General features: G+C 64.3%; 81 protein-coding genes (1 of these 81 only partly in view). 31 read left to right on the top strand and 50 right to left on the bottom strand.

Features of this window, described 5'->3' with window-relative positions:
• The 6 genes from AC6H0R_RS13850 to AC6H0R_RS13825 form a co-directional block, all read left to right on the top strand.
• Positions 1 to 156: integrase core domain-containing protein (locus tag AC6H0R_RS13850; protein WP_497581952.1), on the top strand; the 156-nt coding region annotated here is incomplete at its 5' end.
• Between the two features lie 284 nt (positions 157 to 440).
• Positions 441 to 1073, top strand: coding sequence for a uracil phosphoribosyltransferase (upp, locus tag AC6H0R_RS13845; RefSeq protein ID WP_497581948.1), 633 nt, complete (start codon positions 441 to 443; stop codon positions 1071 to 1073).
• Between the two features lie 49 nt (positions 1074 to 1122).
• Entirely contained in the window at positions 1123 to 2358 is a 1236-nt protein-coding gene (locus tag AC6H0R_RS13840; RefSeq protein WP_497581947.1) for a uracil-xanthine permease family protein, read from the top strand.
• Positions 2359 to 2429: 71 nt separating this feature from the next.
• On the top strand, positions 2430 to 3308 hold the full coding sequence (locus AC6H0R_RS13835; protein WP_497581946.1) for a DUF4394 domain-containing protein: 879 nt from the start codon (positions 2430 to 2432) through the stop codon (positions 3306 to 3308).
• Complete coding sequence (locus AC6H0R_RS13830) at positions 3308 to 3904, top strand: methylamine utilization protein (protein WP_497581945.1); 597 nt, start codon at positions 3308 to 3310, stop codon at positions 3902 to 3904. Before AC6H0R_RS13835 ends, AC6H0R_RS13830 begins: the two co-directional genes overlap by 1 nt.
• Complete coding sequence (locus tag AC6H0R_RS13825) at positions 3901 to 6225, top strand: putative bifunctional diguanylate cyclase/phosphodiesterase (protein WP_497581944.1); 2325 nt, start codon at positions 3901 to 3903, stop codon at positions 6223 to 6225. Before AC6H0R_RS13830 ends, AC6H0R_RS13825 begins: the two co-directional genes overlap by 4 nt.
• Positions 6226 to 6241: 16 nt before the next feature.
• On the opposite strand, the gene AC6H0R_RS13820 is transcribed toward AC6H0R_RS13825, so the two are convergent.
• Positions 6242 to 7537 (bottom strand): sensor domain-containing diguanylate cyclase, encoded by a 1296-nt coding sequence (locus AC6H0R_RS13820; protein ID WP_497581943.1) that lies wholly within the window; start codon positions 7535 to 7537, stop codon positions 6242 to 6244.
• Between the two features lie 102 nt (positions 7538 to 7639).
• Between AC6H0R_RS13820 and AC6H0R_RS13815 the strand changes: the two genes are divergently transcribed.
• On the top strand, positions 7640 to 8407 hold the full coding sequence (locus tag AC6H0R_RS13815; RefSeq protein WP_497581942.1) for a DUF6498-containing protein: 768 nt from the start codon (positions 7640 to 7642) through the stop codon (positions 8405 to 8407).
• A gap of 14 nt (positions 8408 to 8421) precedes the next feature.
• Here AC6H0R_RS13815 and AC6H0R_RS13810 read toward each other — a convergent pair whose 3' ends face one another.
• The 4 genes from AC6H0R_RS13810 to AC6H0R_RS13795 all read right to left on the bottom strand — a co-directional run bounded on the left by AC6H0R_RS13810 (position 8422) and on the right by AC6H0R_RS13795 (position 12277).
• Positions 8422 to 9417, bottom strand: a complete 996-nt coding sequence (locus AC6H0R_RS13810; RefSeq protein WP_497581941.1) for a lipid A deacylase LpxR family protein — start codon at positions 9415 to 9417, stop codon at positions 8422 to 8424.
• 333 nt (positions 9418 to 9750) lie between these two features.
• On the bottom strand, positions 9751 to 10548 hold the full coding sequence (locus AC6H0R_RS13805; protein WP_497581940.1) for a hypothetical protein: 798 nt from the start codon (positions 10546 to 10548) through the stop codon (positions 9751 to 9753).
• Between the two features lie 243 nt (positions 10549 to 10791).
• Entirely contained in the window at positions 10792 to 11496 is a 705-nt protein-coding gene (locus AC6H0R_RS13800; protein WP_497581939.1) for a phospholipase D family protein, read from the bottom strand.
• Positions 11497 to 11677: 181 nt separating this feature from the next.
• Positions 11678 to 12277, bottom strand: coding sequence for a hypothetical protein (locus AC6H0R_RS13795; protein ID WP_497581938.1), 600 nt, complete (start codon positions 12275 to 12277; stop codon positions 11678 to 11680).
• Between the two features lie 131 nt (positions 12278 to 12408).
• Between AC6H0R_RS13795 and AC6H0R_RS13790 the strand changes: the two genes are divergently transcribed.
• Together AC6H0R_RS13790 and AC6H0R_RS13785 are read left to right on the top strand one after the other, a co-directional pair.
• The gene (locus AC6H0R_RS13790; RefSeq protein WP_497581937.1) at positions 12409 to 13053 is read left to right on the top strand and encodes a DUF1294 domain-containing protein; all 645 of its coding nucleotides are present in this window, start codon (positions 12409 to 12411) and stop codon (positions 13051 to 13053) included.
• Between the two features lie 91 nt (positions 13054 to 13144).
• Positions 13145 to 14479, top strand: coding sequence for an MATE family efflux transporter (locus AC6H0R_RS13785; RefSeq protein ID WP_497581936.1), 1335 nt, complete (start codon positions 13145 to 13147; stop codon positions 14477 to 14479).
• On the opposite strand, the gene AC6H0R_RS13780 is transcribed toward AC6H0R_RS13785, so the two are convergent.
• Together AC6H0R_RS13780 and AC6H0R_RS13775 are read right to left on the bottom strand one after the other, a co-directional pair.
• Positions 14437 to 15030 carry an MOSC domain-containing protein gene (locus tag AC6H0R_RS13780; RefSeq protein WP_497581935.1) on the bottom strand — a complete coding sequence of 198 codons (594 nt, stop codon included), beginning with the start codon at positions 15028 to 15030 and terminating at the stop codon, positions 14437 to 14439. The two genes, AC6H0R_RS13785 and AC6H0R_RS13780, sit on opposite strands and share 43 nt — an antisense overlap.
• Positions 15027 to 15311 carry a hypothetical protein gene (locus tag AC6H0R_RS13775; protein ID WP_497581934.1) on the bottom strand — a complete coding sequence of 95 codons (285 nt, stop codon included), beginning with the start codon at positions 15309 to 15311 and terminating at the stop codon, positions 15027 to 15029. The genes AC6H0R_RS13780 and AC6H0R_RS13775 overlap by 4 nt, the downstream gene beginning before the upstream one ends.
• Before the next feature lie 130 nt (positions 15312 to 15441).
• On the opposite strand from AC6H0R_RS13775, the gene AC6H0R_RS13770 reads away from it, so the two are divergent.
• Positions 15442 to 16725, top strand: coding sequence for an META domain-containing protein (locus AC6H0R_RS13770; protein ID WP_497581933.1), 1284 nt, complete (start codon positions 15442 to 15444; stop codon positions 16723 to 16725).
• Here the strand turns inward: AC6H0R_RS13770 and AC6H0R_RS13765 are convergent.
• A complete protein-coding gene (locus AC6H0R_RS13765) occupies positions 16665 to 17102 on the bottom strand; it encodes a thiol-disulfide oxidoreductase DCC family protein (protein ID WP_497581932.1) in 438 nt (145 codons plus the stop codon). The genes AC6H0R_RS13770 and AC6H0R_RS13765 overlap by 61 nt on opposite strands.
• Entirely contained in the window at positions 17099 to 18634 is a 1536-nt protein-coding gene (locus AC6H0R_RS13760) for a cryptochrome/deoxyribodipyrimidine photo-lyase family protein (protein ID WP_497581951.1), read from the bottom strand. The genes AC6H0R_RS13765 and AC6H0R_RS13760 overlap by 4 nt, the downstream gene beginning before the upstream one ends.
• 88 nt (positions 18635 to 18722) lie before the next feature.
• Here AC6H0R_RS13760 and AC6H0R_RS13755 point away from each other — a divergent pair, with 88 nt between their 5' ends.
• The 3 genes from AC6H0R_RS13755 to AC6H0R_RS13745 are packed head-to-tail and all read left to right on the top strand — an operon-like array spanning position 18723 to position 21420.
• Positions 18723 to 19982, top strand: a complete 1260-nt coding sequence (locus AC6H0R_RS13755) for an FAD-binding domain-containing protein (protein WP_497581931.1) — start codon at positions 18723 to 18725, stop codon at positions 19980 to 19982.
• Complete coding sequence (locus tag AC6H0R_RS13750) at positions 19979 to 20428, top strand: DUF3429 domain-containing protein (RefSeq protein ID WP_497581930.1); 450 nt, start codon at positions 19979 to 19981, stop codon at positions 20426 to 20428. Before AC6H0R_RS13755 ends, AC6H0R_RS13750 begins: the two co-directional genes overlap by 4 nt.
• A complete protein-coding gene (locus tag AC6H0R_RS13745; RefSeq protein ID WP_497581929.1) occupies positions 20425 to 21420 on the top strand; it encodes an NAD(P)/FAD-dependent oxidoreductase in 996 nt (331 codons plus the stop codon). The genes AC6H0R_RS13750 and AC6H0R_RS13745 overlap by 4 nt, the downstream gene beginning before the upstream one ends.
• Here AC6H0R_RS13745 and AC6H0R_RS13740 read toward each other — a convergent pair.
• The 11 genes from AC6H0R_RS13740 to AC6H0R_RS13690 form a co-directional block, all read right to left on the bottom strand.
• A complete protein-coding gene (locus tag AC6H0R_RS13740) occupies positions 21396 to 22463 on the bottom strand; it encodes a type 2 periplasmic-binding domain-containing protein (protein ID WP_497581928.1) in 1068 nt (355 codons plus the stop codon). The two genes, AC6H0R_RS13745 and AC6H0R_RS13740, sit on opposite strands and share 25 nt — an antisense overlap.
• Before the next feature lie 240 nt (positions 22464 to 22703).
• Entirely contained in the window at positions 22704 to 24167 is a 1464-nt protein-coding gene (locus AC6H0R_RS13735; protein WP_497581927.1) for a glutamate synthase subunit beta, read from the bottom strand.
• 3 nt (positions 24168 to 24170) lie between these two features.
• Positions 24171 to 28844 carry a glutamate synthase large subunit gene (gltB, locus tag AC6H0R_RS13730; protein WP_497581926.1) on the bottom strand — a complete coding sequence of 1558 codons (4674 nt, stop codon included), beginning with the start codon at positions 28842 to 28844 and terminating at the stop codon, positions 24171 to 24173.
• Positions 28845 to 29105: 261 nt separating this feature from the next.
• The gene (locus AC6H0R_RS13725; protein WP_497581925.1) at positions 29106 to 30230 is read right to left on the bottom strand and encodes a deoxyguanosinetriphosphate triphosphohydrolase; all 1125 of its coding nucleotides are present in this window, start codon (positions 30228 to 30230) and stop codon (positions 29106 to 29108) included.
• Entirely contained in the window at positions 30227 to 31309 is a 1083-nt protein-coding gene (gene aroB / locus AC6H0R_RS13720; RefSeq protein ID WP_497581924.1) for a 3-dehydroquinate synthase, read from the bottom strand. Before aroB ends, AC6H0R_RS13725 begins: the two co-directional genes overlap by 4 nt.
• A complete protein-coding gene (locus AC6H0R_RS13715) occupies positions 31281 to 31838 on the bottom strand; it encodes a shikimate kinase (protein ID WP_497581923.1) in 558 nt (185 codons plus the stop codon). The genes aroB and AC6H0R_RS13715 overlap by 29 nt, the downstream gene beginning before the upstream one ends.
• Before the next feature lie 42 nt (positions 31839 to 31880).
• Entirely contained in the window at positions 31881 to 34004 is a 2124-nt protein-coding gene (locus AC6H0R_RS13710; RefSeq protein ID WP_497581922.1) for a type IV pilus secretin PilQ, read from the bottom strand.
• A 10-nt stretch (positions 34005 to 34014) separates the two neighbouring features.
• Positions 34015 to 34521 carry a pilus assembly protein PilP gene (locus AC6H0R_RS13705; protein WP_497581921.1) on the bottom strand — a complete coding sequence of 169 codons (507 nt, stop codon included), beginning with the start codon at positions 34519 to 34521 and terminating at the stop codon, positions 34015 to 34017.
• A gap of 2 nt (positions 34522 to 34523) precedes the next feature.
• Positions 34524 to 35174 (bottom strand): type IV pilus inner membrane component PilO, encoded by a 651-nt coding sequence (locus AC6H0R_RS13700; RefSeq protein ID WP_497581920.1) that lies wholly within the window; start codon positions 35172 to 35174, stop codon positions 34524 to 34526.
• Positions 35175 to 35176: 2 nt separating this feature from the next.
• On the bottom strand, positions 35177 to 35752 hold the full coding sequence (locus tag AC6H0R_RS13695; protein ID WP_497581919.1) for a PilN domain-containing protein: 576 nt from the start codon (positions 35750 to 35752) through the stop codon (positions 35177 to 35179).
• The gene (locus tag AC6H0R_RS13690) at positions 35749 to 36825 is read right to left on the bottom strand and encodes a pilus assembly protein PilM (RefSeq protein WP_497581918.1); all 1077 of its coding nucleotides are present in this window, start codon (positions 36823 to 36825) and stop codon (positions 35749 to 35751) included. Before AC6H0R_RS13690 ends, AC6H0R_RS13695 begins: the two co-directional genes overlap by 4 nt.
• Positions 36826 to 37010: 185 nt before the next feature.
• On the opposite strand from AC6H0R_RS13690, the gene AC6H0R_RS13685 reads away from it, so the two are divergent.
• Positions 37011 to 39449: a penicillin-binding protein 1A gene (locus AC6H0R_RS13685; RefSeq protein ID WP_497581917.1), complete on the top strand. Its 2439-nt coding sequence runs from the start codon at positions 37011 to 37013 to the stop codon at positions 39447 to 39449.
• Positions 39450 to 39456: 7 nt separating this feature from the next.
• Here AC6H0R_RS13685 and cyaY read toward each other — a convergent pair whose 3' ends face one another.
• Entirely contained in the window at positions 39457 to 39780 is a 324-nt protein-coding gene (cyaY, locus tag AC6H0R_RS13680; RefSeq protein ID WP_497581916.1) for an iron donor protein CyaY, read from the bottom strand.
• Between cyaY and lptM the strand changes: the two genes are divergently transcribed.
• The gene (gene lptM / locus AC6H0R_RS13675; protein ID WP_497581915.1) at positions 39765 to 39989 is read left to right on the top strand and encodes an LPS translocon maturation chaperone LptM; all 225 of its coding nucleotides are present in this window, start codon (positions 39765 to 39767) and stop codon (positions 39987 to 39989) included. The two genes, cyaY and lptM, sit on opposite strands and share 16 nt — an antisense overlap.
• Positions 39986 to 41251 (top strand): diaminopimelate decarboxylase, encoded by a 1266-nt coding sequence (gene lysA / locus AC6H0R_RS13670; RefSeq protein WP_497581914.1) that lies wholly within the window; start codon positions 39986 to 39988, stop codon positions 41249 to 41251. The genes lptM and lysA overlap by 4 nt, the downstream gene beginning before the upstream one ends.
• 30 nt (positions 41252 to 41281) lie before the next feature.
• Here lysA and rfbD read toward each other — a convergent pair whose 3' ends face one another.
• The 4 genes from rfbD to rfbB are packed head-to-tail and all read right to left on the bottom strand — an operon-like array spanning position 41282 to position 44671.
• Positions 41282 to 42169, bottom strand: a complete 888-nt coding sequence (rfbD, locus tag AC6H0R_RS13665; protein ID WP_497581913.1) for a dTDP-4-dehydrorhamnose reductase — start codon at positions 42167 to 42169, stop codon at positions 41282 to 41284.
• Positions 42166 to 42711, bottom strand: coding sequence for a dTDP-4-dehydrorhamnose 3,5-epimerase (rfbC, locus tag AC6H0R_RS13660; protein ID WP_497581912.1), 546 nt, complete (start codon positions 42709 to 42711; stop codon positions 42166 to 42168). The genes rfbD and rfbC overlap by 4 nt, the downstream gene beginning before the upstream one ends.
• Positions 42711 to 43595 (bottom strand): glucose-1-phosphate thymidylyltransferase RfbA, encoded by an 885-nt coding sequence (gene rfbA / locus AC6H0R_RS13655; protein WP_497581911.1) that lies wholly within the window; start codon positions 43593 to 43595, stop codon positions 42711 to 42713. The genes rfbC and rfbA overlap by 1 nt, the downstream gene beginning before the upstream one ends.
• A 2-nt stretch (positions 43596 to 43597) precedes the next feature.
• Positions 43598 to 44671, bottom strand: coding sequence for a dTDP-glucose 4,6-dehydratase (gene rfbB, locus AC6H0R_RS13650; protein ID WP_497581910.1), 1074 nt, complete (start codon positions 44669 to 44671; stop codon positions 43598 to 43600).
• A 112-nt stretch (positions 44672 to 44783) separates the two neighbouring features.
• Between rfbB and dacB the strand changes: the two genes are divergently transcribed.
• The gene (dacB, locus tag AC6H0R_RS13645) at positions 44784 to 46196 is read left to right on the top strand and encodes a D-alanyl-D-alanine carboxypeptidase/D-alanyl-D-alanine endopeptidase (protein WP_497581909.1); all 1413 of its coding nucleotides are present in this window, start codon (positions 44784 to 44786) and stop codon (positions 46194 to 46196) included.
• Between the two features lie 74 nt (positions 46197 to 46270).
• Here the strand turns inward: dacB and AC6H0R_RS13640 are convergent, their stop codons facing one another.
• A complete protein-coding gene (locus AC6H0R_RS13640; protein ID WP_497581908.1) occupies positions 46271 to 47032 on the bottom strand; it encodes a hypothetical protein in 762 nt (253 codons plus the stop codon).
• Between the two features lie 253 nt (positions 47033 to 47285).
• Here AC6H0R_RS13640 and AC6H0R_RS13635 point away from each other — a divergent pair, with 253 nt between their 5' ends.
• The gene (locus AC6H0R_RS13635; protein WP_497581907.1) at positions 47286 to 47495 is read left to right on the top strand and encodes a DUF3185 family protein; all 210 of its coding nucleotides are present in this window, start codon (positions 47286 to 47288) and stop codon (positions 47493 to 47495) included.
• A 51-nt stretch (positions 47496 to 47546) separates the two neighbouring features.
• On the opposite strand, the gene AC6H0R_RS13630 is transcribed toward AC6H0R_RS13635, so the two are convergent.
• The 10 genes from AC6H0R_RS13630 to AC6H0R_RS13585 form a co-directional block, all read right to left on the bottom strand.
• Positions 47547 to 47981 (bottom strand): DUF4870 family protein, encoded by a 435-nt coding sequence (locus AC6H0R_RS13630; RefSeq protein ID WP_497581906.1) that lies wholly within the window; start codon positions 47979 to 47981, stop codon positions 47547 to 47549.
• Between the two features lie 13 nt (positions 47982 to 47994).
• Positions 47995 to 49476: a 4-hydroxy-3-polyprenylbenzoate decarboxylase gene (gene ubiD / locus AC6H0R_RS13625; protein ID WP_497581905.1), complete on the bottom strand. Its 1482-nt coding sequence runs from the start codon at positions 49474 to 49476 to the stop codon at positions 47995 to 47997.
• Between the two features lie 7 nt (positions 49477 to 49483).
• Positions 49484 to 50296, bottom strand: a complete 813-nt coding sequence (gene pyrF / locus AC6H0R_RS13620) for an orotidine-5'-phosphate decarboxylase (RefSeq protein ID WP_497581904.1) — start codon at positions 50294 to 50296, stop codon at positions 49484 to 49486.
• A gap of 102 nt (positions 50297 to 50398) precedes the next feature.
• Positions 50399 to 50650: a PA2433 domain-containing protein gene (locus AC6H0R_RS13615; RefSeq protein ID WP_497574970.1), complete on the bottom strand. Its 252-nt coding sequence runs from the start codon at positions 50648 to 50650 to the stop codon at positions 50399 to 50401.
• Positions 50651 to 50715: 65 nt separating this feature from the next.
• A complete protein-coding gene (gene ubiA / locus AC6H0R_RS13610) occupies positions 50716 to 51597 on the bottom strand; it encodes a 4-hydroxybenzoate octaprenyltransferase (RefSeq protein ID WP_497581903.1) in 882 nt (293 codons plus the stop codon).
• Positions 51594 to 52151, bottom strand: coding sequence for a chorismate--pyruvate lyase family protein (locus AC6H0R_RS13605; protein WP_497581902.1), 558 nt, complete (start codon positions 52149 to 52151; stop codon positions 51594 to 51596). Before AC6H0R_RS13605 ends, ubiA begins: the two co-directional genes overlap by 4 nt.
• A 72-nt stretch (positions 52152 to 52223) precedes the next feature.
• Entirely contained in the window at positions 52224 to 55334 is a 3111-nt protein-coding gene (locus tag AC6H0R_RS13600) for an efflux RND transporter permease subunit (protein ID WP_497581901.1), read from the bottom strand.
• The gene (locus AC6H0R_RS13595) at positions 55331 to 56506 is read right to left on the bottom strand and encodes an efflux RND transporter periplasmic adaptor subunit (protein WP_497581900.1); all 1176 of its coding nucleotides are present in this window, start codon (positions 56504 to 56506) and stop codon (positions 55331 to 55333) included. Before AC6H0R_RS13595 ends, AC6H0R_RS13600 begins: the two co-directional genes overlap by 4 nt.
• Before the next feature lie 67 nt (positions 56507 to 56573).
• Positions 56574 to 58631 (bottom strand): ATP-dependent DNA helicase RecG, encoded by a 2058-nt coding sequence (recG, locus tag AC6H0R_RS13590; protein WP_497581899.1) that lies wholly within the window; start codon positions 58629 to 58631, stop codon positions 56574 to 56576.
• A gap of 18 nt (positions 58632 to 58649) precedes the next feature.
• Entirely contained in the window at positions 58650 to 59030 is a 381-nt protein-coding gene (locus AC6H0R_RS13585; protein ID WP_497581898.1) for a RidA family protein, read from the bottom strand.
• A gap of 53 nt (positions 59031 to 59083) precedes the next feature.
• On the opposite strand from AC6H0R_RS13585, the gene AC6H0R_RS13580 reads away from it, so the two are divergent.
• A complete protein-coding gene (locus AC6H0R_RS13580; protein WP_497581897.1) occupies positions 59084 to 59413 on the top strand; it encodes a hypothetical protein in 330 nt (109 codons plus the stop codon).
• A gap of 7 nt (positions 59414 to 59420) precedes the next feature.
• On the opposite strand, the gene fliW is transcribed toward AC6H0R_RS13580, so the two are convergent.
• The 3 genes from fliW to AC6H0R_RS13565 are packed head-to-tail and all read right to left on the bottom strand — an operon-like array spanning position 59421 to position 61109.
• Positions 59421 to 59861: a flagellar assembly protein FliW gene (gene fliW / locus AC6H0R_RS13575; protein WP_497581896.1), complete on the bottom strand. Its 441-nt coding sequence runs from the start codon at positions 59859 to 59861 to the stop codon at positions 59421 to 59423.
• Positions 59862 to 59896: 35 nt separating this feature from the next.
• Positions 59897 to 60694, bottom strand: coding sequence for an SPOR domain-containing protein (locus tag AC6H0R_RS13570; RefSeq protein ID WP_497581895.1), 798 nt, complete (start codon positions 60692 to 60694; stop codon positions 59897 to 59899).
• The gene (locus AC6H0R_RS13565) at positions 60678 to 61109 is read right to left on the bottom strand and encodes a DUF2802 domain-containing protein (protein WP_497581894.1); all 432 of its coding nucleotides are present in this window, start codon (positions 61107 to 61109) and stop codon (positions 60678 to 60680) included. The genes AC6H0R_RS13570 and AC6H0R_RS13565 overlap by 17 nt, the downstream gene beginning before the upstream one ends.
• 200 nt (positions 61110 to 61309) lie before the next feature.
• Here AC6H0R_RS13565 and cutA point away from each other — a divergent pair, with 200 nt between their 5' ends.
• On the top strand, positions 61310 to 61648 hold the full coding sequence (cutA, locus tag AC6H0R_RS13560) for a divalent-cation tolerance protein CutA (protein WP_497581893.1): 339 nt from the start codon (positions 61310 to 61312) through the stop codon (positions 61646 to 61648).
• Positions 61649 to 61683: 35 nt separating this feature from the next.
• The gene (dsbD, locus tag AC6H0R_RS13555) at positions 61684 to 63495 is read left to right on the top strand and encodes a protein-disulfide reductase DsbD (protein WP_497581892.1); all 1812 of its coding nucleotides are present in this window, start codon (positions 61684 to 61686) and stop codon (positions 63493 to 63495) included.
• A gap of 6 nt (positions 63496 to 63501) precedes the next feature.
• On the opposite strand, the gene AC6H0R_RS13550 is transcribed toward dsbD, so the two are convergent.
• Positions 63502 to 64128 carry a pentapeptide repeat-containing protein gene (locus tag AC6H0R_RS13550; protein ID WP_497581891.1) on the bottom strand — a complete coding sequence of 209 codons (627 nt, stop codon included), beginning with the start codon at positions 64126 to 64128 and terminating at the stop codon, positions 63502 to 63504.
• Positions 64129 to 64282: 154 nt separating this feature from the next.
• Between AC6H0R_RS13550 and AC6H0R_RS13545 the strand changes: the two genes are divergently transcribed.
• From AC6H0R_RS13545 to arsB, 3 genes are read left to right on the top strand one after another with little or no spacing between them, the layout of a single operon-like run.
• Entirely contained in the window at positions 64283 to 64615 is a 333-nt protein-coding gene (locus tag AC6H0R_RS13545; protein WP_497581890.1) for an ArsR/SmtB family transcription factor, read from the top strand.
• On the top strand, positions 64612 to 65109 hold the full coding sequence (locus tag AC6H0R_RS13540) for an arsenate reductase ArsC (protein WP_497581889.1): 498 nt from the start codon (positions 64612 to 64614) through the stop codon (positions 65107 to 65109). The genes AC6H0R_RS13545 and AC6H0R_RS13540 overlap by 4 nt, the downstream gene beginning before the upstream one ends.
• 3 nt (positions 65110 to 65112) lie before the next feature.
• A complete protein-coding gene (gene arsB / locus AC6H0R_RS13535) occupies positions 65113 to 66192 on the top strand; it encodes an ACR3 family arsenite efflux transporter (RefSeq protein WP_497581888.1) in 1080 nt (359 codons plus the stop codon).
• A gap of 7 nt (positions 66193 to 66199) precedes the next feature.
• Here arsB and AC6H0R_RS13530 read toward each other — a convergent pair whose 3' ends face one another.
• From AC6H0R_RS13530 to AC6H0R_RS13520, 3 genes are read right to left on the bottom strand one after another with little or no spacing between them, the layout of a single operon-like run.
• Positions 66200 to 66787, bottom strand: coding sequence for a histidine phosphatase family protein (locus AC6H0R_RS13530; RefSeq protein WP_497581887.1), 588 nt, complete (start codon positions 66785 to 66787; stop codon positions 66200 to 66202).
• Positions 66788 to 66843: 56 nt separating this feature from the next.
• Positions 66844 to 67812 carry a type II secretion system F family protein gene (locus AC6H0R_RS13525; protein WP_497581886.1) on the bottom strand — a complete coding sequence of 323 codons (969 nt, stop codon included), beginning with the start codon at positions 67810 to 67812 and terminating at the stop codon, positions 66844 to 66846.
• A 6-nt stretch (positions 67813 to 67818) separates the two neighbouring features.
• Positions 67819 to 68079 carry a KTSC domain-containing protein gene (locus AC6H0R_RS13520; protein ID WP_497581885.1) on the bottom strand — a complete coding sequence of 87 codons (261 nt, stop codon included), beginning with the start codon at positions 68077 to 68079 and terminating at the stop codon, positions 67819 to 67821.
• 158 nt (positions 68080 to 68237) lie between these two features.
• On the opposite strand from AC6H0R_RS13520, the gene AC6H0R_RS13515 reads away from it, so the two are divergent.
• From AC6H0R_RS13515 to AC6H0R_RS13505, 3 genes are read left to right on the top strand one after another with little or no spacing between them, the layout of a single operon-like run.
• Positions 68238 to 68573: a helix-turn-helix domain-containing protein gene (locus AC6H0R_RS13515; protein WP_497581884.1), complete on the top strand. Its 336-nt coding sequence runs from the start codon at positions 68238 to 68240 to the stop codon at positions 68571 to 68573.
• 8 nt (positions 68574 to 68581) lie between these two features.
• Positions 68582 to 69688, top strand: coding sequence for a carboxynorspermidine decarboxylase (locus tag AC6H0R_RS13510; protein ID WP_497581883.1), 1107 nt, complete (start codon positions 68582 to 68584; stop codon positions 69686 to 69688).
• 32 nt (positions 69689 to 69720) lie between these two features.
• A complete protein-coding gene (locus AC6H0R_RS13505) occupies positions 69721 to 71010 on the top strand; it encodes a saccharopine dehydrogenase family protein (RefSeq protein WP_497581882.1) in 1290 nt (429 codons plus the stop codon).
• Between the two features lie 160 nt (positions 71011 to 71170).
• Here AC6H0R_RS13505 and AC6H0R_RS13500 read toward each other — a convergent pair whose 3' ends face one another.
• Complete coding sequence (locus tag AC6H0R_RS13500; RefSeq protein WP_497581881.1) at positions 71171 to 71614, bottom strand: winged helix-turn-helix transcriptional regulator; 444 nt, start codon at positions 71612 to 71614, stop codon at positions 71171 to 71173.
• Positions 71615 to 71717: 103 nt separating this feature from the next.
• Between AC6H0R_RS13500 and AC6H0R_RS13495 the strand changes: the two genes are divergently transcribed.
• The 4 genes from AC6H0R_RS13495 (at position 71718) to AC6H0R_RS13480 (ending at position 75828) form a co-directional block, all read left to right on the top strand.
• A complete protein-coding gene (locus AC6H0R_RS13495) occupies positions 71718 to 72695 on the top strand; it encodes an alpha/beta fold hydrolase (protein WP_497581880.1) in 978 nt (325 codons plus the stop codon).
• Complete coding sequence (locus AC6H0R_RS13490; RefSeq protein ID WP_497581879.1) at positions 72692 to 73690, top strand: NADP-dependent oxidoreductase; 999 nt, start codon at positions 72692 to 72694, stop codon at positions 73688 to 73690. Before AC6H0R_RS13495 ends, AC6H0R_RS13490 begins: the two co-directional genes overlap by 4 nt.
• A 65-nt stretch (positions 73691 to 73755) precedes the next feature.
• On the top strand, positions 73756 to 74550 hold the full coding sequence (locus AC6H0R_RS13485; protein WP_497581878.1) for an SDR family NAD(P)-dependent oxidoreductase: 795 nt from the start codon (positions 73756 to 73758) through the stop codon (positions 74548 to 74550).
• 261 nt (positions 74551 to 74811) lie between these two features.
• Complete coding sequence (locus AC6H0R_RS13480) at positions 74812 to 75828, top strand: hypothetical protein (RefSeq protein ID WP_497581877.1); 1017 nt, start codon at positions 74812 to 74814, stop codon at positions 75826 to 75828.
• A 63-nt stretch (positions 75829 to 75891) separates the two neighbouring features.
• On the opposite strand, the gene AC6H0R_RS13475 is transcribed toward AC6H0R_RS13480, so the two are convergent.
• The 6 genes from AC6H0R_RS13475 to AC6H0R_RS13450 form a co-directional block, all read right to left on the bottom strand.
• The gene (locus AC6H0R_RS13475) at positions 75892 to 76332 is read right to left on the bottom strand and encodes a YtoQ family protein (RefSeq protein WP_497581876.1); all 441 of its coding nucleotides are present in this window, start codon (positions 76330 to 76332) and stop codon (positions 75892 to 75894) included.
• A gap of 84 nt (positions 76333 to 76416) precedes the next feature.
• The gene (locus AC6H0R_RS13470; RefSeq protein WP_497581875.1) at positions 76417 to 80952 is read right to left on the bottom strand and encodes a bifunctional diguanylate cyclase/phosphodiesterase; all 4536 of its coding nucleotides are present in this window, start codon (positions 80950 to 80952) and stop codon (positions 76417 to 76419) included.
• Between the two features lie 178 nt (positions 80953 to 81130).
• Positions 81131 to 81511 carry a YchJ family protein gene (locus tag AC6H0R_RS13465; protein ID WP_497581874.1) on the bottom strand — a complete coding sequence of 127 codons (381 nt, stop codon included), beginning with the start codon at positions 81509 to 81511 and terminating at the stop codon, positions 81131 to 81133.
• Positions 81508 to 83208, bottom strand: coding sequence for a diguanylate cyclase domain-containing protein (locus tag AC6H0R_RS13460; RefSeq protein ID WP_497581873.1), 1701 nt, complete (start codon positions 83206 to 83208; stop codon positions 81508 to 81510). The genes AC6H0R_RS13465 and AC6H0R_RS13460 overlap by 4 nt, the downstream gene beginning before the upstream one ends.
• Positions 83205 to 84230, bottom strand: coding sequence for an extracellular solute-binding protein (locus AC6H0R_RS13455; RefSeq protein ID WP_497581872.1), 1026 nt, complete (start codon positions 84228 to 84230; stop codon positions 83205 to 83207). The genes AC6H0R_RS13460 and AC6H0R_RS13455 overlap by 4 nt, the downstream gene beginning before the upstream one ends.
• Before the next feature lie 112 nt (positions 84231 to 84342).
• Positions 84343 to 84681 carry the 3' portion of a flagellar brake protein gene (locus AC6H0R_RS13450; RefSeq protein WP_497581871.1) on the bottom strand. 291 nt of this gene lie beyond the right edge of the window, so 339 of the gene's 630 nt are visible here — the last part of the coding sequence; the start codon falls outside the window, past its right edge; its stop codon occupies positions 84343 to 84345.

Here is an 84681-nt window from a genome sequence, read left to right as displayed (position 1 = left end):
ATCCGAATTGCCGCGTGGCGCAGGGACTACAACGAATGCCGACCACACAGTGCCATCGGCAATAACACCCCGGCGGAGTTTGCCGCCAACTGGCGCGCCGGGAAGCAGCAAGAAAAGGAAGAAACATTCATCTCAACCCCAGGGCCTACTAAGTAGGTAGCGGTACTAAAACTGGGGGCAGGTCAGCTGCATAACACCGTTACTGCCCCTTAACATCAAACATCGTTCTGGGGCGAAACACGATCACCCGGAAGACATGCTGCGTGAGTGCATACGCCAATTGAATTGCAGCTTAAGAACCACAAAGGCTTATGTCCACTGGATTGATGCCTTCACCCACCCCACGACACACGCCACCCGGCACATTAAGCATCACCGCAGCCAGCAACTCCGCCGCTCGGTATACACTTCGCGCGCCTCCCATTCGCCGGACCCGCGCCATGCCCATCCACGAAATCCGTCACCCGCTCGTCCGCCACAAGATCGGCCTGATGCGCGAGGTCGACATCTCCACCAAGAAATTCCGCGAACTCACGGCCGAGCTGGGTCGGTTGCTGGCCTATGAGGCGTGCAAGGACTTTGAGCTGGAAACGGTCACGCTGCAGGGTTGGGCGGGACCGGTGGAGGTCGACCAGATCAAGGGCAAGAAGGTGACGGTGGTGCCGATTCTGCGCGCCGGGCTGGGGATGCTGGACGGGGTGCTGGACATGATTCCGAGCGCCAAGGTGAGCGTGGTGGGCATTGCGCGCAACGAGGAGACGCTGCAGCCGGCGCCGTATTTCGAGCGCTTCGTCGGCCATCTGGGCGAGCGCATGGCGCTGATCATTGACCCGATGCTGGCCACCGGCGGCTCGCTGGCGGCCACCTGCGACATGCTCAAGCGCAAGGGCTGCGGGCAGATCCGGGCGCTGGTGCTGGTGGCTGCGCCCGAAGGCATTGCGCTGATGCAGGCGCAGCACCCGGACGTGGATATCTTCACCGCCAGCATCGACAGCCATCTGGACGCGCACGGCTACATCATTCCCGGCCTCGGTGACGCCGGGGACAAGATTTTCGGCACCAAGCTCGGCTGAGCACAGTCCCCACCCACCATCGCCCCGCGCGGGCCTGCGGAGAACAAGCATGAGTGAAACCCCGAAGGAACCCGTGTGGCGGCAGGCCGTTTCGGGCGGGCAGATCCTGTTCGTGGCGTTTGGCGCGCTGGTGCTGGTGCCGCTACTGACCGGGCTGGATCCGGCCATGGCGCTGCTTGGCGCGGGCGTGGGCACGCTGCTGTTCCAGTGGATCACGAAGCGTCAGGTGCCGATCTTTCTCGGTTCGAGCTTTGCCTTCATCGCGCCGATCATCTACAGCATGCAAACCTGGGGGCTGTCGGCCACCATGGGCGCGCTGGCCTGCGTGAGCCTGGCGTATTTCGCACTGGCTGGCGTGGTGTGGAAGCACGGCGCCGAGATCGTGCACCGCTTCATGCCGCCGGTGGTGATCGGGCCGATCATCATGATCATCGGCCTGTCGCTGGCATCGGTGGCGGTGAATATGGCGATGGGGCGCAGTGGCGACGGTTCGATCGAGCTGGTGAACTACGGCACGGCGCTGATCGTGGCGGCCATCTCGTTCGGCACCACGGTGGCGGTTGCGGTGTTTGCGCGCGGTCTGTTGCGGCTGCTGCCGATTCTGGCGGGCGTGGCGGCGGGCTATGTGGCCGCAGTCGTGGCGGGGCTGGTGGATTTCTCGGTGGTGGCGGCCGCGCCGTGGTTTGCGCTGCCGAACTTCACGACTCCCACCTTTGAACTGGCGGCCATCCTGTTCATGCTGCCGGTGGCGCTGGCGCCGGCCATTGAGCACGTGGGCGACGTCATTGCCATCGGCGGCGTGACCGGCAAGGACTACACCAAGAGCCCCGGCCTGCATCGCACATTGGCGGGCGACGGGCTGGGCGTGCTGTTTGCCGGTTCGGTGGGCGGGCCGCCGATCACGACCTACTCGGAGGTCACCGGTGCGGTGACGCTGACGCGCAACTTCAACCCGGCGATCATGACCTGGGCGGCGATCTTCGCCATCGCCATGGCTTTTGTCGGCAAGTTCAACGCGCTGCTAGCGACCATTCCGGTGCCGGTGATGGGCGGCATCATGATGCTGCTGTTCGGCTCGGTAGCCAGCGTGGGCCTGAAGACGCTGATCAACGCCAAGGTGAGCATGGACGAACCGCGCAATCTGGTGATCGTGTCGTCGATTCTGGTGTTTGGCGTGGGCGGACTGGCTCTGAACCTCGACGGGCTGACGCTGCAGGGTGTGGGCCTGTGCGGTGTGCTGGCAGTGATCTTCAATATCGTATTGCCGGGCACACGCAAGCACTGAGGAAAGCCCCGACACCTGCGGCGCGGGGTGGGTGCTAACATCGACGCACCCCCACCCGAGAGGAGCCACTCATGAGCTTCCGCAATATTGCCCTGGCCGGACTCGGCCTGCTGGCGTCCGCCGGTGTCGCACTGGCTGCCGGGCCGCAAGGCCTGTCCAAAGAGCCGACCAGCGTTTTCGCGGTCACCACCGACCATGAACTGATCCACTTCAATCCGGCCGACCCGGCCACGATTACGCGCCGCGTGGCCCTGTCCGGCATGTCAATGGGCGAGAAGCTGCTCGGCATCGACTACCGGGTGGCGCGCGGCGTGCTGTATGCGCTGGGCAGCAAGGGCCAGCTGTATACGGTGAACACCGCCAGCGGCGAACTGACTGCTGTGGGCGACGGCAAGCTGCCGGTAGCCCTGCCGGCCAAGCACTTTGGCTTCGACTTCAATCCCGCGGCCGACCGCATCCGCGTCGTTGCGGGCAGCCTCAACCTGCGCCTGCACCCGGACACCGGTGCCGCCGTGGACTTCGCACCCGACACGACCACGTTCCAGGCCGACGGCGTACTCGCCTACGGGGCGGGCGACCCGCACATGGCGGCCGTTCCGAAGATCGTCGCGGCCGGCTACACCTACAACAGCGAGAACGAGAAGCTGACCACCAACTACGCCATCGACGCCGCGCTCGGCACGCTGGCCATGCAGGGCTCGCGCGAAGGGGCGCAACCGGCGGTATCGCCCAACCTCGGCGTGCTGACCACGATTGGCGAACTCGGCACCGGGCCGCTGGCCGACGCGCACCTGGACATTTCCGACGTCAGCAACACGGCGCTCGCCGCGCTGACGCCCGACGACGGCAAGACCCAGCTCTACCGCATCAACCTCGAAACGGGCAACGCCACCGCCATCGGGCCGATCGGTGATGGCGGCGCATTGCTCGGGCTGGCCATCGAGCCGTAATGCGTTTTCTGCTGACCGCCCTGTTCGCCGCGCTGGCCCTGCCCTGCGCGGCGGCAGACCTGACGGTGACGATCACCGGCGCAGGCGGCACCCCGCTGCCCGGCGCGGTGGTGTTCCTGCAGTCCGACGCTGCCGCGCAGGCCGTCAAGCCGCTGAGCGGCGGGGAAATCGGCCAGCAGAACAAGAGTTTCGTCCCCGACCAGCTGGTGATCACGCGCGGCACGGCGGTTGATTTTCCGAACCGCGACACGGTGCGTCACCACGTCTATTCCTTCTCGCCGGCCAAGCGTTTCGAGCTGAAGCTGTACATCGGCACGCCAACCAAGCCGGTGGTGTTCGACACTGCCGGCGTCGCAGTACTTGGCTGCAACATCCACGACAACATGGTGGCCTGGGTGGTGATCGTCGATACGCCTTACTACGCCCAGGCCGATGCCGCAGGCCGTGCCACTTTGCGTAACCTACCGCCCGGTGAATACCAATTGCGCAGCTGGCACCGCGGCCTGCCGCCCGGCGCGGAAACCCCGGCACAGACGCTGCGAGTAGCGGCAGGGTCCGGCGCCGTGAGCGTCAATCTCGCCGGAGTGAGGCCATGAGTCCGCCGCGGCGCTGGCGCGACATGGGGCTGGCGACACGTATCGTCGGCATGTCGCTGGCGCTGCTGCTGCTCGTGCAAGTCGCCGGCTTCACGGTGGTGCGCGGCGGCATTGCGGAAAACGCGCGCAGCCAGATCGCCCACGAGCTGGAAGTGGGCGAGCGCGTGTGGCGCCGGGTGCTGGAACAGAACGCGGAGCGTCTGCGCCAGGGCGCCTCGGTGCTGGCCTCGGACTTCGGCTTTCGCTCGGCGGTAGCCTCGGACGACGACGCGACCATCCGCTCGGCGCTGGACAACCACGGCAGCCGCATCGGTGCGCGCATCACGGCCCTGCTCGACCCCGCGCTGGAGCTGCGCACGACCAGCGAAGAAACCGGCGGCATGGCGCTGCAGGACAGCCTGCGCGCGGTGACCGAACGCCTTGCCGCCAACGACGCGGCGAGTGAAATCGCACTCGTCGGCGGCACGCCCTATCAGTTCGTGATGGTGCCGATGCGCGCGCCGTTGCTGATCGGCTGGGTGCTGATGGCCTTCCCGCTGGATCAGGCATTGGCCGACGACATGTACCGCCTGCTGTCGCTGCATCTGGTGGTCACCAGCCGCAACGCCGGGGAGGTGAACGTGGTGGTCAGCACGCTGCCGGACGCGGCCTCGCGCCAGATCGCGGCCAGTCAGGCCGGTGTGCTGGAAGTCGATGGCGACGAACTGCTGGCCCGACGCATCGGCCTGCACCGCGGCGTGGGGGAAGTCGATACCGTGCTGCTGCGCTCGATCAGCGAGGTCACCGCCCCCTACCGCGAACTGCAGGTCACGCTGGCCATGATCACGGCCTTCGGCGTGCTGCTGTTTGCCTTCGGCAGCACCCTCACCGCGCGACGCGTGACACACCCCTTGCGACAGCTGATTGCCTTTACCGAACGCGTCACCCGCGGTGACTACAGCTCGCCGGCGCGGCTCGTCCGCGAAGCCGACGACGAGGTCGGACGGCTGGGCCGCTCCTTCGAACACATGCGTGAGAGCATCGCGCGCCAGCAGCACGAGATCCGCCGTCTGGCCTATTGGGACCGCCTCACCGGCCTGCCCAACCGCGAGCAGTTCCGCGAGGCGCTGACCACGTCGATTGCCGAGGGCGCACCGTTTGCCGTGCTGATGCTCAACCTCGACCGCTTCAAGCACGTCAATGATGTGCTCGGCTACGCCTTTGGCGACGCACTGCTGTGCGCCGTGGCAGAGCGCCTGTCCGAACACAGCGACGCCGAGCGCGACCGCGTGGCGCGCATCAGCGGCGACCAGTTCGCGCTGCTGCTGGCCGGTGCCGATGCGCCAACGGCGCAGGCCAAGGCCGCCGACATCGCGCATGGTTTTGCCGCGCCGCTGGCGCTGGCAGGGCAGACCGTCGACATCAGCGCGGGCATGGGCATTGCCTGCTGGCCGGACGACGGCGACGGACCCGACCTGCTGCTCAACCGTGCCGAGATCGCCATGCACGCCGCCAAGACGCGCGCGGCCGGAGCGCTGCGCTACGAGGCGGCGCTGGATTCATCGAGCAGCCAGACGCTGTCGCTGCTCACCGACCTGCGTCACGCGCTGGAACGCGGCGAGCTGCGCCTCTACCTGCAGCCCAAGATCGACGTCGCCAGCGGCACGGTGGTTGCAGCCGAGGCACTGGTGCGCTGGCAGCATCCGGAACGCGGGCTGGTACCGCCGATGGACTTCATCCCCTTTGCCGAGCAGACCGGCTTCATCCGCCACATCACGCTGTGGATGATCGAAGAGGCTGCACGGCAGTGGGGTGCGCTGCAGCCGAGCGACGGCCGGCTGCGCATTGCCGTGAACCTGTCCACGCGAGACCTGCTCGACCTCGAGTTCCCCGAGCGGATCGCCGCACTGTGTGCCCGCCACCAGGCACCGACCGACGGCTTCTGCCTGGAGATTACCGAGAGCGCGATCATGGATGACCCGCAGCGCGCCGAAGCCACGCTCAACCAGCTCTCCGAGCTCGGCTTCAAGCTGTCGATCGACGACTTCGGCACCGGTTACTCGTCGCTGGCCTACCTCAAACGCCTGCCGGTGGATGAACTGAAGATCGACCGCAGCTTCGTAATGGCCATGGAAGCCGACGAATCCGACGCCACCATCGTGCGGTCGACCATCGACCTGGCGCACAACCTGGGGCTCACCGTGGTGGCCGAAGGCGTCGAGAACGAGGCCGCGCTCGCCGCGCTGCGCGCGCTGCGCTGCGACGAAGCGCAGGGCTACCACATCAGCCGGCCGCTGCCGGTTGCCGACTTCGTGAGCTGGCGCGCGCAGCGCACCGGCTGAAATCCGGGCCGGAACTTCAGTCCGCACAGATCCGGTTCCGCCCGCCGCTCTTGGCGCGATACAGCGCCTCATCAGCGCGCTGCACGAGCTCATCCACCAATTCACCGGCCTGCCATTCGGCCACGCCGAGCGACAGCGTGACGCGGCCGGCGTCCTCGTCATGACACTCGGCAACAGTGGCACGCATGCGCTCTGCCAGTTCTGCCGCGCGACTCAGCCCGCAGCCCGCCGCAACAACCAGAAACTCCTCGCCGCCCCAACGCACCAGCACGTCCGAGGTTCGCACGCAGCCACGCAGCGCCTCGGCGACATTGATCAGCACTCGATCACCGACGGCATGGCCGTGAGTGTCGTTGACGGGCTTGAAATGGTCGATGTCGGCGATGATCACCGAGAAGGGTTCGCCGTCGGTGGTGGCCTCAGTCCAGGCGCGGGCCAGCACACTCTCGCCAGCGCGGCGGTTGTGCACACCGGTGAGCGCATCCCGCAGAGCCTGATCACGCAAGGCACGTTCGACCTTGACGCGGTCGGTCATGTCCTTGGAAACGCTGATGAAGTGCGTGATGGTGCTGGTGTTGTCCCGCACTGGCGCAATGCTCTGCTCGGCGTGAAACAGCGTGCCGTCCTTGCGGCGGTTCACGAAGGTCTCGCGGAAGGAGCGGCCGGCCCGCAGCTCGTTCCACAACCGGGCATAAAAATCAGCTGAATGCTGGCCCGAACGCAGGATGGCCGGCGTATGGCCGATGACCTCGTCGGCGCAATAACCGGTCAGCTCGGTGAAGCCGCGGTTGGCAAACACCACACGGCCATCCACGTCGGTGATCAGAATCGAGGCATTGGCTTCGTCGAGCGCCTGAACCAGCATGGCGCGGTCGCGGTCGTTGGCAACGCGGTCGGTGATGTCGTGCTGGACCGACACGAAATGCGTGACTGCGCCGGCTGCGCCGCACACCGGCGACACGCTCCATTCAACGATGTAGGGCGTGCCGTCCTTGCGGTAGTTGTAGGTCGCCCCCGTGAACGAACGCCCCTCACGGATACAGGTGCGCAGGATGGAGATCACATCGTGGTCGGTATCCGGCCCCTGCATCATGCGCGGCGAGCGCCCGACCAGTTCATCTAGCGTGTAGCCGCTCATGCGGCAGAAAGCCGGGTTGGCATACACGATGCGGGGCCCGTGCGGCGACGGCACGGCGTCGGTGATCAGCACCGAATTGTAGGATTGCTCGACCACCGCCTCGAACAGCCGGCCGCGCTCCTCGGCGGACGGCGTCGCAAGCGGAGGAAGGTCTTGCGAAGCAGCATCGCTCATTGGCGTTTCAGTATCGAATGGGGTGCGGAAGTCTAGCAAACGCCTGTGCGCGCCGGCGCTCCATGACGCACAATCGGGGCGCACACAGCCACCCGATTGCCCATGACCGAGACCCGCCCCGACATCGACCGCATCCCGCTCGCCGCACTCATTCTGGCCAACCTCGCGCCTGCGGTGGGGGTGCTTTTTTTCGGCTGGGATGCGCATTACCTGTTGCTGCTGTACTGGCTGGAAAACCTCGTCGTGGGTGCATGGACGCTGGTGCGCATGCTGCACGCGGGTGGTCTGCGCGTGCTCCCGCAATCGGCCTTCTTCACCTTCCATTACGCTTTCTTCTGCGCCGGCCACGGCATCTTCATCCTCACCCTCACCGATCTGCCCGGTGAAGCACCGCAGGATGACTTTGACGACGATGGCTTCGTGCTGCTGATGCCCTTCCGCATGCTCGTCAGCCAGTTCGGCTGGATCGCCAACGAGATGCCCGGCCTGTTCGGCCTGCCGCTGCTGGCCTTCGCCATCAGTCACGGCGTGTCGACGCTGTACCACCACTTCATCGACCATGAAGACGACGAGCGCGACGCCGACGACATCATGTTCGACCCCTACAAGCGCATCGTCGCGCTGCACATCGCCATCATCCTGGGCGCCATGGCCATCATCGAAACCGGCGCCACCACGGCCGCGCCGGCATTGTTGCTTCTGGTCGCGGCGAAGACCGGCATCGACGTGCACCAGCACCGCAGCGCACACCGCAAGCGCCGCGAAGGCCGCGCGCCGCGCGAAGGGCGCCGGTCACGCCGGCGTAGCCGCGATACGGAGGGGGGTGGTGGAGATTCAGGAGACGGCGGAGATGGCGGCGGCGGAGACTGAGCCGCGCCGCCGGCTTACAGCCTGAACGAAAAGGTCAGCGCGCCGAAGATATCGCTGTTCTGCTGGCCGTGGAATTCCTTGCTGCGCACCACGTGCGTGTAGCTCACGCGCACCTCGCGCCAGTCCAGCACCACGCCGAACTGCAGGTCGCCCACCAGCTTGCGGCGATCCACGCTGCGGCTGTCACGGAAGGTATTGCCGTCGAGGAAGATGTTGCGTGCCACGGCCCGCGCCTCCAGCCCGGCAAAGGCATACCAGCGGAAATCCACCGGCGGCGCAAAGTCCGCCGACCCCGGCAGCCCCGGCTGGATACGCGAGGGGCCATAGTCGTTCGGCAGGTTCGGCCCGTAACGCAGCATCAGCCCGCCGTTGGCATAGGTAAACACGTTGCCCAGCGCACCGCCCAGATGCGCGCCAAGGTCCAGCTCGCGCCCCAGCACGCGGGTTTTAGCGATGCCACGCCAGGTACGCTGCCAGGTCGCCACCACGCCCAGCTCGTTCTTGAGCTGCGTGTCCCACCCCTCAGGCCGCTTCGAACCAACCTGCTTGTGCACCCACTTCTGAGTCTGCCGCGCCAGTGCTGCCGGCCCCACCACGCCCACCGTCAGACCGAACTGATCCACCACCCGCCCGGTCTCGATGCCCAGACCGATCGAGCCATACAACCACCCCGCATACGGCCGCTCGCCGCGCGGCGGATCTTCGATGGTGATGTCGGTCGGCGTGAACATGCTCTGACCGAAGGCATAGCCGTAACGGATCGTCCCGTCATGCGGAAACCACGGCATGAGCTGCGCAAACTCGCGCGCCCACTCCGGAACCGGCCGCCGCTGATCAGGCACCCACGCAAAACGCACGCCATTGGTGTAGTGCCGGTCGGCGTCGTAGAACAGGTCGTTCTCGATGTTGATGCTGAAGGTGCCGGCAGGCAGCTCGTCATCCTGCGCAAAGGCCAGCGGCGAAGAAAGCGCGAGCAGCAGGGGAAGAAGTCGGCAGGATCGGGCAATCATGCGGGCTCGCGAGGAAGTGGGGACTGCGCGATTGTACCCGGTGGGCGAGCTGGGGATTGGTAACGGAAGGTTGGCCTTGACTAAGGTAACGTGAAAAATGCAGGAAGCAGACAGAAAAACACCGGCGACCGCCGGTGTTTTTCTGTCTGCTTGATCTGTATGAATTCAGCCCATGAACTTCATGCACACTCGGCAGAGGAAGAGCGTTTTCTGGAAGAAAAAATCAATTTTGCATCTCTAGCCACCGAACTTCTGAAAGTTCTTATCTCAAGCTGTCGCATGGAGTCTTTGGCTTGAGCATCAAGCTTGAACTTAATGTGAAGAGACTCCGATTTATTTGGTTTTTGAGACACTTGACTTCTCCTTTAAAACCAGCAGAGAGTGCTCTAAAGAAATCCTAGCAGAAAAATGTTCGATTATCCAACTGTAAATATCTTCATGACTTTCCTTCAGGCAATATTTCTTGTTACCTGCAACTGTAATTACATACTCAACATTACGGCTACTTGCATGAATTACAGGAAAGCATAGCTGAGCCCCTTGATTCCTCGGCTTGGTACTTCCTTTTGTATAACGACAACCATCACTCTTCTTAAGCTCTAACTGAATATCCTCTACTACTACGATGCCCTTCTCTCTTATACAGTTCATCACCGTGCTCTCATCTGCGCAAAGATCGGCGGGCGATGTCCTAGGAGGATTTGATGTAGGCTCGAAAGCGATCCACTCAACCGGATAATTATCCACCACCCTCAATAGACCGACTCTGTACACAGCATTGCTGCCGTCCATATAATCAAACACCGTCTTTAGGCCTGATACAAGCAAAGTAATCTGCTGATCCGGCCTAGTTATTTCCCCAAACGTTTCTTCAGCGTTTATCGAATCTCTGCTCAATGCCCTGCTAACACACGCCGCAAATCTCTTATTTTTATCAGCAACAACAACGTTAAGCGCCTGTATCAACGCGAGGAGATCTAATTCGGAAAGCTCCTTCGACGGCTTTGAAAACTTAACCACATACGCATATATAGACTTCACGAATGAAACATATATATACGCTCCGACTAATATCAAAACCGCGTAATCGTTTAAGACCTTCCCAAACCCAGAGCCAAAAACCTCGACCATGCTCCCGCTTAATCCATGCCTTGTCGCCAGAGCTGTTAAAAGCATAGGCGGGAGCAAGAAAAAAATGGGCCTAAGAAAGTTCTTAACGAACCAAAACTCACAAAAGCCAACAAACGCCCTTGCTCCACTTTTCCAAGAACTATCACCGGCGACAGGACGATGCATATCAGACGACCTTTGACTAGGGCTGCAGAGGAAAGGCGATGCTTATCAAATAATAATTGTGTTGCAGAAATCGAGTTTTTATATCGACATCGTCTCCGGCCAAACAAAATAGGCCCCAAACTTCGAGCTCATCTTGAACTCTCCACCCGCAGCCTTGCCCTTCTCCGTCAGGAAGTGCTTGTCGCCTTTCAACTCCAGATAGCCCAGTTCCACGCACCGCTCCAAAAACGGCGCGGTCTTCATGCCGAACTTCTGGGCCAACCGTGAGCTAGAGATCTTTCCGACCTTGTCGGAAGCGTCGTCGGCTTCGTCTTCCCCCGTCGCTTCCTGCGCAGCGACACGTTCCAGCGTGATGCGCACCTCGTCACTGATGCGGATGATGCGCTGGGCTTCTTCGTAAGCGTCCTTGTAAAGCTCGACGTCTTCGTCGCGGCGGATGAGCACGCCCATTTCGTTGTTGTTGATCTGACTGAACTCGTAGAGGTTGAGGCTGGTGATGATGGCCATTTCCTCGTTCATGTAGCACTTGGCGTGCAGGTTCTTGCAGAAGCTGGTGCGGATGTAGGTGAGCTCCTTCAGCCAGGTAATCTCTTCGGGCTGCAGTTCGCTCTTGCCATACACGATGCGCACGTCGATCTTGAGCCGGTTCTTGTCGGCCAACAGTTCGCGCATGCGGTCATTAAGCTTGAGGAAAGGGCTGATCAGGATGAGGCGGTCGCGCGCGTCCTTGATGAGTTCTTCGAGGAAGTAGTTGGTCGCGCTGGTGTTGAGGAACTTGGCCATTTTCTTTGCATGTCTCCGTGCTGGCGCAGACATTCCTTAGGCATGTCCGCAAACTGATTGCATGGTACACACCGAGCACAACACGCAAAAGGCAAACGTCATGCGTGGCGGCAACCGATTGCACGCCGCCATTAAAAAAACACCGGCACGCGGCCGGTGTCTGCTCGCCTGCTGCAGTGGGCTAGATGCCATCCTCAGCCACCAGCGAGCGCTTTGCGAGATCGGCCGCGCTCTTGCCCTGCCAGATGGGCCAGTACTCGGTGTATTTCATGTACACGCTGTTCTTGCTGGAGTCATACCAGGCAAGGGACTGCGGGGTGTTCTCGACCAGGCGGGTGTTCTTGAGCCAACCGGCGAAATCGCTCGAGGCCGTGGTGTACTCGGCGTTGGCGTCGGTCTTGATGGGCCACAGGGAAAAGCGGGCCTTCCAGGCGCCCATGCGCGGGGTGACAAGGCTGTGGTAGGTCTTGCCGGGGGCAAGCTCGGCTTCCATGAAGTCGGCGGCTTCGGACACGACCATGAAGACGTGCTTGCCGGGCGGAACGCGGTGCACGATCTTGGTGCCGTTGGCCATGATGCCGATGAACTCGATCTGGCCGCGGTCGACGCGATACAGCGATGCGTTGATGGCGCTGCCGAGCAGGCTGGAGCGCATGAACACGACCTGTGCCTCGTCGGCGGCGGGGGGCGGTAGCTCCTGCGTCTGGGCGACCATCATCGGGTTGGACGCGCAACCGCTCACTACGACAAGCGCAACTACAGCCAGCAATCGAGAAATCATCAGAAGTTCCTGTTCGACAGTTCATGCAATATGGAAGAATCCCGGGCAATGACGGCGGTCCGGGTAGCTCTGCAGCAGCTCGCGCCAAAGCCGGATTGCATAGTACATATAGAAGTGGGTATTCAGAAGAGATGCGGCTAACAGGTAAGATCTGCGACTGGCGGGACGACAAGGGTTTCGGCTTCATCGAGCCGGACGGCGGCGGTGTACGCGTGTTTGCGCATGCCAGGGCCTTTGCCAACCGACAGCGCCGACCGGAGAACGGCGCGCAGGTCACATACCTTGTCGGAACGGATGAGCGCGGACGCCCCTGCGCGGTGAAAATTGCATTCGATGGCGAACGCTACGCGGCCACTCCACGCCAGCGCACTTCGCGGCCTGCAGGTCGCAGCAACGGCCCGGTGCTGTTTGCGACCTTGTTTGTGGCCGCGCTGGCCGCGGCAACCGCCGCAGACAGGCTGCCGCTGGAGGTTGCCGGGCTGTACCTCGTGACAAGTGCCATTGCTTTTGTGGCCTACGCCCTGGACAAGTCCGCCGCCCGACAAGGCGCCTGGCGCACGCAGGAGAGCACCCTGCATGCGCTGGCGCTGGTTGGCGGCTGGCCGGGCGCGCTGGCAGCGCAGCGCTGCTTGCGTCACAAGTCGAGCAAGCAGTCATTCCAGGTGATGTTCTGGATCACCGTGGCGTTCAACTGCGGCGGGCTGGCATGGCTGCTTACCCCGGCGGGTGGTCAAAGCCTGAATCAACTGCTGGCTGCACTGCGCTCGATGATCTAGCGGGCACTGTACGAGCCAATGCTGGACCTGACTCGGCGACCATACCGCGCTGCATGTCAGAGCAACGACGAAAGCCGCCTATCATCCGGGCATGAACTCGCCGGACGCCCACCACCCCCGGATCACCCACCGCAGCGTGCTGGCGCTCGCCGTGCCGGTAATGCTGTCGAACGTGTCGACGCCGCTGATCGGCATCGTCGATACCGCCGTGGTCGGGCAGATACCCGATCCGGCGCTGATCGGCGCGGTCGCGGTGGCGGCGCTGGTGTTCACCTTCGTGTTCTGGGCTTTCGGCTTTCTGCGCATGGGCACCACCGGGCTGACGGCGCAGGCCCTGGGGGCGCGGGATGGCGACGAGTTGCTGGCCTGCCTCGGCCGCTCGCTGCTGATTGCCGGGGCCGTAGGGCTGGCGCTGATTGCGCTGCAATGGCCGATCCGCGAAGCCGCGTTTGCACTGCTCGACGGCGGGGAACGGGTGGAGGGGCTGGCTCGCAGCTATTTCGACATCCGCATCTGGGCCGCACCAGCCACGCTGGCCAATTACGCACTGCTGGGATGGTTCATCGGGCGTGGGCGGGCCGGCACCGCGCTGCTGCTGCAACTGACGCTCAATCTCTCCAACGTGGCACTGGACATCCTGTTCGTGCTGGGTCTTGGCATGGGCGTGGCCGGCGTGGCGCTGGGCACGCTGCTGGCCGAATGCATCGCGGCCGGCGTGGGGCTGACGCTGGCGTGGGTGCATGTACGCGGCGTGGACGGCCGCTGGTCGCGCGCGCGGCTGCTGGATGCGGCGCGGCTGGCACGTACGCTGGCGGTGAACCGCGACATCATGATCCGCTCGATGGCGCTGATCTGCGTGCTGCTGTGGTTCGTGGCGCACGGCGCAAAACAGGGCGAGGTGGTGCTGGCAGCCAACGCGGTGCTGATGCATTTCGTCGCCACGGCCTCGTACTTTCTGGACGGCCTGGCCTTCGCGGCCGAGGCACTGGTCGGACGCGCAGTGGGCGCGGCGAGGCGCGCGATGTTCGATGCGGCGGTGTTCGTCACCACGCTGTGGGCGGTGTTGCTGGCCGGTGCGCTGTCGTTGGCCTTCCTGCTCGCCGGCCCGATGGTGATCGACCTGCTGACGGTGGATGCCGCTACGCGCGAAGCGGCGCGCGATCATCTGGGCTGGGCGGCGCTGGCGCCGTTGGTGGGGGTGTGGGCCTTCCAGCTCGACGGCGTGTTCATCGGCGCCACACGCACGGCCGAGATGCGTCGTGCGATGCTGCTGTCACTGGCAATCTTTCTCGCCGCCTGGTGGCTGCTGCGCGGCTGGGGCAATCACGGCCTGTGGGCCGCGTATCACGTGAGTTACGTGGCGCGGGCGGTAACGCTGGGGCGTTACTTCCCGCGGCTGGCGAGGTCGGTCGGGACGATTTCCTGAGGCGCTTGAGGCGTGCAGCGCACCTCATCTCCTACCCGGATGCGCCCACCCTGCAGCACGCGGGCAGTCACCCCGCCATGGCCGCGCATGGCGTTGAAGCCGCCGGGGCCGAGCACCTCTTCCATGCGCGAACAGGGGTCGCACGCACCGGTGATCTCGAACACCGCCTCGCCCACCTGCAGCACCAGCGGGCGGTCCTTGAACAAGCTGCGGGTGGCAAGCAGGTTGAGACCGGAGATGACGAGGTTGCGACGCAGCTCGGCCGCCTCCACGCTGGCTCGGCCGGCAAAGGCCGCGATCACCGGCAGGTGCTCGGCCTGCAGCAGCGTCACCTGACGCTTGCCGCCGCCGGGACGGCTGGGCTGCGCGAAGGAGGAACGGTCGCCATCGAGCCCGCGTTCGGCCAGTGCTTCGATTTCGGTTACAGACTTTACGGGCTGCAGACGCGCCGGACGCAGGAAAATGGCTTCCACACGCCCTGCGCGCGGGTGGCGGGCGGTGATGTTGCGCATCGAAGGCTCGTCGAGGTCGATATCCTCACCGGTATTCATTCGGGGCCTTTCTCGTCAGCGGGCGGTTGGGCAGCTTCCTTGCGCTGAACCAGGTAGCGCCGGATGCCGATGCCGACAAAGGCCACCGTGAACACCGCGCCGAGGAAGCGCACCACGCCGGCCAGCGGCTGCAGCTCGGGGTCACCGGTGCCGATCAGGATGGTCGGGATCAGGAACACGCCGATGGCCAGCCCGCCGGCTGCGAGCTTGGCCGAGAAGGTCCAGTCCGAGCGCAGGGCGATCTGGTAGAGGCGCTCGTTGCGCTTGAAACGGTTTCGCATCAGCAATGGCCATGGGAAGAAAAGACGAAGGCGCATCTTACCGCCGGGATTTCGGGGTACAAAGGAAAGCAGCAGCCGGATGACCTTGATGGGCCAGCAACTGAACGAATGTCCACGAAGGAGATGGGCCATGCAGCACATTCATCGCATCGCAATCGCGGCGCTGACCGCGTTCTTCATGCATACGGCAGCGGCGCAGACCGACCCGACGGGGTCGTACGTGGGCATTCTGCCCTGCGCCGACTGCCCCGGCGTGGAGCTGCGGCTCGACGTGTTTGATGACGGTAGCTTCCACCAGCGCAGCGTGTATCGCGAACGGAACCGCAGCTTCGACCGGGTCGGTCGCTGGACGCGGCAGGACGACACGCTGGAGCTGCGCTACGGGCACGGTGAGCTGCGCCGCTTCAGCTACGGCCGGGGCTGGCTGACGATGCTCGACACTGATGGTCGCCCGATCGCATCGCAGCTCAACTACACGCTGAACCGCTCGTCGCTACTCAGCCCCATTGAGCCACGGGTGACGCTGGACGGCCAGTTCACCTACTTCGCCGACAGCGCGCAGCTTGAAGACTGCGCCACCGGACGACGCATGCCGGTAGCAATGGAAGGCGGTTACCGGCAACTGGAGCAGGCCTGGAGCCGCAGCGGCGCGAACCTGCAGCGCCCGCTGCCGGTGAGGGTGGAAGCGCGCATCGCGGAGCGCGTGAACATGGAAGGACCACGACGCCCGACCGTGATTGTCGAACGCGTGGTGCAGACTGGCACGCCGGTGAGCTGCACGCCTCCCGTCGTCACGGCCACCAACCCCCTCGCAGCGTTGGGCGAACGCGTGCGGCGGGTGTTCCGGCCCGGAGTGGAGACGGCGGAACCGGCTGTGACCACCCCGCCGGTCGAACCCATCGCACCAGTGCCGGCTCCGCCCGCAGAACCGCCGCAGCGCGCGGTGCAGACCTTCGAACTGGTTTCTCCGCCGCCTCCGCCGGTGGCTCCGCGTGCTGCCGCCGAACCGGCCCCGTCATCGCCAAGCCCGTCCCCAGCCCCCGCGGTTGCGGCGGCGGCAAACGGGCCGACGTTGCACGGCACGCAGTGGCGTCTGGTGCGCCTTGGCGAGCAGGACATCGTGATGGCGGACAGCGAACGCGTCCCCTACCTGATGTTCGCACCGAGCGAATCGCCGCGCGTCTCAGGCTCGACCGGCTGCAATCGCTTCAAGGGCGGCACGACCATGGCAGGCGGTTCGATCCTGTTTGGTAGCATCGTGACCACCAGGATGGCCTGCGCCAGTGGCCCGGACATCGAGTCGCAGTTCCTCGGCGCACTCGACAAGGCGCGCAGCTGGCGCATCAGTGGGAATCACTTTGAACTGTCGGGCAGCGACGGACGGCTGGTGGCCCGCTTTGTGGCGGTACGCTGAGGCGCCGGCAGCTCGCACACGGTGTCCGGCTTTCGCCACAGTCCGCGCAAGCGCAACACCAGCCGGTAGCCCAGCTCCAGCAGCTGCACGATGCCCGGAAGCGCAGCGATGCGCCCCGCCATGCGCAGACGCGGCAAGTGCTGCCACATGAGGGCAAAGGCCAGCGCACCGGAGGCCAGCCGGCCGTCCGGTCGCCGTACGTGAAAGCGCGCCATGGCGGCATCGAAGTCGAGGTCGTCACCCAGCGATGCCGGATCACTGGCGACGAGATTCACCCAGTCAATGCCCTCGGCGCCGGGCTGGCGCTGATAGAAGCCGATCTCTCGGCTGCACAGCGGACAGCCGCCGTCGTAATACACGATGAGTCGTTCGCTCATGCGTTCTCCAGTGTCGTATCGAACAGGTCCGGCTGCGCGACTGCGCCGGCCTTGCGAGGCGTTTTGCGGCGAACCGGCCCTTTTCGGCTGCCGTGCTGCAGGAACACACGTTGCGCCTCTTCCTTCAGTCCGGGCCGCTTGCGCCATTCAGAGAGGCGCGCGCGCGCGGCCCGCAAACCGGCTTCCGGCTCCACCACCGGCGCCGGATAATCCCGCCCGATAAGCACACCGCAGGCAGCCTGCACGTTGTCGGGCATCTTCCACGGCTCGAACAGCCAGGCGTCGGGCACCTGGCGCAGCACCGGCAACCAGCGACGCACGAAGTGACCCTGCGGGTCATGGTCACGCGCCTGTTTGACCGGGTTGTAGACGCGCAACGCATTGATGCCGGTGACGCCGGATTGCATCTGCACCTGCGGCCAATGGATGCCGGGTTCGTAATCGGTAAACAACCGTGCCAGATGCAGGCCCGGCTCGCGCCAGTGCAGCCACAGTTGGTAGGCGGCAAAGCTCATCAGCATCGCGCGCATGCGGAAGTTGAGCCAGCCGGTCTGCGTCAGCATGGCCATGCAGGCGTCCACCAGCGGAACGCCGGTCTCACCGCGCGCCCAGGCCTGAAACCGACCAGAGTCGAAATCGGATTCGCGCAGACCGTCATAGCCACGGTGCATGTTGCGCACTTCGATCGAGGGCTCCGATTCGAGCTTCTGGATGAAGTGGCAATGCCAGTGAAGGCGCGACTCGAATGCCCTCAAGGACGCCAACAGTCGCGCCGGTCGCTGCTCGGCCGGCAGATCGGTCAGCTCCGCAGCACGGGCACGTGTGGCGCGCACCACCTCGCGCATCGAGACATTGCCCCAGGCCAGATAGGGCGACAGGCGGGAGCACGCCGTGGGCGCTTTGAGCGGGCTGGAGATGCCGCCGCGGTAGGCTGCAGCGCGTCCGTCGAGGAAGTCGCGCAGCACCGCCACGCCGGCCCGCCGGCCGCCGCGCTGGAAAGCACCGCTGTCGGCAGATTCGGGCGGTGTGGTGCACAGGCCCACGACGGCAGACGGCAGATCTGCCACCGGCCCAGGCAGCGAAGCCACCTCTGCCGCCATGAAGGCTTCCCACTCGACGTTCCAGTGGTCGCGGTCACGCAGACGACGCACCACGCCCATTTGGGGTAATTCGGTCCATTGCACGCGATGTGTGCGGCACCAGCCCGCCACCTCGCGGTCGCGTGCATAGCTCGCCAGGTTGCCGGTTTCTTCATGGCTCCACAGCGCCGCCAACGGGTGCGCTGCACGCAGCGCGGCCAAGGCCTCGACGACTTCACCATGCCACAGCAGCAGGCGGATGTTGGCGCGCGCCAGATCGTGCGCAAGCTCACTCAGCGAAGCCTCGACGAAACGATGATGTCGTGCCGCCGCATCCGGTTGCGTAAGCTGCGTGGGCTCGAAGCAATACAGCGCAAGCACCGGCCCGTTGCGGCTGGCGTGCAGCAACGGCCAGTGATCACGCATGCGCAGATCACGCTTGAACCAGACGATGTGCAGGGGCGTGGACAGAAGCAGGACTCCATGCGAACTTTGGCCGAAATGTTTGTCCTAGACAAACCTGCTCACACAGACCATGCCCATGCCCGCAAGTTCGCCGACGGTGCTGCTGCCTCAGTCGGATCACCCCCCCGAATTCCCGGCACGACCCACCATGGACTTCGCAGCGTGCCGTTTCGCCGCCCTGCGGCGCGCACTGTCGGTCGATGCGACGGCTTATGCGGCACGGCGCAATCACCTCGATGGCGGCGTGAGCACCCTCTCGCCCTATGTGACGCACGGCGTATTGCCGGATCGGGAGCTGTTCGCACTGTGGCGCCAGCGCTTCGGCCTGACGCTAGACGACGCGCTGCTGCGCCAGCTCGCATGGCGCGGCTTCTTCCAACATGTGCGGCGCCGACAGGGAGAAGCCATCCTGGGCGACCTGCATCCGGCCGCTCATGCCCAGCACATCCAGTACCGCAACGCGCTACCGGCCGACCTGCTCACGGCACGCACCGGCCTGCGTGTGATCGACGAGTCGGTGAAGCAGCTCTACGCCACTGGCTGGCTTCACAACCACCAGCGGCTGTGGCTGGCGAGCTACTGCGTGCACCTGCGCAAAGTGCATTGGCGTGTTGGCGCGGACTGGCTGCTCGGTCATCTGCTGGACGGCGATGTGGCCAGCAATCATCTGTCGTGGCAGTGGGTGGCCGGCACGTTCAGCAGCAAACCCTATCTGTTCAACGCCGCCAACGTGGCGCGTTTTGCGCCGCATCTGGCCAGTCCCGGTACGCTGCTGGATACCGATTACGAGACGCTGGCGCGTATTGCCGCGAGTGACGTCGATGTTGGCCCCGCGCCGCGCCGTAGCGAGGCCTGCGAAATCCCGCCGCTGCGCGCCCGTCCTCCGCCGCGCTTGCCGGCAGTCGATTTCGCGCGACTCACACGCGACCGGCGCGTAGCCCTGCTGCACCCCTGGGATCTGGCCCGGCGACCGGAAGCCGAGTGCGTGCTGGGCGTGATCCTGCTGCCCTTCCATGCACGCTTCCCGTGGTCGGAACGACGCTGGGATTTCGTCATCACACGCATGCGCAGGCTGTGCGACGCGATCTGGGTCGGCCGACCGGCGCAACTCGCGCAGGTGCTGGACGGCTGTTTGCAAGCGCAAATCAGCACACCGCCGGAACCAGACTATGCTCCGGCGCTGTCGGCACTGCCGCTGCGTATCGACGCGCCGCCCCCCTGGCTGCCCGAACCCGACGCAGCCATGCCATCCTTCTCGGCATGGACACGCTGGATGCGCCGCGAACACCCCGAATACTTTGCAACGGCCGAACCGGCCACCCGGAGACTTAAATGACTACTGCTGGCACTTCCATGCCGATGTCGGCGCGCTGGCTCGGCTTCGGCGGACTGATCCCCTTCGTAGGGCTGGCTGCGCTGGTATTGGCCGATGGCGCCAACGCGGTGCGCTGGTCTTTTGTGCTGCTGAACTACGCTGCGGTGATCGTGAGCTTCGTCGGCGCGTTGCACTGGGGGTTCGCGATACTGTGGCCGCAGCCCGCCGAGGCACTGCGCACCCGCCTGATGGTCTGGTCGGTAGTGCCGGCACTGGGCGCCTGGGTGGCCCTGCTGCTGCCAACGGCAATCGGCCTCGCCACTCTGGCAGGCCTGCTGGTGGTGCATTTCCTCTTCGACCTCGGGCTGCGGCATCACCGGGTACTGCCCGCCTGGTATGCGCGGCTGCGCACCGTGCTGACCCTGGGTGCGGCGCTCAGCTTGATCACAGCCGCCGTGGCGTTGTGAGCGCAGCGGTCGCAGTCATCGGGGCGGGCATCGCCGGTCTCTCGTGCGCGCAACGCCTGCAGGCTGCCGGCCTGCAAGTGGAGGTGTTCGAAAAGAGCCGCGGTCCAGGAGGACGCAGTGCAACCCGGCGCGGCGATGGCTGGCAGGCGGACCATGGCGCGCAATACTTCACCGCACGTGACAACGGGTTTCGCGCTGCCGTTGCGGACTGGCAGGCCGCCGGCATCGTCGCGCCCTGGTCAGGCCGTATCGTGAGCTTTGATGCCGACGGAAGTTGCCGACCGGTTTCCGCGAGCGAGCCACGCTTCGTCGGCACGCCGTGCATGTCGGCCATCGGGCGCCATCTGAGCACGGGACTGACCGTGCGCTACGACACGCAGGTGACCGCGCTGCAGCGCGTTGCAGACGGCTGGCAACTCACCACGTCACAGGGCAAAGTCGTTTCACCAAGATTTTCGGCTGTGGTCGCGTGTGTGCCCGCAGCCCAGGCGGCCGCACTTCTCGAAGGCATTGCGCCGCAACTGGCTGCCAGTGCAGCGGCCTGCACGATGCGTGGCTGCCACGCGCTGATCGCACGCTACGCCCGCACTCCCGGCCTGCCATTTGACGCGGCGTTCATCAACCACGGTGGCTTGTCATGGGCCGCTTGTGATTCAAGCAAGCCGGGGCGTCCAGCGGGCCATACCTGGGTCTTGCATGCGCCGGTCGACACCAGGACGGAGCTGGAAGCACCCGCAGAAACCATCAGTGAGATGATGATCGAGGCCTTCATGCAACTCGGCGCGCCACGCCCGGACGACTTCACGCTGCACCGCTGGCGCTTTGCCCAGAATGCGTCAGCCTGCGATGTCGGTATGTTGTGGGCGGCTGAGGCAGCCCTCGGGCTGGCCGGAGACTGGCTGCACGGGGGTCGGGTAGAAGGCGCCTGGCTGAGCGCTCAGCGCCTGGCAGAAGCCATGCTTGTAGCTCAGCGTTCGAACTCGACGCCGTAGCGACGCTTGAGGAACTGACGAAGATAATCGAGCACCTCCGGACGCGTGTTCGAAATCGCCCGGCGAATGCGCTCCAGCTCATACCCGTACAGCACCGGGTACCCCCCCAGACGCTCATTGGCGTCGCTGTGGAAGGCAGCGTCGCGCACCATGGCCTCTATGGCCTTACTGAGTACGAGCGCTTTCTCCTGCGGGAGGTCGCCGCGCATCCACAGGCTCGCACGGGCTTGCTGCACCAGTGGCACGACCAACTTGAAAGCCTCCCACTCCTGGCCAGCTGGCGGGCGACCGAAAACCCGCTGGTAGAGCTGGGGCGCCGTGACAAGTTCGGGTACGGCAGGATCGGGGATGGAATTACCCGCGTCGTCCAAAAATCCGATGGCGTACAGCGGCATCACCTTGCGCAGACGCACGAGGGGTTCGAGCCGCGCCAGGTACACGGGTGTGGCCTGGGTGTTGATGCTCAATTCGCCTCGTTCGAAGGCCTGCAATGTCTGGCCACGGCCATCGAAGCCCGGCACCGGACGGTAATCGAGATCAAACATCTCGAGTGTTATGAGGGACTCGATCTGGCCGATGGGGTCGTTGATGCCCTTGGTCAGACGGCCACGCAGCTTGCGGATGTCCGTCGCTGCGGAAATGCCGGAATCAGCCGTAAGCACGGTCACGTGGCCCATTGGCGCCGCCAGCAAGGGGTCTAGCTGGGCAAAATCCAGCTGCAGCCCGCGCAAGCCCAGCATCGCACGCAACTTCAGGTGACCGGAAGCGGCCAACAAGGTCAGCGAATCCGCCGATGGGGCGGCAACAAAGGCATTCGCGCCGGTAACACCGCCCACCCCGATAATGTTGTCGACCACGACTTGCGGCTGACCCGGCAGATGTTTGCCGAGGTGTCGCGCGACGAGATGAGCAAAAGTATCGGTACCGCCGCCTTCGGAAAACGGAACGATGATGCGCACGGTCTCGGCATGTACCGCACTGGCAACACAAGACAGACACAGCGCGGACAGGACACAGCACAGGCGACGCAACAACAGGGGCATGATCGAATCTCCGGCTTGCCGCGCCATTTACCCACGCAAATGTTTCAGTTGCAAGCGCGCAGACCAAACAAAAACGGACCCCTCAGGGTCCGTTTCATCATGCCAAGTGATTCGCCCTTCAGTGCGGCAACAGGCTTTCACCCATCAGATACTCGCACCGCACGCGCCGCTTGACGACCTTCGCGCAACGCGGGACTCGGCCCGCGTTCCACCACTCCCCGCCCTTGGGCGATTCGCCACTCACCTGGGCAACAGGCTCTCACCCATGAGGAACTCATCGACAGCGCGCGCGGCCTGACGACCCTCGCGAATCGCCCAGACCACGAGGCTCTGGCCGCGACGCACGTCACCCGCCGCAAAAACCTTGTCGACGTTGGTGGTGTAGCAGCCGGCACCGTCGGTGGTGGCGTTGGCGTTGCCGCGCTTGTCCTTGTCCACGCCGAAGGCGTCGAGCAGACCGCCGACCGGATGGACGAAGCCCATCGCGAACAGTACGAGGTCGGCCTTGAGTTCGAACTCCGAACCCGGCACCTCAACCATGCGGCCGTCCTTGAACTCGACGCGGCAGGCGAGCAGACCGGTGACCTTGCCGTCCTTGCCGAGGAACTCCTTGGTGGCGACGGCGAAGTCGCGCTCGCAGCCTTCCTCGTGCGAGGAGGAGGTGCGCAGCTTGACCGGCCAGTACGGCCAGGTCAGCTCCTTGTTCTCCTGCTCAGGCGGCATCGGCATCAGTTCGAACTGGGTGACCGAAGCGGCGCCGTGGCGGTTGGAGGGACCGACACAGTCCGAACCGGTATCGCCACCGCCGATCACGACCACGTGCTTGCCCTTGGCGGAGATCGGGTTGGCGGGGCCGCCACCGACTTCCTTGTTCTGCGGCACGAGGAATTCCATGGCGAAATGCACGCCGGACAGCTCACGCCCCGGCACCGGCAGATCGCGCGGTACTTCGGAACCGCCGGCCAGGATCACCGCGTCGAAGTCCTTCTTGAGCTGCTCACCACTGACGACCTCGGTGGCGTCGTTGTTGATGCCGGCCGGGAGGTTCTTGTCGCCGACGATGACGCCGGTACGGAAGCTCACGCCTTCGGCCTGCATCTGCTCGACACGACGCTCGATCAGGTGCTTTTCCATCTTGAAGTCGGGGATGCCGTAGCGCAGCAAGCCACCCACCGCATCGCTCTTCTCGAACACGGTCACGTCGTGACCGGCGCGCGCAAGTTGCTGTGCCGCCGCCATGCCGGCCGGGCCGGAACCGACCACGGCAACCTTCTTGCCGGTCTTGGCCTTCGGCGGTTGCGGCTTGACCCAGCCTTCTTCCCAGGCCTTGTCGATGATGGCGTGCTCGATGGACTTGATGCCCACCGCGTCGTCATTGATGTTCAACGTACACGCAGCCTCGCACGGGGCGGGGCAGATACGGCCGGTGAACTCCGGGAAGTTGTTGGTGGAGTGCAGCACCTCAATGGCTTCACGCCATTGGTTGCGGAACACCAGGTCATTCCAGTCGGGAATGATGTTGTTCACGGGACAGCCGCTGTTGCAGAACGGAATGCCGCAGTCCATGCAGCGCGCGCCCTGGATGGCGGCCTGCTTGTCGTCCAGACGCAGGACGAACTCGCGGTAGTTCTTGAGACGCTCCGGAACAGGCGCGTAGGCCTCGGACAGACGCTCGTACTCAATGAATCCGGTTGGCTTGCCCATTTGTTATGCGGCCTCCAGTTGCTTCTGACGCTGCGCGGCGATCTCGCCAAGCGCACGACGGTATTCGTTCGGCATGACCTTGACGAACTTCGTCCGGTAGCCGTCCCAGTGATCGAGAATCTCTTTCGCACGCGCACTGCCGGTGAAGCGCAGATGACGTTCGATGAGCCCCTTGAGAATCAGTTCATCGTCCATTTCGAGGTGGTCGATCTCGACGCGGCCGAGCGATTCGAGTTCGTCACCGGACTCGGAACCCTTGCGCGCCTCGATCTCTTCCGGCAGCGGCTCAAGGGCGACCTGCGCCATGTTGCAGCGCGTCTCGAAATCACCCTTCTCGTCCAGCACGTAGGCCACGCCGCCGGACATGCCGGCCGCGAAGTTACGGCCCGTCGCGCCGAGCACGACCACGGTACCGCCGGTCATGTACTCGCAACCGTGGTCACCCACGCCTTCAACGACCGCCGTTGCGCCGGAGTTGCGGACTGCGAAACGCTCGCCGCCGACGCCGGCGAAGTAGACCTCACCTTCGGTGGCGCCATACAGCACGGTGTTACCGACGATGATGTTGTCGGCCGTGGTGCCGCGGAACTCGCTCACCGGGCGCACGATGATGCGGCCACCCGAGAGACCCTTGCCGACGTAGTCGTTACCTTCGCCGAGCAGCTCCATCGTCACGCCACGCGTGAGGAAGGCACCGAAGCTCTGACCAGCCGTACCGGTCAGGCGAATGTGGATGGTGTTGGTCGGCAGACCGGCATGACCGAACTTCTCGGCCACGCGGCCGGACAGCATGGCGCCGACCGTGCGGTTGACGTTCTTCACCGGCAGGTTGATCTCGACCGCCTCTTCACGCTCCAGCGCGGGCTTGGCCAGCTCGATGAGCTGGTTGTCGAGCGCCTTCTCCAGACCGTGATCCTGGGTCTCGGTGTGGAACACCGTCGTACCGGCAGCCACCGCCGGACGGTAGAAGATGCGGCTGTAGTCCAGACCACGCGCCTTCCAGTGCGAAAGCCCCTTCTTCATGTCGAGCAGGTCTGCGCGGCCGATCAGGTCATCGAACTTGCGGATGCCCAGCTGCGCCATGATCTCGCGCACTTCCTCGGCAACGAAGAAGAAATAGTTCACGACATGCTCGGGCTGACCCGAGAACTTCTTGCGCAGCGCGGGATCCTGCGTGGCGACACCGACCGGGCAGGTGTTGAGGTGGCACTTGCGCATCATGATGCAGCCCTCGACCACCAGTGGCGCCGTCGAGAAACCGAACTCGTCGGCCCCCAACAGCGCGCCGATGACGACGTCGCGGCCGGTCTTCATCTGGCCGTCAACCTGCAGACGGATACGGTTGCGCAGGCCGTTGAGCACCAGTGTCTGCTGCGTTTCGGCCAGACCCAGTTCCCACGGCGAACCGGCGTGCTTGATGGACGACAGCGGCGAGGCGCCGGTGCCGCCGTCGTGGCCGGCGATGACGATGTGGTCGGACTTGGCCTTGGCCACACCGGCAGCAATCGTGCCGACACCGATCTCGGAGACCAGCTTGGTCGACACGGAGGCGCGCGGGTTGGCGTTCTTGAGGTCGTGGATGAGCTGCGCCAGATCCTCGATGGAGTAGATGTCATGGTGCGGCGGCGGCGAAATCAGGCCGACACCCGGCACCGAGTGACGCAGCGCACCGATGTACTCGGACACCTTGTGACCCGGCAGCTGACCGCCTTCACCCGGCTTGGCGCCCTGGGCCATCTTGATCTGGATCTGGTCAGCATTGACCAGGTACTCGGTGGTGACACCGAAGCGGCCCGAAGCGACCTGCTTGATCGAAGAGCGCAGGCTGTCGCCGGCCTTGAGCTCGATGTCGCGCTCGACGCGGCTCTCGCCTATGATCTGCGACAGGCTCGTGGCCTGGGTGATGGGCTTGAAGCGCATCACGTCCTCGCCACCCTCACCGGTGTTCGACTTGCCACCGATGCGGTTCATGGCGATGGCCAGCGTGGTGTGCGCTTCGGTCGAGATCGAGCCAAGCGACATGGCGCCGGTGGCGAAGCGCTTGACGATGTCCTTGACCGACTCGACTTCATCCAGCGGGATGGGCTGGGAAGCGTTGCGGAACTCGAACAAACCACGCAGCGTCATGTGGCGCTGGCTCTGGTCGTTGATGATCGCCGCGTATTCCTTGTAGGTGTCGTACTTGTCGGTGCGCGTGGCGTGCTGCAACTTGGCAATCGCGTCGGGCGTCCACATGTGCTCTTCACCACGGATACGGAAGGCGTACTCGCCGCCCGCGTCGAGCATGCCGGCCAGCACCGGGTCTGCGCTGAAGGCCTTGCGGTGCAGGCGGATGGCTTCTTCCATGACCTCGAACACGCCGATGCCTTCGACCTGGCTGGTCGTGCCGGTGAAGTAGCGGTCGATGAAGGCCTGCTGCAGACCGACGGCTTCGAAGATCTGCGCACCGGTGTAGGACATATAGGTCGAAATGCCCATCTTGGACATGACCTTCATCAGGCCCTTGCCGATGGCCTTGACGAAGTGCCCGATGGCCTTGGCGCCTTCCTCGGCGCTGGCCGACATGGCCTGCAGGGTCTCCATCGCGAGGTAGGGGTGCACGGCTTCCGCGCCATAGCCAGCGAGCACGGCGAAGTGATGCACCTCGCGTGCGGTGCCGGTCTCGACGATCAGACCGGCGCGCGTGCGCAGGCCCTTGGTGACCAGATGCTGGTGGATGGCGGACAGCGCCAGCAGCGCAGGAATGGCCACATTCTCGGCGTCGACGCGGCGGTCGGACACGATGAGGATGTTGTAGCCCTTCTGCACGGCATCTTCGGCTTCGAAGCACAGCGAGGCCAGACGTGCCTCGACGCCCTCGTTGCCCCACTCGATCGGATAACAGATGTCGAGCTCGAAGGAGCGGAACTTGTTGTGCGTGTAGCGCGAGATGTTGCGGATCTTGGCCATCGCGTCGAAGTCCAGCACCGGCTGGCTGACTTCAAGGCGGAACGGCGGGTTGATCTCGTTGATCTCGAGCAGGTTAGGCTTGGGACCGACGAAGGACACCAGCGACATCACGAGCTGCTCGCGGATCGGGTCGATCGGCGGGTTGGTAACCTGCGCGAACAGCTGGCGGAAGTAGTTGTAGAGCGGCTTCTCTTTGGACGACAGCACCGCCAGCGGCGAGTCGTTACCCATCGAGCCACTGGCTTCCTCACCGGCCTTGCCCATCGGCTCAAGGATGAACTTGATGTCTTCCTGGGTGTAACCGAACACCTGCTGACGGTCGAGCAGCTGGACGCTGCTGGCCGGCGGCTCGACGCCTTCCGGCAGGGTCAGGCCATCCAGCTTGATGTTGATGCGGTTCAGCCAGTCGCCGTAAGGCTTGGCGTTGGCAAGCGATTCCTTGAGCTCGGCGTCATCAATGATGCGGCCCTGCTCCATGTCGATCAGGAACATCTTGCCCGGCTGCAGACGCCACTTCTTGACGATCTTGCTCTCGGGGATCGGCAGCACGCCGGACTCGGAAGCCATCACGACGAGGTCGTCGTCGGTGACCAGATAGCGCGCCGGGCGCAGACCGTTACGGTCGAGCGTGGCGCCGATCTGGCGGCCGTCGGTGAAAGCCACCGCGGCCGGGCCGTCCCACGGTTCCATCATGGCAGCGTGGTATTCGTAGAAGTTGCGACGCTTCTCTTCCATGTGGGTGTGCGATTCCCAGGCTTCCGGGATCATCATCATCACCGCATGGGCGAGCGAATAGCCACTCATCACCAGCAGTTCGAGCGCGTTGTCGAAGGCGGCAGAGTCGGACTGGCCGGGGTAGATCAGCGGCCAGATTTTTTCCAGGTCGGCACCGAGCAGCGGCGATGACACGCCCTTCTCGCGCGCACGCATCCAGTTGTAGTTGCCGCGCAGGGTGTTGATCTCGCCGTTGTGCGCGATGTAGCGGAACGGGTGAGCGAGGCTCCACTGCGGGAAAGTGTTGGTCGAGAAGCGCTGGTGCACCAGTGCCAGCGCCGACACCGCACGCGGATCAACCAGGTCGGAATAGTACTCACCGACCTGATCGGCCAGCAGCAGGCCCTTGTAGTTCACTGTCGTGGCCGACATCGACACGAAGTAGAACTCCTTGCCGTGCTGGAGGTTGAGGTTGCGGATGGCGTTGGCGGCGCGGCGGCGCGCGATGTAGAGCTTGCGCTCAAGCGCCTCCGGCACCATCACGTCTTCACCGCGGCCGACGAAGATCTGACGGATCACCGGCTCCTGCGCACGCACGGTCGGCGACATCGGCATTTCGGCATTGGTGGGCACGTCACGCCAGGCCAGCACGACCTGACCTTCGGCGCGCACTGCACGCTCGATCTCGCCCTCACAGGCGAGACGCGAAGCACGCTCCTTGGGCAGGAACACCATGCCCACGCCGTACTCGCCGGAGGCCGGCAGCGTCACACCCTGGGTCGCAAGTTCTTCGCGATAGAGCTGATCAGGAACCTGGATCAGGATGCCCGCGCCGTCACCCTGCAGGGCATCGGCACCGACTGCACCGCGGTGATCAAGATTCTTGAGGATTTCGAGGCCTTGCAGCACGATCTCGTGGCTTCGTTTGCCCTTGATATGGGCAACAAAGCCAACGCCGCAGGCGTCATGTTCATTGACGGGATCGTACAGGCCCTGCTTGTGGGGGACATCCATCACGCGAATCCTTTAAACGACTAGGTCACCGGCAAAGCCGGGATCAAACAGGCGGCACGCAGTTCATGCTCTCGCCGCACACGGCACCGCAAACCTTGGGCGCAAAAAACGGCCGGTGTTCTTACGCGTGCCTGATTCGGGCGCGGACACGGGCCGTGATGGTGCTTTAGCGGGTTGCAGACTATACCCCCATCGCACCCTTGATTCAAGGGCAGGGGGTTTGGCGGGTGGTCACACCGACCCGGCTAAACCCATGACATATCAATGGATTTCGCCGACAGCGAAGAGCCTGCGATGCTCGCGAATGGCGTAGCGGTCGGTCATACCGGCAATGTAGTCGGCGATGGCACGCGGTTTGTCCTCGCGCGAGCGCTGCTGATACTGCGGCGGCAACAGGCGCGGGTCCGCCATGAACGCCGAGAACAAATCGTTGATGATGCGTCGCGCCTTGTCCGTCATGCGCAGCACCTGATAGTGCCAGTAAAGGTTTTCGCGCAGAAAGCGCTTGAGCTCCTGCAGCATTCCGGACATGGCAGGAGTGTAGGCAACGAGGCGTTCGGCGCGCCGCACGTCTTCGATGCTTTCGATACCCGCCGAAGAGATGTTTGTGCGCGTGGTTTCGATCAGGTCGATCACGGTGTCGTTGATCATGCGGCGGATCGTTTCGTGGATCAGCCGGCGGCCCGTGAGACCCGGCCATTGCGCTTCAACCCGCCGGCGCCGCTCGGCAAAGAGCGACACCGCTTCAAGCTGCTCGAGCGTAATGAGGCCGGAACGCAGACCATCATCGACGTCGTGATTGTTGTAGGCAATCTCGTCGGCAAGATTGGTCAGCTGGGCCTCAAGCGAGGGCTGCGTGCCGTCGAGAAAGCGCCGCCCGACATCACCGAGCCGTTCGGCATTCGGCCGCGAACAATGCTTGAGGATGCCCTCGCGCGTCTCGAAGGTGAGGTTCAGGCCGGGAAAGGCCGCGTAATGCTCTTCCAGTTCGTCGACGGTGCGCAGCGACTGCAGATTGTGCTCGAATCCGCCATACGGCTTCATGCACTCGTTGAGCGCGTCCTGCCCGGCATGCCCGAATGGCGTGTGCCCCAGGTCATGCGCCAGCGCAATGGCTTCAGCCAGATCCTCGTTAAGCGACAGGGCGCGGGCAATGTTGCGCGTGATCTGCGCAACCTCAAGGCTATGGGTGAGCCGCGTGCGGAACAGGTCACCTTCGTGATTGACGAAGACCTGGGTCTTGTATTCCAGCCGGCGGAAAGCGGTCGAATGGATGATGCGGTCCCGGTCGCGCTGGAACTCGCTGCGCTCAGCCGGCGCCGGCTCGACATGCCGCCGACCGGCGGAGTTCGTCTCGCTGACCGCCCACCGCGCCAAACCGCTCATGCGCAGCACGTCTCGATGGCCGAGGAAATTTCCGTGACCGGCACGTCACCGCGGATCACGGCCTTGCCGATGCGCTCCAACAGGATCAAGCGCAGCTTGCCCTGCTCGACCTTCTTGTCGCTCGCCATCAGATCGAGATAGCGAGGAACGGGCAACTGCGGCCCTCGTACCGGCAGCTTCGCGCGCTCGAACAAGGCACCGATGCGGGTCACATCTGCCGAGGTGATCATGCCGAGGCGCTGCGATAGCGTAGCCGCCATCATCGTGCCAGCCGCAACCCCTTCGCCATGCAACCATTCGCCGTAGCCCATGCCGGCCTCAATGGCGTGGCCGAAGGTATGACCAAGGTTGAGCAGAGCGCGCACTCCCTGCTCAGTCTCGTCCGCCGCAACCACGTCGGCCTTGTTGGCACATGAGCGCTCGATGGCAAAGGCCAAGGCCTCCGGATCGCGTGCGAGCAGGCGTTCGATGTTCGCCTCCAACCACTCGAACAGCGGTTGGTCGCAGATGAGACCGTACTTGATGATCTCCGCCAGCCCCGCCGACAGCTCGCGGTCAGGCAACGTATTCAGCGTATCGATGTCGGCCAGCACCAGCCGCGGCTGGTAGAAAGCACCGATCATGTTCTTGCCCAGCGGATGGTTGATGGCCGTCTTACCCCCCACCGAGGAGTCGACCTGCGCCAGCAAGGTTGTCGGAATCTGGATGAAGGGCATTCCGCGCTGGTAGGCCGCCGCCGCGAAGCCCCCCATGTCGCCAATGACGCCACCACCCAATGCGATCAGGGTTGTCGAACGCTCACAACGCGTCCGCAACAAGGCATCAAAGACCAGATTGAGAGTAGCCCAGTCCTTGTGTGACTCGCCGTCGGGCAAGACCACGCGGTCCGCGGTAACGCCAGCAGCTTCCAAGACCGTGCACAACTGATCCAGGTACAGGGGCGCCACAACGTCGTTAGTCACAACGAAGACCCGACGTGTTTTCAGATGCGGAAGAAGCAGGCTTGCATCGGCCAGCAGGCCGCGCCCGATGTGGATTGGATAGGCCCGGTCACCCAGGGCGACATTCAGAGTTCGCATGTTTCTGCTTGAAAGATTCGATCGCCGCTTCGAGCTGCCTCACCATGCCGGCAGGGCTACCCCGATTTCCGTCCACCACGATATCCGCAACTTCGCGGTACAGCGGATCGCGCTCACGGTACAAGGCTTCGATGCGCTCTCGCGGATTGGGAACCTGCAGCAACGGGCGGCTGCGGTCATGCCGAGTCCGCTCCCACAGCACACGTGGCGGGACATTAAGATACACCACGATACCACGGCGTTTGAGCAGCGCACGGTTGTCGGGACTCAGGACGACCCCACCCCCGGTGCCGAGCACGACACCGGAAACCTCAAGAAGCTCCTCAATGAGCTGACTCTCCCGGCGTCGGAAACCCGCCTCGCCTTCGATCTCGAAGATGGTGGCGACTTTCACGCCGGTGCGCGCCTCAAGCTCATGATCGCAATCAATGAACTCGAGGGCGTGGCGCTTGGCGTAGTCACGCCCGACGGTACTCTTCCCTGCTCCCATCATCCCGATCAGGATGACGGGCTCTGCGCTGGCATTCACTCAAACGTTCCGCGTCTGTTCCGCAATCCGCGTTATACCCGATCAACGCAGCGTCAGCGACTCCGACACAATTCTCGGTGTAATAAACACTAGGAGCTCCTTCCGGTTAGAAGTACTCGATGTACTGCGGAATAACGCCCCTACAACAGGCAAAGAGCCCAAAAATGGAACGCGCGAGACTTCGTTGGTTTCTTCCTCTTCGTAGATACCGCCGATGACGACCGTCCCTCCGTTGTCAACCAGCACTTCGGTTTGCACGTTCTTCGTCTCGATCCCAGGCTCATCGATACCAGCGATCGGAACCGGCCGATCCTTATTCACTTGAACACGAAGTTGTACGCGCCCTTCAGGAGTAATCTGAGGGCGGACCCTGAGGCTCAAAACCGCCTTCTTGAACTCCACACTTGTAGCACCGGAGCTTGTTTCTTTTCGATAGGCGATCTCAGTACCCTGCTCAATCGTCGCCTCGACTTGATTGGCAGTCAAGACGCGAGGACTTGATATTACGCGCCCACGCCCATCGGTCTCGAGGGCCCTCAATTCCAAGTTCAGAAAACGCGTAAGACTGTTATTGAACAACGACATATTCAACAAACCAAAGCCCGTCGGTAGAAATCCGTCGCCGCTGGTAGCGCTTTCGGGAGTAAAGGAGCCGAAATCGGACGAGCCCAGACCAAGCCGCGCACCGTTCCCAATGCGATGCCCCCTACTATCCCCGAACCCAAGGCGCACACCGAGATCGCGAGCAAAGTCCTTGTTGGCCTCGACAACTCGCGCCTCAATCAGTACCTGACGCGGAGCCAAATCAATCTCTTTCATTAAGGCTCTCACGGCATCCAAGCGCCCCGCAACGTCTGTAATGAAGAGCTTGTTGCTTCGCTCGTCGACAACAACACTTCCACGACTTGACAGAGCTGTTTGATCCTTACTCCTCAGGAACTCAAAGATCTCCTTGGCATTGTGATAGTTGATTTGAAAGCTTTCAGTAATTAACGGCTCCAGATCACCTCTCTGCGCAATGACCTCAAGCTGCTGCCGTTCGCGAGCAGCCAGCTCATCGGTCGGCGCGATCCAAATCACATTGCCATTTTTGCGCCGATCCAAACCCTTAGCCTGCAAAATGATATCCAAAGCCTGATCCCAAGGTACATCATTTAAGCGAAGCGTCAGATTCCCGCCCACAGAATCGCTGGTAACAATGTTGAAATCGGTGAAATCCGCAATGACCTGAAGAACCGATCGAATCTCAACATCCTGAAAATTGAGCGACAGTTTCTCACCAGCGTACTTATCCCGGCCGCCATGCTGGACCAAGCGGTCTGGATCTTCGGTGAGCCTTCGAACCTCAAGCACGAACTGGGTGTCTGTTTGGTACGCGCTATGCTCCCACAGACCGTTAGGCGTCACCACAAGTCGCGCGCTGTCACCTTGCATCTGGGCCTGCATCCGACTGATCGGCGTCCCAAAGTCGGTCACATCTGAACGTCGTTGCAAATGCTCAGGCAGTCCAGTATTGGAAAATTCCACAATCAAATTTGTGCCTTGCTGAAGGACGTTAATGCCGGTATCTGGGCTGGACAACTGAACGACCACCCGCCCCTCCCCCGACTCCCCACGCCGAAAGTTGATATCACGTACACTTTTCTCGGATGACTCACCGACAGCACTCGCAGAAAAGTTGGCTAAAGCCTGCTCGGGGAACGACAACGCCGCCGCAACCTTGGCGCCCCCCTCGGACGGGGACATCGCAATCACCAGGTCGCCGCCTTCCAGGCGCGGCTCATACTCAGGCATCTGGCTGACGTTCAAAACCATCCGCGTACGCGAACCGGATTCAACGATATTCACGCTACGCAAATCACCGCGGTTGACCGTCTGCTGCACACGCCCCAAAGCGTTACGCATATCAAGGAAATCGAAGGCAATCCGCGACGGGTTCGTAACACTGAAACTTTTTGGCAACTCGGACAACGGGTAAGCGAAACTCAGACGTAAATACAATGTGCCAGCCTGCTCAACGATCTGGAAATCCTTGATGTGATTAGCAGCCGGCCGGGAAACCGTCGTAGTCTCGGCCGCTTGGGCAAATACCGCTGATTGAGGCATCAGCAGCATAGCCAACGCCCCCATCGCACCAAGCAGCGCTTTATTGTTTTGAAGTTTCATCATTTCGCTCCTAGCGCTCTTGCAGCAGCAAACGGCTGGTCCGCTCGACCCAATCGCCATTCATGTCTTCAACAACTTCGTTGAGGGTAACTTCCGAATCGGTGATCTGAGTGACCATTCCATGGTCTTGTCCCAAGTAATTTCCAACTGCAACTTGATGGATCCGACCCGACACTAGTACTAATGCATGCGCACGCTCATTCTGCATTAGGGCACCAACCATATTCATCGACTCCAGCGGAAAAGCCTCCAGAGGCTCACGGGGACGATTCATATCAGGCCCCCCAACAGAAGTCGACCGGGCCTCAGGCTGAATACGCGAAACAGCGAAAGGGTCGATTTTGTCGCCTTGGTCATAGCGGACAATCGGAAACGGCTTGATCTCAGGCAACGGCTGAATGCGACCGACCATGGTCGACGCTTCGTGATCCATCCAACTACGCAAGTCATCACCCTCGCCAGTACACCCGACAACGAAGAAGCTAAGGCCGAGTAGAACAATTCGTACATTATTCATGATCAACGCCTCGGCACCTGCTGGGCTCGTTGAGATGCGAGCTCCTCATCGTCAAGATAGCGATAAGTCGTCGCCCGCGCCTTGAAATTCAAATTTCCGTCTGCGGCACGCTCGATCTTTATATCACCGAGAGTAACGATACGAGGCATTCTGGCGACATCCGCCACGAACTCACCTAGATCGTGATACGAACCTAGGATACTGATATCAATAGGCAACTCTGCGTGAAACTCGCGCACTGATTCAGCTCCCGGCCTGAACAACTCAAACAACAGCCCTCGCCCCAATCCCGCTTGGTTGATGTCCGCCAATAATTGATCCATCTCCGCCTTGTTTGGAAGCTGTCGCAACAAAGCGCTGAACTGCCGATCTGTCTCATCCAATTGCCGACGATAAGCATCGAGATTCACCGCCTGCTGTTTTTTTTGCCGCCAATCCGCACGCAACTGGACCTCCTCAGTCTGCTTGCGCTCCAGGACTTCTGACTGGGCCCGCCAATCGAACCACCATATGGCCGCAACAGTGGCAACCAGCAAGAAAATGAACACAGTCACCCTCGGACCTGCAGGCCAAGCCCCGGGGTCATTCGGATCCAACCCCCGGAAGTCCTCAAAGAAACTATTTACATCAATTTTTTTTCGCGGATCAACCATCTTCAGTTTGCTCCGGCTTCAACCGCATTTTCAGCGGGACGACTAAGGCCAACACTCAAGTTGAACTCGCTTAAACGCCGCCCCTGATCTGCCACAGATCTAACCTCGGCCAACACCGGATCCGACAATGTCGGAGCAGAATTCAGGCTCCTCATCAAATGCGATACTCGCGCGTTGGACTGGGCATGCCCCGTCAAAGAAACTCGGCCACCGGATTGCGTCAGCGTGCGGACGAAGGCACCGTCAGGCACATAAGCGACCAAGTCATTGAACATGTACACCGGCTGAACTCGGTTTCCTTGCAAAGTTTCAATGACCTGCTTCCGTGCGATCAACGCATCAATCTGGGCGCGCAAACGCGAAATCTCGGCGATTTCGCCATTCAGACTGGTTATTTCTGTCTGCAGAAAACGATTACGCGAATCCTGATGGTCTATCCGACCAGACATGAAGAGGTGCCCCACCAAGCCAATCGCCGCGCCAAGCGCAATCATCAAGGCGGAAACAACAAAAAATTGTCTGCGTCGTTCGCGACGGATTGCTTCTCGGTAAGGAAGCAGGTTGATAAGAATCATCATTCAACCCTCCGCAGGGCAAGTCCACACGCGACCATCATTGCCGGGGCGTCGGCTGCCAGACTCTTGGCCCTGACGCGCGAAGAAAGCGTCATCCCTGCGAACGGGTTGGCGACCGTTGTCGAAACTTGAGTACGGCCGCTGACGACCTCGGCGAGATTTTCCATGACTGCACAACCTCCAGCCAGCACGATGTGATCCACCTCGTTGTACTGCGTGGAAGTAAAAAAGAACTGCAGCGCGCGCGACACTTCCAACGCCACCGAATCCATGAATGGCCTGCGCAGATCCCTCTCGTACTCTGGCGGGAGGTCGCCCGAGCGCTTGGCGGACTCGGCCTCTTCCGGACTCAAGCCGAACTGCCGTCCGATGTCCTGCGTCAGTCTGGCACCACCGATGGCCTGCTCACGCGAATAGATCTGCACCCCATCACGCATCACCGACATGTGCATCGCGTTGGCACCGATGTCGGCCAGTGCGATGGTGCGCCCCTTGGCGCCGCCGGGTATCTGCGAACCGACAAGTGAAAACGCCGACTCGACGGCCAGGGACTCCACATCCATGATCACGGCTTTCAGGCCCGCAGACTCGGCCACCGCGACTCGGTCCTCGACTTTCTCCTTGCGGGAGGCTGCAACAAACACCTCGATGTCATCCGGGCTGCCGGGAGACTGCCCGAGCACCTGGAAATCAAGATTTACTTCGTCGAGCGGGAACGGAATGTACTGATTGGCCTCGGACTCGACATGGAACTCCATCTCGTGTTCGCGCAGGCCCTGCGGAAGATAGATTTTCTTGGTGATTACCGCCGAAGCGGGCAAAGCCATCGCAACGTTCCGGGTGCCGGTGCCCATGCGTCGCAAAGCCCGCCGTACGGCTTCGCTGACGGCATCAAGATCGGAAATGTTGCCGTCCTGCACAACATCCTTGGGCAGCAGTTCGACGGCATATGCCTCGACCCGGTAACCGGAGGCCGCGTCACCGGCGATCTCGACCAGCTTCACCGATGACGATGAAATATCCAGACCGGCAAGTTGCTGCGCCTTCGAACCGAACAGATTGATCTGTCTCACCAAGAAATCCTTAAATTTCCTTACATTAGGCGCAATACCTAATCTAGTGTTTAAAATGCTAACAACAAGTTTCAGGCTGTGTAAAGAAAAATACCGTTCTGTGTCAACACAGACTGCAGCATTTTCGTCAACTGGTCGCTCGGGCTACCCCCCCGTATAATCGCGCCTCACCCTCACCGACAGACTTCATGCGCTGGTTTCTCTATCTGGTAGCAGCCGCTTCTGTGGCCATCATACTCGCGGCCGCAACCGTAGGGACGGTCGTCGCTTTTGCGTGGCCGCGCCTGCCTGACCTCGAGGCTCTTACGGACTATCGCCCCCGCATTCCGCTGCGAATTTTTTCGTCCGACGGACATCTGCTGAGCGAATTCGGGGAGGAGCGCCGGGCCGTAGTCGACATCGCGGACGTCCCCACCTCGTTGAAGCAAGCCATCCTGGCCGCTGAGGATGAGCGCTTTTATGAGCACGCCGGCGTAGACCCCATCGGCATCGCGCGCGCGGCTGTAGCCAACGTGCTGTCGGGTGGGCGAGGCCAGGGCGCTTCCACCATCACCATGCAGGTGGCGCGCAATTTCTATCTGTCGCGTGAGAAGACCTATAACCGCAAGCTCTACGAGATCCTGCTGGCGTTCAAGATTGAGCGCAGCCTGTCCAAAGACAAGATTCTCGAGCTTTATATCAACCAGATCTTCCTGGGCCATCGCGCATACGGCTTCGCGACCGCGGCCCGCACCTACTTCGACAAACCCCTGGACAGGATTACGCTGGCCGAAGCTGCCATGCTGGCCGGGCTGCCCAAAGCCCCATCTGCCTACAACCCGCTCACCAATCTGCACCGCGCGACCATTCGCCAGCACTACGTACTTGGCCGCATGCGTGACTCGGGCTTCATCGACCAGGCCACGTACGAAGCCGCGCGCAATACGCCGGTACAGATTCGACCTCCCAGAACGACGAGCAAACGCGACACGGACGGCGACTATATCTCCGAGATGGCACGGCAGATCGCCGTCGAGCAATTCGGCGAGGACGCGTACCAGATCGGCCTGCGCATCGTCACGACGATCCGGCTCGACGAGCAGCTCGCGGCCCAGCAGGCGTTGCGCAACGGCGTCATCGAGTTTGACCGCCGTCGCGGCTATCGTGGCCCGGAGGCCTTCGTCGATCTGTCGGGCATCAAGGACAGCGAAGACGACAAGCTCACCGAGACCCTGGTCGACTACCGCGACTATCCCGACATGCTGGCTGCCGTGGTGCTGGCCGCCTCGCCCGCCGAAGTGCGCGTGTTCCGCAACGGTGAAATCATCTCGATCAAGGGCAGCGGTCTTTCCTTCGCCGCGCCGATGCTCGATCAGCGCGCACCGCAGACGCGGCGCATCCGGCGCGGCGCCATCGTGCGCATCCGGCCGCTGGGCAGATCGGGATGGGAAATCCTGCAGCTGCCGGAAGCCGAAGCGGCGTTGATTGCAATTGACGCACACACCGGCGCCGTACGCGCGCTCGGCGGCGGTTTCGATTTCAACCGCAACAAGTTCAACCACGTCACGCAGGCCTATCGCCAGCCTGGCTCCAGCTTCAAGCCGTTCATTTTCTCGGCAGCCCTGGAACGCGGATTCTCACCGGCCACGTACGAGCTGGACGAGGCGCTGTTCTTCCCGCCGGAAGTCACCGGCAGCAAGGCATGGGAGCCCAAGAACTACGACGACAAGTACGAAGGGCCGATGACCCTGCGCACCGCGCTGGCACGTTCCAAGAACATGGTGTCGATCCGGATTCTGCAAGCCATCACCCCCGAGTACGCGCAGGATTACATCGGCCGCTTCGGCTTCGAGCCTCAGCGCCACCCGGCCTATCTGACGATGGCGCTTGGCGCCGGCTCGGTAACCCCCTGGCAAATGGCGTCCGGCTACGCGGTGTTCGCCAATGGCGGTTTCCGCGTCGAACCCTACATCGTGCAGGAGATCACCGACGCCAATGGCCGTACGCTGGCGCGTTTCGATCCCCCGATCGCCGGGCGCAACGCGCCACGCGTACTCGACCCGCGCAACGCCTTCCTCATCGATTCGATGCTGCAGGACGCGATCTACAAGGGCACCGGCCAGCGCGCCAAGGAACTTGGCCGCAGCGACCTGGCCGGCAAGACCGGCACGACCAATGATTATGTTGATGCCTGGTTCGCGGGCTACAACCCCGATATCGTCGCGGTGACCTGGATGGGCTACGGTCAGCCCCGCAACCTCGGACGCGGCGAAACCGGCGGCCGCGCTGCTCTCCCGATCTGGACCGACTACATGCAGACTGCCCTGAAAGGCACTCCGGATCGGCCACGCATCCGCCCGCCCGGCCTGGCCCCGATCCGCCACCCGGACAGCGACATTACGGATTTCTACTACGAGGAAAATCCGCCGCCGCAGCCACCGCCGCAACCACCGCCGGAAGAAGGCATTCCTTTCCTGCGCTATTTCCTGGACGACAACGCCTGGAAATCGCAGCCTGACGAGGCGCCGCCTATGGACCAACCCGCGCCCTTCGAGGAACGCGTGCCGCTGTCCATCCGCGAGATGTTCCTGCCGATGACCCCGCCGGCGGGCGAAGAGCAACCGCTCGCCCCCCCGGCCGAACGCTGATCCGACGTCAGCCGGCGCGCACGGTCACTGCCGTACCGCTCTGTTCGGATACCAGACGCGACAGCGTCGCATACAGCTCGGAACCATCGCGACCGGCAACCCAGGCGCCATCACGTGGCGCGAAGTGAAAGCCGCCGGCTTTGGCCGCGACCCAGATCTCGCGCGCAGCAAGATGCCGGTTGATCACCATCTTGCTGCCGTTTTCGAACTCAAGCTCCAGCACGCCGCCGGGCATGGTCTCGATATCGATGTCCGCCCCGCACGCCTCCAGCGCCGCTTCGATGCGCACCAGTTCTGCCTCCGCGAGGTCGGAGAATGCCGATTCATCCATATTGGCTCCTTCTGCTAGCATTGCCGTTTTTTCAGGCGACCCATTTCATCATGCGCCCCTACACCCTCGCACTGTTTTTTGCGCTGGCCGTTCTGACGAGCGGCTGCGGTATCAAGGGCAATCTCTACATGCCCGATGTTCCTTCCGCACAACCGGCACCAGAGCCAGCTGCAGATGATAACAAGGCCCCGGCAGCGAATCCCGCATGAGCGATCCCGTATTCCCGGTGGCCGGCCTCAAGCGCGAACCGCAGGGCCTGACGCTCGAAGGCGTGTCCCTGCGCGATATCGCCAGTCGTTTTGGCACCCCTACCTACGTCTATTCGCTGGCCGCCATCCGCCAGGCCTACTCGGCCTGGGCCGATGCCCTGCACGGGCGAAAGGCCATGGTCTGCTACGCCGTCAAGGCCAACTCCAACCTCGGCGTGCTGTCGGCCTTCGCCCGACTCGGTGCAGGCTTCGACATCGTCTCGGGAGGTGAGCTGGCCCGTGTGCTGGCCGCGGGTGGCGACGCCGGCAAGGTGGTGTTTTCGGGCGTAGGCAAAACCGCCGCCGAGATGCGTCAGGCGCTCGAAGCCGGCATCCACTGCTTCAACATCGAATCCCCCTCGGAAGTCGCACGGCTCGACGCCATCGCCGGCGAACTCGGCGTCAAGGCGCCGGTGGCGCTGCGCGTCAATCCGGACGTAGACCCCAAGACCCACCCCTACATCTCGACCGGGCTGAAGAACAACAAGTTCGGCATTGCGTTTGATGACGCCCCGGCGCTGTACCGCGACGCCGCGTCGCGGCCCAACCTGCGCGTCACCGGCATCGCCTGCCACATCGGTTCACAACTGCTCGATCCGCAACCAATGGCTGATGCCACGGCAAAAGTGCTGGGCATGGTCGACCAGCTGGCTGCCGAAGGCATCGTGCTCGACCATATCGATCTGGGTGGTGGCGTCGGCATCCGCTACAAGGACGAGACGCCGCCCACGGTGGCCGAATATCTCGCGCCCATCCTGGCCCAGCTCGAAGGCCGCCGCGAGGCCGTGCACTTCGAACCCGGCCGTTCGCTGATCGGCAATGCCGGCCTGCTGCTGACACGCGTCGAATACCTCAAGCACGGCGAGAGCAAGAACTTCGCCGTAGTCGACGCCGCCATGAACGACCTCGCCCGCCCGGCGCTGTACGACGCCTGGCACGAGGTGGTGGAAGTGGCGCCGCAAACCTCCGGTCGCGTGTACGAGGTCGTCGGCCCGATCTGCGAGAGCGGCGACTTCCTCGCCCATGATCGGCAACTGGCGGTGGCCGAAGGTGATCTGCTGGCCATTCTTTCGGCCGGCGCCTACGGCATGACCATGAGTTCGAACTACAACACCCGACCGCGCGCAGCTGAAGTCATCGTCGATGGCGACACCGTGCATCAGGTGCGTGCGCGCGAAACGGTCGACGCGCTGTTCGCGCTGGAGCATCAGCTCCCGGTCTGACTCAAAGGCTCCTCGTAGGGCGAGGAGCCTTCAGCGCATCTCGTCCAGACAGCGCGCCAAGGCATCATGCCAATGCGGCAACCGGATGCCGAAGCGCTGCTCGAAGGCCGTGCAGTCCAGCCGCGAATTGCGCGGTCGCACGGCCTCCGTGGGCCATTCCTCGGACGTGATGGCCGCCACTTCGGCGACACGCAGTTCCAGCTCGGGTAGGCGCATGCGCGCCTCGGTGAAGATCGTGCGAGCAAAGCCGCACCACGAAGTCTCGCCACTCGACGTCAGGTGATACAGCCCCGAGGTGAACCGGCCGGCAGCCCGCTCGGCCTGCGACTGCCGTACCGCATGGGCCGTGGCATCGGCCAGATTGCGCGCCCAGGTCGGCGCGCTGAACTGGTCATCCACGACAGTCAACCGCTCGCGCTCGACACCATGGCGCAGCATGGAGCGCACGAAGTTACCCCCGCGCGAGGCAAACACCCAGGCCGTACGCAGGATCAGGTGGTCGCAGCCGGCATCCACGATGGCACGTTCGCCAGCCAGCTTGCTGCGCCCGTACACGCCCAACGGGGCAAGCTCGGCCGCCTCAGTGCGTGGTGTCTCACCGCTGCCGTCGAACACGTAATCGGTCGAGAAATGCACCAGCAATGCGCCGCATTCGCGTGCAATGGCGGCGATTTCGCCCACTGCCTCGGCGTTGATACGGTGCGCCTTGGCCGGCTCGCTCTCGGCTCGATCAACCGCCGTGTAGGCGGCCGCATTCACGATCACATCCGGCGCCAGCGCACGCAGCGCTGCCACAGACGCAGCATCGGCAAGATCGCAGCCCGCACGGTCGAGCGCGATGACCTCGCCCAGCGGCATCAGGCTGCGCGCCAGCTCGAAGCCCACCTGCCCGCGTGCGCCGGTCACCACCAGCCTCACGGGTACACCTCACACTGCGCCAGCGGCAAGCCTTTGGCATCCTTGGCAGAAAGCAGCGGGTCGCCCTCGAAGTGCCAGTCAACGCCCACCGCCGGATCGTTCCACAGCAGGCTGCGTTCATGTTCCGGCGCGTAATAGTCGGTGGTCTTGTAGAGGAAATCCGCCGATTCGCTGAGCACCACGAAACCATGCGCGAAACCGGGCGGCACCCACATCTGCAGATTGTTCTCGGCCGACAACTCGGCGCCGGTCCAGCGCCCGAAGTTGGGCGAACTGCGGCGCAGGTCCACCGCCACATCGAACACCCGCCCCTGCGTCACGCGCACCAGCTTTCCCTGCGCGTGGCGCAGCTGATAGTGCAGGCCGCGCAGCACGCCATGCGCAGAGCGCGAATGGTTGTCCTGCACGAACTCCACCTGCAGCCCGGTGGCCTCTGCAAAGGCGCGTGCGTTGTAGCTTTCCATGAAGAAGCCGCGGGAATCACCGAACACCTTGGGTTCGAGCACCAGCACTTCCGGCAAATCCGTTTGAATCACGCGCATCAAAACACTCTCTCTTCCAGCAAACGCAGCAAATACGCACCGTAGCCGCTCTTGGCCAAGGGAGCCGCGAGGGCGCGCAGTTGGTCATCGCTGATCCAGCCTTCACGCCACGCCACTTCCTCGGGACAAGCCACTTTCAGGCCCTGCCGCTTCTCGATGGTGTGGATGAACTGGCCGGCTTCGAGCAGGCTCTCGTGCGTGCCGGTGTCCAACCACGCGTGGCCGCGGCCCATGCGCTCGACGGTCAGCTCGCCCCAGTCGAGGTATTGGCGGTTCACGTCGGTGATCTCCAGTTCGCCGCGCGGGCTGGGCTTGAGGCCGCGCGCGATGTCCACCACGCGTGCATCGTAGAAATACAGCCCGGTCACCGCGTAGCGGCTCTTGGGCTTGGCCGGCTTTTCTTCCAGGCTGATAGCGCGCCCCGCGGTATCGAACTCCACCACACCGTAGCGCTCCGGATCCTGCACCGGATAGGCAAACACCGTCGCACCCTGCTCGCGCTGCGCCGCTGCGCGCAAGTCGTCGGCCAACTCATGTCCATAGAACAGGTTGTCGCCCAGCACCAGCGCGCAGGGCTCGCCTGCGATGAAGCGCTCACCGATCAGAAAAGCCTGCGCCAAGCCGTCCGGACTGGGCTGCACGGCGTACTGCAGGTTCAGGCCCCAGGCCGCGCCGTCGCCCAGCAACTGCTCGAAGCGCGGTGTGTCCTGCGGGGTCGAGATGATCAGGATGTCGCGGATACCGGCCAGCATCAGCGTGGTCAGCGGGTGGTAGATCATCGGCTTGTCGTACACCGGCAGCAGCTGCTTGGACACCGCCAGTGTGGCCGGGTGCAGGCGCGTGCCGGAACCGCCGGCGAGGATGATGCCGCGTCGTGTACTCATGTTCAGGCCTCCCGATCCGCGTAGTTGCGCGCCATCCAGTCACGATAGGCGCCGCTCTGCACGTCGCTCACCCAATCCTGGTGCGCCAGATACCATGCCACCGTCTTGCGGATGCCGCTCTCGAAGGTCTCGGCCGGACGCCAGCCCAGCTCGCGCTCGATCTTGCGCGCGTCGATGGCGTAGCGCCGGTCGTGGCCGGGGCGATCCTTGACGAAGCTGATCAGCCGCGCATGCGGCCCCGCCGGGTCGGGGCGCAGTTCGTCGAGCAGCGCACACACGGTGTCGACGATCTCGCGGTTGGTCTTCTCGTTCCAGCCGCCGACGTTGTACACCTCGCCGACACGGCCCTGCGCAAGCACCGCGCGGATCGCCGCGCAATGGTCCGCCACGTACAGCCAGTCACGCACGTTGAGCCCGTCACCGTAAATCGGCAGCGGCTTGCCGGCGAGCGCATTAGCGATCATCAGCGGAATCAGCTTCTCGGGAAACTGGAACGGCCCGTAGTTGTTCGAGCAGTTGGTGGTCAGCACCGGGAGGCCGTAGGTGTGATGCCAGGCGCGTACGAGATGGTCGGACGCGGCCTTGCTGGCCGAATACGGGCTGTTCGGCGCATACGGGGTGGTCTCGGTGAAAGCCGGGTCGTCCGCGCCAAGTGAGCCGTACACTTCGTCCGTGGACACGTGCAGAAAGCGAAAGTCCTCGCGCGCCGCGCCTTCCAGCGCAGACCAGTACGCGCGGGCCGCTTCCAGCAGCGTAAAGGTGCCGTCGACATTGGTACGCATGAACTCACCGGGGCCGTGGATGGAACGGTCTACATGGCTCTCCGCGGCGAAATGCACGATGGCGCGCGGGCGATGCTCGGCCAGCAGACGCTCCACCAACGCACGGTCGCAGATATCGCCGTGCACAAACACATGGCGCGCATCGTCCTGGAGCGACGCGAGATTGGCGAGATTGGCGAGATTGCCGGCGTAGGTCAGGGCATCGAGGTTGAGCACCGGCTCGTCATTCACCGCCAGCCAGTCCAGCACGAAGTTCGCGCCAATGAAGCCTGCGCCTCCAGTCACCAGAATCATTCCGCATCCTTGTCATTCAGCGTTGGCCAGCTGCGGCCGACGCTCGGGTGCGGCATTGTAACGCGGGCTCGATTCGGCAAAGATGGGCGCACCTTCCCGCTGCGGTAACACCATGCTTCGCTTCACCCTCGCGCTAGTCCTGTCCCTCCTTGCCGGCACCACTGCCTCCATGCCAACCGAGGTCGCCCGCGCACTCGAACGCGCTGGCATCCCGGCCGAATCGGTGGCGATCTTCGTACAGCCGGTCGATACCAGTCACCCTGAGCTCTCACTCCACGCCGACCGCCCCATGAACCCGGCCTCGGTGATGAAGCTCGTCACCGCCTTCGCCGTGCTCGAACGCCTTGGCCCCGGCTTCACCTGGACCACGCGCGTCGCCACCGACGGCGCTGTACGCGGCGGTCGGCTGATCGGCAACCTGCACCTGGTCGGCGGCGGCGATCCGCTGCTCGACGTCGGCCGTTTGTGGCGCGTGCTCGCCCGCGTGCGTGCCGCCGGCATCACCCATGTCGGCGGCGACATCGTGCTCGACGCCTCCGCCCTGCGCCTGCCTCCGCACGACGCCGCCGCTTTCGACAACCGCCCGCTGCGCCCCTACAACAGCGGCCCCAGTGGCCTGCTGCTCAACTTCAACACCGTGCAGTTGCTGCTCACGCCGGGCAAGCTCGGCGAACCCCTCACCGTTGCCGCCGTACCAGCGCTCGACGGCCTGACGCTCGACAACCGCCTCACCACCGCTGCCGGCCGCTGCGTCACCTGGTACCGCGACCTCGATTCCAGCCTCGGCTGGACGCCCGACGGCCCGACGCTGACCCTCACCGGCACCATGCCCGCCGACTGCGGCGCGCGCGAATGGGCCGTGGCTCCGTTCGCGTCGGACGACTTCGCCGCCGCCCTCACCAGCTGGCTGTGGCGCGCCTCCGGCGGCACGCTCAGCGGGAGCGTGCGTCACGACATCACGCCCTACGTCACCACCCCCCTGTTCGAGCACACCTCTCCGTCCTCGGCCGAAGCCGTGCGCGAGATGAACAAGTGGTCCAGCAACGTCATCGCCCAGCAACTGCTCGCCACGCTCGCCATGCACGAGCCCGACACCCCCGACATGCTCGCCGCCGGCGCCCGCATCGCCACCGAGACCCTCAGCGCCGCCGGCATCCCCACCCAAGGCCTGCTAATCGACAACGGCTCGGGTCTCTCCCGCATCGCCGCCATCCGCGCCGACACCCTCGGCCGCCTCCTGCTCACCGCCTGGCAACGCCCCTGGATGCCCGAGTTCATCTCCGCCCTGTCGCTGGCCGGCATCGACGGCACCGCCCGCAAACGCCTCAACGGCAGCCCGGCCAACGGCCACGCCCACATCAAGACCGGCACCATCAACGGCGTGCGGGCCATAGCGGGTTATGTCCTCGACCGCAACGGCCGACGACATGCAGTGGTGATGATGGTGAATGACCCGAAGGCGCCTCAGAGCGAGGCGGCGCAGGATGCGTTGATTGAATGGGTTTGGGGTGGGGCGGGGAGGTGAGGTGAGGTGAGAACATCCGGCGCAACACCCTTCGGTTATTGCGTCCTACGAGAGCCACCCTATTCCTTCTGGATTCAAATCAAACGAAACTTTCGTTCGATGGCATCCTTTAACAGGACAACTATTTTGTCAAACAAATTAAATGCCATATTCCAGCCTTCCGAATCTACAAATACCATAGCGCCAATCAGATCATCATCCCCACCAACGGCCCACAAGTACTTGCTGTCTACCCTTCCTTGATTATGAACGATGACATTTCTCTTGGCCTTTATGGATATCAGCTCACCCATTTCCTCCTGAGTCAGCTCAACGGGTAGGGCTAGCTTAATTTTTAAATAATTGAAAATGTCGGCAACAGAATCATACGTAATCCCTCCAATCTCTCGATCAATCATTTTGGAAACAAGACCTTCCATAGAATCATGAGAAAGAACATCTTCGTACGTAATTTGTTTTTTTGACTTTAAAATTTCAGGCTTATAAGTCAAGACCTCTCTAATTAAGTCTGACAGAGCAGACTCGAAAAGCGTCACCAGATGCACGAAGGAGATCTTCAGCATCAGATGAGGAAGAGACTGAATTTCCTTTCCCTGATGACTAAGCAACTCTTCAAAGCTTTCAAGGAGATCTCTGGGAACCTGAATCACATCGGTCGAATTCTTAGAACAAACCGCGGCCCCCGACAGATACTTCCGTACTTCGCCAGAAGTTGAAAATAGTCTATCTGACTCGTTCACAGCAAAAGCTGATAAGAATTTCACGAGAAGTTGAGTTCTTCGAGCCTCTTCCCGATAAGTTTCAACGATATGATCTATTCCATTCTTTAGGCTCATGAGAATCCCGTCACTTCGAATAAGTCAAATAAACAGCCCGCGCAGGGCGCAACGAGGATGGGGACAGACCACGTCCTCAAGGACGCCCCACGACAGCCCTATCGGCGCAGACTACTCGGCGCCCTAATCTAGGACAACCGCCTTTGTCGCATTTCGCCTGCGGCTCAACGCGCCCTACGAAAATCCATGACGACTGTAGTATGCAAACAGGAAAGGCGGGGCACGTGCCCCGCCCCATTCAAAGGAGCTTGAAATGGCGAGTAATAAAGTTCTGGGTCTGGTGTTGCTCGTTGTGGGAGCGGTCCTGCTTTACCTTGCGTACCAGTCATCGCAAAGTCTGGGCGATCAGGTAACGGAAGCCGTGACCGGGCGCTTCACCGATTCGACCACCCTGTATCTGATTCTTGGTGCCGCTTCTGCCGCGGCAGGTGTTGGAATGCTGCTCTTCGGCAAATCCCGCTGACACGGGTCCGTGCGAGGCGTGGAAACTGCGCCTCACACAAGCAAGCCCAGGCTAGAGCTGAGACAGAGGCCTGGGCATCGGCATGGTCTCGCCCTGCCCCAGTACCCACCAGCCACGCGCAACGCGGTAGAGCACCCACAGCCCCGCCACGGCAAGAATGGCAAAACCGATGAAGACGCCAATCACGGTGAACACCATGAACCATCCGATCACGCACCACAGCAGCGCGAACCAGAAGGTGCGGATCTGCCAGCGGAAGTGGCTCTCCAGCCAGGTGCCGCGCGCCGAGGCCTGCTTGTAGTAGTTGAGGACAACGGCCGCAATGGAGGGCAGCGTGCCGAGGAAGCTGCCGAGAATGGTCGCCACGCCGAACAGCGCGGTGAGCAACGCGAAGGCGTGCAGGCCGTAGACCACGTGCACGATCAGCCGCAGGTTATCGAGGTCCATGGCGGGGCCGGGGCCGCGCGGTTGCAGGTCTTCGCTCATGCTGCTGTCTCCTTCAAAGTCCGAGGTCGTTCCACATGGCGTCGACGCGCGCCTTCACGGCGTCGTCCATGACGATGGGCGTGCCCCATTCGCGATTGGTTTCGCCGGGCCACTTGTTGGTGGCGTCGATGCCCATCTTGCTGCCGAGGCCGGCTACCGGGCTGGCGAAGTCGAGGTAGTCGATGGGAGTGTTATCCACCAGCGTGGTGTCGCGCGTGGCGTCCACGCGGGTGGTCATGGCCCAGATCACTTCCTTCCAGTCACGGATGTCGACGTCGTCATCCACGACGATGATGAACTTGGTGTACATGAACTGACGCAGGAAGCTCCAGATGCCGAACATCACGCGCTTGGCGTGACCGGGGTACTGCTTCTTGATGCTGACCACCGCCAGACGGTACGAGCAGCCTTCGGGCGGCAGATAGAAGTCGGTGATTTCGGTGAACTGGCGCTGCAGCAGAGGCACGAACACTTCGTTGAGCGCGAGGCCGAGCATGGCCGGCTCGTCGGGCGGTTTGCCAGTGTAGGTGGAGTGGTAGATCGGGTTCTTCCGCATGGTGATGCGGTTGATCGTGAACACCGGGAACTCCGAGACTTCGTTGTAATAGCCGGTGTGGTCGCCATACGGCCCCTCCGGCGCCATGTCGCCGGGGTGGATGACGCCTTCCAGCACGATCTCGGCGCTGGCCGGCACCTGCAGTTCGGAATCCATGCACTTGACCAGCTCGGTCTTGGAGCCGCGCAACAAGCCGGCAAACTGGTATTCCGACAGCGAATCAGGGACCGGCGTGACGGCACCCAGGATGGTCGCCGGATCGCAGCCCAGCACCACCGCCACCGGGAAGGGCTCGCCCGGATGCGCGAGCTGGTGGTCGCGGAAATCCAGCGCGCCGCCGCGGTGGGCAAGCCAGCGCATGATGACGCGGTTCTTGCCGATGACCTGCTGGCGGTAGATGCCCAAGTTCTGGCGCTTCTTGCCCGGCCCGCGCGTCACCACCAGCCCCCAGGTGATCAGCGGCGCGGCGTCGCCCGGCCAGCAGTGCTGGATCGGCAGCTTGGCCAGATCGACGGCATCGCCCTCCCACACCACTTCCTGACACGGCGCCGAGCGCACCACCTTGGGCGCCATGTTCAACACCTGCTTGAACACCGGCAGCTTGTCCCACGCGTCCTTCAGGCCCTTGGGCGGCTCGGGCTCCTTGAGGAAGGCCAGCAGCTTGCCGACCTCGCGCAGCGAATGCTGCCAGTCGCCGGACTCGCCCATACCGTAGGCCACGCGCTGCGGCGTGCCGAACAGGTTGGCGAGCACGGGGATGGCCTGCGGCACACCCTTGGTGACCGGCTTCTCGAACAGCAGCGCCGGGCCGCCGGCGCGCAGCACGCGGTCTGCGATCTCGGTCATTTCGAGGTGGGTGTCCACCGGCACGCTGATGCGCTTGAGTTCGCCCATCTCTTCGAGACGGGTGATGAAGTCGCGCAGGTCGTCGTATTTCATCGTCGCTTTATCGGCAGCGGTTGATGGCGGTGCGCGTCGCCTGAGCGGCGAAACGGGCGGCTGCAGCAAAGTCCTCGCCGTCCCCCGCATACAGGATGGCGCGCGAGGAGTTGATCATAAGCCCGGTGCTGTCGCGGCTGCGCCCCGCCGCCACGGTGGCGGCGATGTCGCCGCCCTGCGCGCCGATGCCGGGCACCAGCAGCGGCATGTCGCCGGTGAGGTTGCGCACGCGGGCAATCTCTTCGGGGAAAGTCGCACCGACTACCAGGCCGAGGTTGCCGCTGGCGTTCCATTCGTTGGCGGCCAGCCGCGCGACGCGCTCATAGAGCTTTTCGCCGCCGACATCGAGGAACTGCAGGTCGCTGCCACCGGGGTTGGAGGTGCGGCACAGCAGGATCACGCCCTTGTCGGCATATTCCAGATACGGCTCGATGGAGTCGCGACCCATGTAGGGATTCACCGTCACGGCGTCGGCGCGGTAGCGCTCGAAGGCTTCACGCGCGTACTGCGTGGCGGTGCTGCCGATGTCGCCGCGCTTGGAATCGAGCACCACCGGAATGCCGGGGTGTTTGTCGTGAATGTGGCGGATCAGGTCTTCGAGCTGGTCTTCGGCACGCGCGGCGGCGAAGTAGGCGATCTGCGGCTTGAAGCAGCACACCAGATCAGCCGTGGCGTCGACGATCTCGCGGCAGAACCGCAGGATGGCGTCGGGCTGCTCACGCAGGTGAGCGGGAATGCGCGCGGTGTCGGGGTCGAGGCCGACGCACAGCAGGCTGTCGCGGCGCTGCCAGCGCTCGCCGAGGGCAGTCATGAAATGCATGGGGGAATTCCGTGTGGTCCGGCCCGCATGATAAGCGCTCGCCCTCTGCATCGAAAGAAGAGGGGGCCAGCGGCCCCCTCTTGCTGGGACGTGGCAATGCGCTTACATCTTGCCTTCCATGCCGAGAATCTTCATGGCCTTGCCAAGCGTGGCGACCGATTCGCCGTGTTTGCCGGCCTTGTGGAGCGCTTCGCCTTCGGCACGCAGGCTCTTCACTTCGGTCATCTGGGCTTCGCTGAGTTGCGGGTTGGTGGCCAGCGCCGCATCGATCTTCTTCATGTCGGCCGGGCAGTGTGCCGCCAGGGCAGCGCCGCTCAGTGCCAACATCGCAAGCGTCAGTGCGATCTTCTTCATGCTGTCTCTCCATTGCGTCGCGGAACATACCGCGCACGACGTGGACAGGGCACCCTCGCTTTTGTTCAGCGGAACAGGCTGTCGAAGACGATGCCGGCAAACACCGTGGCGCCGAACCAGTTGTTGTGCAGGAAGGCCTTGAAGCACTCCGGGCGTTCGCGGCCGCGGACCATGCCGTAATGCGTCCACGCCACACCGGCCGCACCGAGCAGGCCGACGGTGTAGAACAGCGGCCCCAGCCCGGCCAGCCAGCCGGCAATCGCCAGTGTGAGCAAGGTCAGGCCGTAGCAGATCATCACCGCGATGACGTCAAAGCGGCCGAAGGTGATGGCCGCGCTCTTGATGCCGATTTTCAGGTCATCGGGCCGGTCGACCATGGCGTATTCGGTGTCGTAGGCCACCGCCCAGAACACATTGGCCAGCACCAGCACCCATGCCTCGCACGGCACCTCGCCCTGAATCGCGGCATAGGCCATCGGGATGCCGAAGCCGAAAGCAATGCCCAGATAGGCCTGCGGAATGGCGAGAAAGCGCTTGGTGAAGGGGTAGCTCGCCGCCAGCAGCACCGCCGGCACGGCCAGCGCAATCACCAGACCATTGAGAAACAGCACCAGAAACAGCGCAGCAGCAGCCAGAATGCCGGCCACGCACAGCGCCTCCATCGGTGCGACCTTGCCGGTAACGATGGGGCGATCCACGGTGCGCTCGACATGGCCGTCGAAATCGCGGTCGGCAAAGTCATTGATGACGCAGCCCGCCGAACGCATCAGCACCGTACCGGCCAGGAAGATCAGCAACACATGCCACGGCGGAAAGCCGTCCGCCGCCAGCCACAGTCCCCACAAGGTGGGCCACAGCAGCAGCAGGATGCCGATCGGCCGGTGCAGGCGCGTCAGGCGGTAGTAGTGCGGCAGACGTCCGGAGAAGCTGAAACGGGTATCAGTCATGCGGGCAGGTCGAGGATTTCCGGAAGAAAAATTTCACTCACAAGCAGCGCGCGGCCACGCAGACGAAAGACCGAGCGCCGCCCCCAGAGTTCGCGCGGCAGCTCACGGGGCACCAGCGCGGCAGACGCGGCGCGATGGCGCGCGTCGCGCACATCGAGCCGTGCGCAACTCAGTTCGCCTCGCTGGACGCGCGGGTTGGCGAACAGCGCGGCGCCGAGCGGGCGGGCGCCGATGGTGGCAAACAGACGTGAGCCGGCGCCGACGTTGGCGCGCGGCATCACCGAACGGGCATACACCACCGGCACGCCATCGGCCAGCAGCAACACCTCGCGCACCCACGCCCAGTCGCCATGCGGCAAACCCAGCAGCGCCACCTCGTCGTCCAGCACCTTGCCCAGCCGCTGGCGCAGCACGCGTACCGCAAAGCGCTCGCAGCGCGCCGTGATGCGCGCCGTCAGCGAACCGGGATCACGCAGCCAGCCGTCCATGCCGCACGGCAGCAGGGCGGGCAGAAGATGGCTGCGCCACCGGTCGGCTGGATAACGATTCGTCATGACATTACGCGAATGGAACGGCGGACATCTTAACCGATGGGCCCGTGCTGGCCGAACAGCGCGGGCGGCGGATCAAGCCGCCGCACGAACCTCGCGCTCGCCCGCCAGCCAGGCCTTGAAGCTCTCGACAATCGACAGCAGCGCCGGGATGAAGAACAGCACAAGCACCGCCGAGAAGCCCAGGCCGAAGGCAATGGAAGCCGCCATTGGGATCAGGAATTGCGCCTGCAACGAGGTCTCGAACAACAGCGGCATCAGCCCGCCGATGGTGGTGAGCGAGGTCAGCATGACCGCCCGCAGACGCCCGCAGGAAGCGCCGATCAGCGCGTCGTCGAGCGCCATGCCCTTGCCGCGCAGTTCCTTGAACAGGCTCACCAGGATGATGGAGTTGTTCACCACGATGCCCGCCAGCGCGAACAGGCCGAACATCGAGAGAATCGTCAGATTCAGCCCCATCAGCCAGTGGCCGAAGATGGCGCCGACCAGCCCCAGCGGGATGGCCGACATCACCACCAGAGGCCAGCTCCACGAGGCAAACGCCCACACCAGCGTGAGGTAGATCAGGCCCAGACCGAGCAGCAGGCCGGCCTTCATGTCGTCCATGGTCTCGCGCTGGTCGGCGGCGCGGCCCTCGAAGCTGTAATCGACGACGTAGCGCTGCGCGATGCCGGGCAGCACTTCGCGCTGCAGTTCGGCGCGGATGATGTCGGCGTTGCCCTGTGCCGGATCGATCTCGCCCGACACCTCGACCGCCAGCCGGCCGTCTGCGTGGCGCAGCGCCTCGAAGCCGCGACGCGACTCCCAGCTCGCCACCGCTCCGAGCGGCACGAAACGCTCACCCGGCGCGTGGATGACAAGGCGTTCGAACACGTCCAGCCGCTCGCGCTCGTCGCGCGGCAGCAGCACGCGCACTTCCAGCTCATCGCGCCCGCTCTGCACCAGTTGTGCGAGATGCCCGTCGAAGGCGGCGCGCAACTGGCGGCCCAGGCTTTCGGTAGTCAGGCCCAGCGCCTCGCCGGCCGGCGTCATGCGATACACCAGCTGTTCGCGGCCGAAGGGCATGTCGTCTTCGACCGACGACACGCCGGGAATGCCCCGCACGCTCTCAGCCAAGGCCAGCGCGGCAGCCTTGAGCCGCTCGGGGTCGTCGCCGGTCAGCCGCACGCTCAGATCGCGCCCCGGCGGGCCGGACTGGCGCGCCTGCAGCGTCAGGTTTTCCAGACCGGGCGCCGTGCCGGCCTTCTCGCGCCAGGTGCGCAGAAAGGCCTCGTTGCGCACTTCACGGGCTTCCGGCGGGACAAGTTCGACCATGATCGAGGCCAGCTGGTCGCCACGCGCAGAAGCGGCGCCACCAACTCCGATGCCGCCACCCAGCCGGGATACGGCGGTGCGCACCACACCGCCGCCGTATTCACGGTCGGTCTCCATCAGCGCCTCTTCGAGTTCGAGCAGGAAGGCCTCGGTGTGGGCCCGCGGCGTGCCGGCGGCAAAGGCGATGTTGCCGTACAGCACCTGCCCTTCGGGCGTGGGGAAGAACACGAAACCGATGCGCCCGCCGGCCACCACGCCGACGGCCAAGATCATGGTCGCCAGCGTGATGGCGATGGTGGTGCCGCGCCAGCGTAGCGCCAGCGTGACCAGCGGGCGGAAGCGGATATCGCGGAAGCGGTCGAACACACCGTCCAGCCGCTCACGCAGACGGGATGCCTTGCCCGCCGCTTCGCCGTGCAGGGCGCTCTTCAGATGCGCGGGCAGGATCAGGAAACTCTCAAGCAGCGCCGCGGTGATGACCATGATCATCACGAAGGGAATGTCGAACAGGATGTTGCCGATGATGCCGCCGACCAGCATCAGCGGCAGGAAGGCCGCAATGGTCGTGACCGACGCCGCCACCACCGGCCAGAACATGCGCCGCGCACCGCCCAGCGCGGCCTGCGCCGGGCCTTCGCCCATTCGGCGATGGGTGTCGGCGTCTTCCGACACCACGATGGCGTCGTCCACGATGATGCCCAGCGCCATGATCAGCGCAAACAGACTCATCATGTTGATGGTGCCGCCGAACAGCAGCATCAGCCCCAGCGTGGCGAGAAAGGCCGTGGGAATGCCCACCATCACCCAGAAGGCGATGCGCGCCGGCAGGAACAGATACAGGATCGCCACGACCAGCAGCAGGCCGCCGAGGCCGTTCTTGACCAACAGGTTTATACGGTCGCGGATCAGCTCCCACTGCGCATCGAAGACCTCGATCTTGACGGTCGGCGGCAGCGTCGGCAGCGTTTGCTCAAGCCAGCCCTGGAGCACCTTGGCCGCGCGCAGCGAGTGCCCGCTCTCGGCCCGCTGCAGCATCAGTTCGACGGCCGCATCGCCGCCTTCGGACAGGGTCAGGCTGCCCGGCCGCGCTTCGCGGCGGATGTCGGCAATGTCGCCCAGGCGAATCAGGCCACCTTCGTCCGACACCACCGGCAGGCTCTCGAAGGCCCGCGCGTCGCGCCGCTGTTCCAGCCCACGGATCTCGCGCGCGCCATCCTGTTCGCCGGCCACGCCGGCCGGCACATCGCGCGCAATCGCGGCCACTCGGTCGCCGATCTCGACCAGCGACAGGTTCAGCGTTTCCAGCGCCGCATTAGACACTTCAATGGCGATGCGCTCTTCGGGCAGGCCGGTGATGTCGACACGGTCGATGCCGGCCGCCAGCAATTCGCTCTCAAAACGCCGCACCCACGGCCGCAAGGCCTCCACGCTCTCGCCGCGCACCAGCAGGCGGGCGATGGGTTCGTAGCGCGCGATGCGACTCACTTCAGGCGTTTCAGCGTCGCGCGGCAGATTGCGGAATTCGTCCACACGCTGGCGGACCTGATCCAGCGCCAGCAGCGGGTCAGTGCCTTCGTTGAGTTCCAGCGTGATGTTCGACACGCCCTGCGCCGAGGTCGAGGTCATCTTCTTGAGGCCGTCGACCGTCTTGAGCCGCTCCTCGAGCGGAGTCGTGATGCCGGTCTCGACGTCTTCTGCCGCTGCACCCGACCACACCACGCGCACCGAAATGAAATCCAGCTCGAAGCTCGGGAAGAACTGCACGTTCATGCGCGTGACGGCCGCCATACCGGCAAGAAAAGCCAGCAGCATCAGCACATTGGCTGCGACACGGTGCTTGAGCAGCAGCGCGATGGTGCCGCCCTGCTTCATGGCGTACGCGCCTCGACCGCCAGACCGTCAATCGCGTTGGGCAGGTGCGTGACCATCACAGTGCTGCCCGGCGGCAGCTCCGGCGCGTGCAGCAGCACGCGCGGTTCGTCGCCAAGGCGGTGCTCGCCGGCACGTTCGACACGTACCGTCACCAAGCGCCCGTCGACCACGCGGTAAATGCGGTTGCCACCATGCAAGGCCGAGAACGGCAGGGACAGCACGCCATCCATTTCCGGCCGCTCCAGTTCGGCGCTCAGGAAGGAGCCTATCGGCACGCCCCCGGCCGAATCCACACGCAGCAGCACTTCCACGCCGCGCGCATCGGCCTCGCCGGAAACGCGTTCGAGCCGCGCCGTCAGCGGTGCGCCGCCGAAATCGGCGCGTGCCTGCAGGGCTTCACCCGCGGTCAGCGCGGCCTTCAGTTCGGCCACGTGATGCGCCGGCACACGCGCGCGCAGGAACAGATCGTCTGACGGATACAGCGTGAGCACGGTCGCGCCCGGCTGCACCTGATCGCCGGCCGCAACCTCGACCGTGCCGATGCGCGCCGCAAAGGGGGCGGTGATCGCGCCGCGCGCCGCATCGCGCTCGGCCACGGCCAGCGTGGCACGTGCATCGGTCAACCGCGCCGGATGCTCGGCAATGGCCTGTTCGCGCTGGTTCACGGCCAGACGCGCACGAGCAACCTCCTCGCGCGCCTGATCGGATGTGGCAGCGGAACCGAAGTTCTGGCGGGCAAGCTGCTCAAAGCGCGCGAGCTTGGCTTCGGCCAGCGCCAGCAGCGCCCGCTCCTGCTCCAGCGCGGCGCGGTCGGCCGAGGCGCGCAGCCGTTCGCGCTCGACCGCGGCGCGCGCCTGCTCGACGCGAGGCTGCAGATCACGCGGATCGAGCCGCGCCAGCACGGCGCCCGCCTGCACGTAGTCGCCGTCACGCACATTCACGTCGAGAATTCGGCCACTCACCGGCGCGGAAGCGCGCACCCGGTCCGGCGCCTCGATGCGGCCGTACAGCGTCAGCGTCGGGCGCACCGATTGCGGCGACACTTGGGCCACGGCCACCGGCCACACGCGTTCGCGCACCTCTACCACCGGCGGCTCAGGCCGCGTCGCACTCAGCACGACGAATCCGAGCACAGCCAGCAACAACACCCCTACTGCAAGCATGCGGCGCATGCGATCTCCAGATGCTCGGGGCCACGCGTCGCATGACCCTTGTTTATCAGCAAGCAACGATACTGGCTCAGGCGCGCAACAGCCCCTCGCGACCACCCAGCCAGCGCTCAAGCAGACGCTCTGCGGCCTGCGGCGCGGCATCGAGCAGGCGTTCCGCGAGGGAGCGCGCCGGCTCGACCAGATCGGCATCACGCTCCAGATCGGCATGGCGCAGCAGCGGCACTCCGCTCTGACGCGCGCCAACGAATTCGCCGGGGCCGCGGATGCGCAGGTCTTCACGCGCGATCTCGAAGCCGTCCGTGTGTTCGTAGATGACCTTGAGCCGCGCCCGCGCCGTCTCCGACAGCGGTTGCTCGGTGGCGAACAGCAGCACGCACACCGATTCGGCCGTGCCACGCCCGACCCGCCCGCGCAACTGGTGTAGCTGGGCCAGGCCGAAACGCTCGGCGTGTTCGATCACCATCAGGCTGGCGTTGGGCACGTCCACGCCGACTTCGATCACCGTCGTGGCCACCAGCAGATCCAGCTCGCCGGCCGCGAACGCCGCCATGGTGGCCGATTTCTCGGCCGACTTCAGCCGCCCGTGCACCAGCCCGACACGCAATTGCGGCAGTTCGACCGTCAGCCGCTCGAAGGTTTCCTGCGCAGTCTGCAACTGCAGCGCTTCGGACTCCTCGATCAGCGGACACACCCAGTAGGCCTGCCGCCCTTCGGCGCAGGCATCGGCCACGCGCGCAATGACCTCGTCGCGGCGCGCGTCCGACACCAGCTTGGTCAGCACCGGCGTGCGCCCGGGCGGCAACTCGTCGAGCACCGATACGTCGAGATCGGCGTAATGCGTCATTGCCAGCGTGCGCGGGATAGGCGTAGCCGACATCATCAGCATGTGCGGGTTGAGGCCCCCGGCCGCTTTCTCGCGCAGCGCCAGGCGTTGGCGCACGCCGAAGCGGTGTTGCTCGTCGACCACCGCAAGCCCCAGACGCGGCATTGCAACCGGGTCTTCGATCAGCGCATGGGTGCCGACGGCAAGCATACTCTCCCCCGCGGCGAGGCGCGCCAGCGCGGCCTCGCGATCCTTCTTGGGGCGGCTGCCGGCCAGCCATTCGACTTCCAGCCCGAGCGGCGCAAGCCAGCCGGCAAGCTTCAGGTAGTGCTGCTCCGCGAGAATTTCGGTGGGCGCCATCAGCGCGGCCTGAAAGCCGTTCTCGACCGCCTGCAGCATGGCCATGGCCGCGACGATGGTCTTGCCGCTGCCGACGTCGCCCTGCAGCAGGCGCTGCATCGGGTGTGGCGTGGCCAGATCGCGTGCGATCTCGCCGACCGCGCGCTGCTGTGCGCCGGTCAGCGCAAACGGCAGGGCATCCGTCAGCTTGCGCGTGAGCGTGTGGCGAGGTTTGAGACCCGGCGCGCGCTTGGCACGGCGGGCGTTGTAGGCGCGGCGCAGCGAGATCTGCTGCACCAGCAACTCCTCGAACTTGATGCGTCGCCAGGCGGGATGGTCGTGCGCTTCAAGCGCGGCCAGCGATACCGAAGGCGCCGGCCGGTGCAACGCATCGAGCGCGGCCGAGAAGCTCGGCAGACGCAGCTCACGCAGCACCTCGGGCGGCAACAATTCGTGCTCGACATGCGCTTCAAGCGCGCGACCGACCAGCTTGCGCAGGGCCGATTGCGCCAACCCGGCGGTGGTCGGATAGACCGGCGTCAGCGCATCCGGCAGCGCCTCACCGGCTTCGACGTTGCGCACCCGCGGGTGCACCATCTCGGCACCGAAAAAACCCTGCCGCAATTCGCCGAACAGCCGCACGCGGCGGCCTTCGGCGACCTGCTTCTGCTGCGATGGGTAGAAATTGAGCCAGCGGGCGGCGACTTCGCCGGACTCGTCGCGCACCCGCGCCACAAGTTGCCGGCGCGGCCGCAACATCACTTCGCACGACACCACCTCGCCTTCGATCTGCACCGGAACGCCTTCACGCGCGGCACGGATCGGCAGCACGCGGGTCTCGTCCTCATAGCGCAGCGGCAGGTGCAGCAGCAGATCCTGTTGGCGATGGATGTCGAGCTTGGCCAGCCGTTTGGCCAGCGCATTGCCCGACGTCGCGGCGGCGGCAGTCGGGCGGGGACTCATGCGCGCGGGCAAAAAGGCTTAGTCGAGGACCAGGATGGCGTCGGCCTCGACCACCGCGCCACGCGGCAATTCCTTGACGCCGACAGCGGCGCGCGCCGGATACGGCTGATCGAAGTAGCGCGCCATGATCTCGTTGACCTTGGCGAAGTTGGACAGGTCGGTGAGGTAGATGGTCAGACGCACCGCATCGGCCAGCGAAGCACCGGAAGCCTCGGCCACCGCCTTGAGGTTGTCGAAGACCTGCACGGTCTGCGCCTCGAAGCCGTCAACGAGCTGCATGCTCTTGGGGTCCAGCCCGATCTGGCCCGACATGTACACGGTGTTGCCGGCGCGGACAGCCTGAGAATAGGTGCCGATGGCGGCCGGGGCGTTGGGCGTGGAAATGATGCTGCGGGTCATGTTCGGTATCCTCTGCATTGCCTTCAAACGAAGCTGGATTGTACCCACGCCCCATGAAACCGATGATCGCAAACCTCGAAAAGCTCGTTGGCGGCCCGCGCGATGGCGCACTGCTGCGCCTTTCGCTGGGCAATGCCTGGCTGGAAGACGACCCGCTCAAGGCCGCCACCCACTTCCGTGATGCATTGGGTTTTGATGCGAGCTACTCGGCGGCCTGGAAAGGGCTGGGCAAGGCGCTGGAACAGGGCGGAGACGATGCCGGCGCGCTGGCGGCTTACCGCGACGGCATCCGCGCGGCCACCGCGCGCGGCGACCGTCAGGCCGAAAAGGAGATGACGGTATTCGCGCGGCGCATCGAGAAGCGGCTGGGCGCAGCCGGCTGAAACACGCTCACAGCGAGCGCAGCGTGACCTCGCAATCGACGCGGCTCATGACTTTCTGCAAGCCGCGACGGGTGTCGAGATTGACGATCAGCGGCGCCATGAAATTGGCGCGCAAGCCGGCGCTCTCGGGCGCGCCCTCGCTGTCGTCGCGGCGCAGGATGACCAGCACGGCGGCCTGAGCCGGGTCATTCAGGCCGATCTCGGCGGATTCCTCGTCGGTCAGCCGCAGTTCGTAGTGCACCGCGACGTTGGCCGGGTCGGTGACCGAAAACAGCACGTCGGGGGAATCCACCGACAACAGCAGGAACAGCTCGCGCGCGGCATCGTCCTCGTCGTGCACCAGGGCGAAGCGACGCAGTTGCTCGAAGCCGGACAGGCCGCCCGGAAAATCGATGATCTTTTCGTCGGCGACTTCGACGGTGCCGAGCACCGGACTTTCGATCTTCATGCTGTTTCCTCGGTAGAGAGAGGGTGACGCCGCGCTCAACGCACGGCGACGATGGCTGCATCACGCAGCGGCTTTCCGAATGAATTGCGCAGCCCGGCCAACGCCTTCTCGGCAGCAGCCCGGCTCGGGAACGGTCCGATCTCGGCACGCCCGTGGACAACCACCTGCTTGCCCGCCATCGACAGCGTGGCACGTTGGCGGTCAGCATTTTCGGCGTCGGAAAACACGCCGGCCTGCACCCACCACGAGCCGCCGCTTTCCACTGCGATGCCCTTGGTTCCGGCCTCGACCGCCTTGCGGGCAGCGTCGCGCGAGGCAAACGGGCCAACCAGCACCCGATGCAACAGACGGCCCGGATGCCCGGCCGAAGCGGCGGCATCCAGCAGGCTCTTCGCGGCCGGTAGCGGCCCGAAATCAGCCAGCTGGACGATATGCGGCTTGCCGCCCGACGCAGGGGCGGGCGCGCTCGGAGGCGGTGTCGAAGCCGGCTTGGCTGGCGGAGTCGGCTCGGGCGCAGAGACAGGCTCCGGCGCCGGTTCAGCGGCCACCGGCGCGGTATCCGGCATGGGCGCGGCCTCCGGGGCCGGGACTTCGATCGCAGGCGGCGCAACGAAATCGCTTGCCGGTGCAACAGCCTGCGGCATCAGCAGCGAGGGCGACGGCGCGATCACCTGGGCTTCGGGCGCCGCAGCTTCCGGCGCGGGCGGCGGCGCAGGTTCCGGCTCGGGGCTCAGCGCGAAGTACAACAGTACGCACATCAGGACGGCCGCAATGGCGGCGCGCAGCAGCGCACCACCGGGCGTACCGGACACCACGTCAGGGCTGGGTCGCATTGTCGCCCCCTTGTCGTTCGGCCATGGAGCGCACCAGCTCCGCTTCAGCCACCGAAATTCCGCAACGCTCGGCGATGGCCTCGACATCGAGTCCGCGCCGCGCGCACACCAGGGCTTCGTTGTATTCGGGGGAGATCCCCTGCGCGGCGCTGATCGATTCCAGCTGCTCGCGCAGGGTTTCGAGGCCCTGTGACAGGACGGTCAGCGCCTCGCGCTGCTGGCTCACTTCGTCGCGCAGGGCATCGACTTCCTGACGCCAGGCGCTGTTGTCGAGCGCCGCTTCGAAGGCCGGCGCCTCATCGGGCTCATACCCGTCATAGAAGCTCACACCGGCGCGCAACACACGGGCGCGGTTGAGCTGATAGACCATGTAGACGAACAGGACGCCGATGAGAACCCACAGAACTTCACGCACGCCTGTTCTCCTAGCGGGCCTGAACCGGTCGGAGCCGGAACGGCGATTGGCATGGGGCGACGACTGATCCGGGCGGCCACCATGGCCGCGGCGGAGCGCCGGACTGTCCGGATGATAATGGGCTACCTGCGGCGCGACAATGCCGCATTCTGCCGATTCCGCGATAATGGCGGCCGATTCCGCGCAATCCGGAGTGCATGATGTCCGAAACCCTGGTCGTCCTCACCAACTTTCCCGACGAAGCTGCGGCCCGTGCACTGGCCGCGCAACTGGTCGAATCCGGCCTCGCGGCCTGCGTGAATGTGCTCTCGCCATGCCGCTCGGTGTATCGCTGGCAAGGCGCGGTGGAAGAGGCCGACGAGGTCCCGCTGGTGATCAAGACCACGCGCAACCGGTACGCCGAGCTGGAACGCGCGATTATCGAGGCCCACCCCTTCGACGTACCCGAGATCATCGCCATGCCGGTCACGCACGGCCTGCCCGCCTACCTCGGCTGGGTGGCCGCCGAATGCGCCAGCCCGAACCCCGCGCGGCCATGACAGTCTCACGCTCGCAGCCCACCCCAAGGAAGTCCATGTCGCGCATCGTCACCCTGCTCATCCTGCTCACGAGCTTCATCACGGGCCCCGCACTGGCCGACCCGGTCGAGCCGGAGAAGGCCTTTCCGTTATCGGCGCGCGCGCTGACTGCGGACACCGTCGAGCTGCGTTTCGACATCCGCAAGGACTACTACCTCTACGACAACAAGCTGGGCTTCGCCTCGCTCACCGACGGCGTCACGCTCGGCCCCGCCGAAGTGCCGCCGGGTAAGACCTACAAGGACGAGTTCTTCGGCGACACCGAGATCCATCGCGGCCAGCTCAATGTGCTGCTGCCGGTGTCGGCACCTGCCGGGGTCAGCGTCATCGACATCGAAGTGAAGAGCCAGGGCTGCTGGGACGGCGGCATCTGCTATCCGCCCGAAACGCGCACGGTCAGCGTCGACCTCGCCGCCTCGCCGAGCGCCGGCAGCGGGCTGCTCGACCGTGCGCTGGTCACCCCCGCTCCGGCCGCCAGCACGGCCGCCGTCACGAACCCTCCCAGCGGGGACGAAAGCGGTCGCGTCGCACGCCTGCTCGGCGACGCCAGCGTGCCGCTGGTACTGGCGAGCTTCTTCGGTTTCGGCCTGCTGCTGGCCTTCACGCCCTGCACCTTCCCGATGATCCCCATCCTGTCCGGCATCATCGTCGGCCAGGGGCAGCACGTCAGTCACGCCCGCGCCGGTGCGCTGTCGCTGGCCTATGTGCTGGGCATGGCGCTGACCTATGCCGCCGCCGGCGTGGCCGCCGGCCTGTCCGGCACCATGTTGTCGGCCGCGCTGCAGAACGTGTGGGTGCTGGGCGGCTTCGCCGCGTTGTTCGTGCTGCTGGCGCTGTCGATGTTCGGCTTCTTCGAGCTGCAGATGCCTGCCGCGTTGCAGAGCCGGCTCAGCGAAACCGCCAGCCATCGCAAGGGCGGCGCCCTGGGCAGCGTGGCGGTGATGGGCGCGCTCTCGGCCATCATCGTCGGCCCCTGCGTGGCCGCACCACTGGCCGGCGCGCTGCTGTACATCGCGCAGACCGGCGACGCCACGCTCGGCGGCGCGGCCTTGTTCGTGATGGCGCTGGGTATGGGCGCACCACTGATCGCAATCGGGGTCGGCACGCGCTCGCTGCTGCCCAAGGTCGGATCGTGGATGGAAGGCGTCAAGAAAGCCTTCGGCGTGATGCTGCTGGCCGTGGCGCTGTGGCTGGTGTCGCCGGTGATTCCGGCTGCTGCCGGCATGCTGGGCTGGGCACTGCTTCTGCTGTTCTCGGGCATCTTTCTGCATGCACTCGACCCGCTGCCGCCCAGCGCGGGTGGCTGGCGCCGCTTCTGGAAGGGCTGTGGCGTGATGCTGCTGCTGGCCGGTGCGGCCATGCTGATCGGCTTGCTGGCCGGCTCGCGCGATCCGCTGCAACCGCTGTCGGTGCTGCGCGGTGGCACGGCACAGGCAGCCGTGGCCGCGCCGCAGTTCGAGCGGGTGCGTTCGGTGGCCGAGCTGGAAGCGCGCATCGCCGCCGCCGACCGGCCGGTGATGCTGGATTTCTATGCCGACTGGTGCGTGTCGTGCAAGGAGATGGAGCGCTTCACCTTCAGCGATGCGACGGTGGCCGCGCGCATGGGACAGATGCTGTTGCTCAAGGCCGACGTCACCGCCAACAACGCTGAAGATAAGGCCCTGCTCGCCCGCTTCAATCTGTTCGGCCCGCCGGGCATCGTGTTCTTCGCACCGGGCGGACGCGAGATCGACGGCCTGCGCGTAGTCGGCTTCATGCGCGCCGGGCCGTTCGGCGAAATTCTCGACCGCGCGCTGCGCGGCGGCTGACCCCGCTTACGGGCAGCCGATGCAGCCCGCCGTCTGCGCGCCGAAGAAGTTCGCCTGATCCAGCTTTGCGCCGGTCAGATCGGCATCCCCCAGGTCGGCACGCGTGAAGTTGGCGCCGCGCAGATCCGCGCCTTTCAGGGAGGCACCGCGCAGTTCGGCCGCACGCAGGTTGGTACGTGTCAGGTCAGCCCCGTCCAGCACGGCGCCGCCCAGTCGCGCGTTGCTCATCTCGGCGTTGGCCAGGCTCGCATCGGTCAGGCGCGCACGCGCCATTCGCGCGTTCTGCAGATTGGCGTTCTCCAGATTCGCACGACTCAGGTCGGCCTCCTCGAAGTTCACCCCCCGCGCATTGATTCGTCGCAACGAGGCATCGGCCAGACGCGCGCCGCTGAACACGGTGCTGCTCAGGTTGGCCTCGTCCAGATTGGCACCCTCGAGATTCGCGCCCGCCAGACGTGAGCGCGAGAACTGCGAATTGGCGAGATTCACGCCGGGCAGTTCAGCCCCGTTGAGGTTCATGTTCACGCAGAAGGCGCCGCGGCGGATGTTGCAGCCATCGACAGTCAGGGTTTGGGCAAACGCAGCGGTCGAAGCGAGCAGGGCAAGCAGTGCGACGGCGGTCTTGAGCGGCATGGGCGGGCGATCCGTTTCAGTGGCTGGAGCGGGTTGGACGTCGAGGCGTGAAAATAGTTGATTTCGGCATGTCAGCCAAACACACGGTACGTGAAATTTGACGCGCGCGTTCGAACGGCAGACAATGATTCAATATTATTTGAAGTGTTGAATCATGAACAAGAGCGCTGCCCTGCAGGTCTTCGAAGCGCTGTCATCCAGCGTACGGCTGAACGTCTTCCGTCTGCTCGTGCAGGCCGGGCCGGATGGGCGGGTCGCCGGTGACATTTCCGCCGCACTCGACATTCCGCCCACCAATCTGAGCTTCCACCTCAAAGGCCTGACCCAGGCCGGACTGGTCACGGCCGAGCAGGAAGGCCGCTTCCAGCGCTATCGCGCCAACATCCCGCTGATGGTCGACACCATCGGCTTCCTCACCGAAAACTGCTGTGGCGAAGGCGTGAGCTGCGAGCTCACCGGCGTCGCCGAAGGAGTGTGTAAATCATGAATGTGCTGTTCCTGTGCACCGGCAACTCGTGCCGATCCATCCTCGCCGAGGCTACCTTCAACGCGCTGGCGCCCGAAGGTTGGCGGGCCATCAGCGCCGGCAGCCAACCGGCCGGCTACGTGCATCCGAAGTCGCTCGCCTTGCTGGCACGCGAGGGCATCGCCACGGATGGCCTCTTCAGCAAATCATGGGATGCACTGCCGCTGACGCCCGATCTGGTCATCACGGTGTGCGCAAGCGCCGCCGGCGAGACCTGCCCGGTGTATCTGTCGCCGGCGCCGCGCGCGCACTGGGGCGTGGCCGACCCGGCCAAGGCCACCGGCACGGAGGCCGAGATCGAGGCCTCGTTCGTGTCGGCCTACCGCATCCTGCGCCACCGCATCGAGGCGCTGCTGGCGCTGCCGCGCGATCTGTCGGAGCGGGATCCGGCCGCCTTCAAGGCCGAGTGCGCACGCATCGGCACCCTCACCCCCGAATCCACACGGACCGCCTGAACCATGTCCTCCCCCTGCGAAATCGCCGCCAAACAATCCGCCGGTACGCCCATCAGCTTTTTCGAGCGCTATCTGACCGTGTGGGTGTTCCTGTGCATCGTCGCCGGCACGGCCTTTGGCCAGTTCGCGCCGGACGTCGCGCAGTCGGTTGGCGCGCTGGAAGTCGCCCACGTCAACATCCCGGTCGGCGTGCTGATCTGGATCATGATCATCCCGATGCTGATGAAGATCGACTTCGGTGCGCTGCACGAAGTGCGCAAACAGAAGAACAGCATCGGCATCACGCTGTTCGTGAACTGGGCGGTGAAGCCGTTCTCGATGGCGCTGTTCGGCTGGATCTTCATACGCCACGTGTTTGCGCCGTGGCTGCCGGCCGAGGAGCTCGACAGCTACATCGCCGGCCTGATCCTGCTTGGCGCCGCCCCGTGCACGGCCATGGTCTTCGTCTGGAGCAACCTGTGCCGCGGCGACGCCAACTTCACGCTGACGCAGGTCGCGCTCAATGATCTGGTGATGGTGTTTGCCTTCGCGCCCATCGTCGCGCTGCTGCTGGGCGTGTCGGCCATTCCGGTGCCGTGGGCGACGCTGTTCCTGTCGGTGGTGATGTACATCGTGATTCCGCTGGCAATTGCGCAATTCATCCGCGCGCAACTGCTCAAGCGCGGCGAGGCCTTCTTCCAGCGCACGCTGGAGCGCATCGGCCCGTTCTCGATCCTCGCGCTGCTGGCCACGCTGGTGCTGCTGTTCTCGTTCCAGGGCCGCGCCATCATCGACCAGCCGCTGATCATCGGCATGCTCGCCGTACCCATCCTGCTGCAGGTGCTGTTCATCGCCGCGCTGGGCTACTGGCTCAACCGCAAGTTCAAGGCGCCGCACTCGGTGGCAGGTCCGTCGACGATGATCGGCGCGTCCAACTTTTTCGAGCTGGCCGTGGCGGCGGCCATCGTGCTGTACGGCTTCGACTCCGGTGCAGCGCTGGCAACCGTCGTAGGCGTGCTGATCGAGGTGCCGGTGATGCTGTGGCTGGTGCGTGTGGTGAACCGCAGCCGCGGCTGGTACGAAGCCGGACTGGCGAAGGGCTGAACGCCGCTCAGTACAGTTCCAGAATGCCCACCACGTCGAGGTAGCCCTGATCGTCCGACTCGGCGACGATGGCCTGACCGTATTCGATCTGCTCGGCGGTCAGCGCGTCGATGTTCGGGAAGTGGGTGATCAGGATCAGCGGCTTGTCGCCGCGCAGCTTGCGGATCCATGCCTCGGCAGCGTCCATCGCCTCATTCATGCGTTCACCGCCGCCGGATATGAATTCGCGCAGTTCCGGGTCAAGCTCGGCCTTGCCGAAGGCCGCCAGCGCCGTGTCACGCGTGCGGCACATCGCCGACGAGACCACGTTGAGTTTTTCCGGCGGCAGACCGTTGGCTGCAAACAGCTTGCCGACACCCTCGGACTGCACACGGCCCTTGCGCGTGAGCATGTTCTCGCCGCGGCACTGGCCACTCTCGTCGAAGTGCGTGCCGTTGCGTCCGCCGGCGATCTCGCCATGGCGCATCACCACCACCATGTTGGGCTGCGTGCGCAGCGCCTCCCACAGCGCAGCCTGGTCGGCGGCCTGGGCAACGCCGCTGGCCATCAGCGGTACGAGCAGGGCCACGAGGGCGGAAAAAATGCGCAATTCCATGACAGTCGCTCCTGCAGAGCTAAATTCGGAATGGCTAATATAACCGCACTACGCGCTCAGCCTACCGGCAAACCACCGCTGATGATCGAACGCGCGAGCCAGAGCACCACCGCCGCGTAGAACAGGCGCGGCAACCAGGTTGCCAGCTGACGTGAGGATTCGGCCACCTGTTCGCGCTCGGCTCGCGCAAGGTGCAGCAGACTCGCCGGCAGCCGGCCAGCGGCCTCGCCGGCTTCGATCTGCGCCCGCAAGGGCTCGAAGGCGCGCCACGGCAATTCGGCAAAGGCCGCTGCCAGCGGCGCACCAGCGCGAACCCTGCTCTCCACCTTGCAAAAAGCCCGTCGCAAAGTGGCGTTCGACAAGGCTGCAACGGCGGTCGGCAGTGCTTCGAACATCGGGACTCCGGCCTCCAGCAACATGCCCAGGCTTTCACAGAAGTCACGCTGATTGCGCCGCAGCAACAAAGGGCCGAGCAACGGAAGATGCAGCAAGACGGCGTCCGACCTTGCCGGCTTGCCCGTCGCGGGCTGCAGCAGTGCGGTGAGCGCCGACCGCCCCAGGAACACCATGACGGCCATCAACAAGACCGTCGCCAGCATCGGAACCATGGCTTCGGCAATGCTGATGCGCCCGCCCACCAGCGCCGGCAGCGGCTGAATGAGCAAGGCCAGCAGCAGCACCAGTACCGGCATCATCATCCGTGAACGGATGGAGCGCAGATTGGCGGAACGACCGGCGTGGCGTTCGGACAGGCGCTCGAAGATGATTTCCAGCGCACCGGTGGTTTCACCGGCCCGCACCAGCGGCCAGTCTTCGGCCGCGAACACGCCGGAGTCGCGCGCCGCCACGCTCAGCGCCTGACCGCCATTCAGCCGCTGCACACAGGCCGCGCGCCAGGGCTGCACGGCGGGCGGCAGCGGAGCATGCGCCAGCGCCTCGGCCAGCGGCAGACCCGCTCGCAGCATGGCGGCAAGATGCGCGTAGAAACGGGCGCGTTCGTCGCTGCGCAGTGCGGGGCGCGCCACCTCGCTTCAACTGCCGAAGAGGTCGTCGAGCGGGTTCTTCTTCACACCCGACTCCGCCGACACGCGTTTGCCGGCGAACTCTTCCTCGACGTTGTCGCGGTAATAGCTCCACGCCGAGGACGAGTTCGACAGCCGGCGCCAGATCTCTTCGCCGACATTGGCGTAGTCCATCAACACGCCACCTTCGAGCTCAACACGCAAGGTGCGGGTGCCGGCGTCATAGCCCACGCCGCGCAGTTTTCTGGACTGGATGGGTTTCATGTTCATACGCTTCTCCGCTCGGGTTTGCGCTGAATCTTGACGCTGCCGGCCAGCGAAGACAACGCCCGCTTCCGCTGCCAGCCGACCAAGGCAAAACATGCTCTTTGAACCATATGTCTTTTGAGCCATAATCCGGGTCCCGCACGAGCCACAGGAATGTCCCTATGGGCAAGAAACGCGCTGCTGATGAGCCAGAGCTGCTGCTTCCGGGCGGCCTGCCGCGCGCCAGCCTGAAAGAGCTGCGCAAGGCCGCCGGGCTCACGCAGGACGATCTGGCGACGACCCTGCATGTTGGCCAGGACACGATTTCGCGGCTCGAAAAACGCAGCGACCTGCTGCTGTCCACGCTGCGCCATTACGTCGAGAGCATCGGCGGTGAGCTGGCGCTGGTGGCGAGCTTTCCCGACCGGCCGACGGTGGTCATCGATCACCTCGGCGACGCCACGAGCAGCGCTGGCAAGCACAGCCGCAAGCACGTGACGGCCCACGGCGAACCATGACGAATCCGATGCACGACACCCTCCCCACCCCGTATTACCTCATCGACAAAGCCGCCCTGCTGCGCAACCTGCGCATCATCGACACGGTGCGCGAACGCTCCGGCGCCAAGGTGTTGCTGGCGCTCAAGTGCTTTGCCACCTGGTCAGTGTTTGACCTGATGCGCGAGCACATGGACGGCACCACTTCCTCATCGCTGTATGAAGTGAAGCTGGGCCAGCAGAAGTTCGGCGGCGAGACGCACGCCTACAGCGTGGCGTTTGCCGACCACGAGATCGCCGAAGTCGTCGCGCACTGCGACAAGATCATCTTCAACTCCATCAACCAGCTCGAACGCTTCGCCGGCCACGCCGGCAACAAGCCGGTGGGGCTGCGCCTGAACCCCGGCGTCAGCCATGCCGGGTTCGATCTGGCCGACCCGGCGCGCCCCTTCAGCCGGCTGGGTGAGGCCGACCCGGCGCGCATCCGCGCGGTGCTGGACCGCATCAGCGGCGTGATGATCCACAACAACTGCGAGAACGGAGATTTCGCGCGCTTCGATGCGCTGCTGGGCGAGGTCGAGCAGCGCTATGGCGACATCCTTGAGCAGTTGGAGTGGGTCAGCCTGGGGGGCGGCATCCGCTTCACCGCGCCGGGCTATCCGGTGGACGCCTTCTGCGAGCGCCTGCGCAGCTTCGCGCAGCGCTGGGCCGTGCAGGTGTATCTGGAGCCGGGCGAAGCCACCGTGCGCCACACCACCACGCTGGAAGTCAGCGTGCTCGACACCGGCTTCAACGGCAAGCATCTGGCGGTGGTGGACAGCTCGACCGAGGCCCATATGCTGGATCTGCTGATCTACCGGGAGACCGCGCCCATCGGCGCCGATCGCGGTGATCACCTGTATCAGATCTGCGGCAAGACCTGCCTGGCCGGCGACATCTTCGGCGAGGCGCGTTTCGAGCGCCCGCTGCAGGTCGGCGACCGCATCTCCATCGGCGATGCCGGCGGCTACACCATGGTCAAGAAGAACTGGTTCAACGGCGTGCATATGCCGTCCATCGCCATCCGTGAAACGGACGGCAGCGTGCGCCTGGTGCGCGACTTTTCGTACGACGACTACGTCAGCAGCCTGTCCTGAGCGGGACGGCATGGATGAGGAGTAAGGGTTCAATGAAGCGCAATGTCCTGATCATCGGTGCGGGTGGCGTGGGCCACGTGGTGGCCCACAAGTGCGCACAGAACAACGCCACGCTGGGCGACATCCACATTGCCTCGCGCACGCAGGCCAAATGCCACGCCATCATCGAGTCGGTGCTGGACAAGGGCAGCCTGCAGGAGCCCGGCCTACTGCAGGCCCACGCGCTGGACGCCATGGATGTGGCCGCCACCGCCGCGTTGATCCGCGCCACGGACAGCGACATCGTCATCAACGTCGGCGCGCCCTTCGTGAACATGTCAGTGCTGCAGGCGTGTATCGAAACCGGCGCCGCCTACCTCGACACCGCCATCCACGAAGACCCCGCCAAGGTCTGCGAAACCCCGCCGTGGTACGCCAACTACGAGTGGAAGCGCCGCGAGGCCTGCCGTGAAGCTGGCGTCACCGCCGTGCTCGGTGTGGGCTTCGACCCCGGCGTGGTCAATGCCTACGCACGCTACGCGGTGGATCACTGCTTCGACCGCGTGGACTCCATCGACATCGTCGACATCAACGCCGGCAGCCACGGGCGCTACTTCGCCACCAACTTCGACCCCGAAACCAACTTCCGCGAGTTCACCTCCACCGTCTGGTCGTGGGAGAACAGCGCCTGGAAGGCCAACGCCATGTTCGAGCGTCGCAAGGAATGGGACATGCCGGTCACCGGCAAGGCCACCTGCTACCTCACCGGCCACGACGAGCTGCATTCCCTTTCGCAGAACCTCGGCGTGCCCGACATCCGTTTCTGGATGAGCTTTGGCGAGCACTACATCAACGTCTTCAACGTGCTCAAGAACCTCGGCCTGCTGTCCGAACAGCCGGTGCGCACCGCGCGCGGCCAGCTGGTCGTGCCGCTCGAAGTCGTCAAGGCCGTGCTGCCCGACCCCGCCTCGCTTGCCGCCGACTACACCGGCCAGACCTTCATCGGCGACGTCATCCGCGGCCGCAAGGCCGGCAAGGCCGAAGAAGTGCTGATCTACAACGTCTGCGACCACGCAGCCTGCTTTGAAGAAGTCGGCAGCCAGGCCATCTCCTACACCGCCGGCGTGCCGGTCGTGGCCGCCGCACTGCTCATCTCGGAAGGCAAGTGGGATACCGGCAGCATGGCCAATGTGGAGGATCTCGATCCGAAGCCGTTCATTGCAAAGATGAATCGCATGGGGCTGGTGACGCGGATTCGGGATGCGAAGGGCGACCGGCTGCTGGACCCGGTGGCGCAGGCAGTGCGCAAGGAAAGGGAAGCGCTGCGGGTGAATGCGCAGTGATGGCCGCATGTGCTGCGGCAGTGCGCAAGCTGACATTGCGTGAGCCTTTGCTGCAGCGGGCCAGTCGCGGTAGCAGCGCCGGCATGAAGCGTCACCGAAGAGGTCGCACGCCGCCTTCACCCTGAGCGCTGCGTGACCAGGCCCTCCGTCACGTCAGACCTCAGGCATCCGCCGGCGTAACCATGCGCATGGGGCGCGTCCCGATCTTTGCACCGGTGACCTCATCTATGGCCACTGCCTTGACCTCTGTGCCGGTTTCAGCGTCGAAGAAACGAGTCAATTCTCCCCCCGCCCGATGCTGGCGCCCCCACGCGCCAATCATGAAAAGCACCGGCAGAAAATCGCGCCCGGCAGCAGTCAGCACATATTCCTCACGCGGCGGATGCTCCGAGTAGCGCCGCTTCTCAAGCAGTCCCTCTTCGGTCAGCGTCGCCAGTCGGCGGGTCAGCATGGTCGGTGCGATGCCCAGACTTTTGCGGAATTGGTCAAAGCGCGTGAGGCCGGAATTGGCATCACGCAGGATCAATATGCTCCAACTGTCGCCTGCCACAGCAAGTGTGCGCGCGATCGGGCACGGGTCATTGCAACTATTTTCGTTGTTCATATCGATTTAGTAGTGACTTACTTTCGAATTGATAGTATTGTTGGTTTCAATTTGATAGTAACACTTCAGCCACCCCCGATCCATCGGCCAGGAGCTTTCGTTCATGAACAGCAACAATGCAGGCAAGCACGTGACGGCCGCGCTGTCGTCAGGCGCCGATGGGCCCTCCGCGCCGGGTCGGAGCGATACCGATGCGGATACCCCTGTGCAGCGGACCGGCACGGTGAAGTGGAAGAATGCGCCAACCCGTCACATCGATGTTGGCGGTGTGCCTTTCGCCTTTCGCGAACTGGGCCCCGCCTCTGGTGTACCGGTGGTCTTCCTGCACCACTTGATGGCCGTGCTCGATGACTGGGACCCCCGCATCATCGACGGCATCGCCGCGCACCGGCGCGTCATCGCGTTCGACAACCGCGGGGTAGGCGCATCGGGAGGACGGGTGCCGGTCTCGATCGAGGAGATGGGGCGGGATGCCATCGCCTTCATTCGCGCAATGGGACTCTCCAGGGTCGACCTGTTCGGCTTCTCCCTGGGCGGCGGCGTAGCCCAGATGGTGGCCTTGCAAGCGCCCGAACTGGTACGCCGGATGATTCTTGCCGGCACTGGCCCCAGGGGCGGCGGCGGTATCGATGAGATCAACAAGATCGCCGTCGTCGCCTACTTGAAGGCGGCGCTCACACTCAGCGACCCGCGAAATTTCCTGTTCTTTCCGCGCACGGCAGAGGGCAAGCGGGCCGCGGCGGCCTACTTCGCGCGGCTGAAGGAACGCACCGAGGACCGTGACAAGCCCATCTCCCTGCAGGCTCGACGCGCTCAGCTGCAGGCCATCCGCACGGCGGGCCGCAGTGCGCCCGACGACCTCTCCGTCATCACTCAACCCGTACTGGTGGCAAACGGCGACCGCGACCTGATGGTGGCCAGCAGCCTGTCCACCGACCTGGCCCGCCGCCTGCCGAACGCCCGGCTCACGATCTATCCCGATTCCGGCCATGGCGGCGTATTTCAACATCACCGCATCTTTGTGCCCGAGGTGCTGGATTTCCTCGCCGACAGAACGGCACTCAACTGGAGAAGCCAATGAAAGCATTCGTTCTCGAACGCTATGGAAAGGAAGGCGGCGTACGCCTGCAGGACATGCCGGAGCCTGAGCTGCGCGATGACGAGGTGCTGGTGCAGGTGCGCGCGGCCGGCGTGAATGTGCTGGATTCAAAGATCAAGAGTGGCGGGTTCAAGCGCCTCCTGCCCTACCGCTTGCCACTCATCCTGGGCCACGACGTAGCCGGCGTCGTGCTGGAGACCGGGCCGCGGGTGACGCAGTTCAAGCCGGGCGATGAGGTCTACGCCCGGCCCGATGATTTCCGCATCGGAGCGTTCGCGGAACGCATTGCGATCAAGGAAAGCTCGCTGGCGATCAAGCCCCAGGCGCTCACCATGGAAGAGGCCGCTTCCATCCCGCTGGTGGGCCTGACCGCCTGGCAAGCACTGATCGAAATGGCAAACCTCCAGAAGGGACAGAAGGTCTTCATCCAGGCCGGCTCCGGTGGCGTCGGCACCTTTGCCATCCAGCTGGCAAAGCATGTCGGGGCATTCGTCGCGACCACGACGAGCAGCGCCAATGTGGAGTGGGTGAAGCGTCTCGGCGCCGACCTCGTCATCGACTACAGGAAGAGCGATTTCGAGCAGATCCTGCACGACTTCGACGTCGTCCTGAACAGCCAGGACAGCGCGACGCTCGAGAAGTCCGTGGGCGTGCTCAAGCCCGGCGGAAAGCTGATCTCCATCTCCGGCCCACCCGATTCGGCGTTTGGCCAGCAGATCGGCGCGTCGTGGGGGATGACATCGATCATGCGCCTGCTGAGCCTTGGCATCCGCAAGAAAGCCAGACGTAGCAGGGTCAGCTATTCCTTTCTCTTCATGCAAGCGAATGGTGGCCAGCTGCGCGAGATCGGCGCACTAATCGACTCCGGCGCCATACACCCCGTCGTGGATCGGGTCTTCCCGTTCGAGTCCACGCGGGAAGCGATGGATTACGTCGAAACCGGGCGCGCCAAAGGCAAGGTCGTCGTCAAACTGTGACGAACATGGCCAGCCCAGGGCACTTGCAGCGGTTCCGGGCCGGCATTCAACTTAAAGGAAAAACCATGATCTCCTCCCAGAAAATCGCAGTGATAACCGGCGCCTCGTCCGGCATCGGAGCCGGATACGCAGATCGTCTTGCTCAGCGCGGATATGACCTCGTGCTGGTGGCGAGGCGCGGCGAGCGCCTGCAAGCGCTCGCCACAAGACTTGAGCAGGCTCATGGCATCCAGGCCAGAGCGTTCGTGGCCGACCTCGAGAAGGAGGACGATCTGGTGCGACTGGAAACCGTTCTCGCGGGCAACCCCGGCATCCGGATACTGGTGAACAACGCGGGTATCGCGAAGCTGAGCCCCGTCACCGGGACAGCGATGAAGGATCTTCTTTCGCAGATCGCATTGAATATCACTGCGCTGACCCGTTTGACGCAGGCGGTTCTGCCGGCATTCAGGGAACGCAACGAAGGCGCCATCATCAACGTGGCCTCGGCGTTGGCGGTTCATGCGCTGCCGGTGAGTTCGGTGTACAGCGGCACCAAGGCATTCGTGCTCAATTTCAGTCGCGGTCTGCAACAGGAACTGGCGGGCACGGGCGTAAAGGTTCAAGTCGTGCTGCCCGCGGCCACCGCCACCGATCTCTGGGATATCGCAGGAATGCCGCTGAGCGCGCTTCCGCAAGAGGCGGTCATGACGGTCGAGAATCTTGTCGACGCCGCGCTGGCTGGACTCGATCAAGGTGAGTTGATCACCTGGCCTTCCCTGGCGGAAGCAGATCTCTGGGAACGTTACGACGCCGCGCGCTCCGATCTCTTCGCCGCAACGCAGACCGGCAGACCCGCGCCACGGCTCCTCGCATCTTGATGCTCACGCGGCCTCGCGGTCCGTTCTCCAGTCCCGAACCATGGCACCGGCCTCATGAAGACACAGGGCGTGCCGGGCGCGGCGCAGTAGCCGGCAGTTGCGGCAGCAAACCGTTGCGTCGAAATCACCGGCTCCCTGTGAAGTATTAACTAACCTCCCCAAAACCACCGCTCAAACCCCCACAGCCCCTGCGGCATACTCGATTCGCCAGCCTGATGTTGCCTGGCAGCATTTCTTCTGACATTCGCGAGGTGGATTTGCATGAGCAAGATGCGCAGCGGGGTGATTGCGGTGCTGGTGGCGGGGCTGTCCGCCTGTGCGGCGGTGACCAGCACGGATGAGGTGAAGAAGCCGTCGGAGCAGCGCTCGGGCTTCATGGGCTTGTCGGTGGCGGACGAGATCAAGGTGGAGCGCGAGGCGCCGTTCAAGGGGGCGCAGAAAGTGGCGATTGCCTCCTTCAAGGTGGCGTTTGTCCAAAGCAAGGTCGAGTCGAAGAAGGCGGGACGCGGCTATGGTGGCAATGCGACGGCAGGCATCAAGCTGTTGGGCGTGGATGAGGCGCAGATGCAGGCCATCACGGATGCGGCCTATGCCGACTTCGTGGCGCGCATCAGCAAGGCCGGCTATACGGTGACGAGCCGCAAGGAACTGCAGGCGCAGCCCGACTTTGCCAAGGCCACGCCGGAGGAATCGCCGCAGCGCAAGACCGCTTCGTTCTTTGGCGACCAGACGGAGATGACAACCTTTGCGCCGAGCAGCCACGGCAACCTGTACTGGTTTCTGGGCGAGTCGGACAAGATGGGCGGCTTTGGCTTCTCGAACGCTTCCACCGCGGCGTCAACGCAATACGGCAAGACCGGCATCAAGGTGTTGTCGGTGTATTACGTGATCGACTTCGCCGGTTCGGAAGGCTACGGCGGCAGCTTCCGCTCCAGCGCGAGTGTGCAGGTCGGCCAGGCGCTGACCTTGGCGCCGGGCGGCGGCATTTCGATCTACGGCGGGGAGGGCATGCTGGCGGCCAACCACTCCAGCAGCATGAAGCTGGGCCAGCCGATGTACGCCGAGGAGAAGTTCGGCACGGTGGTGCAGACCACCTCGGATGTGGCCAAAGGGACGGAAATAGGTCTCAACGTGTTCCGCGCACTGGCCGGCATGGGCACCAACCAGCGGCGTGACTTTGAGGTACAGGCGGATGTCGAGCGCTACCGCACGCTGAGCCAGGACTTGCTGAGCCAGGCCAACGACCGGCTGGTGGAGCGCATGGCCAGCCTGCGCTGAGGTTTTATGGCTTCAAAAACAAAGCCCGCCAATTGGCGGGCTTTTTCATTCCAGACGGCGAAATCAGTCACGCAGCACGTAGGCAAGGATGTCGACCACCTGATCGGTGGTGGTGGCCCAAGCCTGGGCGGCGGCGTCCACTTCCTTCAGCGGGTGGACGATGTCTTCGGCGTGCAGGGTGACATAGGGCTTACCCAGCGCGGCGCAGTAGCCGGCGTCGAAGGCGGCGTTCCACTGCTTGTATTTGTCGCCGAAACGCACGACGACCATATCGGCTTTTTCGATGAGGTTGCGGGTGCGGATGGAGTTCACCATCGAGGACTTGTGATCGCGCCAGTAGCCGGCGCTTTCCGGGCCGAGGGAGTCGCCGGCGGCGTCGCTGGCTTCATGGTCGGTGACGGCGGAAGTGAAGGTCACGTCGAGGCCGCGTGCGGCGGCGCCACGACGGATCTCGTCACGCCAGTCGGTGTGGATTTCTCCGGAAAGATAGACAACGAAAGACATGCTTGCTCCAGTACTTGGCAGTCGCCACGGCGGCCGCGAGGGGGGCAAGACTAGCAAAGCACGGGGGCAAGGTACAGCCGCGGGTCAGGCCGGGGCGCGTGCGCGCAGCCAGGCGGTGCAGTCTTCGGCGGCCATGGGACGGGCGTAGAGGTAGCCCTGGCCGGCATCGCAGAGCATGGTGCGCAGGTGTTCGGCCTGGCCTTCGGTCTCGATGCCCTCGGCCAATACGTCGAGACCGAGGCTGCGGGCGAGACCGATGATGGCCTGCACGATGGCGGCGCTTTCGCGGTCGTCGGGCAGGCCGCGGGTGAAGGACTGGTCGACCTTGAGGCGGTAGATGGGGAACTGCTTGAGATAGCTGAGGCTGGAGTAGCCGGTGCCGAAGTCGTCGATGGCAAGTTTGACGCCGAGTTCGTCGAGCGCGTTGAGCTTGGCGCGCACTTCGTCGACACCGCGCATGACGACGCTTTCGGTGACTTCGATTTCCAGCCGCCCGGCGGGGAGCCCGGTGTCAGCAAGGACACGTGCGACCACATCGACGAAATCACCCTGCCGGAACTGCAGCGCCGAGACGTTGACGGCCATGGTGCCGTCGATGAGGCCTTCGGAAATCCAGCGGGCGTGGTCGCAGCAGGCCGTTTGCATGGCCCAGGCACCGAAAGCCATGATCAGGCCGCAATCCTCGGCAATCGGGATGAACTGCGCCGGCGATACCAGGCCCCGCTCGGGGTGCCGCCAGCGCATCAGCGCTTCGAGGCCGACGACCGCGCCGTTGGCGAGATTGACCTGCGGCTGATAGGCCAGGAACAGTTCATCGCGCTCCAGCGCGTGGCGCAGATCGGCTTCGAGCAACAGACGCTCGTGGGCGCGCGCGTTCATTTCGGCGGAATAGAACTGATAGCGCCCGCGCCCCTGGTCCTTGGCGGCGTACATGGCGACGTCGGCATTGCGCAGCAGGGATTCGACCTCTCGCCCGTTGTCGGGGTAGCACACGATGCCGATGCTGGCGCCGAGCACTACCTCTGTGCTGTGCAGCTCATAGGGCTCAAGCACTGCGGCGATGAGCTTTTCGGCCACACGGGCAACGTCTTCATCCCCCTCAATCTCGGGCAGCACGACCAGAAACTCGTCGCCGCCCTGGCGGCTGACGGTGTCGGATGCACGCACCGCGCCGCGCAGACGCCGCGCAACTTCCTGCAGGATCATGTCGCCGCCTTCATGGCCGAAGACGTCATTGACGTTCTTGAAGCGGTCCAGATCCATGAACATCAGCGCGAGGCGTTTGCCGGTGCGCTCGGCCTGCGCCATGGCGACGCTGAGACGGTCAGTCAGCAGCAGGCGGTTGGGCAACCCGGTCAGCGCATCGTGCTGCACCATATGCGTCAAGCGTTCGTTCGAACGCGCCCGCTCGATAGCAGTATTGAGCGTGTTGGCGATGCTCTGCACAAAACCGATGTCGTCCTGCGAGAAGCGGTGTGTGGCGCGCGAATAGGCGCCCAGAATACCGAGCGGCTTATCGGGATGGCCGATCGGGGCGTCAATGCCGCTGATGATGCCGTGCGTGGCGATCATACCCGCATCGGAGATGCGCCCCTCGCTGCGGAAGTCATCGATGATGACCGGCCCACGCGCCTCGATGACGAAGCCGACATGATTGGCGGAAGTGGCCGCATAAACGCGGTGCCCCAGCCAACCATCCTCCCAGCCTACCCCCGCGCGGACATCGAAGGCATCGTCATCAGCAGCCAGCAACAGACGCCCGAACTCCACCCCAAGCCCTTCGGCTACGGCCGATGACGCTGCGTCGAAGACCTCGTCGAGTTCGGTATCAGACAGCGCCAACCGTCCCAGTGAGGCCACCAACACTTGCTGATGCGCCCGCGCGCGTAGTGTCAGTTCATCGCGCTTTTGCGCGGTAACGTCCTGTACCGTACCGAACAAGCCGAGGACGCGACCGCTCTCGTCTTTACGCGGCACCGCCACAACACTGATGTAGCGCTCAACAGCATCCGCTCCTAGTACACGTAACTCATATTGCTGCGTCGTGCCTGTCTCAACAGCGTGAGCGATGTGTGCAGCAACGCTCGCGCTGTTGACCTCATCGAAGAGCTCCTTGTTCTCGGCGAAATTCGTGGGTGGGCCAAGCGCCGGATCGCGGCCGAATATCTCGAACACCTGCGGCGACCAACGGATGATCTCGGTATCCAGGTCGCACTCCCAGTCGCCGATGCGGCCGATGCGCTGAGCTTCGTCCAGGCGTTCGACGGTGCGCTTGAGGGCATCGATATCGGTGCAGGTCCCGAACCACTTGACGATGTTGCCCGCCTCGTCTCGCAGTGGCAGCGCGCGGCCCAGCATCCAGTGATAGACCCCGTCGTGGCGACGCAGCCGGTACTCAATCTCGTAGGGCTCCCCGCTCTCGACGGCCTGCTGCCACCGGCGTGCGGCACGCTCGCGATCCTCCGGGTGGAAAGCCGGGTTCCAGCCGAAGCCAAGGCTCTGCTCCAGCGTCAGGCCGGTGAATTCCATCCAGTGGCGGTTGAAGTAGATGTGGTCGCCGTCGGCACGCGTAACCCACACGATCTGCGGCGTGGCCTCGGCCAGCGTACGGAACTCGGCTTCGCGCGCGCGCAGGGCCTCTTCGACCTGCTTGCGTGCGGTGAGGTCGACGTCGATGCAGAACATCTCGACCTCACGCCCCGGCACATGCACGGCCACATGCGCCGAAAACACCGTGACCAGCGAGCCGTCCTTGCGCATCAGCGTGAGCTCGGAGGCCGGAATCAGCTCGCCGGTTTCAGCCATGTTATGCATGGCTTCGCGCACGATGCCGCGCATGTCGGGTGGGATGATCAGGTCGAGCAGATTGCGGCCGATGGCCTCGGCCGCAGTGAAGCCGTACAGCGTCTCGGAGGCGCGGTTCCAATAGCGCGTGGTGCCGTCCAGGGCATAACCCTGCACCGCTACCGAAGGCACGTTCTGCAGCAGGCTGCGGAAGCGTTCCTCACTCTCGCGCAGCGCCTCCTCGGTGCGGCGAGCCTCGGTGACGTCCTCAATGGTGGTGACGATGTGGTCGAGCGCTCCGTCGGACTTGCGCACGGCCTTCACGTCGAGGCTACCGATGAAGACGCTGCCGTCCTTGCGCACGAAGCGCTTCTCGAAGGTGAAACCATCGCTATCGCCGCGCTCCATGCACGCCAGCTCATCCACACCGATGCGTGCGTCGTCGGGATGGCCCAGGCGCTCCCAGGTCTGCCTGGCGAATTCACGCACGCTGTACCCGAACATCTGGCACAGATGATCGTTGTAGCGCAGCCAGCGATGCGAAACCGGCTCGCTGATGGCCATGCCGACAAAGGGCAGATCATAGAAGTGCTTGAGCAGGCGGTCGGCCTGCAGCTCAAGCTGCATGCGCTGGGTCGTGCGCTGCTGGCGAAACAACTGCATGACCACGAGCACGACGAAGATCACGCCAAGCAGCGCCACCGCGGCCGTCCACCAGGCCGTGACCCAGGCCGGCCGCAAGGCCTCGTCACGGTCAATCTTGGCTACCAGACGCCATCCCGTGGTGCCCACCGGGTTCCACGCCGCAAGCACCGTCTCGTCGCGGTAGTCGATGCCGATGATGGTGCCCGGGCCGTCGGCTGCCAGCGCCGCTGCGGCTGCACGCCGGGTGTCACCCAACGGCAGATGCAGGGACAAGGCCTTGGCGTCGCCATGGCGCAGTTCATTGAGAAACAGCACACCATCCCCGTCGGCACGCACCAGCAGCGACTCACCGGTGGCGCCCGGCAGCGGCCAGGCGCGGATCAGCGGATAGAGGAAATGCGCAGGGTCCGAACGCAGCAGGACGACCCCCACCGTGACTCCGTGCCGGACGTCATGCAGGGGCACGGCAAACGACAGGTGCACCCCTTCGGCATCACGACGCAAGTCGCCCATGCGCGGCTCGCCTGCGCGCACCGCATCGCTCATCAGCACGAGCTGCGCCGCATCCGGCATGAAAGCCCGGCCCGCTGTCAGCATCGGAACGCCGAAGGCATCCAGCAGGGTGACCGACTCGTAGTTGAAGACCGTCTGCAGGGAACTCAGTCGCTCCAGCACGGCTGCATGTTCGGGCGATTTGGGGTCGGCCTGCAGCTCGATCACCTGCCGGATGAAACCACGACTGGCCGCCAGCGTGGCGGCATCCCCCCACCGCTCGTTCAGCCAGCCTTCGATATGTTGTGCGGTCGATGCGGCAATGGCCTGCAGGCTGCCGGTGGTATCGCGTTCGACCTGACGCGCATTGAGCGCAAAGACGGCCAGACTGATCAGCGGAACCGCCAGCGAGATGAGCACGATGGTAACGGCCAACTGGCGCACATCGGAGGTGGCCGGCTCGTCGGCCATACCCGTCTGCTCGGGCGGAACGTCACGACGGGAGCGGATCAGGCCATACAGCAGCGCGCTGCTGACCAGCACGAAAACAATGCCCTTGGCGATCTCGATACGCCCCTGCAGCACCGGGTCGGAGGTGGCAATCTCGAGCACGGAGCCGGACGCAACAATCCACAAGGCCGCAAAGGCGGCGTAGATCAGCGCAATGGTGGCAGCCCCGAAGCGAGGAACAGGTGGCACGCGCCTAGCCCCCCTGTGGCGCCGGACGCGCCTGCTCACATTCTGTCGGCAGTCTGATCACCTCAAACTCCTCCTCGTTCGCAGCACCCGCTACCGTTCCGGCGGGAGAGCCTCTGCAGCATACGTCATGCCGCTGCCGGCAAGATGCTGCGGATATCCGATGTGTCGTACGCAGGCTTCACTCGCGCACATCACCATCGACATACAACCATCGCCCCTCCAAACACACGAAGCGGCCGATCTCGTGCATGCGGGCTCCGCGCCCGGCGACACGGTAACGCGCAACGAACTCCACCTCGGCGGTGTCCGGCCCGGTGCGTACATGCTTCTTCACGCTCAAGTCCAGCCAGCGCAACGGCCCCCCATCCGGCTGCAGATCGGGCGGGCAGGTATCCGGATGCCAGCTGGCGCGCAGGTAGGCCATGTCGCCAAGCACCCAGGCGCTGTAGCGCGAACGCATCAGTGCCTCGGCATCCGGTGCCGGCGCACCGGCGTGCAGGGGACCGCAGCAACGGGCCAGCGGGCGGCCGCTGCCGCAGGGGCAATCGGGTGTCTTCATGATGCAAACACTACGTTGTCGCGCCCACTTTGCTTGGCGCGATACATGGCACGGTCGGCGTGACGCGAGAGGGTGTCGACATCCTCGCCGTTGTCGGGGTACAGCGCGATGCCGATGGACGCCGTAATGGCGGCCGGCAGCCCGCCAAGATCATACGGCTGGCGCAGTGCATCACCGATCTTGGCCGCAACCGCTGCGGCGTCATCGGGCCGCTGCACACTGCGCAACAAGACCACGAACTCGTCGCCGCCCAGACGCGCGACGGTATCAGACTCGCGCACCTGCGCCGCAATGCGCTGGGCTACCTGGCGCAGCAGCAGATCGCCGGCCTCGTGACCGAGGCGGTCGTTGACCTCCTTGAAGTGGTCCAGGTCGATGAACAGCATGGCCAGGCGGTCACCGCTGCGGCGCGCGGCGGTAATGGCCTGCTCGGCCCGGTCGGCAAACATCGTCCGGTTGGGCAAGCCGGTAAGGTTGTCGTGACGGGCCAGATGTTCAAGCTCCCGGCGGCTGTGTTCGAGCTGTTCGAACTGACGCCGGATCTCGCCACGCTGTCGTTCAAAGCGGCGCGCCAGCTCGCCGATCTCGTCGCGCCGCTCAACCGGCAGACGGGCCTCAGAATGCTCGTCATCCAGGCTGGCCACCGCGCGCTCGAGCATCTTGAGCGGCCGCGTGATGGCGCGTGCCATGAGCACGGCAACCAGCACACAGACCAGGTACAGCACCAGCACGATGCGCAGCGTGACTTGAGCCAGACGGTCGGCGCCGGCCACCGCATCCGCCTGCGGCATGCCCAGCCCGATCGCGAAACCCGCCTCCTCGCTGGCCATACGGACCCGCCGGTGCACGAAGGCCGCCAACAAAGGCTCGGCAGCGTGCTCTCCGGTGCCGGCCTCGACCACCACCTCTTCGGCCTCCGACAGGAACAGCGCACGGGCACCGGGAAACTCGTCCTGCACCAGATAACGTCTGCCACGCTCGAAACCGAAGGTCCGTGATGGATCGGGATGAATCAGGTAGTCCCCTTGATGATTCGCGAAGTAGAGACGGAAGTTCCGCGGCAGATCCACGGCCAGCAGCGTAAACAGGCCGTTCAGGTCGATGTTGGCGACCACCACGCCCAGCGCGGCGCCGTCCTCGTCGAAGACGGGCATGGCCAGCACCGCCGTGGGTCGCCCGGGCGCAGATTCGGCATCGCCCACTGGCTGGATCCCCACACGCGACAGCCAGGTCTGCCCGGGCTGCAGGCGCAGCGCCTCATGCACGTAGGAGTAATGCCCCTTTTCCTGCAAGTCCTCGCCCTCGACGCGTTGCGCCTGGCCCTGCACACGGTCAATGCGCACGCGTTCGAGCCCGTGCTCTGCTGCGCTGATCAGGCGCAATTGCAGATACGAGGGGTGCGCTTCCATCAGCAGCTTGTGGAAGGCCGCCACTTGGTCGGCTGCTTCCTCATCGCCGCGCAGGGCCGGCAGCGCTGCCGGCTGGGACGCCATGATGAACAGATTGCGGCTGATCTCCCCGCGCGCCTGGGCCACCCGCCGCGCGATCAGCTGCGTGGCGCCGAGCAGTTCGCCTTTGGCGGCATCCAGCATGGCCGCGCGGCTGGCGACGTATCCGTAATAGCCGGTCGCCCCGGAGGCGATCACGCCAACCGCAGCAAGCAGCAGAGCCAGTTTGTGCGCGATGCCGAATCTCATGGGCGCAGAACCCGCTCGATACGGTCGCCCGACACAATGCGCCGCCACAACACCGTACGGCGCTCGACGTCTTCGACCGGGCGCAACCACAGCAGGCGATCCTCGTCGACGTGTCCGGCCGGGTGTTCAACCGTATTGGCCAATCCGTGCCGCTGGGTCAGCGCAGCCGAGGCCTGTTCGCCGAGCAGGTGATCGATCCAGGCATGCGCCAGCTCCGGATTGCGCGCGGCGCGCGTGATGACCCAGCAGTCGAGCCAGGCCAGTGCACCTTCTTCGGGCAACACGTAGCCAACATCCGCCCCGGCCGCGCGCAGCATATGCAATTGCTGCGTACCGTAATTCGCAAACATCAGCGCTGCGCCATGGCGCAGAAAGCCTTCGACCGACTCTTCCGGCTGTGTGTAGAAGGCCAGCACGTTGCGACGCAATTCGACCAGACGCGTCACGCCCGGCCGCCAGTCCTCTGCACCCAGCGCAAAGGGCTCGGCCAGCTCCAGCGACTGCGCGGCGAGCACGAAATTGTGCGAACCACCGTCATAGGCGAGCACCTTGCCACGCCACCGCGGATCCCACAGGGCCCTGATGGAATGCGGGGCTTCATTGAATTGCGCGCGATCGTAGATCAGGCCCATTGCGGACCACGCGTAGGGAATGGCCCAGACCCGACCGTTGCGCAGGATGCCCGGCAAGGATTCAAGAGCGCGGAATTCCGGCAGCTGGCGGGCACGCCCCGGTAAGGCGGTCAGGTCGATGGGCGCGGCCAGGTCGCGGGCAAGGTAGCGCTGCAGTTCGGCGGTATTGACGGCGAAGACGTCGAAAGAGGCCCCGCCGTCGCTGCTGATGCGCTGCCACAGCGCGTCGTCGGAATCGATGAAGCTCACTTCGACACGCGCACCGGTGCGCTGCTCGAATGCGGCCACGATGTCGGGGTCGGCATAGCCCGGCCAGGCCAGCACGCGCAGCACATTGTCCGCTTGGACAAGGGCGGGCCATGTCAGCGCGACCAGCAGGGCCCATCGCATGCACCAACCGAGATTGCGCCTGTCTGCCGCCATCCGACTGCGCTCCAGAAGGAGATTCGTGTGCACAGTCTAACGTGGCGTCAAACCCATCCCGTTCAGGGCCACCGCGATTTCAGACCACGGTTCGTGGATTTTCTATCATCTGCTGGTAAATCAGGCTGCGCAGGATCATGCGCTCTTGCGACGGCAGTTCGCCGAATTCGACGCCGTACTGGTGCGCACCCGTCTCGCCGCCAACGTTGAGAATGGCCGCATCCGCCAAAACATCGCTGACTGCATCGTGCAGCTCGACCTTGAAGGCCAACCTGAGTTTGTCGCCGACCTGGCCCAGCTCCGACGGCGCAACCACCAGCGCCCCTGTGGCACTCAGATTGCCAAGCCCGACGGTTACCGCTTGACCCGCCGCAGACGTAGCCTGCGCCTCAATGTCGGTGCGCACGCGCGTGGCCTT

The organism is Pseudazoarcus sp. NS36, from assembly GCF_059703705.1.
This window is presented reverse-complemented; position numbering and strand designations above follow the sequence as displayed.

Coding starts and splice junctions, on each gene's coding strand:
- upp (WP_497581948.1), top strand. CDS start 441: ATGCCCATCCACGAAATCCGTCACCCGCTCGTCCGCCACAAGATCGGC.
- AC6H0R_RS13840 (WP_497581947.1), top strand. CDS start 1,123: ATGAGTGAAACCCCGAAGGAACCCGTGTGGCGGCAGGCCGTTTCGGGC.
- AC6H0R_RS13835 (WP_497581946.1), top strand. CDS start 2,430: ATGAGCTTCCGCAATATTGCCCTGGCCGGACTCGGCCTGCTGGCGTCC.
- AC6H0R_RS13830 (WP_497581945.1), top strand. CDS start 3,308: ATGCGTTTTCTGCTGACCGCCCTGTTCGCCGCGCTGGCCCTGCCCTGC.
- AC6H0R_RS13825 (WP_497581944.1), top strand. CDS start 3,901: ATGAGTCCGCCGCGGCGCTGGCGCGACATGGGGCTGGCGACACGTATC.
- AC6H0R_RS13820 (WP_497581943.1), bottom strand. CDS start 7,537: ATGAGCGATGCTGCTTCGCAAGACCTTCCTCCGCTTGCGACGCCGTCC.
- AC6H0R_RS13815 (WP_497581942.1), top strand. CDS start 7,640: ATGACCGAGACCCGCCCCGACATCGACCGCATCCCGCTCGCCGCACTC.
- AC6H0R_RS13810 (WP_497581941.1), bottom strand. CDS start 9,417: ATGATTGCCCGATCCTGCCGACTTCTTCCCCTGCTGCTCGCGCTTTCT.
- AC6H0R_RS13805 (WP_497581940.1), bottom strand. CDS start 10,548: ATGGTCGAGGTTTTTGGCTCTGGGTTTGGGAAGGTCTTAAACGATTAC.
- AC6H0R_RS13800 (WP_497581939.1), bottom strand. CDS start 11,496: ATGGCCAAGTTCCTCAACACCAGCGCGACCAACTACTTCCTCGAAGAA.
- AC6H0R_RS13795 (WP_497581938.1), bottom strand. CDS start 12,277: ATGATTTCTCGATTGCTGGCTGTAGTTGCGCTTGTCGTAGTGAGCGGT.
- AC6H0R_RS13790 (WP_497581937.1), top strand. CDS start 12,409: ATGCGGCTAACAGGTAAGATCTGCGACTGGCGGGACGACAAGGGTTTC.
- AC6H0R_RS13785 (WP_497581936.1), top strand. CDS start 13,145: ATGAACTCGCCGGACGCCCACCACCCCCGGATCACCCACCGCAGCGTG.
- AC6H0R_RS13780 (WP_497581935.1), bottom strand. CDS start 15,030: ATGAATACCGGTGAGGATATCGACCTCGACGAGCCTTCGATGCGCAAC.
- AC6H0R_RS13775 (WP_497581934.1), bottom strand. CDS start 15,311: ATGCGAAACCGTTTCAAGCGCAACGAGCGCCTCTACCAGATCGCCCTG.
- AC6H0R_RS13770 (WP_497581933.1), top strand. CDS start 15,442: ATGCAGCACATTCATCGCATCGCAATCGCGGCGCTGACCGCGTTCTTC.
- AC6H0R_RS13765 (WP_497581932.1), bottom strand. CDS start 17,102: ATGAGCGAACGACTCATCGTGTATTACGACGGCGGCTGTCCGCTGTGC.
- AC6H0R_RS13755 (WP_497581931.1), top strand. CDS start 18,723: ATGCCCGCAAGTTCGCCGACGGTGCTGCTGCCTCAGTCGGATCACCCC.
- AC6H0R_RS13750 (WP_497581930.1), top strand. CDS start 19,979: ATGACTACTGCTGGCACTTCCATGCCGATGTCGGCGCGCTGGCTCGGC.
- AC6H0R_RS13740 (WP_497581928.1), bottom strand. CDS start 22,463: ATGCCCCTGTTGTTGCGTCGCCTGTGCTGTGTCCTGTCCGCGCTGTGT.
- AC6H0R_RS13735 (WP_497581927.1), bottom strand. CDS start 24,167: ATGGGCAAGCCAACCGGATTCATTGAGTACGAGCGTCTGTCCGAGGCC.
- gltB (WP_497581926.1), bottom strand. CDS start 28,844: ATGGATGTCCCCCACAAGCAGGGCCTGTACGATCCCGTCAATGAACAT.
- AC6H0R_RS13725 (WP_497581925.1), bottom strand. CDS start 30,230: ATGAGCGGTTTGGCGCGGTGGGCGGTCAGCGAGACGAACTCCGCCGGT.
- aroB (WP_497581924.1), bottom strand. CDS start 31,309: ATGCGAACTCTGAATGTCGCCCTGGGTGACCGGGCCTATCCAATCCAC.
- AC6H0R_RS13710 (WP_497581922.1), bottom strand. CDS start 34,004: ATGAAACTTCAAAACAATAAAGCGCTGCTTGGTGCGATGGGGGCGTTG.
- AC6H0R_RS13705 (WP_497581921.1), bottom strand. CDS start 34,521: ATGAATAATGTACGAATTGTTCTACTCGGCCTTAGCTTCTTCGTTGTC.
- AC6H0R_RS13700 (WP_497581920.1), bottom strand. CDS start 35,174: ATGGTTGATCCGCGAAAAAAAATTGATGTAAATAGTTTCTTTGAGGAC.
- AC6H0R_RS13695 (WP_497581919.1), bottom strand. CDS start 35,752: ATGATGATTCTTATCAACCTGCTTCCTTACCGAGAAGCAATCCGTCGC.
- AC6H0R_RS13685 (WP_497581917.1), top strand. CDS start 37,011: ATGCGCTGGTTTCTCTATCTGGTAGCAGCCGCTTCTGTGGCCATCATA.
- lptM (WP_497581915.1), top strand. CDS start 39,765: ATGCCGATTCATCCATATTGGCTCCTTCTGCTAGCATTGCCGTTTTTT.
- cyaY (WP_497581916.1), bottom strand. CDS start 39,780: ATGGATGAATCGGCATTCTCCGACCTCGCGGAGGCAGAACTGGTGCGC.
- lysA (WP_497581914.1), top strand. CDS start 39,986: ATGAGCGATCCCGTATTCCCGGTGGCCGGCCTCAAGCGCGAACCGCAG.
- rfbC (WP_497581912.1), bottom strand. CDS start 42,711: ATGCGCGTGATTCAAACGGATTTGCCGGAAGTGCTGGTGCTCGAACCC.
- rfbA (WP_497581911.1), bottom strand. CDS start 43,595: ATGAGTACACGACGCGGCATCATCCTCGCCGGCGGTTCCGGCACGCGC.
- rfbB (WP_497581910.1), bottom strand. CDS start 44,671: ATGATTCTGGTGACTGGAGGCGCAGGCTTCATTGGCGCGAACTTCGTG.
- dacB (WP_497581909.1), top strand. CDS start 44,784: ATGCTTCGCTTCACCCTCGCGCTAGTCCTGTCCCTCCTTGCCGGCACC.
- AC6H0R_RS13640 (WP_497581908.1), bottom strand. CDS start 47,032: ATGAGCCTAAAGAATGGAATAGATCATATCGTTGAAACTTATCGGGAA.
- AC6H0R_RS13635 (WP_497581907.1), top strand. CDS start 47,286: ATGGCGAGTAATAAAGTTCTGGGTCTGGTGTTGCTCGTTGTGGGAGCG.
- AC6H0R_RS13630 (WP_497581906.1), bottom strand. CDS start 47,981: ATGAGCGAAGACCTGCAACCGCGCGGCCCCGGCCCCGCCATGGACCTC.
- ubiD (WP_497581905.1), bottom strand. CDS start 49,476: ATGAAATACGACGACCTGCGCGACTTCATCACCCGTCTCGAAGAGATG.
- pyrF (WP_497581904.1), bottom strand. CDS start 50,296: ATGCATTTCATGACTGCCCTCGGCGAGCGCTGGCAGCGCCGCGACAGC.
- AC6H0R_RS13615 (WP_497574970.1), bottom strand. CDS start 50,650: ATGAAGAAGATCGCACTGACGCTTGCGATGTTGGCACTGAGCGGCGCT.
- ubiA (WP_497581903.1), bottom strand. CDS start 51,597: ATGACTGATACCCGTTTCAGCTTCTCCGGACGTCTGCCGCACTACTAC.
- AC6H0R_RS13605 (WP_497581902.1), bottom strand. CDS start 52,151: ATGACGAATCGTTATCCAGCCGACCGGTGGCGCAGCCATCTTCTGCCC.
- AC6H0R_RS13600 (WP_497581901.1), bottom strand. CDS start 55,334: ATGAAGCAGGGCGGCACCATCGCGCTGCTGCTCAAGCACCGTGTCGCA.
- AC6H0R_RS13595 (WP_497581900.1), bottom strand. CDS start 56,506: ATGCGCCGCATGCTTGCAGTAGGGGTGTTGTTGCTGGCTGTGCTCGGA.
- recG (WP_497581899.1), bottom strand. CDS start 58,631: ATGAGTCCCCGCCCGACTGCCGCCGCCGCGACGTCGGGCAATGCGCTG.
- AC6H0R_RS13585 (WP_497581898.1), bottom strand. CDS start 59,030: ATGACCCGCAGCATCATTTCCACGCCCAACGCCCCGGCCGCCATCGGC.
- AC6H0R_RS13580 (WP_497581897.1), top strand. CDS start 59,084: ATGAAACCGATGATCGCAAACCTCGAAAAGCTCGTTGGCGGCCCGCGC.
- fliW (WP_497581896.1), bottom strand. CDS start 59,861: ATGAAGATCGAAAGTCCGGTGCTCGGCACCGTCGAAGTCGCCGACGAA.
- AC6H0R_RS13570 (WP_497581895.1), bottom strand. CDS start 60,694: ATGCGACCCAGCCCTGACGTGGTGTCCGGTACGCCCGGTGGTGCGCTG.
- cutA (WP_497581893.1), top strand. CDS start 61,310: ATGTCCGAAACCCTGGTCGTCCTCACCAACTTTCCCGACGAAGCTGCG.
- dsbD (WP_497581892.1), top strand. CDS start 61,684: ATGTCGCGCATCGTCACCCTGCTCATCCTGCTCACGAGCTTCATCACG.
- AC6H0R_RS13550 (WP_497581891.1), bottom strand. CDS start 64,128: ATGCCGCTCAAGACCGCCGTCGCACTGCTTGCCCTGCTCGCTTCGACC.
- AC6H0R_RS13545 (WP_497581890.1), top strand. CDS start 64,283: ATGAACAAGAGCGCTGCCCTGCAGGTCTTCGAAGCGCTGTCATCCAGC.
- AC6H0R_RS13540 (WP_497581889.1), top strand. CDS start 64,612: ATGAATGTGCTGTTCCTGTGCACCGGCAACTCGTGCCGATCCATCCTC.
- arsB (WP_497581888.1), top strand. CDS start 65,113: ATGTCCTCCCCCTGCGAAATCGCCGCCAAACAATCCGCCGGTACGCCC.
- AC6H0R_RS13530 (WP_497581887.1), bottom strand. CDS start 66,787: ATGGAATTGCGCATTTTTTCCGCCCTCGTGGCCCTGCTCGTACCGCTG.
- AC6H0R_RS13520 (WP_497581885.1), bottom strand. CDS start 68,079: ATGAACATGAAACCCATCCAGTCCAGAAAACTGCGCGGCGTGGGCTAT.
- AC6H0R_RS13515 (WP_497581884.1), top strand. CDS start 68,238: ATGGGCAAGAAACGCGCTGCTGATGAGCCAGAGCTGCTGCTTCCGGGC.
- AC6H0R_RS13510 (WP_497581883.1), top strand. CDS start 68,582: ATGCACGACACCCTCCCCACCCCGTATTACCTCATCGACAAAGCCGCC.
- AC6H0R_RS13505 (WP_497581882.1), top strand. CDS start 69,721: ATGAAGCGCAATGTCCTGATCATCGGTGCGGGTGGCGTGGGCCACGTG.
- AC6H0R_RS13500 (WP_497581881.1), bottom strand. CDS start 71,614: ATGAACAACGAAAATAGTTGCAATGACCCGTGCCCGATCGCGCGCACA.
- AC6H0R_RS13495 (WP_497581880.1), top strand. CDS start 71,718: ATGAACAGCAACAATGCAGGCAAGCACGTGACGGCCGCGCTGTCGTCA.
- AC6H0R_RS13490 (WP_497581879.1), top strand. CDS start 72,692: ATGAAAGCATTCGTTCTCGAACGCTATGGAAAGGAAGGCGGCGTACGC.
- AC6H0R_RS13485 (WP_497581878.1), top strand. CDS start 73,756: ATGATCTCCTCCCAGAAAATCGCAGTGATAACCGGCGCCTCGTCCGGC.
- AC6H0R_RS13480 (WP_497581877.1), top strand. CDS start 74,812: ATGAGCAAGATGCGCAGCGGGGTGATTGCGGTGCTGGTGGCGGGGCTG.
- AC6H0R_RS13475 (WP_497581876.1), bottom strand. CDS start 76,332: ATGTCTTTCGTTGTCTATCTTTCCGGAGAAATCCACACCGACTGGCGT.
- AC6H0R_RS13465 (WP_497581874.1), bottom strand. CDS start 81,511: ATGAAGACACCCGATTGCCCCTGCGGCAGCGGCCGCCCGCTGGCCCGT.
- AC6H0R_RS13460 (WP_497581873.1), bottom strand. CDS start 83,208: ATGAGATTCGGCATCGCGCACAAACTGGCTCTGCTGCTTGCTGCGGTT.
- AC6H0R_RS13455 (WP_497581872.1), bottom strand. CDS start 84,230: ATGCGATGGGCCCTGCTGGTCGCGCTGACATGGCCCGCCCTTGTCCAA.